Source organism: Citrobacter sp. CK181 (genome assembly GCF_030333595.1).
Classification (GTDB): Bacteria; Pseudomonadota; Gammaproteobacteria; order Enterobacterales; family Enterobacteriaceae; genus Citrobacter_B; species Citrobacter_B koseri.
On record NZ_JAOWFN010000013.1, the window covers coordinates 171235 to 286577 of the forward strand.

The following is a 115343-nucleotide window of genomic DNA, read 5'->3' on the forward strand; positions in this document are numbered from 1 at the left end:
GCTTTGCAGGCGGATAGAAGGATAACAGCTTGTTCCAGCTGCGTTTCTCCCGCCAGGTTGCGGCACCAGACCTGCTGCTCAGTATTCAGTGTAGCCAGAATTTCATTTCCGGCGTCATGATCTTTTGCTGAGCCAAACAAGACGATCTGGTGGCCTTCATCGATGAGCTGCTTTGCCAGTTCCGCATAGTGATAATGCGGCCAGCGTTTCGCCGGGCCAAATTCCGCGCCGGGGCAAAAACCGATCATCGGACGTTCAGCGGAAAGAGAAAATTCGTTGCAGATGAGGGACTTTTCGCCCTCGCTCACCTGTAGCTGCGGCCATAACAGAGGCTGCGGCAGATCCTGGGCAGTACGCATAACGCCTTTGTCGTAGGCCAGTGCCACATAGCGTTCCACCATTAATGGCCAGGCCTCTTTATCTAACACGCGCGCGTCGTTGAGCAGGCCGTAGCGCATCTCGCCGCGCCAGCCGGTGCGATGCGGAATGCCGGCAAAGAAAGGAACGAGTGCGGATTTAAACGAATTCGGCAGAACATAGGCGCGGTCATAGCGCTTTTCACGCAGACGATGACCGAGCTTGCGCCGCTCGCCAATTTCCAGCGCCCCGTGGCCAAGCGGCATGGGGATCGCGTCGTTGACCTCCGGCATACGCGACAATAACGGGCGGCACCACGCGGGCGCCATCACGTCGATTATCGCCTGGGGATAGCGCGCCTTGAGCGTGCGATAGAGACTTTGCGACATCATCATGTCGCCTACCCAGGACGGACCAATCACCAGTATTTTCATGTTTCTTCTTACGCGTCGCGATTCAGCCAGGCCATATACTCCGTTACGCCTTCGGCAACGGTCTTGAACGGTTTGTCATAGCCTGCGGCGCGCAGATTGGTCAGATCCGCCTGCGTGAACGCCTGGTAACGGCCTTTCAGTTTTTCCGGGAACGGAATGTACTCAAGGTCGCTTTTCTTGTGATAAGCCAGCGCGGCATCCGCCACGGCCTGGAAGGATTCCGCGCGCCCGGTGCCCAGGTTAAAGATGCCGGACACGCCGTTTTCCCAGAACCACAGGTTTACATCAGCCACGTCGCCGACGTAGACAAAATCGCGTTTGAAGTTTTCGCTGCCTTCAAACAGTTTTGGCGTTTCACCGTTGTTGAGCTGAGTATTCAGATGGAAAGCGACGCTCGCCATGCTGCCTTTATGGCCTTCACGCGGTCCGTAAACGTTGAAATAGCGGAAACCCACAATCTGCGAGCTGGCTTCAGGCAGGATCTGGCGTACATACTCGTCGAACAGGAATTTAGAGTAGCCGTAAACGTTTAGCGGTTTCTCATATTCACGAGACTCAATGAAATCAGAGGTGCGACCGCCGTAAGTTGCCGCAGAAGAGGCATACAGGAACGGAATGTCACGTTCCAGGCAGTAGTGCAGCAGCTCTTTGGAGTATTGATAGTTGTTGTCCATCATATACTTGCCGTCCCACTCGGTGGTGGAAGAGCAGGCGCCTTCGTGGAAAACCGCTTCGATATCGCCGAACTCTTCTCCGGCCATAATCTGGATCAGGAAGTCTTCCTTATCCATATAGTCAGCAATATTCAGGTCCACCAGGTTGACGAACTTGGTGCCGTCTTTCAGGTTGTCCACCACCAGGATATCGGTGATGCCTTTATCATTCAGGGACTTAACGATGTTGCTGCCGATAAAGCCCGCGCCGCCGGTAACGATGATCATAACTGTAACCTTCGAATTATGGAGTCAGAGACAATCTCAGACACGAATACTTCTTATCATATCACTACACGGCCCAGGCTTCAGCCATTCACCGATAAGCTGTGCGGGTACGCGTGATTTATGCTGCATTTTCAAGAAGTGATGATGCGTCATCTCGTATCAATGTATAGCTTTGGGTAATATGTGCTGAAATTTGCCCAGTCTGGAGAATCGCAATGCGTGGGGATTTTTATAAGCAGTTAACCAACGATCTGGAAACCGCCCGTGCGGAAGGATTGTTTAAAGAAGAGCGCATTATCACGTCTGCGCAGCAGGCGGACATCACCGTGGCAGACGGAAGCCACGTCATCAACTTTTGCGCCAACAACTATCTGGGGCTGGCTAACCATCCCGAACTGATTGCGGCAGCAAAAGCGGGAATGGATTCTCACGGGTTTGGTATGGCTTCAGTGCGCTTTATCTGCGGCACTCAGGACAGCCATAAACAGCTGGAGCAAAAACTGGCGGACTTCCTCGGTATGGAAGACGCTATTCTGTACTCTTCCTGCTTCGACGCCAACGGCGGCTTGTTCGAAACCCTGCTGGGCGCAGAAGATGCGATTATCTCGGATGCGTTAAACCACGCCTCGATTATTGATGGCGTTCGTCTGTGTAAAGCGAAGCGTTTTCGCTATGCCAACAACGATATGCAGGAGCTGGAAGCGCGTCTGAAAGAGGCCCGTGAAGCTGGCGCTCGTCATGTGCTGATCGCCACCGACGGCGTGTTCTCGATGGACGGCGTTATCGCCAACCTGAAAGGCGTCTGTGACCTGGCAGACCTTTACGGCGCGCTGGTGATGGTTGATGACTCCCATGCTGTCGGTTTTGTCGGGGAGAACGGTCGCGGTTCTCACGAATACTGTGACGTGATGGGACGCGTGGACATCATTACCGGTACGTTAGGCAAAGCGCTGGGTGGGGCATCTGGCGGTTATACGGCGGCGCGTAAAGAGGTGGTGGAGTGGCTGCGTCAGCGTTCCCGTCCGTATCTGTTTTCTAACTCCCTGGCGCCTGCCATTGTGGCGGCCTCCCTTAAAGTGCTGGAGATGGTTGAGGCGGGGAGCGAGCTGCGCGATCGCCTGTGGGCGAATGCGCGTCAGTTCCGTGAGCAAATGTCCGCTGCGGGCTTCACGCTGGCTGGCGCCGATCACGCTATTATTCCAGTGATGCTGGGTGATGCGGTAGTTGCGCAGCAATTTGCCCGCGAACTGCAAAAAGAGGGGATTTACGTGACCGGATTCTTCTATCCGGTTGTTCCGAAAGGTCAGGCGCGTATTCGTACCCAGATGTCTGCGGCGCATACCCCTGAGCAAATCACGCGTGCGGTTGAGGCGTTCACACGTATTGGTAAACAACTGGGCGTTATTGCCTGAGGATGTGAGATGAAAGCGTTATCCAAACTGAAAGCGGAAGAGGGCATCTGGATGACTGACGTTCCGGTACCGGAAGTCGGGCATAACGATCTGCTGATTAAAATCCGTAAAACAGCCATCTGCGGCACTGACGTTCACATCTATAACTGGGATGAATGGTCGCAAAAAACCATCCCGGTTCCGATGGTGGTAGGGCATGAATATGTCGGCGAGGTGGTCGGTATCGGTCAGGAAGTTAAAGGCTTCAGGATTGGCGATCGCGTTTCCGGCGAAGGCCATATTACCTGCGGCCATTGTCGTAACTGTCGCGGTGGCCGTACGCATTTGTGCCGCAATACTCTGGGTGTCGGTGTTAACCGTCCCGGTTGTTTTGCGGAATATCTGGTACTTCCGGCGTTTAACGCCTTTAAGATCCCGGATAACATCTCCGATGATTTAGCCTCTATCTTCGACCCCTTCGGCAATGCTGTACACACGGCGCTGTCGTTCGATCTGGTCGGTGAAGATGTGCTGGTTTCCGGTGCCGGCCCGATCGGCATCATGGCGGCGGCGGTAGCGAAACATGTGGGCGCGCGTCATGTCGTGATCACGGATGTGAATGAGTACCGTCTGGAACTGGCGCGTAAAATGGGCATCATCCACACGGTGAACGTCGCGAAAGAGAACCTGACCGACGTGATGGCTAATCTGGGCATGACCGAAGGGTTTGATGTCGGCCTGGAGATGTCCGGTGCGCCGCCTGCGTTTCGCGCCATGCTGGATACCATGAACCACGGCGGTCGTATCGCGATGCTGGGGATTCCGCCTTCGGATATGTCTATCGACTGGACGAAGGTGATCTTCAAGGGGCTGTTTATTAAAGGTATTTACGGTCGTGAGATGTTTGAAACCTGGTATAAGATGGCGGCGCTGATTCAGTCTGGCCTGGATCTGTCTCCGATCATCACCCACCGTTTCTCCATCGATGAGTTCCAGAAAGGCTTTGATGCAATGCGTTCAGGCCAGTCAGGAAAAGTGATTCTGAGCTGGGACTGATAGCATCCTGCTGGCGGCCAGGTTTTCCCGAACCTGGCCGTAAAATGGCATTTTTATTTTCCGCGCATCTTGCGGGATAAGCGTCTGAATTTCTCTTTAAGCTGAATAAGTTTATAAACCAGACCCTGACCTTCAATATTCATATGGTATTTATTTTGTAATACTAAAATATCATTTGCCTGGCAAATTTTTAGACTTCCTTTGCAGGATAAGTCGATGATGCGCAATTCCCCGGAAGGTGTGCGGATAAAGTTTCCGGCATGAATATCATTGGAGGCCAGACCTGCCCGGTGCAGTTGCTGAATACACGCCTTAATATCTTCTTTATTGCTTTCATTAATATCATTTAATGGCTCCCCTTCAATATATTCATGAAGGGTATACACATCATAGCACTGGCGCAAACGTGTTTTCTCGGCCACACAGTAGAGATCGGCGGTACAGGCACGCACTTGTGGCGCCAGGTTGTCCAGTTTTTGGATCAGCTGCGAATAAAAAGGCCCGGAGAGAAAATTCTGAATCTTTTTCTCAAATCGTGGGTCTATTTCGCGATCGTTTTTGATGATGAACTTCCGTGACTGGTATTCAACAAGTTCTACGCTGCGGAATTCGTTGCCGCTGTTCAGCGGTTTGCCACTGATTTCGTTATTCATATACTTATCCATCAGGGACTTAAGGTCTTTATTTTCCTCTTTGTAATAGACCGTATAGCCCTTTTCATGTGTCTTACTGATGGTCATCACTTCCCTCAAGATAAGTATTCTAAATACGTATAATACGAAGGCGTAGTATACATGGTGAGGCTTCTCATCTGTAGGGTGTTTTGTGCGCCTTAACCATCATCTCCACTGGACTTAATAATTTCTTAATGAAAGCACGGTAGAAAGGGCCAATGTATTAAAGACTGACGGGCCATTCTATGAAAAGCAGCACAAGTACACTGAGTGTTATTATTCCGTTATACAATGCGGGTAATAGCTTCCAGGCATGCATGGAATCTTTGATTGCACAAACATGGAATGCGCTGGAGATCATCATTGTTAACGACGGGTCTACCGACAACTCCGTTGATATCGCAAGGTATTTTGCCGATACCCATTCACATGTTCACCTGTTGCATCAGGATAATGCAGGCGCGTCCGTGGCCCGCAACCGGGGGTTGGCTGCGGCGACCGGCGACTACGTTGCTTTTGTCGATGCCGATGATTTGGTGTATCCGAACATGTATGAAACGCTGATGACCATGGCGCTACAGGATGACCTGGATGTGGCACAGTGTAATGCAGACTGGTGCATTCTTGAGACGGGGCATACCTGGCCATCCATCCCCACGGATCGCATTCGGTCGACAGGGGTATTAACCGGCCCGGACTGGCTGCGTATGGGGCTGGCTTCACGCCGCTGGACGCATGTTGTCTGGATGGGCGTTTATCGGCGCGCCCTTATTGAAAAACACGCGATTGGCTTTGTTCCTGGATTACATCATCAGGATATTCTGTGGACCACGGAAGTGATGTTCAATGCCACGCGCGTACGCTATACCGAACAGGCGTTGTATAAATATTTTCTTCACGATCAGTCTGTTAGCCGCCTGAAACGACAAGGTGAGCGTAATCTGCATTACCAGCGACACTACATTAAAATCACGCGTTTATTAGAAAAGCTGAATAGTGATTATGCGGATCGCATTCCCGTCTATCCTGAATTTAAGCAACAAATTACCTGGGAAGCGCTGCGGGTGTGTCATGCGGTGCGTAAGGAGCAGGACACGCTTATTCGCCAGCGGATGATCGCCGAAATATTTGCCTCCGGCATGTATAAGCGCATGATGCTTAACATACGAAGCGCGAAGGCGGCTTATCAGGCGCTGTTGTGGTCGGGTCGGTTATACCGGTGGCGTGATAAAACGGCCTCGCACCACCGCGTTGCCCGTAAAGCGATTAATCCGCGTTAGCGTTCTGGGGGGCAGCGATCTTGCCCCAGCCTTGCCACTGATGCCGGAAGTAGTTCACCATCGTGCTCTGCGTAATGCTTTCGCTTAACACGCTAAAGAACCGGCTGGCGTAGACAGGTTCTAACGGTTTCTTCGATTTACACACCTTCACGCCGCGGAACGGATTTCGCGGCGCATCCGGCGTACCGTTTTTCGGCGGCGTCAGATTTGGCGTAGAGGTATCTGTCTGCGGCTCGTTGAGCAGGCTGCTCGGACGCACCAGCGTAATATCCGCAGGCAGGTTATAGACCATCTGCTGAAGGACTCGCACCGTTGATGGATGCGGGTGCCCAATCGCGATAGCTGACCCGTTGCGACGGGCTAACTCAATGGCGCGATTAAACTGGCGACGAATATCTGCTTCGTTCTGCGTATCATCAAGGAACACTTTGCGCTTAATCACCTTCACGCCCGTCCCGGAGGCGGCACGCATCGCCTGACTGTTGCCAATGGTCATGCTGTCGAGGAAGTAAAGGTTATAACGCTCCAGCGCCTGCATCACTTTTTGCATACCAAACAGGCTGGAGGTCATCGCGCTGCCCATGTGGTTGTTGAGACCCACGGCATACGGCACCTTATTCACCGCATCGCGAATAATGCGTTCAATTTCGTCGCTGCTCATCTCCGGGCGCAGCGTATCTTTCTCCAGCGGCTGCTTGCTCAGCGGCGCCATCGGCAGATGGATCAGCACCTCATGCCCGCTGTTGTGCGCTTTGGTTGCCATTTCACGGGCATGTGGGGCATTGGGCAGGACGGCAACGGAGAGGGCGGACGGCATCGCCAGCACCTGATTTTCATTGTGCGGACGATAACCAAAATCGTCGATTACGATGGCGAGTTTGCCAGCAAAAACAGGGGTGGCGAATGCCAGCAGGCTGGCGAGTGAGAGTATTGTGCGACGAAAGTGAGGCAAAACTTATCTTCCCAACCACGGCTGTGGATTGACGGCCTGACCCTGGCGACGAATTTCGAAATAGAGTGACGGTCGGCCCTGACCGCCGCTGCTGCCTACAAGCGCAATAGGCTGGCCTGCGCGAACCTGTGTGCCAACGCTGACCAACGCGCTCTGGTTATACCCGTAAAGGCTCATATCGCCTTTACCGTGTTCCACGACGACGACCAGACCGTAGCCCTGCAACCAGTCCGCCAGAATCACCCTACCGTCCGCGATTGCTTTGACTTCAGTACCTTCAGACGCACCGATAACCATCCCTTTCCAACGTAGCTCACCTTGCAGCTGTTCGCCATAACGATGCAGCGTTGGGCCGCGAACGGGCCAGAATGCCTGGCCGCGCGGTGAACCCAGACCGCCGGTACGGGACATCAATGATTTTTCGCTTTCGGTTGGTTTGTAGGTTGTGCCTTTGCGAGTGGCTTCCTGCTGACGATTGCGCACCGCCTGCGCTTCGCGGGCTTCTCGCTCCGCCCGGGCTTTGGCGGCCGCCTCTGCACGCGCGATGCTGTTGCGCAGGCGGGATTCGTTCGCCCGCAATTCACTTAACTGCTGTTGCCCCTGCTGGATTGACGACTCAAGACCGGCGATCGTTTTCTGACGCTCATTACGCGCCTGCTCCAGCTTCGCCTGTTGGGCGCGTTGTTCATACAGCAGCGTCTGTTGCTGGCTCTGTTTCTCTTCCAGCGCCGCTTTCTGAGACGCCACCTCTTCACGCGTCTGTTTCAGTTCGGCAATGGTGTCCTGGCGCGCCTGGTTCAGATAACCGAAATAGGCCTGCAAACGCTGCCCGCGCTGGCTCTCTTCACCGCTAAGAATGAGCTGAATCCCCGTATGCTCGCCCTGGCGAAACGCCGCATCCAGCTGTGCGGCAAGGCTGCGTTCCTGAATGGTTTTTTGTTGTTCCAGCTTCGCGATAGACGCGTTCATTGCGTCTATCTGCTTATTCAACTGGGCAAGGGTATTCTGGGTTTCACGCAGTTTACGCGCGGCGGCGGAGATGGCCTCTTCCTGCGTTTTGAGCTGTGCGAGCAAACTGGAGCGTTGCTGCTGTTGCTGGCGTACGGCGCGCTCTTTGGCGGCGATATCCGCCTGGATGGATTTGAGCTGATCGCGGTCATCCGCATGGGCGGAAAAGGCGCACAACAATACGCCAGCGCTCAACACGCTGGCGTAAATCATGGGCCTGACTGAAAACCTGCGTGGTTTCACGGCCCGTGTAATGGAATTAAACGCCTTTCCCCTCATGGGGAAGGATTATTCCACGATGAACAGCGGCTTACCAGTCATCTCTTTCGGGATTTCCATACCCATCAGCGTCAACATCGTCGGTGCGATATCAGAAAGTTTGCCGCCTTCGACCGCTTTTACGCTTTTCGCGCCGACATAAATCAGCGGAACCGGCAGGTTGGTATGCGCGGTGTGCGCCTGGCCGGTGGATGGATCGCGCATCTGCTCGGCGTTGCCGTGGTCTGCGGTGATCAGCAGTTGGCCGCCAACGGACTCAACTGCTTTAGCAACCTGCTCAACGCAGTGATCCAGCGCTTCAACCGCTTTAACCGCCGCTTCCATCACGCCAGTGTGACCGACCATATCACCGTTCGGGTAGTTACAGATGATGGTGTCATACTTGCCGCTCCCGATAGCCGCAACCAGTTTTTCGGTCAGTTCTGCGGAACTCATTTCCGGCTGTAGATCGTAGGTCGCCACTTTAGGCGAGTTGATCAGGATGCGTTCTTCGCCTGCAAACGGTTCTTCTACGCCGCCGTTGAAGAAGAAGGTGACGTGGGCGTATTTTTCCGTTTCGGAAATGCGCAGTTGGGTTTTGTCGTTCTTCGCCATCCACTCGCCGAAAGTGTTTGCCAGCGATGCCGGTGGGTAAGCCACGGCAGTTTTGATATCAGCGGCGTACTCGGTCAGCATGACGAAGTTCAGATTAACCACTTTCTTACGGGCGAAGCCGTCGAAATCAGCATTAACGAACGCGCGGGTAATTTCGCGGGCGCGGTCAGCACGGAAGTTCATGAAAATCAGCGTGTCGCCGTCTTCCATCGCGGCATCGGCCTGACCTTCCGCGCGAATGACGGTCGCTTTCACAAATTCGTCGTTTTCGTCACGCGCGTAAGCGGCCAGCAGGCCAGCAACGGCGGTATCGGCCTGGAACTCACCCTGCGCCAGCGTCATCAGGTCATAGGCCTGCTCAACGCGATCCCAGCGGTTGTCGCGGTCCATTGCATAGTAACGACCAATAATGGACGCTACGCGGCCTTTGCCCAGCGCGGCAAACTTGTCTTCGAATTTTTTCAGCGAGGATTCCGCGCTGCGTGGCGGGGTATCGCGGCCATCAAGGAAGGCGTGCAGATAAATTTTCTCTGCGCCGCGTTCTGCGGCCAGTTCGACCATCGCCATGATGTGATCTTCGTGGCTGTGCACGCCGCCCGCAGACAGCAGGCCCATAATGTGCACGGCTTTACCGGTATTTTTCGCCTGATCGACCGCCGCCGTCAGTACCGGGTTAGCGAAGAAGGTACGTTCTTTAATTTCAACATCCAGGCGCGTCAGATCCTGATACACGATACGGCCCGCGCCCAGGTTAACGTGACCCACTTCGGAGTTGCCCATCTGACGGTCCGGCAGACCCACTTCCAGACCGGAAGCGTCGATCAGGGTATGCGGACGTTTTGCCCACAAAGCATCCATTACCGGGGTTTTGGCATTCAAAATGGCGTTATCCTGGCTGTCTTCACGGTAGCCATAGCCATCCAGAATCACCAGTACCATAGGTTTTTTAGAAACCGACATTGCGACAACCTCACACTCAATAGACAAAATAATTGCGTAATTTTACTACAGCTGAATCGATAAAATAGCCTCAGAAGATCAAAGAATGGGGCAGAGAGCGAGCCGGGGACGGCGCGGATCGACGTTTTTTTTCCGTAGCGCCCCGCAAAAATGCAATCCATTGCACGCTCTGGCTGTATTTGCGCCAACGCGCAGGTATACTCCTTTCCTGGTTTTTAATCACTGAGTCGGGAGTTGTTACCCCCCATGCAAGAAATTATGCAATTTGTTGGCCGCCACCCCATACTGAGTATCGCCTGGATTGCGTTACTGGTGGCGGTGTTGTTCACCACTTTCAAAGGCCTGATGTCTAAAGTTAAGGTTATTACTCGCGGCGAAGCGACGCGTCTTATCAACAAAGAAGACGCCGTTGTGGTGGATTTACGTCAGCGTGACGACTTCCGCAAAGGCCATATCGCGGGCGCGACTAACCTGCTGCCGAGCGAAATCAAGGCCAACAACGTTGGCGAGCTTGAAAAGCACAAAGATAAGCCTCTGATCGTGGTTGATGGTTCCGGTATGCAGTGTCAGGAATCCGCAAACGCACTGATCAAAGCGGGCTTTGAGAAAGTTTTTGTGCTGAAAGAAGGCGTTGCGGGCTGGAGCGGTGAGAACCTGCCATTAGTGCGCGGGAAATAACGCGTTACTCAACACGGGAGATAAGTCATGGCTAACATCGAGGTCTACACCAAAGCAACCTGCCCGTTTTGCCATCGTGCAAAAGCGCTGTTGAGCAGTAAGGGTGTGAGTTTCCAGGAACTTCCGATTGACGGCGATGCCGTAAAACGTGAAGAGATGATCAAGCGTAGTGGCCGCACGACGGTTCCGCAGATTTTTATTGATGCACAGCACATTGGCGGCTGTGACGACTTGTATGCGTTGGATGCGCGTGGTGGACTGGATCCCCTGCTGCGTTAAAACATGCCGCAAGTATTTTAAGGACAACACTAAAGGGTTTTCTACACATGTCAGAACAAAATAACACCGAAATGGCTTTCCAGATCCAACGTATCTACACCAAGGATGTGTCTTTCGAAGCGCCAAATGCGCCGCATGTTTTCCAGAAAGATTGGCAGCCAGAGGTTAAACTTGATCTTGATACGGCGTCTACTCAACTGGCAGATGACGTATACGAAGTGGTACTGCGTGTTACCGTAACGGCTTCCCTGGGCGAAGAAACCGCTTTCCTGTGCGAAGTTCAGCAGGGCGGCATTTTCTCCATCAGTGGTATTGAAGGAACTCAGATGGCGCATTGCCTGGGTGCATACTGCCCGAACATTCTGTTCCCGTATGCCCGCGAATGCATCACCAGCCTGGTTTCACGCGGCACGTTCCCGCAACTGAATCTTGCGCCGGTTAACTTCGATGCGCTGTTCATGAACTATTTACAGCAGCAGGCTGGCGAAGGTACTGAAGAACATCAGGATGCCTGATGAACCAAAGTAATGCTTCAATGACTGTGATCGGTGCTGGCTCGTACGGCACCGCTCTTGCCATCACCCTGGCGAGAAACGGCCACCAGGTTGTCCTGTGGGGCCACGATCCTAAACATGTCGCGACCCTTGAGCGAGACCGCTGCAACGTCGCGTTCCTCCCTGATGTGCCTTTTCCCGATACGCTACGCCTTGAAAGCGACTTAGCCACCGCGCTGGCGGCCAGCCGTAACATTCTGGTGGTGGTGCCAAGCCATGTCTTTGGCGAGGTGCTGCGACAGATTAAACCGCTGATGCGTCCTGATGCGCGCCTGGTCTGGGCGACCAAAGGTCTGGAAGCGGAAACGGGGCGCCTGTTGCAGGATGTCGCCCGTGAAGCGCTGGGCGATGACATCCCGCTGGCGGTGATATCCGGCCCGACGTTCGCTAAAGAACTGGCGGCGGGTTTGCCGACGGCAATTTCTCTGGCGTCGACGGACGAAACCTTCGCGGATGATTTGCAGGAACTTTTGCACTGCGGTAAGAGTTTTCGCGTCTACAGCAACCCCGATTTCATCGGCGTGCAGCTGGGCGGTGCGGTGAAAAACGTGATTGCGATTGGCGCAGGCATGTCTGACGGCATCGGTTTTGGCGCAAACGCACGTACCGCGCTGATCACGCGTGGGCTGACGGAGATGTCGCGTCTTGGCGCGGCGCTGGGGGCCGATCCGACCACCTTTATGGGAATGGCGGGTCTGGGCGACCTGGTTCTGACCTGTACCGACAACCAGTCGCGTAACCGCCGTTTTGGCATGATGCTCGGTCAGGGCATGGATGTTCAGAGCGCGCAGGACAAAATTGGTCAGGTGGTTGAAGGCTACCGTAATACAAAAGAAGTTCGTGAGTTGGCGCACCGTTTTGGTGTCGAAATGCCAATAACCGAGGAAATTTATCAAGTATTGTATTGCGGAAAAAACGCGCGCGAGGCAGCATTGACGTTATTAGGTCGTGCACGCAAGGACGAGCGTAGTCGCCACTAGCCGTAAGGATCTGTTTTATTAAATGACCCGGCCCGCGAAGAACGGGCCGGTCGTTAGCCTGATACCTGGAGTCAGCAATGTCATGTGAAGAACTGGATATCGTCTGGAACAATATTAAAGCCGAAGCCCGGGCTCTGGCGGACTGTGAGCCGATGCTGGCCAGTTTCTACCACGCGACGCTACTCAAGCATGAAAACCTGGGCAGTGCGCTGAGCTATATGCTGGCGAACAAACTCGCATCTCCGATTATGCCTGCCATCGCCATCCGTGAAGTGGTGGAAGAGGCCTACGCCGCCGACCCGGAAATGATCGCCTCTGCTGCCTGTGATATTCAGGCGGTACGCACCCGCGACCCGGCGGTAGACAAATACTCGACGCCGCTTCTGTATCTGAAAGGCTTCCATGCTCTCCAGGCCTACCGTATCGGCCACTGGTTATGGAATGAAGGCCGCCGCGCGCTGGCGATATTCCTGCAAAATCAGGTTTCTGTCACCTTCCAGGTCGATATTCACCCGGCGGCGAAAATTGGACGCGGCATTATGCTCGATCACGCGACGGGGATTGTGGTCGGTGAAACGGCGGTAATCGAAAACGATGTCTCGATCCTGCAATCCGTCACGCTTGGCGGGACCGGGAAAACCAGCGGCGATCGTCATCCCAAAATTCGTGAAGGCGTGATGATTGGCGCCGGGGCGAAGATCCTTGGCAATATCGAAGTGGGGCGCGGCGCGAAGATTGGCGCGGGCTCCGTGGTCTTGCAGCCCGTACCGCCACACACTACCGCAGCGGGCGTTCCGGCGCGGATTGTCGGCAAGCCCGACAGCGATAAGCCGTCAATGGATATGGATCAGCATTTTAACGGGATTCACCATACGTTCGAATACGGCGACGGCATCTGACTTTATGCCCGGTGGCGCTGCGCTTACCGGGCCTACCAACTCCGTAGGTCGGATAAGGCGTCAGCCGCCATCCGACAGAAATCAACTACGCAATACCGCGCCAGGATACCCCAACTGGCGCCATGCCTCATATACCACGACCGACACCGCGTTCGACAGGTTCATGCTGCGGCTGTCCGGCATCATTGGAATACGAATTTTTTGTTCTGCGGGCAGCGCGTCGAGAATGGTCGCCGGTAAACCGCGCGTTTCCGGGCCAAACATCAGGTAGTCCCCATCCTGATAGCTCACCGCGCTATGGGCAGGGGTGCCTTTGGTGGTCAGAGCAAACAGACGCTGTGGGTTTTCGGCGGCGACAAAGGCGGCGTAATCGTGATGGCGCTGTACGGCGGCAAACTCATGATAGTCCAGCCCCGCGCGGCGCAGACGTTTATCATCCCATGTGAAGCCCATCGGCTCGATAATATGCAGACGAAAACCGGTATTGGCGCAAAGACGAATAATATTGCCGGTGTTTGGTGGGATTTCTGGTTCGAATAATACGATATTCAACATGCTTAACTGCCCCCTTAAGTGCGGGGGGCAGAATAGCAGAAAATACGTTCACCCTCACCCTGTAGGCCTGATAAGCGTAGCGCCATCAGGCTCCCCGATGCACATTACATTGCCGGGTGGCGGCTGACGCCTTATCCAGCCTACGCCGCATCACCCTGCGATAGTGGCGCCAGCGCAGCCGGAACAGACTTACCGAGTTCCTGCACCAGCGAATCACGGCTGATCTCGCTGATTGATTTTGCGCCAGTCAGCGTCATGGCGACCTTCATCTCTTTTTCGATCAGATCCAGCAGGTTCGCCACGCCAGCCTGACCCGCCGTCGCCAGCGCGTACAGATACGCACGGCCAAGCAGTACGCTATCGGCCCCAAGCGCAATCATGCGTACCACGTCCAGACCATTACGAATTCCGCTGTCCGCCAGAATGGCGATATCGCCTTTCACCGCGTCGGCAATGGCGGGCAGGGCGCGGGCGGAGGAGAGTACGCCGTCGAGCTGGCGGCCGCCGTGGTTAGAGACCACGATGCCGTCAGCGCCAAAGCGTACCGCGTCGCGGGCGTCTTCGGGATCGAGGATCCCTTTGATCACCATTGGGCCGTCCCAGAATTCACGGATCCACTCCAGGTCTTTCCAGGAAATCGACGGATCGAAGTTGTTCGCCAGCCAGCCGATGTAATCTTCCAGCCCGGTCGGTTTGCCAAGGTAGGCGGAGATATTGCCCAGATCGTGCGGACGACCGTTCAGGCCGACATCCCAGGCCCATTGCGGATGGGTTGCAGCCTGCCAGTAGCGGCGCAGGGCGGCATTCGGGCCGCTCATCCCGGAGTGGGCGTCACGGTAACGCGCGCCAGGCGTTGGCATATCGACGGTAAAGACCAGCGTGGAGCAGCCCGCCGCTTTGGCGCGCTCCAGCGCGTTACGCATAAAACCGCGATCGCGCAGGACGTACAGCTGGAACCACATCGGGCGTTTAATCGTCGGCGCGACTTCCTCGATAGGGCAGACAGAAACGGTGGAGAGGGTAAACGGAATCCCTTTCGCATCGGCGGCGGCGGCGGCCTGAACTTCACCGCGACGCGCATACATTCCGCACAGGCCAACCGGAGCCAGTGCAACCGGCATCGACAGCTTTTCGTTAAACAGGGTGGTTTCCAGGCTCAGGTCGGACATATTCTTCAGCACGCGCTGGCGGAGCGCCACCTCTGACAAGTCTTCCACGTTACGACGCAGGGTGTATTCCGCATAGGCGCCGCCGTCGATGTAGTGGAACAAGAAAGGGGGCAGAATGCGTTGGGCTGCGGCGCGATAATCGCTGGCTGCTGAAATGATCATGCTTTGTTCTCCCTGGAAATCTCATTATGGTCACCGGGCAGGCGGGTAATACGCGCCTGGCGGGCCTGGTCTTCATCAAATCGTTTAATGGTGGTGTGGACGAAACTGAGGTGCGCCATCATGGCTTTACGTGCGCCGTCGGCATCACCGGCCAGAATGGCGTCCATCACCGCCTGATGTTGTTCCGTCAGTTTTGAAAACACCGGCGGAACGAGATACATACGCTGGCGGCTCTGCTTCACGGATGATTGCAGGACATCAAAGAAGCCGCGCATGGTCTGCAACAGCACGACGTTGTGCGAGGCCTCCGCAATCGCGAGATGGAAGCGAACATCCGCCTGAGAGGCGAGGTCCGGGTCTTCACTGAGCGTGGCGTCAAAGCAGAGCTTAATTTTCTCTTTATCAGCGGGTGTGGCGCGCATTGCAGCGTGCCACGCGGTGCTGGCTTCAATGGCGTGGCGGGCTTCCAGAATGTCGAAGCTGTAGTCCGGGTCGTCCGCCATCAGCGTTTTCAACGGCTGAACGATATTCTGTTCGGACCAGGTTTCATGCTGCCAGCGAACGAACGTTCCGCCGCCCCGGCGGCTGATCAGCACGCCTTCACTGACCAGTTTCGCCAGCGCCTCGCGCAGAGAATTGCGCGACACGCCCAGTTGTACGGCCAGCTGGCGCTCGGCGGGCAACTTCATGCCCGCCTCCAGCTGTTGTTCTTCAATCAGCGCCCGCACACGAGAGGCAACCTCGTCTGACAGGCGTTTTGGCATCACAATCACGGAATCATCCAGGTTAAGACATAGGCCTGAAGTGTGGTAATCACACCCACCATGCAGGTGAAAATCAGGCTGTGTTTAACGGTAAAGCGGAACAGGTCGGACTCTTTCCCTACCAGACCCACTGCCGCACAGGCAATGGCGATAGACTGCGGAGAGATCATCTTACCGGTTACGCCGCCGGTGGTATTCGCCGCCACCATCAGCACGTCAGAGACGCCGATTTGCTGGGCGGCCGTCGCCTGCAGGGCGGCAAACAGCGCGTTTGATGAGGTATCAGATCCCGTCAGGAATACGCCCAGCCAGCCAAGGAACGGCGAGAAGAAGGTAAAGGCGCTGCCCGTATGCGCCAGCGCTAACGCCAGCGTAGAGGAGAGCCCGGAGTAGTTAGAGATAAACGCGAATGCCAGCACCATCCCGATGGAGTAAATCGGCAGCGCTAACTCTTTCAGCGTGCTGCCGAATGTCTGGATTGCGGCAGACGGTTTCATTTTCAGCCAGACGACGGACAGCAGCGCAGCGAACAGAATGGCCGTACCGGTAGCGGAGAACCAGTCGAACTTATAGACCGCAGCGTAGGCGGTTGCCTCATGCACCACTGGCGGCATACGGGCAACCAGCTTATCAAGATGCGGAACCGGAATATTAATCACCCAGTCGTACAGCGCGCCGCCTGGGGCAAACATCGCTTTAAACGGCGGGACGCTCCAGAGGGTAACGGTCGCTGTCAGGAACAGGAACGGCGACCATGCGCGAACGACTTGACCAACCGTGTAATGGGTGCGGTCCAGCGTCTGATCGACCTGTGAAGCGCCCATATCGCCAAAGCGGAAAATACGTACCGGCTGCCAGCGTTTCAGGAACAGCGTCAGACAGACCAGCGAGACCAGCGACGAGATGATGTCCGGCAGTTCCGGGCCGATAAAGTTAGAGCTGAGGTACTGGGCGATAGCAAATGAACCACCCGCCACCATCACCGCAGGCCAGGTCTCTTTCACGCCGCGCCAGCCGTCCATAATCGCCATGATCCAGAACAGCACGATAATGGTCAGGAACGGCAACTGACGGCCGACCATCTGGCCGATCTCAAAGCTGTCCAGCCCGGTGACCTGACCGGCCACCAGAATCGGAATCCCCATCGCGCCAAACGCGACCGGCGCGGTGTTGACGATCAGGCACAAACCCGCCGCATACAGCGGATTAAAGCCCAGGCCGACTAGCAGAGCCGCAGTAATCGCCACTGGCGCGCCAAAGCCCGCTGCCCCTTCAAGGAATGCCCCGAAGGAAAAGCCGACGATCAGCATTTGCAGACGCTGGTCAGGGGTAATCGACAATATTGATGACCGGATGATGTCGAATTGCCCGGTTCTGACAGAGATTTTATAGACAAAGACAGCGGCGATAATGATCCAGGCAATCGGCCACAGACCATAGAAGAAGCCATACACCACCGCAGCCAGAGCGTTATCCACCGGCATTTTGTAAAACAGCAGCGCGACAGCCAGCGCGATTGCGACCGTCCAGGAGGCGGCGATGTAGCCTTTCAGCTTGAGCTTAATCAGCGCGAAGAAAAAGAACAGGATCGGAAGCGATGCGATCAGGCTGGAAATCCAGATGTTACCGGCCGGATCGTAGTTTTGTTGCCAGAGATTCATTGCAGGTCTCCTGAGGGTCACACGCATAATGCAATGAGTCTTTTGCTCATCTCTTTGTCACATTATGTGTAAAAGTGGCCCTGCCAATATTGGAATGTAGGGGTAATGACAATGAATGGTTAATCAAATGTTGCTTGTTGGCAACGCTAGTGTAGGTGAATTTTAATGAACTGTGAACCAGTGATCGGATTAAGGGATAATTGGTTGGGCCAATTGAGGGAGGGGAGGGAAAGGGCGGGCCGGGCAAGCGTGCGCGTACCCGGCAGAAGGTTAAAACTCGGTTTTTGCGAAACCGGTCATCTCTTTCAGGCCCATTTCACGGCCTAACGCCGTCATTGGGTGGACGACAACCAGACCGCGCACGCTTTTCTTCAGCTTGCCCATATCGGCCTGTTCTTTTTTAGTAATCGCGCGGCGAAACGGCAGGTTCATCAGCTTTTGCGCTTCTTTACTCAGCTTCTGGCTGTGAACGTCACGCAGGCGCACGATCTCGGCTTCCAGCGTGGCTTTCTCTTTTTCCAGCTCGGCATATTTGTCAGCGGCATCGACAAGGGATAGCGAGGCCTGCTGGTGGCGGATGGCGTCCAGGCGATCGCTCAGACGTTTAATTTCGTTTTTTTCGACTTCTTTCATGGGATAGCTTCTGATGGAACCAGGATGAATTTTCTATAGTATGCGCGCAGAGCGGGATTATTCACAACTAATGGGATAAAAATAATCAAATAAGGCAAGTATTATAATGCTAATTGATTGTGTAACGTCTTGATTTAATACTTATTTAATAAACAAAACGTGATGTTAACGGTTTCTGTATGGTGGTTTGCGATTAAGCACGTTTTCCTCAATAGAAAACCCTGTCTGAGCCTAAACTAAAATTAGCGGCCGCGCATTCCCCGACGCGGAGAATACATGGAGATATCATCATGGTTAAAATAGGTGACAACGTTCCGCTTCTTATTGATAAGGCTGTAGATTTTATGGCTTCGAGTCAGGCATTTCGGGAGTATCTGAATAAAACGCCGCCGCGCGATATGGTTCCTGATGAGGTGCCGAAGGCAAATGCGCAGATGTACCTGCAACGTCTGGAATATTATCGCCAGCTCTATCAGCCGCAGCCGGAAGAAAAACAGTAAGTGGTTGACGGTCTATTTTTGAAAGGCTTTTTTTAAGCTGATTTTAGAAATCAGCTCGGTCAGGGAAAGCACCATCGTTGAGCGTACCGCTTGCTGGTAGCGCTGAATTTGCATGGCGTATAAACCCGGGTCAGAGGTCTCAAAATGCGGCGGCGGCGGTAACGCCGTCACGCAGTGCAGTTCGCCAAACGGCCCGAGAATTTCGTCGTCGGTGAACGCATATTCATTACCGTCGTGATTCAGTTCTTCACGCAGCGCCATCAGCAGTTCCGCATCTTCGTATTCAGGGCGACTGAGTACCCCCAGACCGTAGATCAGTTTCAGACGTACCGAGAGATCGCCCAGCGGTCCATCGCCGTCGAGCAACGGTTCCACTGCGTATTTCACCGCATAATCGTCTTTGCGAAACACCTGAAGTACCAGAATATTCACCGCCTCGGTGAGTAACTCTACGGCGGTGATGAGGAAACTTCGTACGGTTTTGCCAGCATTCAGACGCTCAAGCACGCGGTTTTCAAAGGCCTGGGTTTGTTCCATTATTGCCTGCATATCTGACAATCTGTCATTCGGGCGCAGGATGACCTGCGCCGTATTTTGCCTCATTTGGTCGCGTTGTATGCGTTAACCGCCTCCGCTACCACTTCGCTGTTTACATCCAGCCCGGAAATTTGCGCCAGCGCTTCCTGCGGCCCTTTCTCTGCGATCAGCGCAGCCAGTTCCTGGGCCTGCGGATCGTCTTCGCTGGTAAAGTGCATCGCGGCAGCGATACCGTTGACCAGGTTAACGTGCGGCAGGCCGTATTCCAGCGTGCCCAGCAGCGGTTTGATCAGACGGTCGCCCGCACTCAGTTTACGCAGCGGCTGGCGGCCAACGCGCTCAACGTCATCTTTCAGATACGGGTTTTCAAAACGACCGAGGATTTTCTGAATGTATGCCGCATGTTTGTCGGCATCAAAACCGTAGCGTTTGATCAGCACCGCGCCGCTCTCTTCCATCGCCCCTTTTACCACAGCGCGGATTTTCTCATCGAGAATCGCGTCACGGATGGTCTGATGACCGGTTAATTTTCCGAGGTACGCGGTTATAGCATGCCCGGTGTTCAGCGTGAAGAGTTTACGTTCGACAAATGCCATCAGGTTATCGGTTAATTCCATACCTGGAATATCTGGCAGCGCGCCTTTGAACTGCGTTTTATCGACAATCCACTCGCTGAAGGTTTCCACGGTGACTTCCAGCGGGTCGTTCGTGGCGGAGGCGGAAGGCGGCACGATACGGTCGACGGCGGAATCGACAAAACCGACATGCTGTTCAACCCAGGCTTTGTCTTCATCCGCCAGGGCGTTCATCACATGACCTTTCAATTGCGTGGTGCCGCGCACCATGTTTTCGCAGGCAATGATGTTAAGCGGCGCTTCAATTCCCTGCGTTTTACGTTTAACCAGGCCTTTGGCGATGGTCGGAGCAATGCGTTCCAGTACCACCGGCCCAACGGCGGTGGTGACCAAATCGACCTGCGCAATCAGCTCAACCACGTCATCGCTGATGCTGCTCACGGCATTAACGCCGGAAACCGTATCAACCTGCTCATTTTCACCCACCACATGAACCTGATAGCTATGACGGGCATTCAGGGCGTCGAGCACGACCTGGTTTACATCCGCGAACGTCAGTTGTATCCCCGCGTCAGCCAGCAGTTTACCGATAAATCCACGACCGATATTACCTGCGCCAAAATGTAATGCTTTCATAGTGTTAACCTTCATTAATGTTTTTACCCGAGAGGGCTGGGGTGAGGGACCGCATGGCTTCCCCCCTCACCCAAACCCTCTCCCTTGCGGGAGAGGAAACCGTACACCGCAGGCCCGGTAGCAGCGCCACCGGACATGATGCCGGATGGCGGCGTAAACGCCTTATCCGGCCTACGGGAACTGCACATCGCATGCCCGGTAAGCACAGCGTCGCCGGGCATGATGCCGGCCTACGGGAACTGCACATCGTAGGCCCGGTAAGCGCGAGCGCCACCGGGCAACGGACTTACTTACGACCGGCCAGCAGTTCCAGCACTTCATCCACGCTGGTGGTATGCGCCAGACGCTCGATCACGGACTCATCATCCAGCGCGTTAGTCAGGCTGGTGATGACCTGGATGTGCTCGTTGTTACGCGCCGCGATACCAATGACCAGGCGGGCGATATCGTCTTCTTCTTCACCGAAGCGAACGCCTTCCGGGTACTGGCAGAAGACCACACCGGTTTTCAGCACGCGGTCTTTGGCTTCCACGGTGCCGTGCGGTACGGCGATAGACTCACCCAGATAAGTCGGGGTCAGTTTTTCACGTTCCAGCATGGCGTCGATGTATTCTGGCTCAACATAACCGCCTTTCACCAGTTGCTCGCCCGCAAAGTGAATGGCTTCTTCTTTAGTGGCGGCTTTACGACCCAGGAAGATGTTTTCTGCGCCCAGCTTGAACAGGTTGTTATCCCCTTCATCAAAGCTGTCTTTCAGATGGTCGCGTACTTTCTCTTCGTTGGTGTTGTGGCGCTGCGCGGCAACCAGACGTTCGGTCAGGCTGGTGTACAGTCCGCTATCCAGGAAGTTGGTCAGCGAAATGTGCTGCGCTTGCGGAACCTGGCGCATGGCGCGCTCGGTCAGGTCACGGTGAGTGATGACCAGGTCGACATCCGGCGGCAGGTTGTTGATCGCGCTATTGGTGACGGAAATCTGGCTCAGACCCGCATCCTGAACTTTTTTACGCAGTACGCCCGCACCCATTGCGCTGGAACCCATACCGGCATCACAGGCAACGATGATTTTACGTACATGGCTCAGGTCGTTGGTCACATCGCCAGCGGACAGCGCGGATGCGCCTTTAGATTCCGCTTTCATGTCCTGCACGCGACGGGTTGCCGCGTCGATATCATCATCTTCTTTCACTTTGCTGGTTTTCAGCAGAATGGAGGCAATGATGAAGGAGACCGCCATAGCAGCGATAATCGCCGTGATGTTAGCGAAGTAGGCGCCTTTTGGCGTCATCGCCAGTACCGCCAGGATAGAACCCGGAGACGCCGGAGAAACCAGACCGCCGTTCAGGATGGTCAGCGTAAACACGCCAGTCATACCGCCGAGGATAACGGCCAGGATCAGACGCGGGTTCATCAGCACGTACGGGAAGTAAATTTCGTGGATACCGCCCAGGAAGTGGATGATTGCCGCACCGCCAGCAGACTGTTTTGCGCTGCCGCGACCGAAGAACATGTACGCCATCAGGATGCCCATACCCGGGCCTGGGTTAGCTTCGATCAGGAAGAAGATGGATTTACCCAGCTCATGGGACTGCTGAATACCCAGCGGCGAGAAGATACCGTGGTTGATCGCGTTGTTAAGGAACAGGATTTTCGCCGGTTCAACGAAGATAGACGCCAGCGGCAGCATGTCATGGACAACCATGAAGTTAACGCCGGCTGCCAGCAGTTTGGACAGGACTTCAACCGCCGGGCCAATGCCGAGGAACGCCAGAATCGCGAGGATCATCCCGATGATGCCAGCGGAGAAGTTATTCACCAGCATTTCGAAACCGGATTTGATCTTACCGTCTACCCAGCTATCGAATTTCTTGATGCAGTAGCCGCCCAGCGGGCCTGCGATCATTGAGCCGAGGAACATCGGCATGTCCGCACCGACGATAACGCCCATCGTGGTGATAGCACCGACCACGCCGCCGCGCTCGCCGCCTACCAGCTTACCACCGGTATAACCGATCAACAGCGGCAGGAGGTAGGTGATCATCGGACCAACGAGCTTTGCCAGCGTTTCGTTAGGCAACCACCCTGTTGGAATAAATAATGCGGTGATAATACCCCACGCGATAAACGCGCCGATATTTGGCATCACCATATTGCTGAGGAAACGACCAAAGCTTTGCACCTTGATCTTAATATCGGATGACATAAAAACACCCCTTCTTATGTTTGCTGTCGCGCAGGCTCGAAGCCCGAGGTTTGTTAATGTAGCGGCAGAGGTAGCCGGACCCTGTAGATAGTGCGAAATCTGGCACTGAATCGTTCAACTGTCCAGTTGCTGGCTTGTTGTGTGATTTAGGTCACATGAATATAGGGTAGATGGTGGTTATTGATGTGATATTGATCACAAAACAGTTGTGTAAAAAAACAACAAACCCGGAATCACCGATGGAAATAGCGTTTAAATGTGAACTGTTTCACATTTTTGATTTGAGGGTTTGTTGAATTTTTGTGATCTAAATCACAAGATATTTTCATCCGAAACCTGTGTGGTGTGATCTTAAGCAGATTCCGCCTCATGCTTCATTCTGATGTGTAATTGAGCAACCTCTCGCCGTGCAAAATTATCTTTTGGTTTGATGGCGAAAATGGCGGACTCGAATTATGTTCAAAATATCGGTGGAATCGTAATACGCCGCCTGTCATTTAACACTCTTATTAGCGTGAAGCCGGAGCAGGTATGTTTCTAAATTATTTCGCGTTAGGAGTATTGATCTTTGTTTTTCTGGTGATTTTTTATGGAATCATCATGATTCATGACATCCCTTATCTGATCGCTAAAAAACGAAACCACCCCCATGCTGATGCTATTCATACTGCTGGTTGGGTCAGTCTGTTTACGCTGCATGTTATTTGGCCGTTTCTGTGGATTTGGGCCACGCTTTATCAGCCCGAACGGGGCTGGGGCATGCAAGCGCATGTTTCACCGCAGGAAAAGGAACCTGAGCCGGGGCCAGAACCGGAGCCTGACCCGGAACTTATCGCCTTGTCGAAACGTGTGGAAGCGCTGGAGCGAAAGCTGGCTGAGGTACAGTCCCCTGATATTCCCCCGTCGGAGAGCTAATCATGGATCTGTTGATTGTTTTGACCTACGTAGCATTAGCCTGGGCGGTATTTAAAATATTCAGGATTCCGGTGAACCAATGGACACTTTCCACGGCGGCATTAGGCGGGGTATTTTTAGTTAGCGGACTTATATTATTAATGAACTATAACCACCCCTATACTTTTACGGCGCAGAAAGCGGTTATTTCTATTCCCATTACGCCGCAGGTAACAGGTATTGTGAGTGAGGTAACGGATAAAAATAATCAGCTGATTAAAAAAGGCGATGTTTTATTCAAAATCGATCCCGTGCGGTATCAGGCGCGGGTCGACAGGTTACAGGCTGACCTGGTCACGGCCACGCATAATATACATACCCTGAAGGCGCAATTAGCGGAGGCTCAGGCCAATACCACGCGGGTGTCCGCAGAACGCGACCGCCTCTATAAAGATTATCAGCGCTATCTGAAAGGCAGTCAGGCGAGGGTGAATCCGTTCTCTGAAAGCGATATCGATAACGCGCGGCAAAACTATTTAGCGCAGGATGCGATGGTAAAAGGTTCTGTTGCTGAGCAAACGCAGATCCAGAGCCAACTGGACAGCATGGTCGATGGCGAGCAGTCGCAAATCGTCAGCCTGCGGGCGCAGCTGGCCGAGGCGAAATACAATCTTGAACAGACGGTTATTCGCGCGCCGAGCAATGGCTATGTGACCCAGGTGCTTATCCGGCCCGGTAGCTATGCCGCCGCGCTGCCGCTGCGCCCGGTAATGGTTTTTATTCCCGAACAAAAACGGCAAATTGTCGCCCAGTTCCGGCAGAACTCATTATTACGTCTTGAGGCGGGAGATGAGGCAGAAGTGGTGTTCAATGCGCTGCCCGGCCAGGTATTCCAGGGCAAATTGTTGAGTATTTTACCGGTTGTGCCCGGCGGTTCTTACCAGGCGCAGGGAACATTACAGTCCTTAAGCGTAACGCCGGGGATGGACGGCGTGCTTGCGTTGATTGAGCTGGAGCCGAATAGTGATGTGGATGCCCTGCCTGACGGCATTTACGCCCAGGTTGCGGTTTACTCCGATCACTTCGCCCATGTCTCCGTGATGCGTAAGGTGCTACTGCGCATGACCAGCTGGATGCACTATCTTTATTTGGATCATTAAGCGGGTCGCCACCTGCTTTTTAGTAAAAATGCCTGATGGCGCTATGCTTATCAGACCGACAGGAACAATGCCTGCAATGTGTAGACCGGATAAGGCGCTTGCGCCGCCATCCGGCAAAACTAAGGCAAGATTTATTGATACCACTTTATTTTTTGTTGGCAAAAAGGACACGGCATGAAACTCATCGGCAGCTATACCAGCCCTTTTGTGCGAAAGATTTCGGTTTTATTGCTGGAAAAGGGCATCACTTTCGAATTTGTGAATGAACTTCCCTACAACGCGGAAAACGGCGTGGCGCAGTACAACCCGCTTGGCAAAGTCCCCGCGCTGGTGACGGATAAGGGAGAGTGCTGGTTCGATTCCCCGATAATCGCCGAATATATTGAGTTACTGGATATTGCTCCGGTGATGATTCCGCGTGAACCGCTGGCCTCACTGAAAGTACGGCAGATTGAAGCGCTGGCGGACGGCATTATGGATGCCGGTCTGGTTTCCGTGCGTGAACAGGCGCGCCCGGCGGCGCAGCAGTCTGAAACGGAACTGTTGCGCCAGCGCGAGAAAATCAACCGTAGTCTGGACGCGCTGGAAGGTTATCTGGTGGACGGGACGATTAAGACCGATACCGTGAATCTGGCAACCATCGCCATTGCCTGCGCCGTGGGCTACCTCAATTTCCGCCGCGTGGCGCCGGGCTGGTGTGTGGACAGACCGCACTTAGTCAAACTGGTGGAAACGCTCTTTCAACGCGAAAGCTTTGCCCGCACGGAACCGCCAAAGGCTTGATGCGCATTATGTCCGCCTGAGCAAACTCACGGTACAATCCCCCTCATGTCGATATCCCTCTCCGCACCGGAGGGGGCCACCAACAGCCAGGCCTTTTTCATGACAACCGAAACGCGTTCACTCTACAGCCAGCTTCCTGCTATCGATCGCTTACTGCGTGACAGCACTTTTCTCTCTTTACGTGACACCCACGGGCACACCAGGGTGGTGGATCTGCTTCGCCAGATGTTGGATGAAGCAAGGGAAGCGATTCGCGATACGCAGGCGCTGCCCGCGTGGTGCGAGAACTGGGCGCAAGAGGTGAATATCCGGCTGGCGAAAGAGGCGCAAAGCGCGCTGCGTCCGGTGATTAACCTGACGGGAACGGTGCTGCACACCAATCTGGGGCGAGCGCAGCAGGCGGAAGAGGCGATTGACGCAGTGGCGCAGGCAATGCGCGCTCCGGTCACACTGGAATATGATCTGGATGGCGCCGGGCGCGGGCACCGCGATCGGGCGCTGGCGGATCTGTTATGTCGCATTACCGGGGCGGAAGACGCCTGTATTGTGAACAACAACGCGGCGGCCGTGTTGCTGATGCTGGCGGCGACGGCGAACGGTAAAGAGGTGGTGGTATCGCGTGGCGAACTGGTGGAGATTGGCGGCGCGTTTCGTATTCCTGATGTGATGCGTCAGGCGGGTTGTACGCTGCATGAGGTGGGCACCACCAACCGGACTCACGCGAAAGATTATCGTCAGGCGGTGAATGAAAACACCGGCCTGTTGATGAAAGTGCATACCAGTAATTACAGTATTGAAGGCTTCACCAAAGCGGTGGATGAGGCAGAGCTGGCCGCTATTGGGCTGGAGCTGGATATCCCGGTGGTGGCGGATCTGGGCAGCGGTTCGCTGGTGGATCTCAGTCAGTACGGCTTGCCGAAAGAACCGATGCCGCAGCAGCTGATTGCCGCAGGCGTCAGCCTGGTCAGCTTCTCTGGCGACAAGCTGCTGGGCGGGCCGCAGGCCGGGATCATTGTCGGCAAGAAAGAGATGATTGCGCAACTGCAAAGCCACCCGCTGAAGCGAGCCCTGCGTGCCGACAAAATGACGCTGGCGGCGCTGGAGGCAACCCTGCGGCTTTACCTGCACCCGGAAGCGCTGGCGGAGAAACTGCCGACGCTGCGGCTGTTAACCCGCAGTGAAGCGGCGATTCAGGCGCAGGCGCAGCGGCTACAGGCGGCGCTTGCCGCACGCTTTAGCGCGGAGTTCGCGGTAAACGTGATGCCTTGCCTGTCGCAGATCGGCAGCGGTTCGCTGCCGGTTGATCGGCTGCCCAGCGCGGCGCTGACCTTTACGCCGCATGACGGGCGCGGAAGCCGTCTTGAGGCGCTGGCGGCCCGCTGGCGCGCGCTGCCGGTCCCGATCATTGGCCGAATTTACGATGGTCGCCTGTGGCTGGATATCCGCTGCCTTGAAGACGAGACCCGGTTTATGGAGATGATGTTGAAATGATTATTGCAACCGCCGGACACGTTGACCACGGAAAAACAACGCTATTACAGGCGATTACCGGCGTGAATGCCGATCGTCTACCGGAAGAAAAAAAACGCGGTATGACTATCGATCTGGGGTATGCCTACTGGCCGCAGCCGGATGGCCGCGTACTGGGATTTATCGACGTTCCCGGCCATGAAAAGTTTCTCTCCAACATGCTGGCGGGCGTGGGCGGTATCGATCATGCGCTGTTGGTTGTCGCCTGCGATGACGGCGTGATGGCGCAGACCCGCGAGCATCTGCAAATTTTACAACTGACGGGCAATCCGCAGCTTACGGTTGCGCTGACCAAAGCCGACCGGGTGGACGAAGCGCGAATCGAAGAGGTGCGGGAAGAGATTCTGGCGACGCTGGGCCATTACGGGTTTGCCGACGCGACGCTGTTTGTCACCGCCGCGAATGAAGGGCGCGGTATTGAGGCATTGCGCGAGCATTTACGGCAGTTGACGGGCCGCGCGCATCCCGGCCATCAGAGCTTTCGCCTGGCGATCGATCGCGCGTTTACGGTGAAAGGCGCAGGGCTGGTGGTGACCGGTACGGCGCTCAGCGGCGAAGTGAACGTTGGCGATACGCTGTGGCTGACCGGTGTGAATAAGCCCATGCGCGTGCGCAGCCTGCATGCGCAGAATCAGGCGACTGAACACGCTCATGCCGGACAGCGTATTGCGCTGAATATCGCGGGCGATGCGGAAAAAGAGCAGCTTAACCGTGGCGACTGGCTTCTCTCTGACGTACCGCCGGATGCCTTTTCACGCGTCATCGTTTCGTTAGAACATGCTGCGCCGCTCGTGCAATGGCAACCGCTGCATATTCACCACGCCGCCAGCCATGTCACCGGACGCATTTCCCTGCTGGAGGGCACGCTGGCGGAGCTGGTGTTCGATACGCCGCTATGGCTTGCCGATAACGACCGGCTGGTATTACGCGATATTTCTGCCCGTACCACGCTTGCTGGCGCACATGTGGTGACGCTCAACTCGCCGCGTCGCGGTAAACGTAAACCGGAATATCTGCAATGGCTGTCGGCGCTGGAAAACGCCAGGGATGACAGCGCCGCGCTGGCGACGCATCTCGAACGCGGCGCGGTGAATATTCCTGATTTCGTGTGGGCGCGGCAGCTCAACGGCGACGGTATGCGCCAGCTTATTGAACAGCATGGTTTTATTCAGGCGGGTTACAGCCTGTTGAACGCCCCTGTCGCCGCGCGCTGGCAGCGTAAGATTCTGGATACGCTCGCGGTGTACCACGAACACCATCGCGATGAACCCGGCCCGGGGCGCGAGCGTTTGCGGCGCATGGCGCTCCCGATGGAAGACGAAGCGCTGGTGCTGCTGCTCATCGACCGTATGCGTGAAAGCGGCGTGATTCACAGCCACCACGGCTGGTTGCATTTACCGGATCACAAAGCCGGTTTCAGCGACGAGCAGCAGGCCGTCTGGCAAAACATTGAGCCGCTGTTTGGCGACGACCCCTGGTGGGTGCGCGATCTGGCGAAAGAAAAGGGCGTGGACGAGCAGGTTATGCGGCAGGTGCTGCGACAGGCGGCACAGCAGGGCATGATTACCGCGATCGTGAAAGATCGTTATTACCGTAACGATCGGATTGTCGCTTTTGCGAACCTGATCCGCGAACTGGATCAGGAAAGAGGCTCGACCTGCGCCGCTGATTTTCGCGATCGGCTGAATGTTGGACGAAAACTCGCCATTCAGATTCTGGAGTATTTTGACCGGACAGGATTCACGCGCCGTCGCGGAAACGATCATTTATTACGCGATGCGTTATTATTTCCGGCAAAAGAATGATACGAATTATTAAAATAGAAAATGAATTAATACAATTATTTTCTTGAATTATATAAAGCACAGCAGGCGATGAACCTAATGTGCTTTTTTATATTTTATAATGGGAAAATAACAACAGCGATCATATTTTCACGACAGGTTCATCCGTATGCTGCCAGCCTTATTTCAGTAATTAAGGATGGTACAATGGCTGCTTCAACATTTTTTATTCCTTCCGTGAATGTAATCGGCACTGGTGCATTAAAAGAAGCAATGAATACCATGGCGGAATATGGTTTTCGCCGTACATTAATTGTCACGGATAGTATGTTGACAACATTAGGCATGGCTGGAGATATTCAGAATGCGTTGCAGGAACGCGATATTTTCAGCGTTATTTATGATGGCACGCAGCCGAACCCGACCACCGAAAACGTGGCTGCCGGGCTGAAACTCCTGAAAGAACACGGGTGCGATAGCGTAATTTCGCTGGGCGGCGGCTCCCCACACGACTGCGCGAAAGGCATCGCGCTGGTGGCGGCGAACGGCGGCGACATCCGCGACTATGAAGGCGTGGATCGCTCCGCGAAACCTCAGCTACCGATGGTTGCTATCAACACGACGGCGGGAACGGCATCAGAAATGACCCGCTTCTGCATCATTACCGACGAAGCGCGCCATATTAAGATGGCGATTGTGGATAAACACGTTACGCCGCTGCTCTCTGTGAATGACTCTTCGTTGATGATGGGGATGCCGAAATCGCTGACTGCCGCGACCGGCATGGATGCGTTAACCCACGCCATTGAAGCCTATGTTTCTATTGCCGCAACGCCGATTACTGATGCGTGCGCGCTGAAAGCCATCTCTATGATTGCGGAAAACCTGGCGATTGCCGTGGAAGAGGGCAGCAACGCGCAGGCGCGCGAAGCGATGGCCTATGCGCAATTCCTGGCTGGTATGGCGTTTAACAATGCTTCTCTGGGCTATGTCCACGCGATGGCGCACCAGCTCGGCGGCTTCTACAATCTGCCGCACGGCGTATGTAATGCGGTGCTGTTGCCGCACGTTCAGGTATTTAACAGCCAGGTCGCGGCAGGCCGTCTGCGTGACTGTGCGGCTGCGATGGGCGTTAATGTAACCGGGATGAGTGAAGCCGACGGCGCGAAAGCGTGCATTGACGCTATCCGTCAGCTGGCGCAGCAGGTCAACATTCCGGCGGGTCTGCGCGACCTGAATGTGAAAGAAGAAGATATTTCCGTGCTGGCGACCAATGCGCTGAAAGACGCCTGTGGCCTGACCAACCCTATTCAGGCGACCCACGACGAGATCATGGCGATTTACCACGCGGCGATGTAATTGAGTGATTGCCGGATATACGATACGCATCGTGTCATTCCGGCGTCATGCCCGATGGCGCTGTGCTTATCGGGCCTACACTGTGCGGTAAGGTGAAACGGCTTAAACATCCGCTTGTCTATATCGTGACCGCAGTCGTAAAGCAGTAAAAGGCTGGCGAAGATTTCGCCAGTCCCGTCTAACCTTTGTAGTACCCCTACAGTAAGGAGACGGTCATGACCAATAATCCCCCTTCAACGCGTATTCAGCCCGGCGAGTATGGTTTTCCTCTGAAATTAAAAGCCCGCTACGACAACTTTATCGGCGGAGACTGGGTCGCACCGGTAGACGGCGAGTATTACCAGAATCTGACGCCGGTGACCGGGCAACTGCTGTGTGAAGTCGCCTCTTCCGGCAAAAAAGATATCGATCTGGCGCTGGATGCCGCGCATAAAGTGAAAGAACAGTGGGCGCATACGTCCGTGCAGGATCGCGCCGCGATTCTGTTTAAGATTGCCGATCGCATGGAGCAAAACCTGGAACTGCTGGCAACGGCGGAAACCTGGGATAATGGCAAACCCATCCGTGAAACCAGCGCCGCCGACGTGCCGCTGGCGATCGACCATTTCCGCTATTTTGCGTCCTGTATCCGCGCACAAGAGGGCGGTATCAGCGAAGTTGACAGCGAAACAGTGGCCTATCACTTCCATGAACCTCTGGGCGTGGTGGGGCAGATCATCCCGTGGAACTTCCCGCTGCTGATGGCGAGCTGGAAAATGGCCCCGGCGCTGGCGGCGGGGAACTGCGTGGTGCTCAAACCTGCGCGTCTGACGCCGCTTTCGGTTCTGTTGCTGATGGAAATCGTTGGCGACCTGCTCCCGCCGGGCGTGGTCAACGTCGTGAACGGCGCGGGCGGAGAGATCGGCGAATATCTGGCGACGTCGAAGCGGATCGCGAAGGTGGCGTTTACCGGTTCGACGGAAGTCGGGCAACAGATCATGCAGTACGCGACACAAAACATTATCCCGGTAACGCTGGAGCTGGGCGGTAAGTCCCCCAATATCTTCTTCGCCGATGTGATGGATGAAGAGGATGCGTTTTTCGACAAGGCGCTGGAGGGCTTTGCGCTGTTTGCCTTTAACCAGGGCGAAGTTTGTACCTGCCCGAGCCGCGCGCTGGTACAGGAGTCCATTTATGAGCGCTTTATGGAGCGGGCCATTCGTCGCGTCGAAAGCATTCGCAGCGGTAACCCGCTCGACAGCGTTACGCAGATGGGCGCGCAGGTCTCCCAGGGTCAACTGGAAACCATCCTCAACTACATTGATATCGGTAAGAAAGAAGGCGCGGATGTGTTAACCGGCGGGCGGCGCAAGCAGCTGGAAGGAGAGCTGAAAGAGGGCTATTACCTCGAACCGACCATCCTGTTTGGTAAGAACAATATGCGCGTTTTCCAGGAGGAGATTTTTGGCCCGGTGCTGGCGGTGACGACCTTCAGGACGATGGAAGAAGCGCTGGAACTGGCTAACGACACCCAGTACGGGCTTGGCGCCGGAGTCTGGAGTCGTAACGGCAACCTGGCGTACAAAATGGGGCGTGGTATTCAGGCGGGACGCGTATGGACCAACTGCTATCATGCTTACCCGGCGCATGCTGCGTTCGGCGGCTATAAGCAGTCGGGGATTGGCCGCGAAACCCACAAAATGATGCTGGAGCATTATCAGCAAACCAAATGTCTGCTGGTGAGCTATTCCGATAAACCGCTGGGGCTGTTTTAAGCGCCGTATAACCACGTTGCCGGATGGCGGCTTCGCCTTATCCGGCCTACGGAGAACTGCACATGTAGGCCCGATAAGCGTAGCGCCATCGGGCATGAGGTTCGCCTTATCCGGCCTACGGGAAACTGCACATGTAGGCCCGATAAGCATAGCGCCATCGGGCATGAGGTTCGCCTTATCGGGCCTACGGGAAATCGCACATGTAGGCCCGATAAGCGTAGCGCCATCGGGCAGATTTGCCGGGGAGAGTGAAGCCGCTGTTCGGCCGTTGGGAGCCCGGCGCAGCATTATTAACTGTAATTTGAGATAAATATATAATATTTAATTGTCACATGCACCGGCCCTGTCTATTTAGCTTATACTGCTAATCGTTTGTCTTTAGTAATTACATTAATTTATACAAATATTTTTTTCAGCTATTAAACCTATACCCCATCAGAAAGGTGTGGGAAAAGAGTTGTGTCGGTTAACTATTGAAAATAAATTGCTTTTTTTTACACTTGAGGCTTACACAATAATCAAGGAGGAGGTGAACATGAGCAGGTATCTCTGGTTTAGCTCAACGTGAGTATCTAAAGTATGGAATATCAGTTACATGGATTTATGATTGGCAGGGAAATATTCCTTGATATTAACGAAGCTCGAATTTTCCGGCTGCCGGTTAATAAAATGGATAGCGTCATCTCTTTCTGTGGAGTGTTTTTTAATCGGACAATGCTCCATCTGTTTGTTTACCTTTTGGTCAATGCACGTTCTCAATATGTCTCAAAGGATGAATTACTCATCAACGTTTGGGAAAAAAATGAATTATGTGCTTCCACGCAGCGTTTATCTAAAGTCGTCAAAAATCTAAATAATAAATTAAGTCTGCTGGGGCTACCGAAGAATTCAATTGTCTGCGTGAAAGGAAGTGGATACATACTGGCACTGGATGATATTCAACCGCTTTATAGTGTGGTGGACAATGTAGATTATCAATACCGATATCGCTGAGGTCAGTAACCGTTTATTCCGTAGCGTGATGTCGCCTTCGGATTCTTACCCTGGACGTTTTACGCCCAGGGATTTTTTTATTGTCTTACTGCCCGTAATAGGCGTTCGCGCCGTGTTTACGCAGATAATGTTTGTCGAGCAATTCTGGCTGCATATCCGGTAGCTGCGGCGTGAGCTGGCGCGAAAACAGCCCCATATAGGCGCACTCCTCAAGCACCACGGCGTTATGCACGGCGTCAGCGGCGTCTTTCCCCCAGGCGAATGGCCCGTGTGAGTGGACTAATACCGCCGGGATTTGCATTGGGTTCAGACCGCGTTCTTCAAAGGTTTTGATGATTACCTCGCCCGTCTGGTATTCGTATTCTCCTTTAATTTCCTCCACGGTCATCAGCCGGGTACAGGGGATTGCGCCATAGAAATAGTCGGCATGCGTGGTGCCCCAGGCGGGCAGGTCAAGACCCGCCTGTGACCAGATCGTTGCATGGCGGGAATGGGTATGCACAATTCCGCCGATCTGCGGATAACGACGATAGAGCGCCAGATGCGTCGGCGTATCGGACGAGGGCTTTTTGCTGCCTTCAACGACCTTGCCGCTGGCGATCTCCACCACCACCATATCGTCGGCGGTCATGACGTCATATTCAACGCCGGAAGGTTTAATGACCATCAGTTTTCGCGTTTCATCGACGGCGCTGACGTTACCCCAGGTGAATGTCACCAGATGGTGTGCCGGAAGCGCCAGATTGGCTGCCAGCACCTCGGCTTTTAACTGCTCTAACATGTAAATCCTCCTTCCTGCATACGCGCTTCTATCCAGCGCCGCGCCTGGATAATTTCCAGCACCGGCTCTTTGGCCTTTTCCGTCCACATCTCAATCAAAAACGCGCCACGGTAGTTCAGCTCATGCAGCGTTTTGAAGATGCCGACAAAATCCACGCACCCTTCACCGAACGGCACGTCGCGGAACTGACCGGGGCTGTTCTCTGTCACCGGCTGCGTGTCTTTCAGGTGGATGGCGGCGATGCGGTCAATACCGAGCTTCAGCTCAGCGGCGACGTCGTTGCCCCAGGCGCTGAGATTGCCGACATCCGGGTAAACGCTAAACCACGGCGAGGCGAGCAGCGCGTCCCATTTTTTCCATTTGCTGATGGAGTTCATAAAGGCGGTGTCCATGATCTCCACCGCCAGCATCACCTGCGCCGCTGCGGCTTGCTCCACCGCCCACGCCAGCCCTTCGGCAAAGCGTTGTTGCGTACCTTCGTCATGTTCTTCGTAATAGACGTCATAACCCGCCAGTTGAATGGTGCGGATACCCAGATCGCGCGCCAGGTGAATCGCTTTGGTCATGATGTCGCGCGCCCGCTGGCGTACGGCCTCATCGCGACTGCCGAAGGGAAAGCGACGATGCGCGGACAGGCACATTGACGGGATGGCCACGCCGGTTTCCAGCATGGCGGTCACCAGCGACGCCCGCTGCGTGGGGCTCCAGTCCAGGCGCGACAGGCGTTCGTCGGTCTCATCCACCGACATTTCGACAAAGTCAAAGCCGCAGCTTTTCGCCAGCACCAGGCGCTCCGGCCAACTGAGGTCTTTTGCCAGCGCTTTTTCATAGATACCTAACGGATGATTACGCATGCTGCTCTCCCCAGATGGCGTTAATTTGCGCGTGGAACCCGGCTGCAACCTGCGCCGGATGCGCCGCCCCTGCCAGCGCGCGTCCGGCGATAAATGCTTTGACGCGAATATCTTTAAACAACGGCAGATCGGCAGGCGTAATGCCGCCGGTAATCGACAGCTCCAGGCCAATATCAGAAAGCGCCTTCATCCGTGCCAGATCCGCGTCTCCCCACTGCTGTCCGCTGGCCTGCGCGTCGCGCCCACGGTGGTAAATCGCCTGACGCACACCGGTGCGATACCACGCGCGGGCATCGTCCAGCGTCCAGTTGCCGAACAGCTCCATCTGAATTTCACCGCCGCAGGATTGCGCGACGGCATGGCCTTTCTCCACCGTGGCGAGCGGCGCCGCACAGATAATCGTCATCCAGTTGGCGCCTGCGGCAAAAGCCTGCTGCGCGAGCGTTTCGCCCGCATCGGCCACCTTCCAGTCGGCAACGATGATTTTATCCGGGCACTGGGCGCGCAGCGCTTTCACCGCGCCAAGCCCCTCGGTTAAACAGAGGATGGTGCCAGCCTCAACGATATCGACGTGGTCCTGTAACAGGGCGACATCGCGAAGCGCCGCCTGAAGGTTGGTGTGGTCGAGCGCCAGTTGCAGTAATGGTCGGCTCATAATGCGTGCTCCTTAATGCGGGCGTGGTAGCCCTGTAATGCCTGAATCAAATCCTGGTATTGGTGGTATTTGCGCTGATAAAGACGGTGCGCGGCCATGTCGGGCATTAGCGTGCGTACCGGGTGCCGTAAGGCGTGCTGAGCCTCGCTGAAACTGCGGTATACGCCGGTGCCGACGCGGGCGGCGAGCGCGGCGCCAAAGCAGCCGGTCTCTTCAACCTGCGGCAGTTCGATGCGCAGGCCGCTGACATCCGCCAGCATCTGCATCCAGACGTCGGAGTGCGCCGGGCCGCCGGTTACGCGCAGGGTGTGCGCCTCAGTAAAGCGTTCGCGCATACGGTTGAGATGGGTCATGTGGCTGAACACCACCCCTTCGTAAATGGCCTGTAGCAGATGCGCGCGGGTATGCAGCGCCTGCATGCCGTAAAAGCCGCAGGTCATCTCCAGCCCGGCATTGCTGCCGTACAGAAACGGCAGGAAAAAGAGTTCGCCGCTCGCTTTCGGCAGACTGGCGACGGCCTGGTTGATCTCGTCAAAAGAGAGTTCGCCCCATTGGGCGGTAAACCATTCAAGATTGCCGGATGAGGTAGGGCTGGCTTCGTGAACGATGTACTGCCCGTCGTTGACGTAGCGGCCATAGACATAAGGGTGCGCTTCGTGGTCGCGCAACCCCTCGGTGATCCCGCTGGTCACCGCCCAGGTGCCCATCACCGCGTTGAGGGTGAATTCATCTTCAATACCGGCGCAGAGCGCGGTGGAAACCACGTCAAACAGACCGCCGACGACGGGCGTGCCCGCCTTCAGACCGGTGATGGCGGCTGCCTGAGCAGTGATCTCCCCGCATATTTCGGCTGACCCCATAATGGGGGGCAGCGTATCGTCGATTTCACTGATGCCCAACCATTGGGTCAGGCGCGGGTCATACTGCCCGCTGCTCATGTTGTAGAGGTTGGACTCAGAAATGTTGCTCTCTTCGCACCCTTTTATGCCGGTTAAGCGCCAGCGCAGATAGTCATGCCCCATCATCACGCAGCCAATTTGTGCGTAACGTTGAGGGTCGTTCTCTTTAATCCAGCGCAGCAGAGAGGCGGGATGCCCGGTCCACAGCGTCTGGCGGGTAACGGGGTAAAGCTGTTCAGGAATGCCGTCCTGCTGCCAGCGCTGGACAATCTTTAGCGCCCGGCGGTCGGAAGAGAGAATGGCGCTGCCCAGCGGCTGATCCTGCCTGTCGAGCAGAAACAGTCCTTTACCCTGAGCGGAGATACCGACGCCTTTAATTTGCTCGCCGGAGATGCCTGTACGCTGCAAAAGCCCGGTAATGGTGGCTGCACACTGTTGCCAGAGCTGGTGCATGTCGCGTTCGGCGTAACCCGGCAGTGGCGTTGCCGTCTGTAACGACTGCCGGTTGATCCCATGCTCATGACCTTTGGCGTCATACAAACCGGCTTTCAGATAAGTACCGCCACAATCGATGCCCAGCCAGAAGGCCTCTTTCTCTCTCATCTTTCATGTCTCATTTTTGCCGGATGGCGCCACGCTTATCCGGCCTACGGGTTTTGTAGGCCCGGTAAGCGCTGCGCCCCGGGCATGGTGTTACGCGGCGTGTTTACGCGGACTCATTGTCTTTGCCGGTGTCGAACCCGCATCGCATTTCGCGGGCAGCAACAACGCCAGCAGCGCGGCCAGCGCCAGGGAGATCGCCAGGCAATAGACGCCCGCATCTTTGCTGTACAACGTGATCAGTACGCCAACCGCGTAGGGGCCGCAGAAGCCGCCGAGGTTGCCAAGCGCGTTGATAACGCCGCGTGCGCCGCCCGCCATCTCGGCGCTGAACAGACGTGCCGGGATCGTCCAGAAAACGCCCGCCGCCGATTGCAGGAAGAAGCCGCAGCCGACCAGCGCGGCATAGGCCAGCCAGATTTGGTTTTTCAGCGCCACCGACAGGAACATGCACAGGGCGAAGCCAATCAGCGGCAGGCAGACAAACAGTTTGCGTTTACCCGTGCGGTCGGAAAGGAAAGAGAACAGGAACATCCCGGCGATCGCACCGACGTATGGCAAAATGGCGAGCATACCGACTTGCCCCATGCTGCTGTGGGTCAGCTCTTTGAGGATGGTTGGCAGCCAGAGGGTGTAACCGTAAATCCCGGTCTGATAGAAGAAGTTCAGGGCGATAAGTTGCCACATGGTTTTGTCGGAAAGGACCGCGCTGAGAGAGGCGTTTTTGACTTCGCTTCCGGCAATGGCTTTCTGTTCTGCGGCGAGGGTTTCCACCAGATAGTTTTTTTCCGCCCCGGAGATCCAGCGGGCTTCCTGCGGCCGGTCATAAATGGTGTACGCCCACAGCACCAGCACGACGAGAGAGAGCAGACCTTCAATAATGAACAGCCAGCGCCAGTCGAGTACGGTGATGATCCAGCCGGAGAGCGGGGCGGTGATAATCCCGGCAATCGGCACAAACATAATCACAATGGCGTTCGCACGACCGCGTTCAGCGTCCGGGAACCAGTTGCTGATCATCGTCAGTACGACGGGCAGCATGCCGCCTTCCGCCACACCCAGTAAGAAACGCAGGGCAAGCAATTGATACTGGTTGGTGATTAAGCCTGTGAGGACGGAAATGACCGCCCAGGCAACCAGCGACCAGCCGATAAATTTCTTGCCGCTGCCGTGAACGGCGATTTTGCCGCCGGGAACCTGTAAGAACAGATAGCCGATGAAGAAAATCCCGCCAGCCAGACCGGCCATAGTGGCGGAAATACCTAATTCGGCATCCATTCCGCCAGGCATCGCGAAAGCAATATTCACGCGGTCCATATAAGAAATAATACAGGTAATCAGAATGGGCGGAATAATTCGCAGCCAACGCTGACGAGGTATATCTTTTTCTGTAGGGCGAGAGGTCATATTCATCTTCGTATTCTCGTAAAGTAAGTATTCTGGCGATGAAAAGTAAATTATTTAATGCCTGATGACGTTTTGCTTATCAGACCTACGCCGCCATCCGGCAACGTCTTATTATTTGGCGTTATTTAATGCCGTAATGCCGTCGCGTAATATCGCTACGCGGTGACTGACGTCGGCATTAGCGTTAATTTCCAGTAACTTAATACCCATGAATTGCAGAACGTCTGTTCCTGCGCAGGTCAGTAATTCATGGGCATGTTCCTGCGTCATCATGCTGTCAGGGCAGAAAGGCGCGAAAGGCGCATGTAAATCCTGCCATTCGCCGTATTCACCGCTTTGCGTTGTACCGGAGAACATCAGCGCGCCGAGTTTACCGGCCTGTTTTACCTGCTGTGTATGGGTCAGTGGCAGGGTGGTGTTGCGTCCTTCAATGGCGGAACGCGCCCAGTTAATGCAAACGCTGATGTCGTAGTCGGCAATCACCTCCAGCACGTTGTCCAGAGGCAGGAATCCTTTGCGCGGCGCGGCGCTGGTCATCGCGTCGCAGTGTTCCAGCACCAGGTCGCACGGCCAGTCCCAGCCAGCGATCTCTTTCACTGAACGGGCAAATGCGTCCGTTGCCTGCGCGACGTTTGGGTTATCGGCCAGCGGTGCGGCGTGCAGCTCAAGCGCGATCACTTTCCCGGCGCTTGCCGCGTTGATTGTCGTGATCTTCTGGTAAAGGTGGCGATAGTACGCCACACAGGCCTGACGCTGATCTTCATTGCTGGAGGCCAGCCCAAAGCCGCGGTTTTCACCGCGACGGCGCATGGTCTCCATAATCGCCGTCACGACGATTTGCCAGTTGCCTGGCGTATGGCGCAATAACCACGCGTCGCCGAGTGGGTGAAGATGTTCAAGGCAGGGTTGCTCCAGCCCACGAATATCAGGAGTATCGGAGAGTTGCCGCCAGAATTCCTTCTCTTCCTCTTCACTCTTTTGGTGAAATGAGGGTGCACAGGGATACGCACCGATAATATAACCGGTATTGTTCGTTTTCATGTTGTGCTCCAAAGATAACGTTTTATAAAGCGGATATTGCCACTTTAACGACGATTTTCCGTATGGGTGTCGCGACCGTTTTATTGCAGCCAGGGCGATGAACATCCTGCGGGAAAAAAATAGCGTAGCTTCCCGGAACCATTTCAAAGAAAGATTCATGTTCACTGTCGTGATAGAAAATAATATCGCGCTGTTCTAATAACGATTCGCTGATTTGGTTATTACCGGTGTCGATGGCAACCCCTATTTTTTCTTCACCCCAGGCGAGAAACTGAATATCCAGATAACGGCGATGAACTTCTGGACGGTTTTCAGCCGCAGTGCGGGTGGTTAAATCAATTATCTGGGCAAAAATATTTTTGCCGTCGATTTCCACCACCCCAGGGTTCAGCGTGCGAAAGTCGGTGGTGCGTAAGAAATCGAGCGCCTTTTCAATCGCGTCTGGCAGACGACACGGATTGGGCTGTGCGATATGTCCAAATATCATGCTATGCCTCCTTACAGCGCCTGGATTTTGGCCCATACGCTGTCATCGACGGTGATGCCGTTGCGGCGATTCTCATCCCGCAGCCGGGTAAATTCGTGGCCTGGCAGACGGATTGCCACGTTCTCATCGGCGCGCTCAGCGGTGGTGACGAAATCCATAATGCGCTGGAGTTTGGCATCGCGCGTGGCGCCATCAATCAGCTTATCGACCTCAATAGCGATGAAGATCTGCGAAACGCCGTATTCGTCGCTGTTTTCCTGGGTAACTTCGGCAACGGAAGCGCCGTCGGAAAGCAGGGTGGCGATCATATCCAGCACAATCGACAGACCTGACCCTTTCCAGTAGCCCATCGGCAAAATGCGGCGATTTTTTTCGATCACGCCAGGTTCTTTGGTCAAATTTCCTTCATCGTCGAACCCGCCGTCTACCGGCAGCTCACGTCCCGCCAGCCGGTTCACCTCTAACATGCCGTAGGAGAACATCGACATCGACATATCGATCATGGTGATTGGCGATGAAGGGATGGCGACGATCAGCGGGTTCGTGCCAATGCGGCACTCTTTTGACCCCCACGGCGGCATCACGGCGATAGAGTTGGTCCAGCAGATGCCGATGTAGCCTTTTTCCGCCGCCTGCCAGCCGTAGCTGCCGCCGCGCATCCAGTGGTTGGCATTGCGTAACGCCACCAGGCCGATGCCGTGGTCGGAAGCCAGTTCAATGGCGCGATCCATCATTTTTTTCGCCGTCAGATTGCCGATGGATCGCTGAGCATCCCACTGCTCGATGGCGCCAAGGCTGGTGATGCGCTGCGGTCTGGCATCAGGAATGATGTCGCCATTATCCAGTTGCTGAATGAAACGGGGAAAGCGATTCACGCCATGCGAATAGACGCCGGATTCTGTAGTACGGGCAAACATCTCTGCACAGGCGTCAGCCGTTTCCGCCGCAACGCCGCGCGCCAGCAGCACCCGATTGAACGCCTCTTTTAACTGCTCAAAAGTCACTTTCATTCCTGCTTCTCCCGTTTATTTTTGACCGCTTTTTTATCTTTAAATTTCACTATGCGAAATCTGATTTCAAATATAGCGATCAAATTTTGACAGATCAACGGGGTGGTCTATTTTTTAAAATCATCAAAATCAAATAGTTGTGTTTTTTCGGTTCAGATCGTGAACTGAAACACACTTTGCGCTACCATCAGAGCGCGACGAAAAGGGGAGCGGAAGCGATGGGCATAAAAGAGAGCGAAATGACGCAAGAAAAAGAGAGGCCAGCCGGTAGTCAGAGCCTGTTCCGTGGTTTGATGCTGATTGAGATCCTCAGTAACTACCCGAACGGATGCCCGCTGGCGCACTTGTCTGAACTGGCAGGGCTGAACAAAAGTACCGTGCATCGACTGCTACAGGGGTTGCAGTCCTGCGGGTATGTCACCCCCGCGCCCGCCGCCGGAAGCTATCGTCTGACCACTAAATTTATCGCTGTCGGGCAGAAAGCCCTGTCATCGCTGAATATCATTCATGTGGCTGCGCCGCATCTTGAGACGCTGAATATCGCTACTGGCGAGACCGTCAACTTCTCCAGCCGTGAAGACGATCATGCCATCCTGATCTATAAGCTGGAGCCGACCACTGGCATGCTGCGCACCCGTGCCTATATCGGTCAGCATATGCCGCTGTATTGCTCTGCGATGGGGAAGATTTACATGGCGTTCGGCCATCCTGACTATGTGGAAACCTATTGGGAAAGCCACAAGGATCAGATCCAGCCGTTGACCCGTAACACCATTACCGGGTTGCCGGCAATGTATGACGAGCTGGCGCAAATTCGTGAAAGCGGTATGGCGATGGATCGCGAAGAGAATGAGCTGGGCGTCTCCTGCATTGCCGTGCCGGTGTTTGATATTCACCATCGGGTGCCATACGCCATCTCTATTTCGCTTTCGACGTCCCGGCTCAAGCAAATCGGCGAGAAAAATCTGCTCAAGCCCCTGCGTGACACCGCGCAGGCGATCTCGAATGAGTTGGGTTTTACCGTGCGCGATTAAGGCAGGCGCCCGGAAGATGATGGGCATCTGACAAAATTTAATCGTTTCCCTCGTCGGATCAAAGCAGCGATCGCGCTCTCTCTGGCACTCTGGGGTTTTACGCAGGTGGAGAGGGCAATGAACCGATTTATCATGGCGGATGCGGCGAAATGTATCGGCTGTCGTACCTGTGAGGTTGCCTGCGTAGTGGCGCATCAGGAGAACCAGGACTGTGCGGCGGTGTCGTCCGGGGAATTTGTCTCCCGCATCCGGGTCATTAAAGACGATGCGTTTACCACGGCGGCGGCATGTCGCCAGTGTGAAGATGCCCCCTGCGCGAACGTGTGCCCAACGCAGGCAATTCGTCGCGATCATGGGCACATCTTCGTGGAACAAGCGCGCTGTATCGGGTGTAAAAGCTGTATGCTGGCGTGCCCGTTCGGCGCGATGAACGTTGTGTCGCGAACCTCACGCGTACAGGCGATTAAATGCGATCTCTGCTGGCACCGTGAAACGGGCCCGGCATGCGTGGAGGCCTGCCCGACTGACGCGTTGCAGTGCCTTGATGTGGAAAACGTGCAGCGACAACGACTGCACGCGCAACCCGTCTGAGTGTCACCCCGGTCAGGCGATGACCGGGGAGGCTGTCAGCCTTCACGCCAGGCGCGCTCAACCTCTTCAGCAAGAATTTTCACCCCTGCCTCAATTTTTTGCGGATCGGGAACGTAGTTCATCCGCATGCACTGGTGCGTATGCGGCCAGGGTTTGTCCAGCCCCGGGAAGAAGTAGTCGCCGGGAACCATCAATACGCCGCGCGCTTTCAGACGCTGGTACAGCAATTCAGTCGAAATCGGCAAATCTTTGAACCACAGCCAGAGGAAAATAGCGCCTTCCGGCTTATGGATCAGGCAGCGATTTTCCGGTAAATACCGGCGAATGGTCGCGATTGTCTCCAGTACGCGCTGGTAGTAGAACGGTTTTATTACCGTTTCCGACAGGCGCAGCAGGTCGTTACGCTTGATCATTTCGCACATCATTGCCGGGCCAATACCGCCAGGCGACAGGCTGATAATGCCGTTCATATTGGTGATGGCGGTGATGATTTTTTCATTGGCGATAATGATGCCGCAGCGGCTGCCGGGCAGCCCCAGTTTGGAGAGGCTCATGCACAGGATGATATTCGGATTCCACAGCGGGCATGCTTCGCTGAAAATAATGCCCGGGAAGGGAACGCCGTAGGCGTTATCGATCACCAGCGGGATGCCGTGCTGATTGGCAAGGGTATCCAGCTTCATCAGCTCTTCGTCGGTGATCACATTACCTGTTGGGTTAGTCGGGCGCGACACGCAGATCATGCCAGTCTCTTCCCCGATGCGCAGATGTTCAAAATCAACGTGGTATTTGAACTGACCTTCCGGCAATAGCTCGATATTCGGGCGAGCGGAAACGAAAAGATCCTCTTCCAGCCCGGAATCGGCATAACCAATGTATTCCGGCGCCAGCGGGAACAGCACTTTTTTAGTCGTCCCGTCGGCGCGGCGTCCGGCGAAGAGATTAAACAAGTAGAAAAACGCGCTCTGACTGCCGTTTGTTAGTGCAATATTCTGTGGTTCGATATCCCAACCCAGATTCTCACGCAGCAGCGACGCGAGCGCTGTCAGTAGCTCCGTTTTTCCCTGCGGACCGTCATAATTACAAAGCGCATCAGTGGCTTTGCCGTTTTCCAGCATTTCGCCCAGTAGCGAATGGAAGTAATTCTGCATTTCCGGGATTTGCGCTGGATTACCCCCGCCGAGCATGATTGCGCCGGGCGTGCGTAAGCCGTCATTGAGGTCTTCCATCAGGCGGGTAATGCCTGAATGGCGGGTAAATTTGTCGCCAAAAAGTGAGAATGTCATAGCAGGTGGTCTGTCGAACTCATTATCAAAGTGGCTAACCATAGCGCTACCTATGGCAGGGTGCAAATCAGGCGTTAACGCCGTGGTTGATGTTTTATGCTGAAGATTTTTATCTGGCTGGTGTTTTGTTTTGATGAGACGTCCGGCGGATGGGCACACCGGACGTCAGGCAGGATTAAGGGCGACCCGCCCAGACGACCATGACCTTATCGTCGTCGTGCTCGCGCACAAAACCGTACCCCTGCTTCAGTGAGAGCGTGGTTTGCTTACCGGCGCCGATGGCGGGGTGTCTGGCGCGGAACTGGCTGATTCGCTGCCAGTGGGCGACGGTGGCGGCGGATTTACCGTTGATATCCTGCCAGTTCATGTCAGAACGGGCGCCTTGCAGCGGATCGGAACCCGTCGGGCCAAAGGGGCGTGCGGATTCGTCGCCATAAAAGATCTGTACGGCACCGGGCGCCAGCAGCAGAAGCTCTGCGGCCTTATCGCCGCCTTCCCGAAAGAGGCGAGTGTCGTGTGAGGAGAGATAACTCAGCACGTTGAAATCCTGTAATTTCTCTGCCATTTGCTGCCAGGTGGCGTCCATATTCGCCAGACAATCGACCGCTTTTGCCGCCTGCTCCTGGTAGTCAAAGTTGATCATCGCATCAAAGCCGTGGCGGTAATAATCACTCTGCATGACGCCGTGGCCCCAGGCTTCACCAGTCATCCAGAAAGGCGTGTCGTCCAGCGTCTTGTCCGGGTTGGCCTGTTTCCACTCGGTCAACGCCGCGCTGGCCTGGGTTTTCAACTGCTGCCAGGCAGGAAGTTCGACGTGTTTGGCGGTATCTACGCGGAACCCGTCGATGCCGTAATCACGCACCCACTGACTGAGCCAGTGGGTCAGATAATCCCGCGGCGTGTAGCCCTCAATGGCTTTTGCACGGGTATCCGGTTTGTTTTTATAGAACACCGGCAGGCCGGAAGGGGTTGTGGATTCCGTTTTAATATCGGGCAGGAAGGCCAGCGACATGGTCAAATCGTCAAAGCCTGGATTGTCATAATCGCCAATATCCGTGCGAATCCATTCTTTCCCCCACCATGCTTCCCATGCCGCTTTGTCGCTGAAGTTGATGTAGTCATTAAAGCTGTGCCAGCTTTGCCCGGCGGCGGGCTTCCAGTCAGTCCAGCGTTCGCCCAGCGTCTTTTTCAGCTCATCGCCTTGCAGATACAGCGCGCCAAACCGGAATGTCTGCATGTCCGCCAGCGTGGCGTAGCCCGTGTGGTTCATCACCACATCAAACAGAATACGGATGCCGCGCTGGTGTGCGCCATCGACTAACGCGCGAAGGTCGTCCTCGCTGCCCATATTGGCGTCCAGCGTGGTCCAGTCCTGGGTGTAATAGCCGTGGTAGGCATAATGCGGGAAGTCCCCTTTCGTACCGCCGCCGACCCAGCCGTGGATTTGCTCGAACGGCGCGCTGATCCACAGGGCATTCACCCCCAGGTGTTGCAGATAGTCCAGCTTGTCTGCCAGCCCGCGTAAATCGCCGCCATGAAAGGTGCCAATCTCCTCCATGCCGTCTTTGTGGCGGCCATAGCTTTGGTCATTCGTCGGATCGCCGTTCTGGAAACGGTCTGTCAGCACAAAGTAGACCGTCGCGTTATGCCAGTTGAATGCGGCGGGCGCGTTGGTTTCCGCGCGTTCAAGCAACAAAAGCCCATTGCTGGTCGCGCCGGGTTGTAACGTAATCTGACCGTTCTTAACGGTAGCGGTTTGCTGGCTGTAGTAATCGCGCACGACAGCGCCTTCCGGGAAGGTGTGACTCACCTCCAGGGTCAGCGGCGAGCCGTTCCACGTTGGGCACTGGCGCACCGTGCTGGCGACGGGATCGGCGGTGCTTTTTATCGACAGCGTCAGCGTTGGCGTACCGGAGCGGGTATCAATCTCCAGCGAGTAGTCGCCGTCTTTAAACAGTCGCCACTGTGGCGGCGTGCCTTCACACGGTTTGAGCGACAGCATCTGATTGAGTTTTATGGCATCAGCAGGTTGCCAGCACTGTTGGTCAATATGCAGCGTCAAAGGGCGCGTACCTTTCGTCAACGCGGCATGGCTGACAAACTTACCTGTACCTTCCGCCGTAAAGGGCGGGAATCCCTGAGATGTCCATGATGAGGCGAATACGATGCCGGGCATAAGCGCCAGTGCAAAAGCGGTAAGTTTCATTACGCTTTCCTTATTGCTGCGATTTTAGCCAGTATGCCGTTGAAAGATAGCGGATAACTCATCCCTCTGGCGTATTCCGCCAGGCTGAGGCGCGAGGGTGAGCGATCGTGCGTAGAAAATAGCCATGTTTTGCGATAACCACCACATTTTCTTCGTATTAATAGCGTTCTTCGCCATTATTGCGTGACAGGGTTTCGGAATTGGACTATTCCTTGGGGTGCTCTTGACGGTTATTTTTGATATGATTTGAGATTCATCTCTCATTTTTTTGAAAAATATAAGGCGTTGGAATGTATAAATCCGACCAGGAGACCTAATGATATTGACGCCCATACGACGATATGGGGCAATGATTCTTATGTTACTCACCGTAGTATTTTCGGGTGAGGTGCTGGCGAAGGCGCACACGACAACAACGAGTCAAAAGTCCCACGTAACCAAGACAGGTCATAAACAGGTAAGCAGTAAACAAGAGTATTCTCGCAATAGTGCAAAGAGTAGTTCACTTCCTGATTTGCGAAAATACCCTTCTGGAACACCAAGGAAAAAAGCGTTTCTCCGGACGGTTATGCCTTTTATCACCAGTCAAAATGCTGCGATTACTGCGGATCGTAACTGGCTGATTTCAAAACAGTACCAGAATCGCTGGTCGCCTTCTGAGCGTACGCGTATGAAAGATATCGCAGCGCGCTACAAGGTAAAGTGGTCTGGCAACACGCGTAACATTCCGTGGAATACCTTGCTGGAACGCGTAGACATCATCCCGACCAGTATGGTGGCGACGATGGCGGCGGCGGAAAGCGGCTGGGGAACCTCTAAACTGGCGCGCAACAACAATAACCTGTTCGGCATGAAATGCGGAAAAGGGCGTTGTACCAATGCGCCGGGTAAAGTGAAAGGTTACTCGCAGTTCGGCTCGGTTAAAGAGTCGGTTAACGCGTACGTGATTAACCTGAACACGCATCCTGCTTACTCGTCTTTCCGTAAGTCTCGCGCCCAGTTGCGTAAGGCGGATCAGGAAGTTACCGCAAGCGCAATGATCCATAAGCTGAAGGGTTATTCGACGAAAGGGCAGAGCTACAACAACTATCTGTTCGCGATGTATCAGGATAACCAGCGTTTAATCGCCGCGCATATGTAATGACCCAATTTTGTAGACCGGATAAGGCGCTTGCGCCGCCATCCGGCACAAACGCCCGGTGGCGCTTTGCTTACCGGGCCTACAAAAGACCCCGCTACAACAACACTTCACTGTACCGATCGCGGTACTCTTTTGGCGTCGTGTCATACTCCTTTTTGAAAACAGAATAGAAATATTGCAGGGATGGGTAACCGCACATCTGTGATATTTCGTTAATCGGCAGCGTGGTTGAAATTAACAGGCTGCGCGCTTTTTCCAGTTTTTCAGCATGAATAACGGCGTGAATGGTCTCCCCGACGTCTTCTTTAAACCGTTTCTCCAGGTTTGAGCGGGAGATACCGACTGCGTCCAGCACCTGATCGACTTTAATACCTTTGCAGGCATGGTTACGGATGAAATGCATCGCCTGTATGACGGCCGGGTCGGTCAATGAGCGGTAGTCCGTCGAGCGACGCTCAACGACGCGCACAGGCGGAACCAGAATACGTTGCAGCGGCAGCACTTCCTTATCCAGCAGGCGGTGTAGCAGTTTTGCCGCCTGATAGCCCATCTGCCTGGCTCCCTGAGCGACCGATGACAGCGCGACCCGCGACAGATAACGGGTCAGTTCTTCGTTATCAATACCGATGACGCACAGTTTTTCGGGAACCGGGATATGCAGATGCTCGCAAACTTGCAGCACATGTCTCGCCCGGGCGTCGGTAACGGCGATAATCCCGGTTTGCGGCGGCAGGGTTTGCAGCCAGTCCGCCAACCGGTTTTGCGCGTGCTGCCAGTTTTCCGGTGCGGTTTCCAGCCCCTGATAGACCACGCCACGGTATTTTTCTTGTGCAACCAGTTGGCAAAACGCGTATTCACGCTCAGCCGCCCAGCGCTTGCCGCTGGAGGCGGGCAGGCCATAAAAGGCGAAGCGATTGATCCCTTTTTCTTTCAGGTGCAGAAAGGCGCTTTCCACCAGTGCGTAGTTATCGGTGGCGATATAATGGACGGATGGATAGTGTGCAGCAAGGTGGTAAGAACCGCCGACGCCGATAATGGGCACATCCACATCGGCAAGCGCCTGAGCAATGTCATCGTCATCGTAGTCGGCAATGACGCCATCGCCCAACCACTCTTTGATGTTATCAATTCGCGCGCGGAAGTCTTCTTCAATGAAGATATCCCATTCCGATTGCGATGCCTGTAAATATTCACCCACGCCTTCCACTACCTGACGGTCGTAGGCTTTATTTGCATTAAATAACAGTGTGATACGGTGGCGTTTCTCAAACATAGTTCTTTCCCTGCTGAATCAGTCATAAAGGACAATGCCGGTACGTGTTGACCGGCATTGAGCATGACCCCTTTTCTGGAATTCAGGAACGACGTTTAGTTGCTGAGTCCATCCATACTGCCAGTAACAAGATCGCACCTTTCACGATGTACTGCCAGAATGTGGGCACGTCCATCATACTCATTCCGTTATCAAGAGAGGCCATAATAAACGCCCCCATGACGGCGCCCGCGACGCTACCCACGCCACCCGCCAGGCTGGTTCCGCCGATCACGCAGGCGGCAATCGCGTCCAGCTCGGCAATGTTCCCGGCGGAAGGCGATCCGGCGCCGAGGCGCGAACTGAGTATCAGCCCCGCAATCGCCACCATCAGGCCGTTGATGGCGAAGACCGCCAGTTTGGTTCGCTCAACGTTAATGCCGGAGAGACGAGCGGCTTCCAGATTGCCGCCAATCGCATAAATTCTCCGGCCAAACGCCGTTCGCGTCGCCATAAACATACCGCCAAGCAGCAGGAATACCAGCAGCAGTACGGGCGTTGGAACGCCGCGATAATCGTTCAGCAGCCAGATTGCGCCCAGGACAATGACGGCGGTTAGCACCTGGCGACCGACTACCGCAGTAGAAGCCGGGGTGCTAAGCGCCAGAGCCTGCCGGCGCATACGCCCGCGCCATTGCCAGCCGATAAACGCCATTAAGCTGATGGCGCCTATTGTGAAGCCCAGACCGTTGGATAAGTAGCTCTGACCAATCTGCGACATCGCCGAGCTGGTGGGCGAGACGGTCGTACCATTCGTGATGCCAATGAGAATGCCACGGAAAGCCAGCATCCCGGCCAGGGTGACGATAAACGAAGGGACTTTCCGGTAGGCGACCCACCACCCGTTCCAGGCGCCGAGCAGTAAACCCAGCGCCAGCGTGACAACAATCGTAAGCGGCAATGGCCAGCCCAGCCAGACGTCGCAGATTGCCGCGACGCCGCCTAATAGCCCCATCATTGAGCCAACGGAGAGGTCGATTTCCGCAGAGATAATCACGAAAACCATCCCCACGGCCAGAATACCGGTGATCGCCGTCTGACGAAGCAGGTTGGAGACGTTGCGCGCGCTCAGGTATGCGCCTTCCGTGGTCCAGGTAAAGAACAGCATGATCACAATAATCGCCGCGATCATGACGAACACCTGTAGGTTCAGTGATTTTAACCCAGGAAAACCGCCCGTCAGAGGGGCTGAGAGTTTCACTTCAGACGGATTGTTTTTCGACATGATATTCGCTCCTCAATGCGGCTTCCATCACCTGTTCTTGAGTCAGGTTATGATTCACCAGGTTGGCTTTCAGTTTTCCTTCGTGCATCACCAGGATGCGATCGCTTAATCCAAGAACCTCGGGGAGTTCCGACGAGATGACGATGACAGCAATACCTTGCTGAACAAGCTGGTTAATGAGTTTGTAGATTTCATATTTCGCGCCGATATCGATTCCTCGGGTGGGTTCATCGAGGATGAGAATGCGCGGGTTCAGCAGGAGATAGCGCGCCAGTATGGCCTTTTGTTGGTTCCCGCCGCTAAGGCGCCCAATCGCTAAATCAGGCGAGGATGTTTTCACTTTCAGGCGTTGCAGTGATTCCAGAATGCATTTTTGCTCTGCGGCATCGTCAAGATGGCTTATCTTCCCGGTGAACCGATCGAGCGCCGCCAGCGTGATATTTTTCCCGACGGCCATAACCGGCACAATGCCGTCGCGTTTCCTGTCTTCTGGCACCATTGCAATGCCATGAGCGATCGCTTGCTGGCAATGACGAATATCCACGGCCTGATTATCGATCATGACCTCTCCTTCCCAGCGCCCGGGCCAGACGCCGAACAGGCATTGCACTAACTCCGTGCGGCCCGCGCCGACCAGCCCTGCAATGCCGAGAATCTCGCCCCGTTTCAGCGAAAAGGAGACATCATTGACGCGTTTGATGTGACGGTTGACGGGATGCCAGGCGGTAAGGCGCTCAACGCGCAAAATCTCCTCCCCGGTAGCATGCGGCTCATTAGGATAGAGCGCCGTCAGCTCGCGACCGACCATCATGGTGATGATATCGTCTTCTTCCATTCCTGCGGCTGCGCGGGTGCCAATATGTTGGCCGTCGCGGATCACGCAGATTGTGTCCGAGATAGCTTTAACTTCATTGAGCTTGTGTGAGATATAAATACACGCAATATCATGCTGTTGCAGATCGCGAATAATTTCCAGCAGCACGGTGGTTTCTTGTTCCGTGAGGGAGGCCGTCGGCTCATCAAGAATCAGCAGCCGAACTTGTTTATTAAGCGCTTTGGCAATTTCTACCAGCTGTTGTTGCCCCAGGCCCAGGTCGCCCACGCGGGTATCCGGTGAGATAGACAAGCTGACCTGATCTAACAGCTTCTGGCAGCGTAGCGTCATCATGTCGTAATCAAGAATGCCGTTACGGGTGATTTCGCTGCCCAGGAAGATATTTTCCAGCACGGTTAAGTGTTTAACCAGCGCTAACTCCTGGTGAATAATAGCAATGCCCTTACGTTCGGTATCACGAATATGACTGGCTTGCAGTGTTTCTCCCGCAAACAGAATTTCACCTTCATAAGAGCCATGAGGGTAAATACCGCACAGCACTTTCATTAACGTTGATTTACCCGAACCATTTTCACCGCACAATGAAACGATTTCCCCGGCATTAAGCCTGAGGCTGACGTTATCAACTGCCTTCACTGCGCCGAAGGTCTTGGTAATGTTTTTCATTTCAAGTAGATAGGGCATAACTACTCCACATAAGCCAATGCGAGAACCCGGCATGGAGGGTTTGACGCCCTCCGCTGTTGTAGAGGGCGCAACGTTTACAGATCACTCTTTTTGTGGAACCCGTCTTTAATCACGGTTTCGTCAATATTGGTTTTATTAACATCAATTGGAGTAAGCAGGCGGGAAGGGACATCTTTCAGACCGTTATTCAGCGTGGCGTCGGCCTTAGGTTGTTGCCCGTTACCCAGCTCGACGGCGATCTCGGCGGCGGTATTCGCCAGTAGCGTGATGGGTTTATAAACCGTCATGGTCTGCGTGCCTGCGACAATACGTTTAATGCCCGCAAGGTCGGCATCCTGACCGGAAATAGCGACTTTTCCTGATAATCCCTGAGCGCTGAGCGCCTGAATCGCACCGCCTGCGGTCGCGTCATTGGAAGCGACAACCGCGTCAATTTTGTTATTGTTTGCGGTCAGCGCATTTTCCATAATTTTCAGCGCATTTTCAGGCAACCATCCGTCTACCCATTGATCGCCAACGACGTTAATTTTTCCTGAGTCGATATAAGGTTTTAATACTTTCATTTGCCCGGCGCGGAACAATTTTGCATTATTATCTACCGGCGAACCGCCCATCAGGAAATAATTCCCTTCAGGCACTTTATCGACCAACGCCTGAGCCTGTAATTCACCGACTTTTTCGTTATCAAAAGAAATATAAAAATCGATGTCGGCATCATTTATCATGCGGTCGTACGCTAATACTTTTATTCCTTCTTGTTTCGCTTCTTTTACGACATTGCTTAATACTTGCCCGTTATAAGGAATAATGACCAGAACATCAACGCCACGGTTGATCATGTTTTCAATCTGCGACATTTGGGTTTCTTCATTACCATTGGCAGATTGTACAAATACTTTTGCGCCGAGGGATTCGGCCTTGCTCACGAAAATATCGCGATCTTTTTGCCAGCGTTCCAGACGTAAGTCATCGATAGCCATACCAATTTTAACTTCTTTGGCATGTCCCGTTATGCTGGCGAGCAGGAGTGAAGTGCAGACGGTGAGTAAGATGTTTTTTATCTTCATAATCGTGATGCCTTTTGTTAGAGGGAACAGCGGTAAAAGTAACAATCACAGCGTGAGACGTAGCAGATTTTTAGCAGTTAATACGCGGAAGGCAATTATAGATTTTTATCTTGCAGTTACGATTTTTGGTTTATTTCGGGAATTATGACCGAGATCGTACTTTTAATGACGCATTACGCCCGTTACATTTCGTTGTTGATGAATAACCATTTTTTGCAGACGGTTACTTTTATTTTGCGAGGCAGCGCACACTTACGAATTATCTAAATAGCAGAGTGAAATAACATAATTGAGCAATGTGAATCGAGTAACCAATATTACGCCATTACCCATCCCTCGCCGTATTACCTGATTATGGAGTTCATTATGCAGGCTTATTTTGACCAACTCGATCGTGTTCGTTATGAAGGCCCTAAAAGCACTAATCCGTTAGCTTTCCGCCATTATAATCCAGATGAAATTGTACTGGGTAAACGCATGGAAGATCATCTGCGTTTTGCGGCCTGCTACTGGCATACCTTCTGCTGGAACGGCGCGGATATGTTTGGCGTAGGCGCGTTCAACCGTCCGTGGCAACAGCCCGGCGATGCGCTGGAGCTGGCGAAGCGCAAGGCGGATGTGGCGTTTGAATTTTTCCATAAGCTGAACGTGCCTTACTACTGCTTCCACGATGTGGATGTTTCGCCGGAAGGCGCCTCGCTGAAAGAGTATAAAAACAACTTTGCGCAGATGGTCGATGTGCTGGAGTCGAAGCAAGAACAGAGCGGCGTGAAGCTGTTATGGGGCACCGCGAACTGCTTTACCAACCCGCGTTACGGCGCCGGGGCGGCGACGAACCCGGACCCGGAAGTCTTCAGTTGGGCGGCGACGCAGGTGGTGAACGCGATGAACGCCACGCACAAACTGGGCGGCGAAAACTACGTTCTGTGGGGGGGCCGTGAAGGGTATGAAACCCTGCTGAATACCGATCTGCGCCAGGAACGCGAGCAGATTGGCCGCTTTATGCAGATGGTGGTGGAGCATAAACATAAAACAGGTTTCCAGGGCACGCTGCTGATCGAGCCAAAACCGCAGGAGCCGACAAAACACCAGTATGACTACGATGTGGCAACGGTTTACGGCTTCCTCAAGCAGTTCGGCCTGGAAAAAGAGATCAAGGTGAACATTGAAGCCAACCACGCCACGCTGGCGGGCCACTCTTTCCATCATGAGATTGCGTCCGCCATTGCGCTGGGCATTTTTGGTTCTGTGGATGCCAACCGTGGCGATGCGCAGCTGGGCTGGGATACCGACCAGTTCCCGGTAAGCGTCGAAGAGAACGCGCTGGTGATGTATGAAATCCTGAAAGCGGGCGGTTTCACGACCGGCGGGCTGAACTTTGACGCGAAGGTTCGTCGCCAGAGTACCGACAAATACGATCTGTTCTATGGTCATATTGGCGCGATGGACACGATGGCGCTGTCATTAAAAGTAGCAGCGCGCATGATTGAAGATGGCGAACTGGATAAACGCGTGGCGAAACGTTATTCCGGCTGGAATAGCGAACTGGGCCAGCAAATTTTGAAAGGCCAGTTATCCCTGAGCGACGTCGCGCACTATGCTGAACAGCGTAATCTGGCGCCGGTGCATCAAAGCGGCCATCAGGAACTGCTGGAAAATCTGGTGAATCATTATCTGTTCGACAAGTAATCGCCATTGCGCCGCGTTTAGCCAACGCGGCGCATCGATAAAGGAGTGGTCACGATGTATATCGGGATAGATCTGGGCACGTCCGGTGTGAAAGCCATCCTGCTGAATGAGCAGGGAGACGTGCTGGCCTCGCAGACGGAGAAACTGTCCGTCTCTCGCCCGCATCCATTATGGTCGGAGCAGGATCCCGAACAGTGGTGGCTGGCGACGGATCGCGCCGTAAAAGCGCTGGGGCGAGAGCATTCATTGCGTGATGTAAAGGCGCTGGGGATTGCCGGGCAGATGCACGGCGCCACGTTGCTTGATAAACACCAGAAGGTGCTACGCCCGGCGATTTTATGGAATGACGGACGCTGTGGTGAAGAGTGCGCGCTGCTTGAGCAGCAGGTTCCGCAGTCTCGCGCCATTACCGGCAATCTGATGATGCCTGGCTTTACCGCGCCAAAACTGCTGTGGGTTCAGCGCCATGAGCCGGATATTTTCCGCCAGGTTGCAAAGGTGCTGCTACCTAAAGATTACCTGCGTCTGCGTATGACGGGGGATTTTGCCAGCGATATGTCGGACGCGGCGGGAACGATGTGGCTGGATGTCGCAGTGCGTGACTGGAGCGACATCATGCTCAACGCTTGTCAGCTAACCCGTGAACACATGCCCGCTCTGTACGAAGGCAGCGACATCACCGGTACGGTGTTGCCTGAGGTGGCGCACTCCTGGGGGATGCCTGCGGTGCCTGTTGTTGCAGGGGGCGGAGATAACGCGGCGGGCGCGGTGGGCGTGGGGATGATCAATGCGGGTCAGGCCATGCTGTCGCTGGGAACATCAGGCGTCTATTTTGCGGTGAGCGACGGTTTTCTCAGTAAACCAGAAAGTGCGGTACACAGTTTTTGCCACGCATTGCCCGAACGCTGGCATTTGATGTCCGTCATGCTGAGCGCGGCATCCTGCCTGGACTGGGCGGCAAAATTAACCGGTCAGGCGTCTGTCCCCGCGCTGATTGACGCGGCACGCCAGGCGGATGATAACGCGGATGCCGTCTGGTTCCTGCCTTATCTTTCCGGCGAACGCACGCCGCATAATAATCCGCAGGCGAAGGGCGTATTCTTTGGCCTTACGCATCAGCATGGCCCCGCAGAGCTGGCGCGGGCGGTGCTGGAAGGCGTCGGTTATGCGCTGGCGGATGGCATGGATGTTGTGCATGCCTGTGGCGTGAAACCCGGCAGCGTGACGCTGATCGGCGGCGGGGCGCGCAGTGAATACTGGCGACAAATGCTGGCGGATATCAGCGGGCTACAGCTTGATTACCGTACCGGCGGAGATGTAGGCCCGGCATTGGGTGCCGCGCGTCTGGCGCAAATTGCGATGAATAAAGAGCAACCATTATCTGATTTATTACCGCAGCTTCCGCTGGAGCAAGCGCATTTCCCTGATGCTGAACGCCATGCGCGTTACCTTGAACGTCGCGAAACGTTCCGCCGCATTTATCAGCAGTTATTATCACTCATGTCTTAATCCGCTATTCCTTCCGGCAGTGGCCGGAAGGAATTCTTATTTCATATTGATTGCCTCGATATATATCGAAATCAATATGTGTGTTTTCTGATTTTCACGTTATTGTCCGGTTATCGTCTTTTCCATTCTTATTTCTTGTCTTAATGTGAATCGGCAAAGCATAAGGAGAGTGATATGGACGATAAGGTTGCGCGCAGGAAGCGTCTGGTCGGTTTAATCATGCTGGCGGGCGGTGCGCTGGTCTATCTGACAGGGCTGTGGCCTGCTTGCCACTCGTTGAGCGATAAGGGCTATTTTTTTGCGATAATGGTGATGAGTGGTTTTCCCCTGTTAATACGCCAGGAGCCGACGGGAAATGAGCGTCTGCTCACCCGGTGCAAATATCTGTTACTTCTCGCCGCAGGTATGCTTTTTGTCGGTCTATGGAATATTGATTTACCGGCCGCCGTCAAAGTGATGTGCCTTCTGGGGCTGGGCGTGAGTCTGTTGGGTACGGATATGTACGCCACGTATTCTGATGACGAATAAGGGCCGGTCAACTGACCAGCCTGCGCGTATCAATCTTCTGTAGCAATATCGACAGCAGCAAACTTCCGGCCAGGGTGAGGGTAAAAATCCATACGATATCCAGCGGCGGCCAGCGTTTAAACTCCACGCCATTCGTCCGTAGCGCATGGATTATCAGCGCGTGAAACCCGTAAATACCGAGTGAGTGGCGGGAAATCAGCGCCAGCCCGGGAACCGTGCGCGTATTCAGGGTATTTTTGACCAGCGTGAGCAGTGACGCGGCGCAAATAAACACCATCGGGCCGCAATAGACGTACCAGGTATCGGCAAAATTTCCGCGCCAGTTGAGTTCATGTAACGTTCCGCGCGAAATAATCAATACCGCCGTAATGAAAAGCGCGGCGCTTATCCAGGTCAGCGAACGTTTTTGTGTCTCCATCATGCCAATCGCCCGGCCCAGCATGCCATAGAGGATGTAGTAAAACGTGTCGCCGGTGATATACAGGTTAACGGGGAGCCACTCAAATCCGCCGATTTTTTGCGACACGGTATTGGGGTTGGCGACAACGCCAATGACGATCATCAGCACCAGCAGCATTTTGCCGCTGACGTTTTTAACCTGTATTAACGGCGATACCAGGTAGATCACCGCGATCGCGAAGAAAAACCACAGGTGGTAGAACACCGGTTTTTGCAGCAGGTTTTTCAGCGATAGCTCTGCGTTAATCGACGTAAAAAGGGTGATATATACCAACGCGACGGCGCTATAGAACAGCAGGCAGAGCGCAATGCGCAGGAAATGTCGCGGCTGGGCGCTACGTTCGCCAAAAAAGAGATAGCCCGAGATCATAAAAAACAGCGGTACGCTGACGCGTGAGGCGGAGTTCAGGACATTGGCAAAATCCCAGCTAAACGGATTGATGCTTTGCGCATTGGTGACGTACCAGGTGGTGGCGTGGATCATCACGACCATTAAACAGGCGATCCCTCGCAAATTATCAATCCAGTATATTTTGGGTTGCATCAGTGCCTCTGCTTCCGTTTTAAATAGGGTCTGACTTGTTTATTGGCGCGGTATCTCACTGGAATATTCTGAGTTTTTACGCTAAAGCTTGTGATGGCTCAGCGAGATTCGCAAAATGCGCCTGTCTTTTGGGTAAACCCTAACCTTAATAATAATAAGAGCGACCGGCAAATAAGGCGGTAATAAAAATGATGATGAAGTCTGTTTTTCCGGCGCTGTTAACCCTCCTGCTGGTGGGATGCGCGACGACGGCGCAGCCGGTTCAGAAGGCGCAGAAGGTCAACGTGAACCCGGAACGCTCACTGGATATGGAAGCATTGTGCAAAGCGCAGGCGGCGCGGCGTTATAACACCGGCACGCAGAAAATTGATGTGACCGGTTTTGAGCAATACCAGGGTAGCTATGAGATGCGCGGCAATACTTTCCGCAAAGAGAGTTTTGTTTGCTCTTTTGACGCAGAAGGGCAGTTTTTACATCTTTCCATGCGCTAAGTTCCCCCTTTTTCCCGTTTCGTACTGTATATCTTGCGGTCAGCGGGTATACTGATCCCTTCCTTTAAATCCACACGTATCCAGCACGAAATAATATGCAAAAGTTTGATACCAGGACCTTCCAGGGCTTGATCCTGACCTTACAGGATTACTGGGCTCGCCAGGGCTGCACCATTGTTCAACCATTGGACATGGAAGTCGGCGCGGGGACTTCTCACCCAATGACCTGTCTGCGCGCGCTGGGGCCAGAGCCGATGGCGGCTGCCTATGTGCAGCCTTCTCGTCGTCCGACCGATGGTCGCTATGGCGAAAACCCGAACCGTTTACAGCACTACTATCAGTTCCAGGTGGTGATTAAGCCATCGCCGGATAACATCCAGGAGCTGTATCTCGGTTCTCTGAAAGAGCTGGGGATGGACCCGACTATCCACGATATCCGTTTCGTGGAAGATAACTGGGAAAACCCGACGCTGGGTGCCTGGGGTCTGGGTTGGGAAGTGTGGCTGAACGGCATGGAAGTGACTCAGTTCACCTACTTCCAGCAGGTTGGCGGTCTGGAGTGTAAGCCGGTTACCGGTGAGATCACCTACGGCCTGGAACGTCTGGCTATGTACATTCAGGGCGTAGACAGCGTTTACGACCTGGTCTGGAGCGACGGCCCGCTGGGTAAAACCACCTATGGCGACGTGTTCCATCAGAACGAAGTGGAGCAATCCACTTACAACTTCGAATACGCCGATGTGGATTTCCTGTTCACCTGTTTCGAACAGTATGAGAAAGAAGCACAGCAACTGCTGGCGCTGGAAAACCCGCTGCCGCTGCCTGCTTACGAGCGTATTCTGAAAGCCGCCCATAGCTTTAACCTGCTGGATGCGCGTAAAGCCATCTCCGTTACCGAGCGTCAGCGCTACATCCTGCGCATTCGCACCCTGACCAAAGCAGTGGCAGAAGCTTACTACGCTTCCCGTGAAGCCCTTGGCTTCCCGATGTGCAACAAAGACAAATAAGAGGCGGCCATGTCTGAGAAAACTTTTCTGGTGGAAATCGGCACTGAAGAGCTGCCACCAAAAGCCCTGCGCAGCCTGGCGGAGTCCTTTGCTGCGAACGTTACTGCGGAGCTGGATAACGCTGGCCTCGCACACGGCAACGTAGAGTGGTTCGCCGCACCGCGCCGTCTGGCGCTGAAAGTGGCTAATCTTGCTGCTTCTCAACCCGATCGCGAAGTTGAAAAACGCGGCCCGGCGATTGCTCAGGCGTTTGACGCGGAAGGCAAACCGAGCAAAGCGGCGGAAGGCTGGGCGCGTGGTTGCGGCATCACCGTGGACCAGGCTGAACGTCTGACCACAGACAAAGGCGAATGGCTGCTGTATCGCGCGCATGTGAAAGGCGAAAGCGCAGAAGTGCTGCTGCCGAACATGATTGCCACCTCTCTGGCGAAACTGCCGATTCCGAAACTGATGCGCTGGGGCGCGTCTGACGTTCACTTCGTGCGTCCGGTACACACCGTAACGCTGCTGCTGGGCGACAAGCTCATTCCGGCAACGATTCTGGGTATCCAGTCCGATCGCGTCATTCGCGGCCATCGTTTTATGGGCGAGCCGGAAATCACCATCGACACTGCTGAGCAGTATCCGCAAATCCTGCTGGAGCGCGGTAAAGTTGTTGCTGATTACGAAGCGCGTAAAGCGAAAATCAAAGCCGATGCAGAAGAAGCGGCGCGTCAGATTGGCGGTAACGCTGACCTGAGCGAGAGCCTGCTGGAAGAGGTTACTTCGCTGGTGGAATGGCCGGTGGTGCTGACGGCGAAATTCGAAGAGAAATTCCTCGCGGTGCCGTCTGAAGCGCTGGTTTACACCATGAAGGGCGACCAGAAATACTTCCCGGTTTACGCCGCAGACGGCAAACTGCTGCCGAACTTTATCTTCGTGGCGAACATCGAATCTAAAGATCCGCAGCAAATCATCTCCGGTAACGAGAAGGTGGTGCGTCCGCGTCTGGCAGATGCCGAGTTCTTCTTCAATACCGACCGTAAAAAACGTCTGGAAGATAACCTGCCGCGTCTGCAAACCGTGCTGTTCCAGCAACAGTTGGGTACGCTGCGCGACAAGACCGACCGTATTCAGGCGCTGGCGGGCTGGATTGCTGAACAAATTGGCGCGGATGTTAACCACGCTACCCGTGCGGGCCTGCTGTCGAAATGTGACCTGATGACCAACATGGTCTTTGAGTTCACCGACACGCAGGGCGTAATGGGGATGCACTACGCGCGCCATGACGGCGAAGCGGAAGATGTAGCTGTCGCGCTGAACGAGCAGTATCAGCCGCGCTTTGCCGGTGACGACCTGCCATCTAACCCGGTTGCCTGCGCGCTGGCGATTGCCGACAAGATGGACACGCTGGCGGGGATCTTCGGTATCGGTCAGCATCCGAAAGGCGATAAAGACCCGTTCGCGCTGCGTCGTGCTGCGCTGGGCGTGCTGCGTATCATCGTTGAGAAGAACCTGAATCTGGATCTGCAAACGCTGACCGAAGAAGCGGCGCGTCTGTACGGCGACAAGCTGACCAACGCGAATGTGGTTGATGACGTTATCGACTTTATGCTCGGTCGTTTCCGCGCCTGGTATCAGGATGAAGGTTACACCGTGGACACCATTCAGGCGGTTCTGGCGCGTCGTCCGACCCGTCCGGCGGATTTCGATGCCCGTATGAAGGCCGTGTCGCACTTCCGCACGCTGGAAGAAGCCTCCGCGCTGGCGGCGGCGAACAAACGTGTGTCCAACATTCTGGCGAAGTCCGACGAAGTGCTGAACGATCGTGTCAATGCGGCAACGTTGAAGGAGCCAGAGGAAATTGCTTTGGCTCTGCAAGTTGTGGTTCTGCGTGACAAACTTGAACCCGTGTTTGCTGAAGGTCGTTACCAGGAAGCGTTAGTCGAACTGGCTGAGCTGCGTGAACCGGTCGATACGTTCTTTGAAAAAGTGATGGTGATGGTTGATGACAAAGATCTGCGCATCAACCGCCTCTCTATGCTGGCGAAACTGCGTGAGCTGTTCCTGCAAGTAGCGGATATTTCCCTGTTGCAGTAAGTTCGTCGCAATAAAAAAAACCTGCCATCTGGCAGGTTTTTTTATGGGGAAAAAGGTAAAAAAAATCCCCGCCGATTGGCAGGGATCTTCAATTCTGAGCTTATAAAGCTAAGATTACAGGCTGGTTACGTTACCAGCTGCCGGGCCTTTAGCGCCGCTTTCGATGGTGAAGGAAACTTTCTGACCTTCATCCAGGGATTTGTAACCGTCGTTCTGGATAGCAGAGAAGTGTACGAACACGTCTTTGGAGCCATCGTCAGGAGTGATGAAGCCGAAGCCTTTATCAGCGTTGAACCATTTTACGATACCAGTCATTTTACCGGACATAGTGTATTACCTTTTAAAAAATAAGTGTGCCTTTCGGCGATATGGCGTGCTTTACAGATTTTTTAAGCGTTAAGGAAATGCGCACTACGAGGGGTATCAACGGATAACTCTTGAAGGGGACTGCCTTACTAAACTGCTTTAATGGTCTGTACGTCAAACCGTTGGACGCATTAACTCATGTAACGCTTGTGGATGCAACTTTTATTTTACTTCTTTCGGGTAAGTCTGTCGGGAAACGGCCCCTTAACAGGACCGTTAAACGAAAAAATCAGGCAATAATCTATTTCATCAACTGCTTACTTAAACCTGGGTTGGCCTGGATCAGGCGCATCAGATTTAACTCGGTACTCGACGGTTTTACCCGTCTGGATTCCCATTCCTGCACCATGGCAACGGTTACGCCCATCGCCCGGGCAAAATCATCTGTTTTTAGCCCGGTTCCTCTTCGTAACTGTTCAAACTCTGTAAAAGGGTTGGGCTTGTTTGTCAGGGTAATCGTCTGCGATACATCTTTAAAAACAATTTGTTCCAGACTGCTCAGCAGTTCAAACATAGGATCTTTGTATTCCATTGAGAACTCCTATAAATCACACAGCGGGATCGTGAATTTCATCGAAGCTCATTAAGAATAGTCGGGAAACGTGAAGCCGGTTGGAAGCGGCAAAGAAGTGGATTCGTTTCAGCGCATTCCGGTCAGGATCGCGCGTTGGCTAAGGATCTGAAAAAGGCCGACATATCGGATCGACGGCGCGCAATTGTAAAGATAACAAAAATTTTATCACGTAAAAAAGCTGGCCGTTTCTTCGTATAATATTCCACGGCAAGATTACGCAGAAAGGGTATCTTGCAAGGCTGTCCTGGACTATCCTTGTCAGCGTCAGGCACGCGGCATCGTTGTGCGCATTTTTGGGTGAAAGGAGTATTAAAATGGCGACAGGTAAGTCCTGCTCTCGCTGGTTTGCGCCTGTTATGGCGTTATTAATGGTAGTTAGCCTGAGCGGGTGTTTTGATAAAGAAGGTGATCAGCGTAAAGCGTTTATTGATTTCCTGCAGAATACTGCGATGCGTAGCGGGGAGCGTCTGCCGACGTTGACCGCCGATCAGAAAAAACAATTTGGTCCGTTCGTGTCTGATTATGCGATCCTGTATGGCTATTCGCAGCAGGTGAATCAGGCGATGGATTCCGGTCTGCGTCCGGTTGTGGATAGCGTCAATGCGATCCGCGTTCCTCAGGACTATGTCACTCAGCGCGAGCCGCTGCGTCAGGCAAATGGTTCTCTGGGCGTGCTGGGCCAGCAGTTGCAGAATGCGAAATTGCAGGCAGATGCCGCGCACAGCGCGCTGAAACAGTCCGACGACCTGAAACCGGTCTTTGATCAGGTTTACAGTAAAGTGGTGACGGCGCCTTCGGAGGCGTTACAGCCGCTGATTCCGGCTGCGCAAATTTTCACGCAGCAACTGGTGCAGGTCGGCGACTTTGTGGCGCAGCAGGATACGCAGGTGAGCTTTGTCGCGAACGGCATTCAGTTCCCGACGTCACAGCAGGCCAGCCAGTACAACACGCTGATTGGGCCGCTGGCGTCTCAGCACCAGGCATTTAATCAGGCCTGGACCACTGCGGTAAACGCGATCCAGTAACGCTGTTTATGCCCGATGGCGCTGGCGTCGATCGGGCATACGGTTAAGCAACGTTGTAGGCCGGGCAGGGCAACGCCGCCGCCCGGCCATTTATTATCCTGCAACCTGCGGGTTCACGCAGTTCTTCTCCACCTTGCCTTGTAACGCATCAATTAAGTTATCCACCGCGCAGGCGGCCATGTTGTAGCGCGTCTCATGGGTAGCGGAGCCGATGTGCGGCAGCGCCACAACGTTCGGCAGCGACAGCAGCGGCGAATCGACCGGCAGCGGTTCTTGTTCAAACACATCCAGACCCGCCGCATGAATTTCACCGCTTTGCAGGGCGGCAATCAGCGCGTTTTCATCCACGACCGGGCCGCGCCCTGCGTTAATGAAAATGGCGGAGGACTTCATTTTGGCAAACTGCGCCGCACCAAACAGGTGATGCGTCTCTTCCGTCAGCGGCAGGATCAGGCAGACAAAATCCGCCGTCTGCAACAGGGTGTCCAGATCGCAGTACCGGGCGTTGAAGCGTTCTTCCGCCTCAGGATGATGGCGGCGGGCGTTGTAGAGAATCGGCATGTTAAAGCCGAAGTGAGCGCGTTGCGCCAGCGCAAGACCAATGCGCCCCATCCCGACAATCCCCAGCGTTTTGTGGTGTACATCAGTGCCAAACCAGTCTGGCCCGATGCTTTTTGTCCATTCCCCCACTTTGACGCGTTCGGCCACTTCCACCACGCGGCGGGCGGTGCTCAGCACCAGCGCCATTACCGTATCCGCAACGGTTTCCGTCAGCACGGTCGGCGTGTGCATCAGCAATACGCTGCGCGCGTTGAGGGCAGCCACATCAAAATTGTCATAACCCACGGAGACGGTCGATGCCGCGCGTAGTTTCGGCATCTTCTCCAGCAGTGCGCTATTGACGGTTTCGCTGGAGCCCAACAAACCTTCCGCGCTGGCGAAAGCCTGGGCGTGTTGTTCTACCGTTTCCGGGCGAAGATTTGGCACCTGCGTGACGGTGAAATGCTCTTCCAGGCGATGCAGTAAATCGTCAGGTAACGCTTTGTAGAGAATAATGGACGGCTTCATGCGGATCTCCGTGAGTTAAGGTTTAAGCGTGGCGTGCGCCAATCGGTAATTGCTGATTGTTAGCAGGCTTAACAATTAAAGTTAGCCATACTGAGGCGAAAAGCGCCACCCCCATAAAAATGTACGAGGCGGCCGGGCTGCCGGTTGCGCCGTTGAGATAGCCGACGAACCATGAACCAAAGAAAGAGCCCAGCGCGCCCATACTGTTGATCAGCGCCATTGCGCCGCCCGCGACGTTACGCGGCAGCATTTCAGGAATAATGGCGAAGAACGGGCCATAAGGGGCATACATCGCCGCACCGGCGATAACCAGCAGGGTATAAGAGAGCCAGAAGTTGTTCGCGCCAACGGCCCATGAGCCGATAAAGGCAAAGGCGGCAATCAACAGCAGCGGCCAGACGAACAGTTTACGGTTTTGCAGTTTATCGGATGCCCAGGAGACAACGATCATCGCGATTGTCGCCGCCAGGTACGGCACTGAAGAGAGCCAGCCGACTTCCACCATGCCCATATTCGCGCTGCCGCTACGGATGATGGACGGCAGCCACAGAACAAACCCGTACACCCCGATACTCCAGGTGAAATACTGCATGCACAGCAGGATGACGTTGCGTGAGCGGAATGCCTCGCTGTAATTGCGTACCGCTTTGATGCCCTGCTGCTCTTTTTCCAGTTGCGCCTGAAGCGCGGCTTTTTCTGACTCCGTCAGCCAACCGGCCTGTGACGGTTTGTCTTTCACCAGCACCCACCAGAAGAACGCCCAGATGATGGCGGGGAAGCCTTCAATAATGAACATTTCACGCCAGCCGAGCGCCTGAATCAGGTAGCCTGAAACTACGGACATCCACAGCACCGTCACCGGGTTGCCGAGAATCAGGAACGTATTGGCGCGCGAACGCTCTGACTTCGTGAACCAGTTGCTGATGTAAATCAGCATGGCGGGCATAACGGCCGCTTCCACGACGCCGAGAATAAAGCGGATGGCGGCAAGCATTGGGATATTACTCACCATCCCGGTCAGCGATGCGCATGCTCCCCATAAAATCAGGCAGATGAAGATCAGCTTACGTACGCTGCGACGCTCGGCGTACACCGCGCCTGGGATCTGGAAGAAGAAATAGCCGAGGAAGAACAGGGCGCCCAGCAGGGAGGAGATCCCTTTCGTGATGCCGAGGTCTTCGTTAATCCCCGCTGCGGAAGCGAAGCTGAAGTTTGCGCGATCCAGGTACGCCAGGCTGTACGTGATGAACACGATAGGCATGATGTACCACCAGCGTTTTGCTGCATTTGTTGAGCTTGTCATAGGCCTGCCTCTGTCACTATGCCGCCGCTGTATGTAGGGTACAGGGGGCTGTTATCATTGCGTGAAGTTTATTCGCCTAACGCTTCACGAGTGGGTAATCCTTCGCTGTCGCCCTGAACCTGAATCGCCAGCGCGCCAATTTTATTGCCTCGCGTCACTGCCTGATGCAGCGTGCGGCCTTCCAGCAGGGCGCTGATCACGCCCACGGCAAAGCCATCGCCCGCACCAACCGTATCGACCACGTTGTCCACTTTCACCGGTGCGACGCAGCCTTGCTCGCCCTCAGCGGTTTTGTACCAGGCGCCATCCGCACCGGTTTTCAGCACCACCGCTTTCACGCCGTGGCGCAGATAAAAATCGGCAATGCCCTCAGGCGTTTGCTGTCCGGTTAATATCATTCCCTCTTTCAGACCGGGCAGCACCCAGTCAGCCTGGAAGGCGAGGCGGTTAAGTTTTTCCACCATTTCGGCTTCGCTTTTCCACAGCACCGGGCGCAGATTCGGATCGAATGAAATCGTTTTGCCCTGCGCTTTCATGGTGCGGGCGGTATGCGCCAGCAGTTCATAAGAGCTGGCGGAAAGCGCCGCCGCAACGCCGCTTAAGTGCAGATGACGCGCGCCGGAGAAGTACGCATCGTGGTAATCGTCTACGGAAAGGTGGCTTGCAGCAGAACCTTTACGGAAATATTCCACAATGGGATCGGTTCCATTTTCGACTTTAGATTTAAGCTGAAAGCCGGTGGCGTAACGTCCGTCCAGCGTGACGCCCTGCGCATCAATCCCTTCTTTTTCAAGCGACTTAAGGACAAAACGGCCAAAGCTGTCATCACCGACGCGGCTTACCCAGCCGACGTTTAACCCCAGGCGCGCCAGGCCGGTCGCTACGTTAAGTTCGGCCCCGGCGACGCGTTTGATAAACGCGTCTACGTCCGCGAGATCGCCCGTTTGCGTGGCGACGAACATCGCCATTGCTTCACCAATCGTGATGACATCCAGAGAATTTTTCATGCGTTACTCCTCACGTAACAAATCGACGTAGCGACGAGTCACCGCCGTCAAATCTTGCCCTTCCAGTGGGAACTCAATACCGCGCGGTACATCAACAGGCAGCGCGTTCAGCAGCGCCAGCCAGCGGGGATCGGCGTTATCCGGCGCAACGGCGCGGAAACTGTCGTGATGGGGCGTGGCGGCTTTAACGTGGATATAGCCGACGGCGGGCGCCAGGTAGCATGCGGCGTCTTCCGGCGAGTCGCCTACCCACAGCCAGTTCCCCATATCAAACGTCAGTCTGATGGGCAGGTTCTGGACCTGACAGGCGGCATTGAAGCGTTGCATCGGGCGCAATTTCCCGCAGGCGGTTTGATCATTTTCCACTACCAGCGCCATGCCGCTGCTCTCCAGCCAGTCACGCAGGGTGTCGAGCTGATCCTGGCGTTCAAAATGACCCAGCGACACTTTCAGCCACAGCGCTTGCAGCGTACGGGCTTCCTGTAACAGGTCGGGAAGGTGGGGGTTGAGGCTGCCATCCTCCAGGAACAGCGGTTCCGGCGCGGAGTAGCAGGCCAGCAGGCCGAAAATGTCAATGGCGGCCGCCAGCAGCGGGAGCGCGTTAAGTTCGGCGTCAGTGAACATTTCACGGCGAATCTCGACGCCATCCGCCCCCGCTCCGGCAATGATGGGCAGCATCGCGGTTTGCCCGCCTGCGGCACGCACCTGGTCGTAGCCATAGGCGGCGGTGACCACCATAATTTTTCTTTGCATGGGAACTCCAAATCTATCGCTCTTGCTATTACGCTAGATGGAACCGGTTCCAAAGAAAAGTGCAGTGTGTCGAAATTATGATCACCATCACGAAGGAAAATTAGCGGGCGGTGGAGCCGCGAACGATCAGCTCGCCGGAGAAAACCTGCTCGTGAATCGCGTCGCTGCCCCCTTCAATGCGGCGTACAACCTGCTCGACAGCGGCAAAACCAATTTGCCAGGTCGGCTGTTTCAGCGTGGTGATGCCGACGCCTGCCAGCTCTGCCCATTCCAGTTCGTCAAAACCGAGCAGGCCGATGTCGCTGCCCCAGTTAAGACCAATGCGTTTGAGCGAACGGGCGACCTGCAATGTGAGCGCGCCGTTAGCGGAGATCACGGCTTTGCGCATCCCCCGGTGCTGCTGGTGAAACTGGCGCAGGGTGTTATCCAGTTGCGTATTTTCCGCCAGCGGCACCTCGGCGTTTTCCGCCACCACGCCAGGGTAACGCGCCAGCGTCGCACGAAATGCGTTCAGGCGCTCGCGGCGGGTATTGACCATACCGAGCGGTTCGCTGAGAAACAGGATCGCCTCGAACCCTTGCTCAATGAGATGTTCGGTGGCGGTTGTTGCCGCCTGGGTGTTATCCAGACCGACGACATCGCAGGCGAAATCAGGGATTTTACGGTCAATCAGAACCATCGGCAGCGCCGACTGTTGCAGGCGGTTCAGCCCCTCCTCGCGCATCCCGACGGCGTTCACCACGATGCCTTCCACTTGGTAGCTGCGCAGCAGATCCAGATAGTGCAGTTCCTGATCCACCTCATTGTTGGTGTTACAGACCAGGGGAGTGAACCCTTTCTCGCGGCAGGCGGCTTCAATGCCGCTCAACACGTTAACGGAATAGGGGTTGGTAATATCGGCGATGATCAGGCCAATCAGGCGGGTACGGCCGCGTTTCAGGCCTCTGGCCATCAGGCTTGGGCGATAGTCGAGTTCGGCAATGGCTTTTTCAATGCGCGCCAGCAGGGCATCGGACAGCAAATGCTTCTCACCGTTGAGGTAGCGTGAAATGCTGGTTTTTCCGGTTTTAGCGGCTTTCGCCACATCGCTGATGGTTGCCCGTGTTGATTTGCTCATCGCTGATTTCCCTGAATTTGGTGACAACACCTTAACGCGAAAATCAACGATGGCAAGCGCTTCATGCTGGATAAGAATGTAGGCCGGATAAGGCGAAGCCGCCATCTGGCGATGTGCCGGGTGGCGCTGTCGCCACCCGGCACAACGATTACTGCAACGGACTTAAGGTGATTTCCACGCGGCGGTTTTGCGCTTTACCTTCGGCGGTGCTGTTGCTGGCGATCGGGTTCGCCGGGCCCATGCCGCTGGTGCGGATGCGGTTGGCGGCAACGCCCTGGGTGATCAGCGCGCTGGCCACGGAGTCCGCGCGCTGCTGCGACAGACGCATGTTCAGATCCTGCCCGCCGGTACTGTCGGTGTAGCCCACTACGTTAACGGCGGTTTTGTTGTACTCTTTCAGCACCATCGCCACGCCGGTCAGCGTGTTGGCGCCTGCCGGTTTCAGGGTTGCGCTGCTGCTGTCGAAGGTGACGTTATTCGGCATATTCAGGATGATGTTATCGCCACTTCGCGTCACGCTCACGCCCGTTCCCTGCATTTTGTCACGCAGTTTCGCTTCCTGTACGTCCATGTAATAGCCAGCGCCGCCGCCCAGCGCCGCGCCTGCCGCTGCGCCAATCAGCGCGCCTTTGCCGCGATCTTTCTTGGAAGAGGAGAGTGCGCCGACGCCTGCGCCGACCAGAGAACCAATGCCCGCGCCAATGCCGGATTTACCCGCTTCGCGCTCGCCGGTGTAAGGGTTTGTTGTGCAGCCAGATACTGCCAGGGCGCCGCTCACGATAGCAGCAATGACCAAAACACGTTTTTTCATCTTAGTTCCTTAATGACTTTTTTATTTTTTCGCCACAGCGACGGTGGCGGTTGATTATGACGTGCGAACATGAAGAAAATTCCAGGGAAGACTCTTAAATTTGTAAGTAACATTGAGCGGCATAATAAATAAGCCGTCACACCTGCATCGCATTCAGGAGCGCATTTTGATCAACGCACCATCGCACTATTCGGTATTAACCGCCGCCCACTGGGGACCTGTCCGGGTCGACACTGACGGCGAGACGGTTCTCGCGTCTCGCGGGGCGCTGCCCACTTCGCATCTCAATTCCCTGCAAACCGTCGTGCGCGACCAGGTTCACAGCCCTACCCGGGTGCGTTTCCCGATGGTGCGTAAAGGATTTCTCGCCTCGCCAGAGAAGCCACAGGGCGTGCGCGGTCAGGATGAATTTGTGCGGGTGAGTTGGGATGAGGCGCTGGATCTGATCCATACCCAGCACAAACGTATTCGTGAAACATATGGGCCGTCCTCGATTTTTGCCGGTTCTTATGGCTGGCGCTCGAATGGCGTGCTGCATAAAGCTTCCACCCTGTTGCAGCGTTATATGGCGCTGGCGGGCGGGTATACCGGGCATCTGGGGGATTACTCCACGGGGGCGGCGCAGGCCATCATGCCGTATGTGGTGGGCGGAAACGAAGTCTACCAGCAGCAGACCAGCTGGCCGGTTGTGCTGGAACACAGTGACGTGGTGGTGCTATGGAGCGCCAACCCGTTGAATACGCTAAAAATTGCCTGGAATGCGTCGGATGAGCAGGGCATTGCTTACTTTGCCGCGCTGCGCAACAGCGGGAAACGGCTGATCTGCATCGATCCAATGCGATCGGAAAGCGCGGCGTTCTTTGGCGATAAGATGGAGTGGATCGCCCCGCATATGGGGACTGACGTGGCGCTGATGCTGGGGATTGCGCATACGCTGGTGAAAAACGGCTGGCATGATGACGCGTTTCTGGCGCGCTGCACGACCGGTTACGAGACATTCGCCGACTATCTGCTGGGCGTGAGCGACGGCGTGGCGAAAACGGCGGAATGGGCCGCAGATATTTGCGGCATATCCGCCGCTAAAATTCACGAACTGGCGGAACTCTTCCATAAAAACACCACTATGTTGATGTCTGGCTGGGGGATGCAGCGTCAGCAGTTCGGCGAGCAAAAACACTGGATGCTGGTAACGCTTGCCGCCATGTTAGGGCAAATTGGCACGCCCGGCGGCGGTTTTGGCCTCTCGTACCATTTCGCCAACGGGGGAAACCCGACGCGCCGCGCCGCCGTACTGGCTTCAATGCAGGGCAGTCTGCCAGGCGGCACCGATGCGGTAGACAAAATTCCGGTGGCGCGCATTGTCGAGGCGCTGGAGAATCCCGGCGCGCCCTATCAGCACAACGGTATGAACCGCCATTTCCCGGATATCCGCTTCGTCTGGTGGGCCGGTGGCGCGAACTTTACGCATCATCAGGATACCAACCGTCTGATTCGCGCCTGGCAAAAGCCGGAACTGGTGGTGATCTCCGAATGTTTCTGGACCGCTGCGGCGAAACATGCCGATATCGTGTTACCTGCCACGACCTCTTATGAACGTAACGATTTAACCATGACCGGCGACTACAGCAACCAGCATCTGGTGCCGATGAAGCAGGTTGTGCCGCCGCGTGATGAGGCCCGTAATGACTTTGACGTGTTTGCCGAACTGAGCGAGCGCTGGGAAACGGGCGGTCATGCGCGCTTTACCGAAGGGAAAAGCGAACTTGAGTGGCTGGAAACCTTCTACAACATCGCCGGGCAACGCGGCGCCAGCCAGCAGGTGACGCTGCCGCCGTTTGCACAGTTCTGGGAAGCCAACGATCTGATTGAAATGCCGGAGAATGCGGCCAACGCGCAGTTTATCCGCTTTGCGGATTTCCGCCGCGACCCCGACGCGCATCCACTGAAAACGGACAGCGGCAAGATAGAGATCTACTCCCGACGAATTGCGGACTACGGCTATGCGGACTGCCCAGGACACCCAATGTGGCTGGAGCCGGACGAATGGCACGGCAATGCCGAACCCGGTCAGCTACAGGTGCTGTCCGCCCATCCGGCGCATCGTCTGCACAGCCAGCTTAACTACAGCCAGCTTCGTGAACAGTATGCGGTGGCGGGGCGCGAACCGGTTACTCTGCATCCGCAGGATGCGCAGACGCGGGGCATTGCCGACGGCGACACGGTGCGGGTCTGGAATCACCGAGGACAAATTCTGGCGGGCGCGGTGGTGACGGAGGGCATTAGACCCGGCGTTATCTGCATTCATGAAGGGGCATGGCCGGATTTAGAGGTGTCGGCTGGCGGCATTTGTAAAAATGGCGCGGTAAACGTGTTGACCAAAGATCTCCCCAGTTCGCGACTGGGGAACGGCTGTGCGGGCAACACCGCGCTGGCGTGGATTGAAAAGTATACCGGCCCCTCGCTGACGCTTACGGCGTTTAATCCGCCTGCCAGCCCATAATCCATGTCGGATGCTGTGTATCTTCCTGCCATGCGCTGTCTTCGATACGAAAACCCAGCGCATGGTAGAAATTCACCGCCGACTGATTTTTCTGGTAAACCTCCAGGCTGAGCGCGGTAAAGCGCTGCTGAACATGCTGCACCAGCGCCTTGCCAATCCCGCTGCGGATCGCGTCTGGCGTGACAAACAGCGCGCCCAAAAAGCGCGCTTCCATCACGCTGGCAAAGCCTTTCAGTAAACCTGCTTCTTCCCACACCCAGGTCTGCGCGGCGGGCAGGTACACGTCACGCACTATCGGTTCGCTTTCGCGCCAGTAGCGCGCTTCGATAAACGGGTGGGCATAGATCGTGCTTTCCATCCAGAGCGTCAAAATTGACGCCATATCGTCAGTCCGGGATTCGCGAATCATGCTGACCTCCAGGATGGCAGAAACAGCCCGTGATATGGTCGTTGACCAGCCCGCACGCCTGCATAAAGGAGTAGCAAATGGTGGTGCCGACGAACTTGAAGCCGCGTTTTTTCAGCGCTTTTGCCAGCGCATCCGACGCGGGGGTTGAGGTGGGGATCTCGCTCAGGCTGGCGGCTCGCGTTACCTGCGGCTGGTTTTCGACAAAAGACCAGACGAATTCAGCAAACGGTTCACCATTTTGCTCCATCGCGAGATACGCCCTGGCATTGCCGATGATGGCCTGAATTTTCCCCCGATGGCGAATAATGCCCGCATCCTGCAACAGACGCTCAACGTCGTCTTCCTGCATCGCCGCGACGCGGACGGGATCAAAGTGGTGGAAGTTTGCGCGATAGTTTTCCCGTTTCTTCAGCACGGTGATCCAGGAAAGCCCCGCCTGCTGGCCTTCAAGGCAGATCATCTCAAACAGCTTTTTGCCGTCGGTTTCGGGAATGCCCCACTCCTTGTCGTGATAGGCGATGTATAGTGGGTCCTGACTGACCCATCCGCAACGCTGCATACTCTTCCTCGCTGTTTTGACTACCGCAAAAATTTCATTCGGCCCGCCTTGACGCGCCAGCTAAAAAGACAATATTTAATACAGGGCTAATAAGCCCTGGAACCGCCAAACAATGACAATAATATCGCCGAATTCGGCTCTTCTCTGGAGTCGCGTTGATGATTATAAAAAAATGCAGTGGTCGCCAGGTGTGGTGCTGCCTGGCGAGCGTTATCGTCTGTGCAATTTTCACTAACACAGCATATGCCTGGCAACAAGAATATATCGCTGATGCCGTATCGGGTCATACGACAGAACGCTATACATGGGACAGCGATCACCAACCAAGTTACAACGATATTCTGGCGGAGCGGATTCGGTCCAGCCAGAATGCGCCTGGCCCTGTGCTGAGCCTGGCCGATCAAACGCCACTGGATGCGACCAGCGGCATGAGCATGGGCTGGAATTTTCCGCTTGCCGGGCGCGTGACGACCGGGCCGGTCGCCAGCCTGCATTACGACGGCTCAACCACCTCGATGTTTAATGAATTTGGCGACAGCGTGACGGCGCAGGCGCTGACCGGCCCTCTGTGGCATGCCAGCGTCAGTACGTTGGGCTGGCGGGTGAATTCGCAGTTTGGCGATATCCGTCCCTGGGCGCAAATCAGCTATAACCAGCAATACGGCGAGAACATCTGGAAAGCGCAGTCGGGGCTGAGTCGAATGACGGCGGCGGATCAGAATGGCAACTGGCTGGATGTGACGGTGGGGGCGGATATGCTACTGAACCCGCATATCGCGGCGTATGCGGCGCTCTCTCAGGCAGATAACAGCGCAAGCAATAGCGACTATCTGTACACCCTGGGCGTTAGCGCCAGATTTTAACGAGAATACGCACGTAATAAAAACAAGTTTTTTACAATTAAGTCTCTTTAATAACAAGACATACAGCGATAGTGTGTACTAACTGACATTAAAAAAATCACGCTGCGCAGTCTTTGTCTCGTCATTCATTCCGCAATCCAGGCATTTCATTCCGTTCTGATGGCATTTCATGCCGTTTTTCCCCTGCATAAAAAGCACTTCGTTATTGTTGTCGGCAGTGAATTTCTCCTTTGTTTATGCAGGAAGACTGCCATGAAAACTTCTGATTATCAGCGTACCCGTTGGCTGACGCTTATCGGCACCATCATCACACAATTTGCGTTAGGTTCTGTTTACACCTGGAGCCTGTTTAATGGCGCGCTCTCTGCGAAACTGGATGAGCCCGTCAGCCAGGTGGCCTTTTCATTTGGCTTGTTGAGCCTGGGACTGGCGATCTCCTCTTCCGTGGCGGGTAAATTACAGGAACGTTTCGGCGTAAAACGCGTCACGATGGCGTCAGGTGTTTTACTGGGCATCGGCTTCTTTTTAACGGCGCATTCCAACAACCTTATGATGCTGTGGCTGAGCGCCGGGGTGCTGGTTGGCCTGGCGGACGGGGCGGGATACCTGTTAACGCTGTCTAACTGCGTAAAATGGTTCCCGGAACGTAAAGGGCTGATTTCCGCCTTCGCGATTGGTTCTTATGGCCTCGGTAGCCTCGGCTTCAAATTCATCGACAGCCAGCTGCTGGCGACGGTCGGTCTGGAAAAGACATTTATGATCTGGGGCGCGATTGTGCTGGTGATGATTGTCTTTGGTTCAACGCTGATGAAAGACGCGCCGAATCAGGATGTTAAAGCGGTAAACGGGGTGGTGGAAAACGACTTCACCCTGGCGCAGTCCATGCGTAAACCGCAGTACTGGATGCTGGCGGTGATGTTCCTGACGGCCTGCATGAGCGGTCTGTATGTCATCGGTGTGGCGAAAGACATTGCTCAGGGGCTGGCGCATATGGATGTTGCTTCGGCGGCCAACGCGGTCACGGTGATTTCCATCGCTAACCTGTCAGGCCGCCTGGTGCTGGGCATTCTGTCTGACAAAATCGCCCGTATCCGCGTGATTACTATCGGTCAGGTTGTCTCGCTGGTCGGGATGGCAGCATTACTGTTCGCGCCGCTGAGTGATGTGACGTTCTTCGCCGCGATTGCCTGCGTCGCCTTTAACTTCGGCGGTACGATCACGGTGTTCCCGTCGCTGGTGAGCGAGTTCTTCGGCCTGAATAACCTGGCGAAAAACTACGGCGTGATTTACCTGGGCTTTGGGATTGGCAGTATTTGCGGGTCGATTATCGCCTCGCTGTTCGGTGGGTTCTACGTCACCTTCTGCGTTATTTTCGCTCTGCTGATCCTCTCTCTGGCGCTCTCGACCACGATTCGCCAGCCTCAGCGCCGCGTCTTTAAAGAGGCTCACGCCTGATTTTATTCATCATTTAACCACTTCCCGGCCCGGATATTTTTGTAAATATCCGGGCCGCTTGCTTATTCTTCCGACACTTTTACGCTTCCCTGTGGTCTACATACCCGCGCGTGTAGACTGTCTGACATCTGCTGTTACCGCATTTATCCACCTGCCCGGTCTGGAATGGCCTTTTGCGGGTGGTTTTTATCCCGATTTCCAGGGTTTGCTTGCATGAAATACATTAAATCGATGACGCAGCAGAAGCTGAGCTTCTTGCTTGCGCTCTATATCGGCCTGTTTATGAATTGCGCAGTGTTTTACCGCCGGTTCGGTAGCTATGCGCAGGAATTTACCGTCTGGAAAGGCCTCTCGGCAGTGGTTGAACTTGGGGCCACGGTTCTCGCCACGTTCTTCTTACTCCGTCTGCTTTCCCTGTTTGGTCGCCGCGTCTGGCGGGTTCTGGCTACGCTGGTGGTGCTGTTCTCCGCGAGCGCCAGCTATTACATGACCCTCCTGAACGTGGTGATCGGCTACGGCATTATTGCCTCCGTGATGACCACGGATATCGATTTATCGAAAGAGGTCGTCGGCTGGCACTTCATTTTGTGGCTGGTGGCGGTGAGCATTCTGCCGCTGGTCTTTATCTGGAGTAACCGCTGTCGTTACACCCTGCTGCGGCAGTTACGCACGCCGGGCCAGCGCGTTCGCAGCGTGGCGGCGGTGGTTCTGGCTGGGGTGATGGTGTGGGCGCCGATTCGCCTGCTCGACGTTCAGCAAAAGAATGTTGAACGAACAACGGGTATCGATTTGCCGAGCTATGGCGGCGTGGTGGCGAACTCTTATTTACCGTCGAACTGGCTGTCGGCTTTAGGGCTGTACGCCTGGGCGCAGGTGGATGAGTCGTCGGATAATAACTCGCTGATGAACCCGGCGAAGAAGTTTACCTATGTTGCGCCAGAAGGCATTGATGACACGTATGTTGTGTTTATCATCGGCGAAACCACGCGTTGGGATCATATGGGCATCTTCGGCTACGAGCGGAACACGACGCCGAAGCTGGCGCAGGAAAAAAATCTCGCGGCGTTCCGGGGTGAGTCGTGTGATACCGCGACCAAACTCTCGCTGCGCTGTATGTTTGTGCGCGAGGGCGGCGCGTCGGAGAATCCGCAGCGTACGCTGAAAGAGCAAAACATTTTTGCGGTGCTGAAGCAGTTAGGGTTTAGCGCCGATCTGTATGCGATGCAGAGCGAAATGTGGTTCTACAGCAATACGATGGCGGATAACATTGCCTACCGCGAGCAAATCGGCGCAGAGCCGCGCAACCGGGGTAAGACGGTTGATGATATGTTGCTGGTGGATGAAATGCAGCGTTCGTTAGCGCAAACCCCTGACGGGAAACACCTGATCGTGATGCATACCAAAGGGTCGCATTATAACTATACGCAGCGGTATCCCCGCAGTTTTGCGCAGTGGACGCCGGAGTGTGTCGGTGTTGACGATGGTTGCACAAAAGCGGAGATGATCAACTCTTACGATAACTCGGTGAGCTATGTTGATCACTTTATTACCCGCGTGTTCGATCAGCTGCGCGATAAGAAAGCCATTGTGTTTTACGCCGCCGATCACGGCGAGTCGATCAATGAGCGCGAGCATTTGCACGGCACGCCGCGCAAGATGGCGCCGCCAGAACAGTTCCGGGTGCCAATGCTGGTGTGGATGTCGGATAAGTATCTGGAGAACCCGCAGCATGCGCAGATGCTTGCGCGCCTGCAACAGGCGGCGGCGATGAAAACGCCGCGCCGTCATGTGGAGCTGTATGACACGGTGATGGGATGTCTCGGCTACACTTCGCCAGATGGCGGAATTAACGAAAACAACGACTGGTGCCATATTCCGGCTGAACAGAATGCAGCGGTGCAGTAAGCGGTCTGCTGACTTTCTCGCCGATTGAATGGCATTTTCAAACTAAGGGATTGACGGGCGCGCACCTGAGCAGTAAGATGCGCCCCGCATTCGGTGATTGGCGCAGCCTGGTAGCGCACTTCGTTCGGGACGAAGGGGTCGGAGGTTCGAATCCTCTATCACCGACCAATTCAGAAAAGCCAGCCCACGGGCTGGCTTTTTGCTGTCTGGAATTCAGCATTGTAGGCCTGATAAGCGAAGCGCCATCAGGCAGGATCGGTCGCCCACTTTCGGTAACGCCGGATGGCGGCGCAGGCGCCTTATCCGGCCTACGGCTCAGCATTGTAGGCCTGATAAGCGCAGCGCCATCAGGCAGGATTGGTAGCCCACTTTCGGCAATGCCGGATGGCGGCGCAGGCGCCTTATCCGGCCTACGGCTCAGCATTGTAGGCCTGCGCCATCAGGCAGGATCGGTCGCTCATTTTCGGTAACGCCGGATGGCGGCGCAAGCGCCTTATCCGGCCTACGGCGATTTCGCCATTGGCAAAAAATGTGCATCACTTCTCACTGTTTGTTCACGTTTTTGTGACATATTCCATTGTCTTTTTTTATCTTTGCTTAAATTTTTTTTTGCGTTACTTATGGCTGAGCCCAGCATTTTCCGCTGTGCGTTTTAGCGTTCGTGATATTAATCGCTCAGATATGCAGCATTTCGTCAGAAATTTTTCACAATCTGCACAAACGTTAATCACCAAATGTTGCGAAATATGAAGCGATTAATTCTGGTGTTAACGGAGTAGCACAAATTTCCCTGCTGAAAATAGTCGTTTGAAGTTTTTTTAATCTTTGTTTGTGAATTCTCACCGTTGTTGTAAATCATGGTTGCCTGTATTGACGTTTTCACATTCTGTTGACAGATTGTAGGGCATGAGGGGCATTTCATGGAGAATCCGCACTGCAACTCAGGCGCTTATGTGAACGGAATCCCCATCCTCTTAACGCCGACCCGGCCGGGTAAAAAACAAAAAAGGCCAGGCGGTGCAAACCCACTGCAAAGGGTAAAACAACAACATCACATTTGGAGCAGAAGAATGAGTATTTCCTTGAAGAAGTCAGGGATGCTGAAGCTTGGTCTGAGCCTGGTGGCCATGACCGTCGCAGCAAGTGTACAGGCTAAAACTCTGGTTTATTGTTCAGAAGGTTCTCCAGAAGGCTTCAACCCGCAGCTGTTTACCTCCGGCACCACCTATGACGCCAGCTCAGTACCTATCTATAACCGTCTGGTGGAATTTAAAATCGGTACAACCGAAGTTATTCCAGGCCTCGCTGAAAAGTGGGATGTCAGCGAAGACGGCAAAACCTACACCTTCCACCTGCGTCAGGGCGTGAAGTGGCAGGACAGCAAAGACTTTAAACCGACGCGCGATTTCAACGCCGATGACGTGGTGTTCTCGTTCGATCGTCAGAAAAATGCTGAAAACCCGTACCACAAAGTGTCTGGCGGCAGCTATGAATACTTCGAAGGGATGGGTCTGCCAGACCTGATAAGCGAAGTGAAGAAAGTGGACGATAGCACCGTTCAGTTCGTGCTGACCCGTCCAGAAGCGCCGTTCCTCGCTGACCTGGCGATGGACTTCGCCTCCATCCTCTCTAAAGAATATGCTGACAACATGCTGAAAGCCGGTACGCCGGAGAAAGTGGATCTGAACCCAATCGGTACGGGGCCGTTCCAGCTGTTGCAGTACCAGAAAGACTCCCGCATTCTGTATAAAGCGTTTGATGGTTTCTGGGGCACCAAGCCGCAGATCGACCGTCTGGTGTTCTCCATTACGCCTGACGCGTCCGTGCGTTACGCCAAGCTACAGAAAAATGAGTGCCAGGTGATGCCGTACCCGAACCCGGCGGACATCGCGCGCATGAAGCAGGACAAAAACATCAACCTGATGGAGCAGGCGGGTCTGAACGTCGGCTACCTCTCTTTCAACACCGAGAAGAAACCGTTTGATGACGTGAAAGTCCGTCAGGCGCTGACCTACGCGGTGAACAAAGAGGCGATCATTAAAGCGGTTTATCAGGGCGCGGGCGTTGAAGCCAAGAACCTGATTCCGCCGACCATGTGGGGCTATAACGACGACGTTAAAGACTACAACTACGATCCAGAAAAAGCCAAAGCGCTGCTGAAAGAAGCGGGCCAGGATAAAGGCTTCACCGTTGAACTGTGGGCGATGCCGGTACAGCGTCCGTACAACCCGAACGCTCGCCGTATGGCTGAGATGATTCAGGCTGACTGGGCGAAGATTGGCGTACAGGCCAAGATTGTCACCTACGAGTGGGGTGAATACCTCAAGCGTGCGAAGTCAGGTGAACATCAGGCGGTGATGATGGGCTGGACCGGTGATAACGGGGACCCGGATAACTTCTTCGCGACCCTGTTTAGCTGCGCTGCGGCGAAAGACGGTTCCAACTACTCTCGCTGGTGCTACAAGCCGTTTGAAGACTTGATTCAACCGGCGCGCGCCACTGACGATCACAACAAGCGTGTTGAACTCTACAAACAGGCTCAGGTGGTGATGCATGACCAGGCGCCTGCGCTGATCATCGCTCACTCCACCGTGTACGAACCTGTGCGTAAAGAAGTCAAAGGCTATGTGGTTGATCCTCTGGGCAAACACCACTTTGAAAACGTCTCTGTCGAATAATTAAAAGCCAGGGGTGCCTGAGCACCCCATGCCCGGCGGCGCTGCGTTTGCACGAACCTACGATCGTAGGCCGGGTAAGCGCAGCGCCACCCGGCGTAATGCTTTACCCCACGGCGGCGTATGCCGTGGGATAAGATTTGTGAGCAATACAGACGCACTGTCACCAGGCGGCGCGTCATTAGAGAGAATCCGGGTTATGTTGCAGTTCATCCTCCGACGTTTGGGACTCGTCATCCCCACGTTTATCGGTATCACCCTTCTCACCTTTGCCTTCGTCCATATGATCCCGGGCGATCCGGTCATGATCATGGCAGGTGAGCGTGGTATCTCTCCTGAGCGTCATGCTCAACTGCTGGCTGAACTCGGTCTGGATAAACCGATGTGGCAGCAGTACCTCCATTACATCTGGGGGGTGATGCATGGCGATTTGGGCATCTCGCTGAAAAGCCGTTTGCCGGTGTGGGACGAGTTCGTGCCTCGCTTTAAAGCGACGCTGGAACTTGGCGTCTGCGCCATGATTTTCGCCACCGCAGTAGGGATTCCGGTCGGCGTGCTGGCCGCCGTGAAGCGCGGTTCCATTTTCGATCATACCGCTGTTGGCCTGGCGCTGACCGGTTACTCTATGCCTATCTTCTGGTGGGGCATGATGCTGATCATGCTGGTATCAGTGCAATGGAACCTGACGCCGGTTTCCGGGCGCGTCAGCGATATGGTGTTCCTTGATGACTCCAATCCGTTAACCGGCTTTATGCTGATTGACACGGCTATCTGGGGCGAAGAGGGCAACTTTATTGATGCTGTCGCGCACATGATCCTGCCTGCGATGGTGCTCGGTACGATACCGCTGGCGGTTATCGTGCGTATGACCCGCTCCTCCATGCTGGAAGTGCTGGGTGAAGATTATATCCGTACCGCGCGCGCCAAAGGTCTCACAAGGATGCGCGTCATCATCGTACACGCGCTGCGTAACGCGATGCTGCCGGTCGTGACCGTTATCGGTTTGCAGGTGGGGACGCTGCTGGCAGGGGCGATCCTGACCGAAACCATCTTCTCGTGGCCTGGCCTTGGCCGTTGGCTGATTGATGCGCTGCAACGACGCGATTATCCGGTTGTACAGGGCGGGGTGTTACTGGTAGCGACGATGATTATTCTCGTCAACCTGCTGGTCGACCTGCTGTACGGCGTGGTGAACCCGCGTATTCGTCATAAGAAGTAAGGGGCCATCATGTCACAGGTTACTGAAAATAAAGTTATCTCTGCACCGGTGCCGATGACCCCGTTGCAGGAGTTCTGGCACTATTTTAAACGCAACAAGGGTGCGGTTGTCGGTCTGGCGTATGTCGTCATCATGATCCTGATTGCGGTGTTCGCGAACGTCATCGCGCCGTATAACCCGGCAGATCAGTTCCGCGATGTGCTGCTGGCGCCGCCTGCGTGGCAGGAAGGCGGCAGTATCGCGCACCTGCTGGGAACGGATGATGTCGGTCGCGATGTGCTGTCGCGCCTGATGTATGGCGCACGTCTGTCGCTGCTGGTGGGCTGCCTGGTGGTGGTGCTGTCGCTGGTGATGGGGATTGTGCTCGGCCTGGTCGCGGGTTACTTCGGCGGCATTGTTGATAACATCATCATGCGCGTCGTCGATATCATGCTGGCGCTGCCAAGCCTGCTGCTGGCGCTGGTGCTGGTGGCGATCTTTGGCCCCTCTATCGGTAACGCCGCGCTGGCGCTGACCTTTGTGGCGCTCCCGCACTACGTGCGTCTGACCCGCGCCGCCGTGCTGGTGGAGGTGAACCGCGATTACGTTACCGCTTCCCGCGTGGCGGGCGCAGGCGCGATGCGCCAGATGTTCGTCAATATCTTCCCGAACTGCCTTGCGCCGCTGATCGTTCAGGCGTCGCTCGGTTTCTCTAACGCCATTCTCGATATGGCCGCCCTGGGCTTCCTCGGCATGGGTGCGCAGCCGCCGACACCGGAGTGGGGCACCATGCTCTCCGACGTGTTGCAGTTCGCACAAAGTGCCTGGTGGGTCGTGACCTTCCCGGGTCTGGCGATCCTGCTAACGGTGCTGGCATTTAACCTGATGGGTGACGGTCTGCGTGACGCGCTCGATCCCAAACTGAAGCAGTAAGAGGTTCGAGATGGCGTTATTAAACGTAGATAAATTATCGGTGCACTTCGGTGACGAAGGTACGCCGTTTCGCGCAGTAGACCGCGTAAGCTACAGCGTAAATCAGGGCGAAGTCGTTGGTATCGTCGGCGAGTCCGGCTCCGGTAAATCGGTTAGCTCGCTGGCGATTATGGGGCTGATTGACTTCCCGGGCCGCGTGATGGCGGAAAAACTGGAATTCAACGGCCAGGACTTGCAGCGCATCTCTGAGAAAGAGCGCCGCAACCTGGTGGGCGCGGAAGTGGCGATGATCTTCCAGGACCCGATGACCAGCCTGAACCCGTGCTACACCGTAGGTTTCCAGATTATGGAAGCGATTAAGGTGCATCAGGGCGGCAACAGGAAAACCCGTCGGCAGAGGGCGATTGACCTGCTGACTCAGGTGGGGATTCCCGATCCGGCGTCGCGTCTGGATGTCTACCCGCACCAGTTGTCCGGTGGGATGAGCCAGCGCGTGATGATTGCCATGGCGATTGCCTGTCGTCCGAAACTGCTGATTGCCGATGAACCGACCACTGCGCTGGACGTGACCATCCAGGCGCAAATCATCGAACTGCTGCTGGAATTGCAGCAGAAAGAAAATATGGCGCTGGTGCTGATTACTCACGATCTGGCGCTGGTGGCGGAAGCCGCGCATAAAATCATCGTAATGTATGCCGGACAGGTGGTAGAGACAGGGGCGGCGCACGATATCTTCCGCGCGCCGCGTCATCCGTATACGCAGGCGTTGCTGCGCGCACTGCCGGAATTCGCGCAGGATAAAGCGCGCCTGGCGTCGCTGCCGGGCGTGGTGCCGGGAAAATATGACCGCCCGAACGGTTGTCTGTTGAACCCGCGCTGCCCGTATGCCACGGATAAGTGCCGTAGCGAAGAGCCGGATCTGAATCTGCTCGGCGATGGCCGCCAGTCCAAATGCCACTATCCACTCGATGATGCCGGGAGGCCCACACTATGAGTACGCACGAGGCCACCTTGCAACAGCCGCTGTTGCAGGCCATCGATTTGAAAAAACACTACCCGGTGAAGAAGGGGCTGTTTGCGCCCGAGCGCCTGGTAAAAGCGCTGGATGGCGTATCGTTCACCCTTGAGCGCGGTAAAACGCTGGCGGTCGTGGGCGAGTCCGGCTGCGGGAAATCCACGCTGGGCCGCCTGCTGACGATGATTGAAACGCCGACCGGCGGAGAACTGTATTATCAGGGGCAGGATCTGCTCAGGCACGATCCGCAGGCGCAAAAACTGCGTCGGCAGAAAATCCAGATTGTGTTCCAGAACCCGTATGGTTCGCTGAACCCGCGTAAGAAAGTGGGGCAGATTCTGGAAGAGCCGCTGCTGATCAACACCTCGCTCAGCAAAGAGCAGCGTCGTGAAAAAGCGCTGGCGATGATGGCGAAAGTCGGCCTTAAAACCGAGCATTACGATCGCTACCCGCACATGTTTTCCGGCGGCCAGCGTCAACGTATTGCTATCGCCCGCGGTCTGATGCTTGACCCGGACGTGGTGATCGCCGATGAACCGGTCTCCGCGCTGGACGTTTCCGTGCGCGCGCAGGTGTTGAACCTGATGATGGATTTGCAGCAGGAGCTGGGGCTGTCTTACGTCTTTATCTCGCACGACCTGTCGGTGGTCGAACACATTGCCGATGAGGTGATGGTGATGTATCTCGGCCGCTGCGTGGAGAAAGGGACGAAGGAGCAGATCTTTACCAACCCGCGCCATCCGTATACGCAGGCGCTGCTCTCCGCGACGCCGCGTTTGAACCCGGATGACCGCCGCGAGCGCATCAAGCTGACCGGCGAGCTGCCAAGCCCGCTGAATCCGCCGCCGGGCTGCGCCTTCAACGCCCGTTGCCGTCGTCGCTTTGGCCCCTGCACCCAGTTGCAGCCGCAGCTTAAAGATTACGGCGGTCAACTGGTGGCCTGTTTCGCCGTCGATCAGGATGAGAACCCACAGCAATAACTGTTGGTTATTGCCTCATAACCGGAGCCTTGTGCTCCGGTTTTTTTATATTCCTTTTTTGGCTCCACAATGTGAGTCCATCGGCAGAACATTATCCCATAGCGACTAGAATGTAAGCAGATTTCTGATTGCCACAGAAATATCTGGAGCCAACGTGGTCACGATACGCTGGGATATTAAAACAATCGATCGTCTGTCTATGGTTGAGGATGTCCTCAAGGAGTTTTCCTGCCGCGATATTAATATTATCTCCATGAAGGTCACACCAGGTCGGATTCTGATTAAATCCTGGTGCCGCCAGTTGCAGGATATTTCCAGCGTCCAGACCTGCCTCAATCAACATGCCGACATTATTAATGTCGCTTATCTCTCTGAGAATCTTTCTGAACTGACCACGCCCGAACTGACGCGACCGCGCTATTTCTCCGACATTATCTGTAGCAGCCAGAGTATGCAGGTGCTGATTGAAAAAGCGCTAAAAATCGCTGACAGCAAATATACCGTCCTGATCCGTGGTGAGACCGGCACGGGTAAAGAGTTGCTGGCGCGCGCCATTCATAATTCCGGGCAGCGGCGCTTTTATCCGTTTATCCCCGTCAACTGCTCAACGCTGCCTGAGGCATTGATGGAGAGCGAACTTTTTGGTTATGAAAAAGGGGCGTTCAGCGGTGCGGACGGCAGAGGGAAAAAAGGGTTGTTTGAAATGGCGGATAAGGGAACGCTGTTTCTTGATGAATTTGGCGAAATGCCGCTGAATTTACAGGCCAAGCTGCTGCGGGTGCTTCAGGACGGCGGCATCCGCCGCGTCGGCGGGGCGCAGGTGATCCCGGTTAACGCGCGTATTATTGTCGCCACCAACGCGAATCTGGAAGAGATGGTCGAACAGCGCCTGCTGCGCGCCGATCTCTGGTATCGCATTAACGTACTGACGCTCACGATTCCGCCGTTGCGCGAGCGCCCTTCGGATATCACTTTACTGATTCGCCATTTTGTACAGAAATATGCCAAAGAGTTTCAACGGCGGCTGATACTGGACAAAGCCTGTTTTGAGTCACTGCGTCACCACCACTGGCCGGGCAACGTTCGCGAACTGGAGAACACCATTATCCGTCTGATGCTGATGTCAGAAAGTGATGTCATCACCTGCGATGATTTGGGGCTTTCAACGGTGTCACAAGCGTTGCCGGGGCATCCCGACCGTCCCTTCAAAGAGCAGGTGCAACATGCTGAGCGACAGCTGATTGAGCAGATGGTGGAAGAGAATGTCTCCTCCCGGCATATCGCGAAAGCGTTGGGGGTTTCGCACACGACGGTGCTGAATAAAATACGCAGCTACCAACTGGAAGGGGTGAGTTAAGCGCCGCCAGGAATCGACGGCGCACGGAACGCGTTATTCAATCAGCTTCAGGAGCGGCGACAGGCACAGCAAAATCCCATACAGCAGAATCAGCCAGGTTTTCAGGCCGCGCAGTTTTTCCAGTTGCGTGACTTTATAGATCAGGAAAAAAGGGATGATGCACGACACAATGCCGTACAGCGGGCTGCCCAACTGGAAGAACACCAGCACCGAGACGCGGAACGATACCCAAATGACCAGCGTGATAACGATAAAGGTACAGATGCCAAGCATCAGCGCCAGCGGATTGATCTTCTCCACGTCGATAACCCGGCTCAGCACGTTGAGAATGATGCCCTTAATCGCTTCATGAAAGCCCAGGTAAATACCGAAAAAGGCGGTGAGAACCGCAAAGATATTCAGTACCGTTGAGGTGAAATGAATGATCTGTCCGGGAATGACCTGCGCAGCCAATGCCAGAGCGGAGATATTCTGCTCAAAGGCGGAAACGGCTTCTTCGTGGCTGATGGAGAAGGTAAACGAAAACGAGAAGAACAGGATCACGGCAATCAGCGTGATATAGCTGATGCGGTGGGTACGAATGGCCATACGCGTCGCCAGCACTCTGTCGGCTTCTCGTTTGCGGTAGGCAATGTTCATTGGGTTCAGCACCTGAATAAACACCGCCGAGAAAAAACAGAAGGGGACGGTGAGCAGCACATCGCGGAAGAAGACCGACGCCTGCGGGAAGGCCGTAATATTGCTGAAGTTCCAGTGCGGAATCATCGCGAAACCGAAGATCAGGATGATGCCTACTTTCACCACCACCATAGGGCCGGAGATCTTAAACAGCAGCTTTTCTCCACCGGAGGCGATAGCGACCAGTACGGCGAAGATCGCCACTTTATAGAGGATGGACTGCGAGAGATCGGCATCGGTCAGACCGAAGGTCTTAATGTACGACGCGCTGTCGAAAACCACGGATAAAGAGTAGATAAAAATGCCGTGGATAATCATCAAAAAGTAGATCACGCCGAGGAAGACGCCCCAGTTTTTCCCCAGGTAATGACTGATAATATCGGTGTAGTCATTACAGGTTTCACTTTCTGATAACGTCTTTAAGTAAATATCCTGCACGATATAGGTTGCGGGGTAGGCGATAATAAACGCGGTGATAAAGACCCAAATTCCTTTTAGCCCGATCTGTACCGGCATCAGCACCGTTCCGGCGCCAATGGCCATGCCGATACATAACAGCACCCAGCCAAAATCGTATTTCGTAAACGGTAGTTTTCCTGATAACGCTGCGGTGGTCGCTTTACTGTTGCTTAATTGTAATGTGTTGTCCTGCATAGAGCCCCCTGCCCAAAATACGCGTCACCCCGGGAAGGATGATGCGTATAGCCAGGCCGTTGTGCCTTGATTCTCAACAGCCGGAGCCGACGCAGGCCAGCTCCGACCGTAATGGTCAGAATGTCGCCTTTCTGATGGCGTGTTCAAGGTCGTTAATAATATCTTCTGGATCTTCAAGACCCACAGAAAGACGGATTAGCCCGTCGGTAATACCTGCTTTAAGCCGTTCCTCTGGCGCAACAGGCGAATGTGTCATAGACGCAGGGTGCTGAATGAGGGTTTCGGTATCACCGAGACTGACCGCGAGGAGGCACAATTCTACCGAATTGATCATGCGTCTGCCAGCCTCCAGGCCACCCGCGATTTCGAAGCTGATAATGCCGCCGGGCAGGCTCATCTGGCGTCTGCCAAGTTCATACTGCGGGTGCGAAGGAAGCCCCGGATACCAGACGTGGGTAATCTTCGGATGGCTTTCCAGGAAACGGGCGATTTTCAGCGCGTTCTCGCAGTGGCGCTCCATGCGAATCCCCAGCGTCTTCACGCCGCGCAGCGTCAGCCAGGCGTTAAAGGGGCTCATGCAGCCGCCGGTGATATCCTTCAGCCCGATAAACCGCGCCTGATCGATAAACTCCTGCTTGCCGACGATGACTCCGCCAATAACATCCCCGTGTCCGTTGATGTATTTCGTGACGCTGTGAACCACGATATCGGCTCCCTGGAGCAGGGGTTGCTGGCAGTACGGCGACATAAAGGTGTTATCCACAACCAACAGCACGCCCCGCTGATGGGCGATCCCAGCGACCGTTTCGATATCGACCAGGGAGAGCGTTGGGTTGGCGGGCGTTTCGATGTACACCACTTTGGTTTCCGGGCGGATGGCTTCGCGGATCTCATCCGGGTTGGCGGCATTAACGAAACTCACGTCAATACCGAACTTCGGTATGCTGTGCGACAAAAATGCGTGCGTGCAGCCATAAATCGCGCTGGCTGAGACAATGTGATCGCCCTGCTCACAGAGCGTCAGCAGCGTGGTGGTGATGGCGGAAATGCCGGACGCGGTCGCCAGCGCCGCTTCGCCTCTTTCCAGTACCGCCAGCTTTTTCTCCAGCGCGTCCGTCGTGGGGTTGCCCAGGCGGGTGTAAATGTACCCGGACTCTTCGAGCGCAAAGCGGGCGGCCCCCTGTTCGGCGCTGTCGAAAACAAACGTCGACGTCTGGAAGATTGGCGTACTGAGCGCGCCAGTTGAAGGATCGGGTTGTTGCCCCGCGTGAACGATCTGGGTGTTGAATCCGTAAGTACGACAGTCAGACATGATATCTCCTTTGATTCGGAACAGAACAGCTCACACTCAAATAGCAATCGCTGTGCCAGAAAAGGAGTTTTTATATATCAAAGAGTTAGTGGGTTTCGTTTTTTACGGGTCGTCAGAAAAGTTGCCAGCTGGCAAGAATCTTTCCAGCGTGTTGCAGCGCTTGCGCGAGTTTTGCCGGATGGCGACAAAAGCGTCTTATCCGGCCTACAAATCGGCATAATTTCAGGAGATTGTGCCTGACCTGTAGGCCTGATAAGCGTAGCGCCATCAGGCCTTTTTCGTTTACTGCGGATAAGGCACCCAGTCGCCGCCGTTCAGACGCACATACGGTTTACCCTGATACTGGATAACCACCGCGTTGGCGTTTTCAGCGACCGGTGCGGTCTGCGGCAACCCACGGGTGAGCTGATCCCAGTTGACGTTGTCTTCGACAAACAGTTTGCCGTCAAGGGCGCGCACCACCAGTTCGGAAATCGCCAGGTAGCTGCTCGGCTGGTCAATCTCAATCGATGCGCCCTGATGAGGCGCTTTCATGCCGAAGAATTTCACCGCTGCCGGTACGTTGGTGATCGACGGGCTGGGGATGTCGCGTAGCCCGGAAACCTGCATTCTGTCGCCTTTGAGCGCGCCGCCGTGTTCCGGGACCATCACCACCATCACTTTACGGCCTGATTTCTCCAGTTCGGTAAAGAAGGCGTCCAGCTCATCGAACAGCTTTTGCGCGCGAATTTTGTAATCCGCCGTTTTGCTGACGCCAGGGAAGTGGTTCCCGTCGTGCAGCGGCAGCGTGTTATAGAACGTTGCGCTACGCGAGTTCTGATCTTTCTCGGTGGTTTCCAGCCAGCGATTGAGCACGGCGGTGTCGTCATAAACCGGAGAACCGTCAAAGCCCAGCAGCGTGACGGGCAGCCCTTTTTGATCCATCAGCTCCGTCTGCATACCGCCATTCTCACGCACTTCTTTCAGGAAGCCGCCGAATTCGCCGTTATGACCCATCATCAAATGCTGCGTGAAGCCCAGCTTCGACAGGTTATCAAACAGGTAGCAGTCGTTGCCTGCCGGTTGATACAGATTCGTGTGCGACGACTGGCCGCAGCTGGCGCGCAGCAGGCGGATCGCCGCCGGGCCGCTGTAGGAGGTGGCGGAGTTAAAGTGCTTAAACAGAATATCGAAATGCGACCATAACGGATGTGACATCAGGCCTGCGGCTTCAACATCAGACCACGAGAGGGAACAGATGTTGATCACCAGCAGTTCAAACGGCTGCGCATCGGCCGGCAGCGCCGTCGGGAACGGCGTTTTTCGTTTTTCTTCCGCGTTATAGAAGGTGTTCAACCACGCGTTCAGATTGGCTGAGGTCGGAGGCGCGGTCTGCGCCGGGATATCGCCGACCACCGGGGTGTCTCCTGCCGTTGCGACCGTCGCCGCCGCAGAGCCGCCGGTGGTCGTCACCGTGTCGGTCGGCTGGCCGCCAGGCCACAGCGTAAAGACTGGCCCTGTCAGCGTCAGCACGTTCAGCCAGATCATAATGGCGACAACAAAAAGAGTGACCCGAATCCACTGCGATAAAAACAGCCAGGCGACGAGCAGCACAAACACGGCGCCGATCATTTGCCAGTTGATAAAGCGAGTCACCAGATCGAGCATATAGTCCGCGCTAAAACCCGCGACCTGCGAGCCCTGACTGATAATGCTTTGTGGGCCAGGCAGCCAGGTGTCATGCCAGAAAAGCGCAAAGCCGATTGGGATAGCGACCCAATGGCGCAGACGGTGCAGGCTGAGTTTGGGGACTGGCATTAACAAAAAGGCCATGAAGACCAGGTTCTGCAACGGATGGAAGTTGAGATATCCCGCCCAAAGCAGGCCAAACTTTACCAGAAAGTAGAAATTCCAGCCTGCAAGGCCGCGCCAGTATTGCCAGAGAGGTGAAGGCATGGATGAGGTTTGAGTATGCTGAGTCATTTTTTGTCTGCCTTGACGTTTGTTGCACGGCGCAAGGTTCCGGCGGGTTTTACATAACGGGGTCTGGCGAATAACAGTCGGGCTGTGTTACGGATGCGGCGAAGCGAATGGCGCGCCAGATAGCCCAGAGGAAAAAAGATCAGCGCGCAAAAGACGATGATCTGGATGATATCGTTGACGTTCATCATTGTGGGCGCTCCACGCTGTCATCCAGCAGTCGTAAGGGTTCGGGAATACGTCGCCAGACCCGCCCGTCATGCTCGGCATTGAGCACAGGGTTCGGCCCCTGAGTCAGCGGCAGCGGTGTGCCCCACAGTTCAGGCGACAGCAGGCGCATTTGCACGAGTTCAGCGCTGATTTGGTTATCTTCGAACCAGACCATGCGGTTGGAAAAGATATCGCCGGTCGGCAGCGGGAAGATATGGTTCAGCGCAGTGTCCAGATCGTTGACCCGACAGAATGATAAAAACAGCACCAGCCGGTTGCCGCCGATAGTCATGATATCGCCGGTACGGTTTGGGCGGCAGAGCGTCAGCGCCTGCTCGATGCGGATACCCGGCACCGGGCGCAATGCGACCATCACGCCTTTCCCGTCAGCGGGCAGCAGCGTGTTGCTCATCATGTTATGTACGGCTTCGCAGAAGACGTCCCATGTCTGGAAACCGCGCAGCTTCATGGGCTGCGTCATCGACAGGAGTGTGGCGATCTCTTCCGGGACGTAGCGGCTGAATTGCTGTCCCTGCACGCTTTCAATCAGCGTCAGGCAGCGGGAAAGCGGCGCATTCCACGGAATAACCATATTCGCGCCGCAGCCTAACAGCAGTCGCTCGTCGGTCGCTCGCAAACTGGCGAGATTTTCGCGGACGATAATTTTCAGCGCGCTTCCGCGCTGGCGGCGCAGCGTATGGATATTCCGCGCCATGGGTTCGATTTGGCTATTTTGCGTCAGGGAGAAGATGATCGTCGCCGCCTGCGCAGTTCGCGCCTCGTTGAACAAGGTTTGGTTATTATCAAAAAGCGCCCAGTGTTCCGACAGCGGCGGAGCGCCTTCAAGAACGGTGATATTGCTGAGGATGCGTTTTTCGTCGCTGCGCGGCTGGATGTTTGCCTCTTCCTTGTGGGCCAGCTCCCAGTGCGCATCTTTATGGCGCAGCGTCAGTTGTTGCCGGGCGCTGACCCCTTTTTCGCTGCACCAGAACGCGATGTCGAACAGATGCTGGTCGCCCTGAAAACGTAAGCTGGCAAGGCCGAAAAGCGAACGATACTCCCCCATCAACAGGGAGAACTGTTTGTCATTATTATTTCCAGGGTTAATAACCAGAAGCGAACAGTGATGGAACCGGGTCCATTTATTCATTTTTTCCAGCCACTGATGAAGGCGTTCCCCTGATATATTTTGCCAGGCGTTATTCGCGCAAAGAAGAATGAAAAAGTAATGTGTAGGATCAACAGAACAAAGCAAATCGCGGGGCAAAAAGTATAACCCCTTTTCAGAATCCGGCATTGAAAATAACTGGATTTTTTCCGGGCCGTGAGATTCATCTAATTTGATTAATTCACCCGGATCGCTGCCCATACAAATGACCGCGACTTTCGCGTTCCCTGCCTGCGAGGCAATCGTTTGATTCACCAGGCTGATGGCATCTTCATTGCGATCAGCGTCAACCCACCAGACACCGCCGGCAGGCATGTGGCGTAGTTCATCCCATAATGATGAGATGCCGATAGAAAATACGGGGTCCACAGCGTCCCTCTTGTCGCTATTTTATCTGTTTATCAGTTTACTAGCGAAAGCTCAGAAATAAACCTAACATTGAAATTAAAACACATCAGATTTAGCATATGAATCAATTCGGCGGGCAGGAAGCCTTGCGACCTCGGTCATGGTGTTTTCTTTACTCTTACAGTTTGCGTAACGGAAAGGCGAGAAATGAACGATCCCCTGCATTGAAGATTAACAGTGAAGAGGGGGGGATGCTGCCAGAAAAATTGTCTGAAGCATGGTGAGTATATTCAAAAGGGACACAATACAGAATGTATAACAACAACGAACCTGACTCTCAGTTTGATTCAGCATTGGGCTATACCTTTCAAAATGATTTTCTGGCGTTAAGTCAGGCTTTCTCCTTGCCCGAAATAGACTATACCGATATTTCCCAACGCGAACAGCTGGCTGCGGCGATTAAACGTTGGCCTTTATTGGCTGAATTTGCGCAACAACCATCATAAGGGAGTCAGGGATGTCCATTCTGGGATTGCAGGGCGTGCGCGGCGGTGTAGGCACCACATCAATCACTTCGGCGCTCGCCTGGGCGCTGCAAATACTCGGGGAAAATGTGCTGGTCGTTGATGCCAGCCCCGATAACCTGCTGCGTATGTCATTCAATGTCGATTTTGCCCATCGCGACGGCTGGGCCAGGGCGCTGCTGGACGGTAAAGACTGGCGCGATGCCGGACTGCGTTATACCACCCAGCTCGATCTGCTGCCGTTCGGACAGCTTACGGTGGAAGAGCGGGAGAATCCTCAGGAATGGGCGGAAAAGCTGGGAGCTATTTGCGCTGGCCTGCGCGAACTGAAAGAGAGCCGACGCTATTCGTGGATTTTGCTGGATCTTCCCCACGGCGTCTCACCGCTGACGCAACAGTTGGTCAGCCTCTGCGATCATACGCTGGCGGTGGTAAAAGCGGACACCAATTGCCATATCCGGCTGCATCAACAGGCGCTGCCCACGGGCGCGCATATCCTGATTAACGATTTACGCATTGCCAGCCAGTTGCAGGACGATCTGTACCAGGTCTGGCTGCAAAGCCAGCGTCGTTTGCTGCCGATGGTGATCCATCGCGATGAAGCGATGGCGGAATGTATGGCTTCGAAACAGCCGCTGGGCGAGTACCGTGGCGATTCGCTGGCGGCAGAAGAGGTGCTGACGCTGGCGAACTGGTGTTTGCTGCACTATGCGGGCAATCGCGCCCCTGCCGGGAGCGCATCATGAACATCCTGACCCGGTGGCTTCTCATTCCGCCGGTCGGCGCACGCCTGAGCGAGCGCTATCAGGGGTATCGCCGTCATGGCGCGTCGCCGTTCAGTGCGATGCTGGGCTGCCTGTGGGTGATTCTGGCGTGGACTTTTATTCCGCTTGAGCATCCGCGCTGGCAGCGCATTCGCGCGCAGCATAAAGCGCTCTATCCGCACATTAACGCCAACCGACCGCGTCCGCTGGACCCGGCCCGCTATGCCATTCAAACGCTCTGGTTGATGGCCTTCTCGCCGCGTAAAGAGAAGAAGGTCGAACCGCGCTGGCGGTCGCTCTCCCGCCTGCTGGGCGTGCGCGGTCGCTATCATCAGTGGATGGACACGCTGCCCGACCGCGTCAGTAAAAAGACCACGCACCTGGAAAGCGAAAAAGAGCTGGGCCATCTTAGCAACGGGGTGCGCCGCTTTATCCTCGGCGTCATCGTCACTTTTTCCCTGATTCTGGCGATCATCTGTATTACCCAGCCGTTTAACCCGCTGTCGCAGTTTATCTTCCTGATACTGCTGTGGGGCGTCGCGCTGCTGGTGCGGCGGATACCGGGGCGTTTCTCCGCCCTGATGTTGATCGTGCTGTCGCTGACGGTGTCATGCCGTTATATCTGGTGGCGTTATACCTCGACGCTAAACTGGGATGACCCGCTGAGCCTGGTTTGCGGGCTGATTTTGCTGTTTGCGGAAACCTACGCCTGGATTGTCCTGGTGCTGGGGTATTTCCAGGTCGTCTGGCCGCTTAACCGCCAGCCCGTGCCGCTACCGAAAGAGATGGCGCAGTGGCCGACGGTGGACATTTTTATTCCGACTTACAACGAAGACCTCAGCGTAGTGAAAAACACCGTTTATGCCTCGTTGGGCATCGACTGGCCGAAAGACAAGCTGAGCATCTGGATTCTTGACGACGGTGGGCGCGAAGAGTTCCGCCAGTTTGCCCAGACCGTCGGCGTACAGTACATCGCCCGTACCACGCATGAACACGCCAAGGCCGGCAACATCAATAACGCGCTGAAATACGCGAAAGGTGAGTTTGTCTCGATCTTTGACTGCGACCATGTCCCGACACGCTCGTTCCTGCAAATGACGATGGGCTGGTTCCTGAAAGAGAAAAAGCTCGCCATGATGCAGACGCCGCACCACTTTTTCTCGCCGGACCCGTTTGAGCGCAACCTCGGTCGTTTCCGTAAAACGCCGAACGAAGGCACGCTGTTTTATGGGCTGGTGCAGGATGGCAACGACATGTGGGATGCCACGTTCTTCTGCGGATCGTGCGCGGTGATTCGCCGTAAACCGCTGGATGAGATTGGCGGCATTGCCGTTGAGACCGTGACCGAAGATGCGCATACCTCGCTGCGCTTGCACCGTCGCGGCTACACCTCGGCCTATATGCGCATTCCACAGGCGGCAGGCCTGGCGACGGAAAGCCTGTCCGCGCACATCGGGCAGCGTATTCGCTGGGCGCGCGGCATGGTGCAAATCTTCCGTCTGGATAACCCGCTGTTTGGCAAAGGCTTAAAGCTGGCGCAGCGTCTGTGTTACGTCAACGCTATGTTCCACTTTTTATCGGGCATTCCACGGCTCATCTTCCTGACGGCGCCGCTGGCTTTCCTGTTGCTGCACGCCTATATCATCTATGCGCCCGCGCTGATGATTGCGCTATTTGTGTTGCCGCACATGATTCACGCCAGCCTCACCAACTCGAAGATTCAGGGGAAATACCGCCACTCCTTCTGGAGTGAAATTTACGAAACGGTGCTGGCCTGGTATATCGCGCCGCCGACGATGGTGGCGCTGATCAACCCGCATAAAGGGAAATTCAACGTTACCGCGAAAGGCGGGCTGGTAGAGGAAGAGTATGTCGATTGGGTGATTTCCCGGCCCTATATCTTTCTGGTGCTGCTCAACCTGCTGGGGGTCGTGGTGGGCGTCTGGCGTTACTACTACGGCCCCGCCAACGAAATACTCACGGTGATCGTCAGTCTGGTGTGGGTTTTCTATAACCTGATCATTCTGGGTGGCGCGGTGGCGGTCTCTGTGGAAAGTAAGCAGGTACGCCGGGCGCACCGCGTTGAAATCTCCATGCCGGCGGCCATTGCCCGTGAAGATGGCCACCTGTTCTCATGCACCGTGCATGACTTCTCCGACGGCGGCTTGGGGATTCGGATCAACGGGCAGGCGCAGGTGCTGGAAGGGCAAAAGGTTAATTTATTGCTTAAACGCGGCCAGCAAGAGTACGTCTTTCCTACTCAGGTCGTGCGCGTGCTGGGCAATGAGGTCGGGCTGCAATTGCTGCCGATGACCACGAAACAACATATCGACTTTGTGCAGTGCACATTTGCCCGCGCGGATACGTGGGCGCTCTGGCAGGACAGCTTCCCGGAAGACAAACCGCTGGAAAGCCTGCTGGATATTCTGAAGCTGGGCTTCCGTGGCTACCGCCATCTTGCGGAATTTGCTCCGTCTTCCGTCAAAGTAATTTTCCGTTCTCTGACGACGCTGGTTTCCTGGATTGTGTCGTTTATTCCGCGTCGCCCGGAGCGGCAGCCGGATCAGGTGATGGCTCAACAATGATGATAACGCGATGAAAAGAAAACTTTCCTGGGTTTATGCAGTGGCTATGGGGATAAGCGCTTTCCCCACTTTCATGACGAATGCGACGCCTGCAACGCAACCATTGATCAATGCTGAGCCAGCGCAAGCGCCGACAGCGCCTGCGCCAGAAACGCCGGAGCAGCCGGTCGGCCAGGTAATGCCGGGCGTGCCGGGCGCCGATGCGCCCGTGGTGGCGCAAAACGGGCCTTCCCGCGATGTGAAGCTGACCTTCGCGCAAATCGCGCCGCCGCCGGGCAGTATGGTGCTGCGTGGCGTGAACCCGAATGGCAGCATTGAGTTCGGTATGCGCAGCGATGAGGTGGTGTCGAAAGCGATGCTGAACCTGGAATACACCCCGTCGCCGTCGTTGCTGCCGATCCAGTCGCAGCTGAAGGTCTACCTCAATGATGAGCTGATGGGCGTGTTGCCGGTCACGAAAGAGCAACTGGGCAAAAAGACGCTGGCCCAGATGCCGATCAACCCGCTCTTTATCACCGATTTTAACCGCGTGCGGCTGGAGTTCGTCGGGCACTATCGTGATGTCTGCGAAAACCCGGCCAGCAGTACGCTCTGGCTGGATGTTGGCCGCAGTAGCGTGCTGGATCTGACGTACCAGACCCTGCCGGTGAAAAACGATCTGTCGCACTTCCCGGTGCCGTTCTTCGATCCGCGGGACAACCGCCAGGTTACGCTGCCTGTGGTCTTTGCCGGTTCGCCGGATCTGATGCAGCAGCAGGCGGCATCCATTGTCTCTTCATGGTTCGGTTCGCGCGCAGGCTGGCGCGGCCAGCATTTCCCGGTGATGTACAACACGCTGCCGGATCGTAATGCCATCGTCTTTGCCACGAACGACAAGCGCCCTGATTTCCTGCGCGATCATCCGCCGGTAAAAGCGCCGGTGATTGAGATGATCAGCCACCCGGACAACCCATATGTGAAGCTGCTGGTGGTCTTTGGCCGCGACGATAACGATCTGTTGCAGGCGGCGAAAGGCATTGCGCAAGGGAATATCCTGTTCCGTGGCGACAGCGTGGTGGTGGATGAGGTGAAGCCTCTGCTGGCGCGTAAACCTTATGATGCGCCGAACTGGGTACGTACTGACCGTGCGGTGACGTTCGGCGAGCTGAAAACCTATAAAGAGCAGCTCCAGTCCACCGGGCTGGAACCTGCGGCGATTTCGCTGTCGCTGAATTTGCCGCCGGATCTCTATCTGCTGCGCAGCAACGGTATTGATATGAATCTCAACTACCGTTACACCACGCCGCCAAGCAAAGACAGCTCGCGTATGGATATCAGCCTGAACGATCAGTTCCTGCAAGCGTTCAGCCTGAACAGCACCCAGGAAAGCAATCGCCTGCTGCTGCGTTTGCCGGTATTGCAGGGGCTGATTGACGGTAAAACGGACGTGTCGATCCCGGCGCTGAAGCTGGGGGCGATGAACCAGCTGCGCTTTGACTTCCAGTACATGAACCCGATGCCGGGCGGCTCGGTGGATAATTGCGTGACATTCCAGCCGGTACAAAACCATGTGGTGATTGGCGACGACTCCACCATTGATTTCTCGAAATATTATCACTTTATCGCGATGCCGGACCTGCGCGCTTTCGCCAACGCGGGCTTCCCGTTCAGCCGGATGGCTGACCTTTCAGAAACCATTGCCGTGATGCCGAAAAACCCGAACGAAGCGCAGATGGAAACGCTGCTGGATGTGACCGGAACGATTGGCGCGCAGACCGGTTTCCCGTCGATTAACCTGAATATCACCGACGATAGCCGCCAGATTCAGGGTAAAGACGCGGATATTATGGTGATCGGGACAATCCCCGACGCACTGAAAGATGACAAACGCATCGACCTGCTGGTACAGGCGACGCAAAGCTGGGTGAACACGCCGATGCGCCAGACGACCTTCCCGAGCATCATGCCGGATGAGGCCGACCGCGCGCCGGATGCGAAATCCACCATCACCTCTGCTGGCGCGATGGCGGCGGTAGTGGGCTTCCAGTCGCCGTTCAACGACCAGCGTAGCGTGGTGGCGCTGCTGGCAGACAGCCCGCGCGGGTATGAACTGCTGACCGAAGCGATGAACGACAGCGGAAAACGCGCCGCCATGTTTGGCTCCGTGTCGGTGATCCGCGAGTCTGGCGTCAACAGCCTGCGGGTGGGCGATATTTACTACGTAGGGCATTTACCGTGGTTCGAACGCCTCTGGTACGCGTTATCGAATCATCCGGTGCTGCTGGCGATACTGGCGGCGGTTAGCGTCGTGCTGTTGGCCTGGGTTCTGTGGCGTCTGCTGCGCATTATCAGCCGTCGTCGACTCGATCCCGATAACGAGTAATCGATGATGAACGCGCTGCGTGGATGGATGTTAACTGCCCTGATGCTGGCGACCGTCAGCGTGCAGGCGGCCTGTACGTGGCCGGCATGGATACAGTTCAAAAAGGACTATATCAGTCAGGAAGGACGGGTGATTGACCCCAGCGACGCGCGCAAAATCACGACGTCGGAAGGGCAAAGCTATGCGCTGTTCTTTGCCCTTGCCGCCAACGATCGTCCGGCATTTGACCTGATCCTCGACTGGACGCAAAACAACCTGGCGCAGGGCTCCTTACAGGCGCATCTGCCCGCCTGGCTGTGGGGGCAGAAAGACCCCTCGACCTGGGAAGTGCTGGATGCAAACTCCGCTTCCGACGGCGATATCTGGATGGCCTGGTCGCTGCTGGAAGCCGGGCGCTTATGGAAAACGTCGCGCTATACCGACACTGGCGCCGCGCTGCTAAAACGCATTGCGCGTGAAGAGGTGGTAACGGTGCCGGGGCTGGGGTCAATGCTGCTGCCGGGGAACGTGGGTTTTGCGGAAAAGACGCGCTGGCGCTTTAACCCGAGCTATTTACCCCCGCAGCTGGCGCAATATTTTACCCGCTTTGGCGCGCCCTGGACCACGCTGCGTGAAACCAATATGCGTTTGCTGATGGAAACCGCCCCGAAAGGGTTCTCGCCGGACTGGGGGCGCTATGAAAAAGACAAAGGCTGGCAGCTGAAACCGGAAAAAACGCTGGTCAGCAGTTACGATGCCATCCGCGTTTATTTATGGGCGGGGATGATGCACGACGGCGATCCGCAAAAAGCGCGGCTGCTGACGCGCCTGAAACCGATGGCGACGCTGACGACAAAAAACGGCGTTCCGCCAGAGAAGGTGGATGTCGCCAGTGGTAAAGCCCAGGGCGACGGGCCGGTGGGCTTTTCGGCTTCTTTATTGCCTTTCCTGCAAAACCGTGATGCTCAGGCGGTGCAGCGACAGCGCGTGGCGGACAATTTTCCCGGTAGCGATGCCTACTATAGCTATGTGCTAACGCTTTTCGGACAAGGATGGGATCAGCATCGTTTTCGCTTCACCGCTAAAGGTGAATTACTACCTGACTGGGGCCAGGAATGCGCAAGTTCAAATTAAGTCTCATCCATCTCATTTTGCCGGGTGGCGGTAACGCCTTATCCGGCCTACGGGATGCCGCTGATTGTAGGCCGGATAAGACGCTAAAGCGTCGCCATCGGGCCGTGCTCGGCCTGACGCTCGGCATCGCCTGGATGCCGTTCGCCGAGGCGGCGCCTTCCGCGCAACAGCAGTTGCTGCAACAGGTTCGGTTAGGCGAAGCCTCGCACCGTGAGGATTTGGTGCGCCAGTCGCTTTATCGCCTGGAACTGATCGACCCGAACAACCCGGAAGTGGTCGCCGCCCGGTTTCGCTACCTGCTGCGCCAGGGCGACAATGACGGGGCGCAGAAACAGCTCGACAGACTTTCCCAGTTAGCGCCGAGTTCCAGCGCGTATCAGTCCTCCCGCACAACGATGATGCTTTCCACGCCGGAAGGGCGCCAGTCCTTGCAGGAGGCGCGTTTACAGGCGACCACCGGTCATACCGAAGAAGCGATTGCCGCTTACGACGCGCTGTTTAAAGGTCATCCGCCGCAAGGCGATCTGGCGGTGGAATACTGGACGACGGTGGCAAAATCTCCCGCGAGACGTAACGAGGCGATTAATCAGCTTAAAAGAATTAACGCCAGTACGCCGGGCAATACCGCCCTGCAAAACACGCTGGCGCAGTTGCTGTTTGACGGCGGGCGACGCGATGAGGGATTTGCCGTATTAGAGCAGATGGCGAATTCCAGCGCCGGGCGCACGACGGCTTCCGCTCTCTGGTATCAGCAGATTAAAGATCTGCCTGCCAGCGACGCCAGCGTAAAAGCGCTGCAAAAATACCTGACGGTGTTTAGCGAAGGCGACAGCGTCAATGCTGCGCGCAGCAAGTTGAGTGAACAGCAGCAACAGCTTTCCGACCCGGCGTTCAGAGCCAGAGCGCAAGGCCTGGCGGCGGTGGAGGCCGGACAGGGCGGCAAAGCCGTAACGGAATTGCAGCAGGCGGTAAGCGCGGATCACCGCGACAGCGAAGCCGTCGGCGCGCTGGGGCAGGCCTATTCGCAGCGCGGCGATCGTGCCCGCGCGGTGGCGCAGTTCCAGAAAGCGCTTGCGATGGACCCGAACAGCAGCAGTCGCGGCAAATGGGAAAGCCTGCTGAAGGTAAACCGCTACTGGCTGGCGATTCAGCAGGGTGACGCCGCGCTGAAAGCGAATAACCCGGACCAGGCGGAACGCCTCTACCGGCAGGCCAGGAGCATCGACAATACCGACAGCTATGCCGTGCTGGGGCTGGGCGACGTGGCGATGGCGCGTAAAGATTATCCCGCCGCCGAGCGCTACTATCAGCAGACGCTGCGAATGGACAGCGGCAACAGCAACGCCGTGCGCGGCCTGGCGAATATCTATCGTCAGCAGTCCCCGGAGAAAGCCTCGGCGTTTATCGCGTCGCTCTCCAGTCGTCAGCGGCAAAGTATTGATGATATTGAACGTAGCCTTGAAAACGACCGGCTGGCGCAGCAGGCCGAAGCGCTGGAAAACCAGGGGAACTGGGCGCAGGCGGCGGAGCTGCATCGTCGCAGGCTGGCGCTGGACCCCGGCAGCGTCTGGGTAACGTATCGTTTGTCCCGCGATCTGTGGAACGCCGGGCAGCGCAGCCAGGCCGATGCGCACATGCGCGCGCTGGCGCGTCAGAAACCGAACGACCCGGATCAGGTGTATGCCTATGGGCTGTACCTCGCGGGCAACGATCAGGATCGCGCGGCGATGGCGCATATCAATAATCTGCCGCGTAGCCAGTGGAACAGTAACATTCAGGAACTGGCGGACAGGCTGCAAAATAATCAGGTGCTGGAAACCGCCAGCCGCCTGCGTGATAGCGGCAAAGAGCGGGAAGCGGAAACGCTGCTTCGCCAACAGCCCGCCTCTACGCGCATTGATTTAACCCTTGCCGACTGGGCGCAGCAGCGGCGCGATTATTCTTCGGCGCGCGCCGCCTATGATGCGGTTCTGGCGCGGGAGCCGGGTAATGTCGATGCCCGACTTGGCCTGACGGAAGTCTATATTGCGCAGGGCGATAACGCGGCGGCGCGGGCGGAACTGGCGAAACTTCCCGCCCCGGCGACCGGGGAGCCGCTGTCCATCAATATGCAGCGCCGTATGGCGCGGGCCCAGGCGCAACTGGGCGATACCGTCGCGGCGCAGCAGACCTTCAACACGATTGTGCCGCAAGCGAAGTCACAGCCGCCTTCTATGGAAACTGCGATGGTGCTGCGCGACGCGGCGGGCTTTCAGGCGCAAAACGGCGAACCGCAGCAGGCGCTTGAGACGTACAAAGACGCGATGGTGGCTTCCGGCATTACGCCGACCCGCCCGCAGGATAATGACACCTTTACTCGCCTGACCCGTAATGACGCGAAAGATGACTGGTTAAAACGCGGCGTGCGCAGCGATGCGGCGGATTTATACCGACAGCAGGATCTGAACGTCACGCTGGAGCATGATTACTGGGGATCGAGCGGCACCGGCGGCTACTCCGATCTGAAAGCGCATACCACCATGTTCCAGGTTGACGCGCCGTTGTCAGATGGCCGGATGTTCTTCCGTGCTGACCTGGTGAACGTGGATGTCGGCAGTTTCTCGACCCATGCGGACGGCACCTGGGATAAGAACTGGGGCACCTGTACGCTGCATGACTGTAGCGGCAACCGCAGCCAGTCTGATACCGGCACGAGCGTGGCGGTCGGCTGGAAAAACGAGACCTGGAGCTGGGATATCGGGACCACGCCGATGGGCTTTAACGTTGTCGATGTGGTTGGCGGCGTGAGCTACAGCAATGATATCGGGCCGCTGGGCTATACGCTGAACGCGCACCGTCGGCCAATCTCCAGCTCTCTGCTGGCCTTCGGCGGGCAGAAAGACGCGCCGAGCAACACGGGCACAAAATGGGGCGGCGTGCGTGCGGACGGCGGCGGTGTGAGCCTGAGCTATGACAAAGGTGAAGCCAACGGCGTCTGGGCTTCGCTGGGCGGCGATCAACTGACCGGTAAGAACGTCGCGGATAACTGGCGCGTGCGCTGGATGACGGGCTATTACTATAAAATCATCAATGAGAATAACCGTCGCGTCACCGTCGGCCTGAACAATATGATCTGGCACTACGACAAAGACCTGAGCGGGTATTCGCTGGGGCATGGCGGTTATTACAGTCCGCAGGAGTATGTGTCGTTCGCCGTGCCGGTGATGTGGCGGCAGCGTACGGAAAACTGGTCGTGGGAGCTGGGCGGTTCGGTATCCTGGTCGCATTCACGCACCAAAACCATGCCGCGTTATCCGCTGATGAATCTGATCCCGACGGATTACCGCGAAGAGGCGGCCACGCAGACGAATGGCGGCGGCAGCAGTCAGGGCTTTGGTTATACGGCGCGGGCGCTGATCGAGCGACGGGTGACGTCTAACTGGTTCCTCGGAACGGCAATTGATATTCAGGAAGCGAAGGATTATACGCCGAGCCATTTCCTGCTGTATGTGCGTTATTCCGCTGCGGGATGGCAGGGCGATATGGATTTACCGCCTCAGCCGCTGGTGCCGTACGCGGACTGGTAAGCGCCGAACGCCTGATGGCGACGCATTCGCGTCTTATCAGGCCTACAACGCGCGCTTGCGGCCACGCCGCCATCCGGCACTGATGATTCGGAAAAGTCCTTTTCAGATACGGCCTCTCTTTATGTCTGCGCGATCGGGTATACTCTGGCGGCAGCCTGGGGATAGTCATGGAGAGTCAATTTGCGCGTCAGCCGCTCGTTAACAATTAAGCAGATGGCAATGGTTGCGGCCGTTGTCCTGGTGTTTGTATTTATTTTTTGCACCGTTTTGCTGTTTCATTTAGTACAGCAGAACCGCTATAACACGGCTACGCAACTGGAAAGTATCGCCCGTTCTGTCCGCGAACCGCTGTCTGCCGCAATCCTGAAAGCGGATATCCCTGAAGCGGAAACCATCCTGGCGCGCATTCAGCCTGCGGGCGTGGTCAGCCGCGCCGACGTGGTGCTGCCGAACCAATTCCAGGCGCTACGAATGAGTTTTATTCCTGAGCGCTCCGTCCCGGTGACGGTGACGCGTCTGTTTGAACTGCCGGTGCAGATCTCGCTGCCGGTCTATTCCCTTGAACGGCCAGCCAACCCACAGCCGCTGGCGTATCTGGTGCTCCAGGCGGACTCGTTCCGCATGTATAAGTTCGTGATGAGCACGCTCTCGACGTTAGTGACCATTTACTTACTTTTATCGCTGATGCTGACGGTGGCGATAACCTGGTGTATGAACCGCCTGATTGTGCATCCTCTACGCAAAATCGCCCGGGAGCTTAACGATATCCCGCCGCAGGAGCTGACAGGCCATCAGCTGGCGCTGCCGCGTCTGCATCATGACGATGAGATTGGTATGCTGGTGCGTAGCTACAACCTGAATCAGCAGATTGCCCAGCGTCACAGCATTGAGCAAAACGATCATGCGATGCGCTTTCCGGTTTCCGAGCTTCCCAACAAGGCTTTCCTGATGGGGCTTCTGGAACAGGTTGTGACGCGTCAGCAGACGACGGCGTTAATGATTGTCACCTGTGAAACGCTGCGCGATACCGCAGGCGTGCTCAAAGAGACGCAGCGGGAAATCCTGTTGCTTACGCTGGTGGAAAAACTGAAATCGGTGCTGGCGCCGCGAATGGTGCTGACGCAGGTAAGCGGCTTTGATTTCGCCATCATCGCGCACGGCGTAAAAGAACCGTGGCACGCGATTACGTTAGGTCAGCAAGTGCTCACTGTCATTAATGAACGGCTGCCGATCGAAAGCATCCAGCTGCGCCCCAGTTGCAGCATCGGGGTGGCGATGTTTTACGGCGACCTGACGGCCGAGGCGCTTTATGGTCGCGCCGTCTCCGCCGCCTTTACCGCCCGCCGCAAAGGTAAAAATCAGATTCAGTTCTTTGACCCGGCGCAGATGGAAGCCGCGCAGCAGAGATTGACGGAAGAGAGCGATATTCTCAACGCGCTGGATAACCACCAGTTCGCTATCTGGCTGCAACCGCAGGTGGAGATGTCCAGCGGTAAGGTCCTGAGCGCAGAAGCATTATTACGCGTGCAGCAGCCGGATGGCAGTTGGGAACTCCCGGAAGGGTTAATTGACCGTATCGAATCCTGCGGTCTGATGGTGACGGTCGGGTACTGGGTGCTGGAAGAGTCCTGTCGCCAGCTTTCCGCCTGGCAGGAGCGTGGCGTGATGATGCCGCTCTCGGTGAATCTTTCCGCATTGCAGCTCATGCACCCGAATATGGTGTCGGATCTGCTGGAGCTGCTAAGCCGCTATCGTATTCAGCCGGATACATTGATTCTGGAAGTGACGGAAAGCCGACGTATCGACGACCCGCATGCCGCCGTCGCCATCCTGCGCCCGCTGCGCAGCGCGGGCGTACGCATCGCGCTGGATGACTTTGGTATGGGATACGCAGGGTTGCGTCAGCTTCAGCATATGAAATCGCTGCCGGTCGATATACTAAAAATCGACAAAATGTTTGTTGAGGGATTGCCGGAGGATGACAGCATGGTCACGGCGATTATCCTGATGGCGCGCAGCCTTAACCTGAAAATGATCGCGGAAGGCGTGGAGACCGAAGCGCAGCGCGACTGGCTGGCGCAGGCAGGGGTGGACGTGGCGCAAGGTTTCTTGTTTGCCCGCGCGGTTCCGCCGGATGTGTTTGAAGAACGTTACCTGAAGAACGCGCAGCCTGATTACAAAACTTAAAAAAGGTCAGACTTGTGCGAGCCAGCTCAAAGTTTTTAACGTTTTTGTTTCAATTATGATCCAGGTGCATTTCTGTCATGTTGTGTGGGTGTTATTTTAAGGCCGCAGGTTAACCATAACCTTACAAGACCTGTGGTTTTTACTTCAAGGACACCCTATGAAAACCTCTCTGTTCAAAAGCCTTTACTTTCAGGTCCTGACAGCAATTGCCATTGGTATCCTCCTTGGCCATTACTACCCTGAATTAGGCGCACAAATGAAACCGCTTGGCGACGCGTTCGTTAAGCTGATTAAGATGGTCATCGCACCGGTTATCTTCTGTACTGTCGTTACCGGCATTGCAGGTATGGAAAGCATGAAAGCGGTGGGCCGCACCGGTGCGGTTGCGCTGCTTTACTTTGAGATTGTCAGTACGATTGCGCTGATCATTGGTCTCATTATCGTCAACGTCGTTCAGCCTGGCTCCGGGATGAACGTCGATCCGGCGACGCTGGATGCTAAAGCGGTGGCGATCTACGCCGAACAAGCAAAAGACCAGGGAATCGTGGGCTTCCTGATGGATATCATCCCGGGCAGCGTCATCGGCGCGTTCGCCAGCGGTAATATCCTACAGGTTCTGCTGTTTGCGGTGATGTTCGGCTTTGCGCTGCATCGTCTGGGCAGCAAAGGCCAGCTGATTTTCAACGTGATTGAAAGCTTCTCGCAGGTCATTTTCGGCATCATCAACATGATCATGCGCCTGGCGCCTATCGGTGCTTTCGGTGCGATGGCCTTTACTATCGGTAAATACGGCGTGGGTACGCTGGTGCAGTTGGGGCAGCTGATTGTCTGCTTCTACATCACCTGTATTCTGTTCGTGGTGGTGGTGCTTGGCTCGATTGCCCGCGCAGCTGGCTTCAGCATTTTTAAATTTATCCGCTACATCCGTGAAGAACTGCTGATTGTGCTGGGGACATCCTCCTCCGAATCCGTGCTGCCGCGTATGCTGGATAAGATGGAAAAGCTGGGCTGCCGTAAGTCGGTGGTGGGGCTGGTTATTCCCACAGGCTACTCGTTTAACCTGGACGGAACCTCGATCTATCTGACGATGGCGGCGGTGTTTATCGCCCAGGCGACCAACAGTCATATGGATATCTTCCATCAGGTAACTCTGCTGGTGGTGCTGCTGCTCTCCTCGAAAGGGGCGGCCGGGGTAACGGGGAGCGGATTTATCGTGCTGGCTGCGACGATCTCTGCGGTGGGCCACTTACCGGTTGCGGGTCTGGCGCTGATCCTCGGTATCGACCGCTTTATGTCTGAAGCCCGCGCGCTGACCAACCTGGTCGGTAACGGCGTGGCAACGGTCGTTGTGGCGAAGTGGGTGAAAGAACTGGACCACAAAAAGCTGGATGATGTGCTGAATAATCGTGCGCCTGATGGCAAAACGCACGAATTATCCTCTTAATCTCACCTCTTATGCCCGCAGTCCCTTCCAGGACTGCGGGTGTTTGCGCATAATTGACCCCTGCACCCGAATCACTCAACATGTGGCTTCGGGATTTTTTCACTTCTGGCGTGACATTTTTATGTTCGCGCGGTCTAACACGAAGTGTTTTTAACGTCATATTCAGATAAGCCTTCCAGGCTGTCTTTTTATTACCAGGATTGTTGATCAGGGGTTTACATGCAGGGCACAAAAATTCGACTCTTAGCGGGCAGTCTGCTGATGATGGCTACTGTCGGCTATGTGCAGGCAGATGCGCTCCAGCCTGACCCGGCATGGCAACAGGGGACGCTGGCAAATGGATTACAGTGGCAAGTATTAGCTACCCCGCAGCGCCCAAGCGATCGTATTGAGGTTCGTCTGCTGGTCAATACCGGTTCGCTCACCGAAAGTACGCAACAGAGCGGTTTCAGCCATGCCATTCCCCGTATCGCGCTGACGCAAAGCGGCGGCCTTGACGCCGCGCAAGCACGTTCACTCTGGCAGCAGGGCTTTGACCCCAAACGCCCTGTGCCGCCCGTTATCGTTTCTTATGATTCCACGTTATATAACCTCAGCCTGCCCAACACCCGTAACGATCTGCTAAAAGAGGCGCTCTCTTATCTGGCGCATACCTCCGGCAAACTGTCCATCACGCCAGAGACAGTTGCGCATGCAGTCAATAGTGAAGATATGGTTGCCACCTGGCCTATGGACACCAAAGAGGGCTGGTGGCGCTATCGTCTGAAAGGGTCTGCGCTGTTAGGCCACGATCCGGCCGAGCCGCTGAAACAGCCTGTGGATGTAGAGAAACTTAACGCGTTTTACCAGAAATGGTACACCCCGGACGCGATGACGCTGATTATCGTCGGTAACGTGGACGCGCGTTCGGTTTCTGAGCAGATCAACAAAACCTTCGGCGAGTTGCAAGGCAAACGTGAAACGCCTGCGCCGGTGCCGACGCTTTCCCCTCTGCGCGCCGAAGCGGTCAGCATTATGACTGACGCCGTGCGCCAGGATCGTCTCTCCATCATGTGGGATACGCCGTGGCAGCCCATTCGCGAGTCCGCCGCGCTGCTGCGCTACTGGCAGGCGGATTTAGCCCGTGAGGCCCTGTTCTGGCATGTTCAGCAGGCGCTCAGCAAGAACAACGCCAAAGAGATTGGTCTCGGTTTTGACTGCCGGGTGCTGTTCCTGCGTGCGCAGTGCGCGATCAACGTTGAATCTCCCGGCGATAAGCTGAATCTGAACCTGGGGCTGGTGGCGCGTGAACTGGCGAAAGTCCGTGATAACGGCTTGCCGGAAGAGGAGTTTAACGCGCTGGTGGCGCAGAAGAATCTGGAGTTGCAGAAGCTGTTCGCCACTTATGCGCGTACCGATACCGATATCTTGATCAGCCAACGGATGCGCTCGTTGCAAAATCAGGTGGTCGATATTGCCCCGGAACAGTACCAGCGTTTACGGCAGAACTTCCTGAATAACCTGACCGTTGAGATGTTGAATCAAAACCTGCGTCAGCAGCTATCGCAAGATATGGCGTTGATTCTGCTTCAGCCGAAGGGCGAACCGGAGCTGAATATGAAGGACCTACAGGCAACGTGGGATCAAATCATGGCGCCAGTGACAGCAGCAGCAACAAGCGCAGAAACCGATGATGTCCACCCGGAAGTCACGGATATCCCGGCTGCGCAGTAGCAGTAGGCCGGATAAGGCGGTCACGCCGCCATCCGGCGAGAATGTCATGCCTGATGGCGCTACGCTTATCCGGCCTACCGTGCGGTTATTGCGGCATTGCATCGCGCGGGATAATCGCCCCGCGATGCTGAATGACCGTGCTGGCGGTCAGGTGCCCGCGCTGTGCGGCCCCGGCAGCGTCGCCGCCGGTTAAACGTATTGCCAGATACCCGGCGCTAAAGGAGTCGCCCGCTGCGGTGGTGTCGATCACTTTCTCTTTTGGCAATTTCACCGCCGGAACGTCAATCACCTCTTCGCCTTTGATGGAAACCAGGCAGGAATCTGCGCCGCGTTTCACCACCACTTCCTGGACGCCTGCGTCGTGCGTGCGGGCAATGACCTCGGCAACCGGCTTTTCACCCCACAACGCGTCTTCATCATCCAGCGTCAGGAACGCGATATCCGTGCATTCCAGCATCTGCTGATATACCTGCTGCGTCTCTTCTTTGCTTGCCCACAGGCGCGGGCGATAGTTGTTGTCAAAAATGACTTTCCCGCCGTTGGCGCGGCATTCGCGCAGCAGCGACAGTAATTTATCGCGGCTGGACGGGCTTAAAATGGCAAGGCTGATCCCGCTCAGGTAGAGGTAGTCGAAGGTCGCCAGCTCTTCGCAGATTGCCGCAGACTGCTCGCTCTCCAGCCAGAATTTCGCTGCCGCCTCGTTGCGCCAGTAATAGAAAGTGCGTTCGCCAGTGCTGTCCGTCTCGATGTAATAGAGGCCCGGTAGACGGTTTTCCATGCGCTGCGTGAGGGAGGTATCGACATTTTCACCTTGCCATGAATCCAGCATTTGCTGGCTGAAGCTGTCAGTGCCCAGCGCCGTCACGTAGTGTACGGACAAGGCCGCAGAATCGACCTGACGGGCGATGTAAACGGATGTATTCAACGTGTCGCCACCGAAACCGCGCTGAACGTCTGCGCCTTTCTGTGACAGCTCAATCATGCATTCGCCAATCACGGCAATCTTTTTGGACATAGTCGTGAACCTGCTCTGAAAAAAATTAGCGTTAGTGTGCGCTGTGGTGTATTCAGCGGTCAACTATATTAAAACATCGTTCCATTATTTTTTTGAGCCAACGCGTATTCTGTGTTGATTTTTGTCATGCTGTTTCTATTTTGCGGGACGCTGAACATAAAGTTCTTTGCCAGAGCGCCGATAACCTTTGACGAGTCCGGGCAGTCACACTCTCATTAACAGGACATCTGAGATGATAAAGCAGGTTATCCAGCAGCTAAGCATTCCTGAGGCAAGCATTGAAAGCTTGCAGGAGCGGCGCTTTTGGTTGCAGTGCGAACGTGCTTACACTTATCAGCCAATCTACCAGACCAACGGGCGATTGATGGCCGTGGAACTGCTGACGGTTGTGGTACACCCGGATAACCCTTCCCGGCGCGTTGCCCCGGATCGCTATTTTGCCGAGCTGGCGGTAAGACACCGCGTGGATGTGGTGAAAGAACAGCTCCAGTTTCTGGAGCAGAAAGCCGATTTTTTCATGCGTCATGACCTGCTGGCCTCGGTCAATGTCGATGGCCCGACGCTGATCGCGATGCGTCAGCAGCCAGAGGTATTGAAAACGATTGAGCGCCTGCCCTGGCTGCGATTCGAACTGGTGGAACATATTCGTTTACCGAAAGACTCTTCGTTCGCCTCAATGTGTGAATTCGGCCCGCTCTGGCTGGATGATTTCGGCACCGGCATGGCGAATTTCTCTGCCCTGAGCGAAGTGCGTTACGACTACATCAAAGTGGCGCGGGATCTGTTTGTGATGCTGCGCCAGACGCCGGAAGGGCGAAACCTCTTTACGCTGCTGCTGCAACTGATGAACCGCTATTGTCGCGGTGTTATCGTCGAAGGCGTGGAAACGCTGGAAGAATGGCGCGATGTACAACGTTCGCCCGCTTTCGCGGCGCAGGGGTATTTTCTGTCGCGTCCTGTTCCGCTGGAGAACCTTGAACAGGTGATCCTGATGTTGTAATACCCGCTGTTTCCCGGAATGGCGCGTCTTTCACGCAGTATTCCAGGACGCAGTCTGCCTCCCTTTTCCGTCTGCTGGACTATCTTTAGGACTGGCAAGGAAAGAAGTGAGGAAGTAAAACATGACGAAAGCAGGCAAAATAACCGCTGCCATATCAGGGACTTTGTTGCTGTTGATCGTCGTACTCATCGTCCTGATTGCGACATTTGACTGGAATCGCCTCAAACCGACCATCAACCAGAAAGTCTCTACAGAACTCAACCGGCCATTCGCCATTCGCGGCGATCTGGGCGTGGTGTGGGAACGTCAAAAACAGGAAACCGGCTGGCGAAGCTGGGTGCCCTGGCCGCACGTTCATGCCGAAGACATTATCCTCGGCAATCCGCCGGATATCCCCGAAGTCACGATGGTGCATCTCCCGCTCGTTGAAGCCACGCTGGCGCCGCTGGCGTTGCTGACCAAAACCGTCTGGCTGCCGTGGATCAAACTGGTGAAGCCTGACGCCCGCCTTATCCGCCTCTCGGAGAAAAACAATAACTGGACCTTCACTCTTGCGACGGACGAGAAAAACGATCCCAATGCGCAGCCGTCCGCCTGGTCGTTCCGTCTGGATACGATTTTGTTCGATCAGGGGCGTATCGCCATTGATGATAAGGTCAGCAAAGCCGATATCGAGATCCTGGTTGATCCGCTGGGTAAACCACTGCCTTTTAGCGAAGTCACGGGAGCCAAAAGCAACAACGACAACAACAACGTGGGGGATTATGTTTTCGGCCTTAAGGCGCAGGGGCGTTATAACGGGGAACCGCTGACCGGCACGGGCAAAATTGGCGGTATGCTGGCGTTACGCAGCGAAGGCGCGCCTTTCCCGGTGCAGGCTGATTTCCGCTCGGGCAATACTCGCGTGGCCTTTGCCGGGGTGGTCAACGATCCGCTGAACATGGGCGGCGTCGATCTCCAGCTTAAGTTTTCCGGCGACTCGCTGGGCGAATTGTACGACCTGACCGGCGTACTGCTGCCGGACACGCCGCCGTTTGAAACGGACGGTCGCCTGGTGGCGAAAATCGATACGGAGACATCCTCGGTTTTTGACTACCGCAATTTTAATGGCCGCATCGGCGACAGCGATATTCACGGCTCTCTTGCTTACACTACCGGCAAGCCGCGCCCCAAACTGGAAGGGGATGTGGAGTCGCGCCAGCTTCGCCTGGCTGACCTGGGGCCGCTGATCGGCGTGGATTCCGGGAAGGGGGCGCAGCAGTCGAAACGCGCCGAGCAAAGCAAGGGCGAAAAGAGCATCCAGCCTGCCGACAAAGTGCTGCCTTATGACCGCTTTGAAACCGATAAATGGGACGTGATGGATGCCGACGTGCGCTTTAAGGGCGGGCGCATTGAGCACGGCAGCAGCCTGCCGGTCAGCGATCTCTCTACCCATATCATCCTGAAAAATGCCGATTTACGTTTGCAGCCGCTGAAGTTTGGCCTGGCAGGCGGCAGCATTGTCTCCAGCATTCATCTGGAAGGGGATAAAAAGCCAATGCAGGGAAGGGCGAATATCCAGGCGCGTCGTCTTAAACTGAAAGCGCTGATGCCGGATGTCGAACTGATGCAGAAAACATTGGGCGAAATGAACGGTGACGCGGATATCCGGGGAAGCGGCAATTCAGTGGCGGCGTTGTTAGGTAACAGTAATGGCAACCTGAAGCTGCTGATGAACGATGGCGTGATCAGCCGCAACCTGATGGAGATTGTCGGCCTGAACGTGGGCAACTTTATTGTCGGGCAGATATTTGGCGACGATGAGGTACGGGTCAACTGCGCGGCGGCTAATCTTGACATCGTTAATGGCGTTGCGCGCCCGCAAATCTTTGCTTTTGATACGGAAAATGCGCTGGTTAACGTCACCGGAACCGCGAGTTTCGCCTCTGAGCAACTGGATTTAACCATCGATCCAGAGAGCAAAGGGATTCGTATTATTACGCTGCGTTCGCCGCTGTATGTGCGCGGGTCGTTTAAAAACCCGCAGGCGGGGGTGAAAGCCGGGCCGCTGATCGCGCGAGGCGCGGTCGCTGCGGCGCTGGCGACGTTAGTCACGCCTGCCGCCGCGCTTCTGGCGTTGATTTCCCCGTCAGAAGGCGATGCGAATCAGTGTCGGATGATTTTGTCGCAGATGAAGAAATGATGATAGTGCCGGATAGCGGTGTAAACACCTTATCCGGCCTACGGGTGATGGCGGTCAAATCACAACGACTGGTGGCGCGTCTCGTGGGTCAACAGCAGCGCAATCAGCGTCAGGGCGGCCATTGACGCCAGATAGGTGCCGACCGCCGCCAGACCGTAGTTCCCCTGCAACCATGCGGCAATATATGGCGCTACGGACGCGCCAAGAATTGACGACACGTTATACGAGAAGGACGCGCCGGTGTAGCGAACTTCTGTCGGGAACAGCTCCGGCAACAGCGCGCCCATCGGGCCGAAGGTCAGCCCCATCAGACTCAGCCCCAGCAGCAGGAAAACGAATATCAATGCCGGATTACCGGAACCGAGCAACGGTTTAAAGGCAAACAGCGCGAACAGAATGATCATTGTCGTGATAATGACCATGCTCTTGCGGCGACCAAAAGCGTCTGCCAGCAGGCCCGCAACCGGCACCATCACGCCAAAGCCGATCACCGCCAGCATCAACATCCACAACACCTCGTTACGCGGTAAACCGAGCCCCGCAGGAGCGGCTGCGGTACTGTACGTCATGGAATAGACCGTCATGATGTAGAACAGCGTATAGGTCGCCAGCATGATGAATGTCCCGAGTACCGTTACGCGTACGTGCCGGGTCAGCAGGGTGCCCAGCGGGATTTTCACCTGCTTTTTCGCCGCGGCGACCTTAGCGAATACCGGTGTTTCATGCAGCGAGACGCGGACGTACAGGCCGATAATGACCAGCACCGCAGAGAAAATGAACGGTAAACGCCAGCCCCAGGTCATGAACTGCTCATCGGTCAGCAGCCAGGAGAGGAGCAGGAACGTGCCGTTGGCGAAAAAGAAGCCGATAGGCGCGCCAAGCTGCGGGAAAGAGCCGTACAGCGCGCGCTTGCGCGGCGGGGCGTTTTCGGTCGCCAGCAGCGCCGCGCCGCCCCATTCTCCGCCGAGACCCAGACCCTGGCCAAAGCGCGCCAGCGCCAGCAGCAGCGGGGCGAAAATGCCAATGGTGGCATAGCCCGGCAGCAGGCCGATCACGACGGTGGAGATCCCCATCGTCAGCAATGACGCCACCAGCGTCACTTTACGCCCGACGCGGTCGCCGAAGTGGCCGAATAGCGCAGAGCCAATTGGACGCGCGACAAAGGCGATGGCGAAGGTGGCGAGGGACTGAAGCGTTGCCGCTGCCGGATCGCCCTGCGGGAAGAAAATATGGGGGAACACGATTACCGCGGCAGTCGCGTAAATGTAGAAGTCGAAGAACTCAATGGCGGTGCCGATGAGGGAGGCAACGACGACTTTATTTCGCGAGTTTACCGGAACGTGTTCCTGTTCGTTGTCGAGTGTGGTGGCGGTTGCTTGCATAGTATTTTCTTATTTTTTGGCGAACGAACGGCCATATTACGCACAGCAAAAGCGACATTTCAATCTGTAACAAAGCGGGATTTCGCTCAAATAATGGTCAAAAAGGGGATAATGTTTAGACCTGTGATTTCACGTCTATGAAATGCTTCACACAATTTTAAACTTAGAGGATAAAACTGGTTTTAGGTTAAATAAAAGTTACGGTCTGGATTTATATGCTGCAATGCGTGCCGTATAAGGCGTAGCGACCTGCCGGGCGGTAGGCCGGATAAGCATCGCGCCATCCGGCATCAAATGATGAACTAGCGGTGGGTTTTCCCTGGCATACGCGGGTCGTCTTTGTATTCGGCGGTGGCTATCCAGGCCGCACAAAACAGCGTCAGGCGGGCAAAGAAGTAGAAGAACGCCATCAGGCCAAGCACGGAACCGAATGCGGCGCCAGACGGGGATTTCACCAGGGAAGGCAGCGTGTAGGTCATGATGATTTTGATCACCTCAAAACCGATCGCGGCGATAAACGTACCGCGAATCAATGCCTTCTTGCGCGGTCGGTGGCGCGGTAGCCGCCAGAAAATCCAGAAGAACAGCAGGTAGTTGGCGAAAATCGAAATGGCCAGCCCAATCAACCGCCAGGCGGGTTTTAGCCACTCAATGCTGTCGAGATACAGCGCGGAGATAATCATCTGCTGCGCAGAACCGGCAATCGAGGTAATGGACAGCGTGATAATCAGCGCAACCAACAGCCCAATCAGCGAGACAAAATCGCGCAGGTATTTTATCCAGATTTTTTCCTGATCCTGCGGGGTGCGCTCCCACACGTCCCGAGACTGGGCGCGAATCGCTTCACGCAGGTTGCCCATCCAGTTGATCCCGGAATAGAGCGCAATGCCCAGCCCCACCAGGCCGACGGTGGTTCGCTGCTGAACGGCGGTGTTGATAGTGCTTTTCAGCGTGGACGCCAGCGTAGGGTCGCTGACGTTCATCAGGATTTTATTGAAAATGTCCTCTAATAGCGTGGGATGCGACGCGAGAATAAAACCGGCGGCGGCAAACGACACCATCAGGACAGGGATCATCGACAGAAACGAGAAATAGGTGATCGCGGCGCCAAACTGGTTGCCCAGCCGATCGTTAAAACGCTCTGCGGCGCGGATCAGGTGGGCAATCACCGGCTGACGCTGGATTCTCGCTGCCGTCGTGGAGACCGTTTTGAGCGCCTGGGTGGCCTTGTTGTTTGTTTCTGGTTCGTCACGATCGTGCGTCTCCACTTTGGGCACCGGCGCATGGTCGAGTTCCTGAATAGGGCGTTTTACGTCTTTTTCCTGCGTCATCAGGTCGATAGTCCTTCTTTTGTTAACTCTCAGAACAGTATAGCGTGTCAGTCCACGTAGTCTTTCATTACGCCGGTCAGCCACTCCATAAACAGGTGCACCCGGCGGGAGAGGTTGCGGCGATGCGGGTAGAGCAGGGACACCGGCATTGGGTCAGCGCGATACTGCGGCAGGATCTCGATGAGCGTCCCGGCGCGCAATGCTTCGCGAACGCCGATGCGCGGCACCTGAATGATTCCCAGCCCCGCCAGGCAGGCGGCATGGTAGGTCTCGGTGCTGTTGACCGTCAGAATGCCGCCGGTTTTAATCCACTGCGTGCCGTTTGCCGTTGCCACTTCGAATCCTTGCGGACGCGTGCCCAGATTGACGGAATAATGAACCACCGCATGCGAAGCCAGATCGTCCAGGCCTTCTGGGTAGCCAAAACGCGCCAGATACTGCGGGCTGGCGCAGTTAATGACCGACAGCTTTCCCAACGGGCGGGCGATCAACCCGGAATCCTTTAGCGCCCCGACCCGCACCACGCAGTCGAACCCTTCCCGTATCAAATCCACCAGGCGATCGCTGCTGCTGAGTTCCAGCTCAATACCCGGATATTGCTGTAAAAACGCGGGCAGGCGCGGTATCACCAGGTTCTTGGCGACCCCAACCGGCATATCGACCCGCAGCTTGCCGCTGATGCTGGCCGGGTCGTGCTGGAACAAACCGTCCAGCTCGTCCAGGTTCGTCAGCAGATCTTTCGCACGTTCGTAATACACCATTCCGTCCTGAGTAAGCTGAACCCGCCGGGTGGTACGGTGCAGCAACTGCGTGCCGAGGTGGTTTTCCAGCGCCTGTATCTGGCGGGATACGCTACCTTTAGGAAGGCCTGATGTTTCGGCGGCGCGGGAAAAACTCTCCAGTTCAGCGACGCGAATGAACAACTGCATTGCGTGAATTTTATCCATCGCGAGGTCCCGGTGTTGTTCTGAATGAAACAGTGAAGCGCATTTCGCTACATTTATTGTTTTTCTAACACCTAATAAGCTCTTTCTCAATCTTCACAACACCTGAAATGAGGTTTCTTATGACGCAACGTATCGCATTAGTGACCGGCGGCAGCCGAGGACTTGGTAAAAACGCGGCGCTTAAGCTGGCGAGCAGAGGAATCGGGATCATTCTGACGTGGAACAGCAATGAAAAAGAGGCGCAGCAGGTCGTGCATGAAATTACGCAATCAGGCGGGAAAGCCGCAGCATTGCAGTTGAATGTCGGGGATATTTCGGGATTCCCGGCGTTTGTTGAAAAGGTGCGGGAAACCCTGAAAACGGAGTGGCAGCGTGATTCGTTTGATTATTTATTGAACAATGCCGGAATCGGCATCAACGCGCCGTATTCGACCTTCACTGAAGCGCAGTTTGACCAGCTTTTGAACATTCAGTTTAAAGGGCCGTTTTTCCTGACTCAGGGGCTGTTACCCCTGCTGAAGAATGGCGGCAGGATCCTCAATGTGTCGACGGGGCTGGCCCGTTTTGCGTTGCCTGGCTACAGCGCTTATGCCGCGATGAAGGGGGCGATGGAAGTGCTGACGCGTTATCAGGCAAA

At 55.3% G+C, this 115343-nt stretch carries 97 protein-coding genes and 1 tRNA gene (2 of these 98 only partly in view); 50 read left to right on the top strand and 48 right to left on the bottom strand.

Annotated elements, in window-relative coordinates; genetic code table 11:
• Both rfaF and rfaD read right to left on the bottom strand, forming a co-directional pair.
• Positions 1 to 791, bottom strand: the 5' portion of a protein-coding gene (gene rfaF / locus OGW17_RS12200) for an ADP-heptose--LPS heptosyltransferase RfaF (RefSeq protein ID WP_012135759.1). 256 nt of this gene lie to the left of the window's left edge; only the first 791 of its 1047 coding nucleotides appear in the window; it begins with the start codon at positions 789 to 791; its stop codon lies beyond the left edge, outside the window.
• Positions 792 to 799: 8 nt separating this feature from the next.
• Positions 800 to 1732, bottom strand: a complete 933-nt coding sequence (gene rfaD / locus OGW17_RS12205; RefSeq protein ID WP_012135758.1) for an ADP-glyceromanno-heptose 6-epimerase — start codon at positions 1730 to 1732, stop codon at positions 800 to 802.
• 215 nt (positions 1733 to 1947) lie between these two features.
• Between rfaD and kbl the strand changes: the two genes are divergently transcribed.
• Complete coding sequence (kbl, locus tag OGW17_RS12210) at positions 1948 to 3144, top strand: glycine C-acetyltransferase (protein ID WP_071259194.1); 1197 nt, start codon at positions 1948 to 1950, stop codon at positions 3142 to 3144.
• A gap of 9 nt (positions 3145 to 3153) precedes the next feature.
• On the top strand, positions 3154 to 4179 hold the full coding sequence (gene tdh, locus OGW17_RS12215; protein ID WP_012135756.1) for an L-threonine 3-dehydrogenase: 1026 nt from the start codon (positions 3154 to 3156) through the stop codon (positions 4177 to 4179).
• Positions 4180 to 4232: 53 nt separating this feature from the next.
• Here tdh and rfaY read toward each other — a convergent pair whose 3' ends face one another.
• A complete protein-coding gene (gene rfaY, locus OGW17_RS12220; RefSeq protein WP_071259196.1) occupies positions 4233 to 4919 on the bottom strand; it encodes a lipopolysaccharide core heptose(II) kinase RfaY in 687 nt (228 codons plus the stop codon).
• A gap of 179 nt (positions 4920 to 5098) precedes the next feature.
• Between rfaY and OGW17_RS12225 the strand changes: the two genes are divergently transcribed.
• On the top strand, positions 5099 to 6133 hold the full coding sequence (locus OGW17_RS12225; RefSeq protein ID WP_071259200.1) for a glycosyltransferase: 1035 nt from the start codon (positions 5099 to 5101) through the stop codon (positions 6131 to 6133).
• Here OGW17_RS12225 and OGW17_RS12230 read toward each other — a convergent pair.
• The 3 genes from OGW17_RS12230 to gpmM are packed head-to-tail and all read right to left on the bottom strand — an operon-like array spanning position 6120 to position 9926.
• Positions 6120 to 7085, bottom strand: coding sequence for a divergent polysaccharide deacetylase family protein (locus tag OGW17_RS12230; RefSeq protein WP_071259203.1), 966 nt, complete (start codon positions 7083 to 7085; stop codon positions 6120 to 6122). The two genes, OGW17_RS12225 and OGW17_RS12230, sit on opposite strands and share 14 nt — an antisense overlap.
• Before the next feature lie 3 nt (positions 7086 to 7088).
• On the bottom strand, positions 7089 to 8348 hold the full coding sequence (envC, locus tag OGW17_RS12235; RefSeq protein ID WP_235424230.1) for a murein hydrolase activator EnvC: 1260 nt from the start codon (positions 8346 to 8348) through the stop codon (positions 7089 to 7091).
• A gap of 33 nt (positions 8349 to 8381) precedes the next feature.
• Positions 8382 to 9926 (bottom strand): 2,3-bisphosphoglycerate-independent phosphoglycerate mutase, encoded by a 1545-nt coding sequence (gene gpmM / locus OGW17_RS12240; RefSeq protein WP_024131059.1) that lies wholly within the window; start codon positions 9924 to 9926, stop codon positions 8382 to 8384.
• A 246-nt stretch (positions 9927 to 10172) separates the two neighbouring features.
• Here gpmM and OGW17_RS12245 point away from each other — a divergent pair, with 246 nt between their 5' ends.
• From OGW17_RS12245 to cysE, 5 genes are all read left to right on the top strand, one after another.
• Positions 10173 to 10604 (top strand): rhodanese-like domain-containing protein, encoded by a 432-nt coding sequence (locus OGW17_RS12245; RefSeq protein WP_012135748.1) that lies wholly within the window; start codon positions 10173 to 10175, stop codon positions 10602 to 10604.
• A 27-nt stretch (positions 10605 to 10631) separates the two neighbouring features.
• Positions 10632 to 10883, top strand: coding sequence for a glutaredoxin 3 (gene grxC, locus OGW17_RS12250; protein ID WP_071259210.1), 252 nt, complete (start codon positions 10632 to 10634; stop codon positions 10881 to 10883).
• 47 nt (positions 10884 to 10930) lie between these two features.
• Positions 10931 to 11398, top strand: coding sequence for a protein-export chaperone SecB (secB, locus tag OGW17_RS12255; RefSeq protein ID WP_003024155.1), 468 nt, complete (start codon positions 10931 to 10933; stop codon positions 11396 to 11398).
• Positions 11398 to 12417 carry an NAD(P)H-dependent glycerol-3-phosphate dehydrogenase gene (gene gpsA / locus OGW17_RS12260; RefSeq protein WP_012135746.1) on the top strand — a complete coding sequence of 340 codons (1020 nt, stop codon included), beginning with the start codon at positions 11398 to 11400 and terminating at the stop codon, positions 12415 to 12417. The genes secB and gpsA overlap by 1 nt, the downstream gene beginning before the upstream one ends.
• Before the next feature lie 77 nt (positions 12418 to 12494).
• The gene (cysE, locus tag OGW17_RS12265; RefSeq protein WP_012135745.1) at positions 12495 to 13316 is read left to right on the top strand and encodes a serine O-acetyltransferase; all 822 of its coding nucleotides are present in this window, start codon (positions 12495 to 12497) and stop codon (positions 13314 to 13316) included.
• An 81-nt stretch (positions 13317 to 13397) separates the two neighbouring features.
• On the opposite strand, the gene trmL is transcribed toward cysE, so the two are convergent.
• The 5 genes from trmL to OGW17_RS12290 all read right to left on the bottom strand — a co-directional run bounded on the left by trmL (position 13398) and on the right by OGW17_RS12290 (position 18260).
• Positions 13398 to 13871, bottom strand: coding sequence for a tRNA (uridine(34)/cytosine(34)/5-carboxymethylaminomethyluridine(34)-2'-O)-methyltransferase TrmL (trmL, locus tag OGW17_RS12270; RefSeq protein WP_047460282.1), 474 nt, complete (start codon positions 13869 to 13871; stop codon positions 13398 to 13400).
• A gap of 140 nt (positions 13872 to 14011) precedes the next feature.
• Positions 14012 to 15202, bottom strand: coding sequence for a quinone-dependent L-lactate dehydrogenase (lldD, locus tag OGW17_RS12275; RefSeq protein ID WP_047460285.1), 1191 nt, complete (start codon positions 15200 to 15202; stop codon positions 14012 to 14014).
• Complete coding sequence (gene lldR / locus OGW17_RS12280) at positions 15199 to 15975, bottom strand: transcriptional regulator LldR (RefSeq protein ID WP_012135741.1); 777 nt, start codon at positions 15973 to 15975, stop codon at positions 15199 to 15201. Before lldR ends, lldD begins: the two co-directional genes overlap by 4 nt.
• Complete coding sequence (gene lldP / locus OGW17_RS12285; protein ID WP_012135740.1) at positions 15972 to 17627, bottom strand: L-lactate permease; 1656 nt, start codon at positions 17625 to 17627, stop codon at positions 15972 to 15974. The genes lldR and lldP overlap by 4 nt, the downstream gene beginning before the upstream one ends.
• A gap of 270 nt (positions 17628 to 17897) precedes the next feature.
• Positions 17898 to 18260: a YibL family ribosome-associated protein gene (locus OGW17_RS12290; protein ID WP_012135739.1), complete on the bottom strand. Its 363-nt coding sequence runs from the start codon at positions 18258 to 18260 to the stop codon at positions 17898 to 17900.
• 290 nt (positions 18261 to 18550) lie between these two features.
• Between OGW17_RS12290 and OGW17_RS12295 the strand changes: the two genes are divergently transcribed.
• Positions 18551 to 18760, top strand: coding sequence for a hypothetical protein (locus OGW17_RS12295; RefSeq protein ID WP_012135738.1), 210 nt, complete (start codon positions 18551 to 18553; stop codon positions 18758 to 18760).
• A 12-nt stretch (positions 18761 to 18772) separates the two neighbouring features.
• Here OGW17_RS12295 and mtlR read toward each other — a convergent pair whose 3' ends face one another.
• The 3 genes from mtlR to mtlA form a co-directional block, all read right to left on the bottom strand.
• Positions 18773 to 19363: a mannitol operon repressor MtlR gene (mtlR, locus tag OGW17_RS12300; protein WP_012135737.1), complete on the bottom strand. Its 591-nt coding sequence runs from the start codon at positions 19361 to 19363 to the stop codon at positions 18773 to 18775.
• Entirely contained in the window at positions 19360 to 20508 is a 1149-nt protein-coding gene (mtlD, locus tag OGW17_RS12305; RefSeq protein ID WP_071259212.1) for a mannitol-1-phosphate 5-dehydrogenase, read from the bottom strand. Before mtlD ends, mtlR begins: the two co-directional genes overlap by 4 nt.
• 286 nt (positions 20509 to 20794) lie before the next feature.
• The gene (gene mtlA / locus OGW17_RS12310; protein ID WP_071259215.1) at positions 20795 to 22708 is read right to left on the bottom strand and encodes a PTS mannitol transporter subunit IICBA; all 1914 of its coding nucleotides are present in this window, start codon (positions 22706 to 22708) and stop codon (positions 20795 to 20797) included.
• Positions 22709 to 23239: 531 nt separating this feature from the next.
• On the opposite strand from mtlA, the gene OGW17_RS12315 reads away from it, so the two are divergent.
• From OGW17_RS12315 to OGW17_RS12350, 8 genes are all read left to right on the top strand, one after another.
• A complete protein-coding gene (locus OGW17_RS12315) occupies positions 23240 to 23623 on the top strand; it encodes a DUF3302 domain-containing protein (protein WP_071259218.1) in 384 nt (127 codons plus the stop codon).
• 2 nt (positions 23624 to 23625) lie between these two features.
• Positions 23626 to 24762 carry an HlyD family secretion protein gene (locus tag OGW17_RS12320; RefSeq protein ID WP_012135732.1) on the top strand — a complete coding sequence of 379 codons (1137 nt, stop codon included), beginning with the start codon at positions 23626 to 23628 and terminating at the stop codon, positions 24760 to 24762.
• Between the two features lie 174 nt (positions 24763 to 24936).
• On the top strand, positions 24937 to 25545 hold the full coding sequence (locus OGW17_RS12325) for a glutathione S-transferase (protein WP_047460300.1): 609 nt from the start codon (positions 24937 to 24939) through the stop codon (positions 25543 to 25545).
• Between the two features lie 99 nt (positions 25546 to 25644).
• On the top strand, positions 25645 to 27036 hold the full coding sequence (gene selA, locus OGW17_RS12330) for an L-seryl-tRNA(Sec) selenium transferase (RefSeq protein ID WP_058668277.1): 1392 nt from the start codon (positions 25645 to 25647) through the stop codon (positions 27034 to 27036).
• Positions 27033 to 28880 carry a selenocysteine-specific translation elongation factor gene (gene selB, locus OGW17_RS12335; RefSeq protein ID WP_071259220.1) on the top strand — a complete coding sequence of 616 codons (1848 nt, stop codon included), beginning with the start codon at positions 27033 to 27035 and terminating at the stop codon, positions 28878 to 28880. The genes selA and selB overlap by 4 nt, the downstream gene beginning before the upstream one ends.
• 186 nt (positions 28881 to 29066) lie before the next feature.
• Entirely contained in the window at positions 29067 to 30218 is a 1152-nt protein-coding gene (gene yiaY, locus OGW17_RS12340; RefSeq protein ID WP_071259223.1) for an L-threonine dehydrogenase, read from the top strand.
• Between the two features lie 215 nt (positions 30219 to 30433).
• Positions 30434 to 31972: an aldehyde dehydrogenase AldB gene (gene aldB / locus OGW17_RS12345; RefSeq protein ID WP_012135724.1), complete on the top strand. Its 1539-nt coding sequence runs from the start codon at positions 30434 to 30436 to the stop codon at positions 31970 to 31972.
• Positions 31973 to 32551: 579 nt separating this feature from the next.
• Positions 32552 to 32965: a winged helix-turn-helix domain-containing protein gene (locus OGW17_RS12350; protein ID WP_012135723.1), complete on the top strand. Its 414-nt coding sequence runs from the start codon at positions 32552 to 32554 to the stop codon at positions 32963 to 32965.
• Positions 32966 to 33050: 85 nt separating this feature from the next.
• Here OGW17_RS12350 and araD read toward each other — a convergent pair whose 3' ends face one another.
• The 8 genes from araD to yiaK form a co-directional block, all read right to left on the bottom strand.
• On the bottom strand, positions 33051 to 33746 hold the full coding sequence (araD, locus tag OGW17_RS12355) for an L-ribulose-5-phosphate 4-epimerase (protein WP_012135722.1): 696 nt from the start codon (positions 33744 to 33746) through the stop codon (positions 33051 to 33053).
• A complete protein-coding gene (locus OGW17_RS12360; protein WP_012135721.1) occupies positions 33740 to 34600 on the bottom strand; it encodes an L-ribulose-5-phosphate 3-epimerase in 861 nt (286 codons plus the stop codon). Before OGW17_RS12360 ends, araD begins: the two co-directional genes overlap by 7 nt.
• The gene (ulaD, locus tag OGW17_RS12365) at positions 34593 to 35255 is read right to left on the bottom strand and encodes a 3-keto-L-gulonate-6-phosphate decarboxylase UlaD (protein ID WP_047460316.1); all 663 of its coding nucleotides are present in this window, start codon (positions 35253 to 35255) and stop codon (positions 34593 to 34595) included. Before ulaD ends, OGW17_RS12360 begins: the two co-directional genes overlap by 8 nt.
• Positions 35252 to 36757 carry an FGGY-family carbohydrate kinase gene (locus OGW17_RS12370; protein WP_071259226.1) on the bottom strand — a complete coding sequence of 502 codons (1506 nt, stop codon included), beginning with the start codon at positions 36755 to 36757 and terminating at the stop codon, positions 35252 to 35254. Before OGW17_RS12370 ends, ulaD begins: the two co-directional genes overlap by 4 nt.
• A 90-nt stretch (positions 36758 to 36847) precedes the next feature.
• Positions 36848 to 38167 carry an MFS transporter gene (locus OGW17_RS12375; RefSeq protein WP_047460323.1) on the bottom strand — a complete coding sequence of 440 codons (1320 nt, stop codon included), beginning with the start codon at positions 38165 to 38167 and terminating at the stop codon, positions 36848 to 36850.
• A gap of 105 nt (positions 38168 to 38272) precedes the next feature.
• Positions 38273 to 39202, bottom strand: coding sequence for a DUF4862 family protein (locus tag OGW17_RS12380; RefSeq protein WP_071259229.1), 930 nt, complete (start codon positions 39200 to 39202; stop codon positions 38273 to 38275).
• A 22-nt stretch (positions 39203 to 39224) separates the two neighbouring features.
• The gene (locus OGW17_RS12385; RefSeq protein ID WP_071259231.1) at positions 39225 to 39689 is read right to left on the bottom strand and encodes a YhcH/YjgK/YiaL family protein; all 465 of its coding nucleotides are present in this window, start codon (positions 39687 to 39689) and stop codon (positions 39225 to 39227) included.
• Positions 39690 to 39700: 11 nt separating this feature from the next.
• Positions 39701 to 40699 carry a 3-dehydro-L-gulonate 2-dehydrogenase gene (gene yiaK / locus OGW17_RS12390; RefSeq protein WP_071259234.1) on the bottom strand — a complete coding sequence of 333 codons (999 nt, stop codon included), beginning with the start codon at positions 40697 to 40699 and terminating at the stop codon, positions 39701 to 39703.
• 218 nt (positions 40700 to 40917) lie between these two features.
• Between yiaK and yiaJ the strand changes: the two genes are divergently transcribed.
• Positions 40918 to 41733 (top strand): IclR family transcriptional regulator YiaJ, encoded by an 816-nt coding sequence (yiaJ, locus tag OGW17_RS12395; RefSeq protein ID WP_058668270.1) that lies wholly within the window; start codon positions 40918 to 40920, stop codon positions 41731 to 41733.
• A gap of 117 nt (positions 41734 to 41850) precedes the next feature.
• Positions 41851 to 42324: a 4Fe-4S dicluster domain-containing protein gene (locus OGW17_RS12400; protein WP_012135712.1), complete on the top strand. Its 474-nt coding sequence runs from the start codon at positions 41851 to 41853 to the stop codon at positions 42322 to 42324.
• Between the two features lie 35 nt (positions 42325 to 42359).
• Here OGW17_RS12400 and avtA read toward each other — a convergent pair whose 3' ends face one another.
• Positions 42360 to 43610, bottom strand: coding sequence for a valine--pyruvate transaminase (gene avtA, locus OGW17_RS12405; protein WP_071259236.1), 1251 nt, complete (start codon positions 43608 to 43610; stop codon positions 42360 to 42362).
• 175 nt (positions 43611 to 43785) lie between these two features.
• Positions 43786 to 45816, bottom strand: a complete 2031-nt coding sequence (malS, locus tag OGW17_RS12410) for an alpha-amylase (protein ID WP_071259238.1) — start codon at positions 45814 to 45816, stop codon at positions 43786 to 43788.
• 316 nt (positions 45817 to 46132) lie between these two features.
• On the opposite strand from malS, the gene OGW17_RS12415 reads away from it, so the two are divergent.
• Complete coding sequence (locus tag OGW17_RS12415) at positions 46133 to 46957, top strand: protein bax (protein WP_024131053.1); 825 nt, start codon at positions 46133 to 46135, stop codon at positions 46955 to 46957.
• A gap of 94 nt (positions 46958 to 47051) precedes the next feature.
• On the opposite strand, the gene xylR is transcribed toward OGW17_RS12415, so the two are convergent.
• The 4 genes from xylR to xylF form a co-directional block, all read right to left on the bottom strand.
• Positions 47052 to 48230: a D-xylose utilization transcriptional activator XylR gene (gene xylR / locus OGW17_RS12420; RefSeq protein WP_012135707.1), complete on the bottom strand. Its 1179-nt coding sequence runs from the start codon at positions 48228 to 48230 to the stop codon at positions 47052 to 47054.
• 82 nt (positions 48231 to 48312) lie between these two features.
• Entirely contained in the window at positions 48313 to 49494 is a 1182-nt protein-coding gene (gene xylH / locus OGW17_RS12425) for a xylose ABC transporter permease XylH (protein ID WP_071259242.1), read from the bottom strand.
• A complete protein-coding gene (locus OGW17_RS12430; protein ID WP_286452213.1) occupies positions 49472 to 51013 on the bottom strand; it encodes a xylose ABC transporter ATP-binding protein in 1542 nt (513 codons plus the stop codon). Before OGW17_RS12430 ends, xylH begins: the two co-directional genes overlap by 23 nt.
• Positions 51014 to 51090: 77 nt before the next feature.
• Positions 51091 to 52083, bottom strand: coding sequence for a D-xylose ABC transporter substrate-binding protein (gene xylF, locus OGW17_RS12435; RefSeq protein ID WP_047460342.1), 993 nt, complete (start codon positions 52081 to 52083; stop codon positions 51091 to 51093).
• Between the two features lie 366 nt (positions 52084 to 52449).
• On the opposite strand from xylF, the gene xylA reads away from it, so the two are divergent.
• The 3 genes from xylA (at position 52450) to OGW17_RS12450 (ending at position 55809) form a co-directional block, all read left to right on the top strand.
• A complete protein-coding gene (gene xylA, locus OGW17_RS12440; RefSeq protein ID WP_024131052.1) occupies positions 52450 to 53772 on the top strand; it encodes a xylose isomerase in 1323 nt (440 codons plus the stop codon).
• 54 nt (positions 53773 to 53826) lie between these two features.
• Positions 53827 to 55281: a xylulokinase gene (gene xylB / locus OGW17_RS12445; RefSeq protein WP_071259246.1), complete on the top strand. Its 1455-nt coding sequence runs from the start codon at positions 53827 to 53829 to the stop codon at positions 55279 to 55281.
• A 174-nt stretch (positions 55282 to 55455) separates the two neighbouring features.
• On the top strand, positions 55456 to 55809 hold the full coding sequence (locus tag OGW17_RS12450; RefSeq protein WP_071259248.1) for a YiaA/YiaB family inner membrane protein: 354 nt from the start codon (positions 55456 to 55458) through the stop codon (positions 55807 to 55809).
• 7 nt (positions 55810 to 55816) lie between these two features.
• On the opposite strand, the gene OGW17_RS12455 is transcribed toward OGW17_RS12450, so the two are convergent.
• Complete coding sequence (locus tag OGW17_RS12455; RefSeq protein ID WP_071259249.1) at positions 55817 to 56812, bottom strand: acyltransferase; 996 nt, start codon at positions 56810 to 56812, stop codon at positions 55817 to 55819.
• A gap of 188 nt (positions 56813 to 57000) precedes the next feature.
• On the opposite strand from OGW17_RS12455, the gene OGW17_RS12460 reads away from it, so the two are divergent.
• The 3 genes from OGW17_RS12460 to glyS all read left to right on the top strand — a co-directional run bounded on the left by OGW17_RS12460 (position 57001) and on the right by glyS (position 60389).
• Complete coding sequence (locus OGW17_RS12460) at positions 57001 to 57303, top strand: YsaB family lipoprotein (protein ID WP_012135698.1); 303 nt, start codon at positions 57001 to 57003, stop codon at positions 57301 to 57303.
• 95 nt (positions 57304 to 57398) lie between these two features.
• Positions 57399 to 58310, top strand: coding sequence for a glycine--tRNA ligase subunit alpha (gene glyQ, locus OGW17_RS12465; protein WP_001168544.1), 912 nt, complete (start codon positions 57399 to 57401; stop codon positions 58308 to 58310).
• 9 nt (positions 58311 to 58319) lie between these two features.
• Positions 58320 to 60389, top strand: a complete 2070-nt coding sequence (glyS, locus tag OGW17_RS12470) for a glycine--tRNA ligase subunit beta (protein ID WP_071259251.1) — start codon at positions 58320 to 58322, stop codon at positions 60387 to 60389.
• Positions 60390 to 60503: 114 nt separating this feature from the next.
• Here the strand turns inward: glyS and cspE are convergent, their stop codons facing one another.
• Positions 60504 to 60716 (bottom strand): transcription antiterminator/RNA stability regulator CspE, encoded by a 213-nt coding sequence (gene cspE, locus OGW17_RS12475; RefSeq protein WP_000014594.1) that lies wholly within the window; start codon positions 60714 to 60716, stop codon positions 60504 to 60506.
• Between the two features lie 280 nt (positions 60717 to 60996).
• A complete protein-coding gene (locus tag OGW17_RS12480; RefSeq protein ID WP_047460357.1) occupies positions 60997 to 61287 on the bottom strand; it encodes an HTH-type transcriptional regulator in 291 nt (96 codons plus the stop codon).
• A 356-nt stretch (positions 61288 to 61643) separates the two neighbouring features.
• On the opposite strand from OGW17_RS12480, the gene OGW17_RS12485 reads away from it, so the two are divergent.
• Entirely contained in the window at positions 61644 to 62354 is a 711-nt protein-coding gene (locus tag OGW17_RS12485; protein WP_024131051.1) for a DUF3053 domain-containing protein, read from the top strand.
• A gap of 93 nt (positions 62355 to 62447) precedes the next feature.
• Here OGW17_RS12485 and ghrB read toward each other — a convergent pair whose 3' ends face one another.
• From ghrB to OGW17_RS12515, 6 genes are all read right to left on the bottom strand, one after another.
• Entirely contained in the window at positions 62448 to 63422 is a 975-nt protein-coding gene (ghrB, locus tag OGW17_RS12490) for a glyoxylate/hydroxypyruvate reductase GhrB (RefSeq protein WP_047460360.1), read from the bottom strand.
• Between the two features lie 22 nt (positions 63423 to 63444).
• The gene (locus OGW17_RS12495; RefSeq protein WP_049008241.1) at positions 63445 to 64725 is read right to left on the bottom strand and encodes an MFS transporter; all 1281 of its coding nucleotides are present in this window, start codon (positions 64723 to 64725) and stop codon (positions 63445 to 63447) included.
• A gap of 68 nt (positions 64726 to 64793) precedes the next feature.
• A complete protein-coding gene (locus OGW17_RS12500; RefSeq protein WP_012135690.1) occupies positions 64794 to 65732 on the bottom strand; it encodes a sugar kinase in 939 nt (312 codons plus the stop codon).
• A 3-nt stretch (positions 65733 to 65735) separates the two neighbouring features.
• Complete coding sequence (locus tag OGW17_RS12505) at positions 65736 to 66485, bottom strand: sugar phosphate isomerase/epimerase family protein (protein WP_071259253.1); 750 nt, start codon at positions 66483 to 66485, stop codon at positions 65736 to 65738.
• Positions 66486 to 66585: 100 nt separating this feature from the next.
• Positions 66586 to 67602 carry a LacI family DNA-binding transcriptional regulator gene (locus OGW17_RS12510; RefSeq protein WP_071259408.1) on the bottom strand — a complete coding sequence of 339 codons (1017 nt, stop codon included), beginning with the start codon at positions 67600 to 67602 and terminating at the stop codon, positions 66586 to 66588.
• Between the two features lie 148 nt (positions 67603 to 67750).
• Positions 67751 to 68413, bottom strand: coding sequence for an OmpA family lipoprotein (locus tag OGW17_RS12515; RefSeq protein WP_012135687.1), 663 nt, complete (start codon positions 68411 to 68413; stop codon positions 67751 to 67753).
• 166 nt (positions 68414 to 68579) lie between these two features.
• Here OGW17_RS12515 and OGW17_RS12520 point away from each other — a divergent pair, with 166 nt between their 5' ends.
• Positions 68580 to 70913, top strand: coding sequence for a molybdopterin guanine dinucleotide-containing S/N-oxide reductase (locus OGW17_RS12520; RefSeq protein ID WP_071259255.1), 2334 nt, complete (start codon positions 68580 to 68582; stop codon positions 70911 to 70913).
• Here the strand turns inward: OGW17_RS12520 and OGW17_RS12525 are convergent.
• Together OGW17_RS12525 and tag are read right to left on the bottom strand one after the other, a co-directional pair.
• On the bottom strand, positions 70891 to 71322 hold the full coding sequence (locus OGW17_RS12525; RefSeq protein WP_071259257.1) for an N-acetyltransferase: 432 nt from the start codon (positions 71320 to 71322) through the stop codon (positions 70891 to 70893). The genes OGW17_RS12520 and OGW17_RS12525 overlap by 23 nt on opposite strands.
• The gene (gene tag, locus OGW17_RS12530) at positions 71300 to 71881 is read right to left on the bottom strand and encodes a DNA-3-methyladenine glycosylase I (protein ID WP_012135682.1); all 582 of its coding nucleotides are present in this window, start codon (positions 71879 to 71881) and stop codon (positions 71300 to 71302) included. Before tag ends, OGW17_RS12525 begins: the two co-directional genes overlap by 23 nt.
• Before the next feature lie 158 nt (positions 71882 to 72039).
• Between tag and OGW17_RS12535 the strand changes: the two genes are divergently transcribed.
• From OGW17_RS12535 to OGW17_RS12580, 10 genes are all read left to right on the top strand, one after another.
• On the top strand, positions 72040 to 72744 hold the full coding sequence (locus OGW17_RS12535) for an autotransporter outer membrane beta-barrel domain-containing protein (RefSeq protein WP_071259259.1): 705 nt from the start codon (positions 72040 to 72042) through the stop codon (positions 72742 to 72744).
• 252 nt (positions 72745 to 72996) lie between these two features.
• On the top strand, positions 72997 to 74199 hold the full coding sequence (locus OGW17_RS12540) for an L-lactate MFS transporter (RefSeq protein WP_071259261.1): 1203 nt from the start codon (positions 72997 to 72999) through the stop codon (positions 74197 to 74199).
• 213 nt (positions 74200 to 74412) lie between these two features.
• Complete coding sequence (eptB, locus tag OGW17_RS12545; RefSeq protein WP_071259263.1) at positions 74413 to 76104, top strand: kdo(2)-lipid A phosphoethanolamine 7''-transferase; 1692 nt, start codon at positions 74413 to 74415, stop codon at positions 76102 to 76104.
• Positions 76105 to 76195: 91 nt separating this feature from the next.
• Positions 76196 to 76272 (top strand) — tRNA-Pro (locus OGW17_RS12550).
• Between the two features lie 902 nt (positions 76273 to 77174).
• Positions 77175 to 78782 (top strand): dipeptide ABC transporter periplasmic-binding protein DppA, encoded by a 1608-nt coding sequence (dppA, locus tag OGW17_RS12555; RefSeq protein ID WP_012135678.1) that lies wholly within the window; start codon positions 77175 to 77177, stop codon positions 78780 to 78782.
• Positions 78783 to 78978: 196 nt separating this feature from the next.
• On the top strand, positions 78979 to 79998 hold the full coding sequence (dppB, locus tag OGW17_RS12560; RefSeq protein ID WP_012135677.1) for a dipeptide ABC transporter permease DppB: 1020 nt from the start codon (positions 78979 to 78981) through the stop codon (positions 79996 to 79998).
• 9 nt (positions 79999 to 80007) lie between these two features.
• The gene (gene dppC / locus OGW17_RS12565; RefSeq protein WP_012135676.1) at positions 80008 to 80910 is read left to right on the top strand and encodes a dipeptide ABC transporter permease DppC; all 903 of its coding nucleotides are present in this window, start codon (positions 80008 to 80010) and stop codon (positions 80908 to 80910) included.
• A gap of 10 nt (positions 80911 to 80920) precedes the next feature.
• On the top strand, positions 80921 to 81904 hold the full coding sequence (dppD, locus tag OGW17_RS12570) for a dipeptide ABC transporter ATP-binding protein (RefSeq protein ID WP_012135675.1): 984 nt from the start codon (positions 80921 to 80923) through the stop codon (positions 81902 to 81904).
• The gene (gene dppF, locus OGW17_RS12575; protein WP_049009744.1) at positions 81901 to 82905 is read left to right on the top strand and encodes a dipeptide ABC transporter ATP-binding subunit DppF; all 1005 of its coding nucleotides are present in this window, start codon (positions 81901 to 81903) and stop codon (positions 82903 to 82905) included. The genes dppD and dppF overlap by 4 nt, the downstream gene beginning before the upstream one ends.
• A gap of 154 nt (positions 82906 to 83059) precedes the next feature.
• Positions 83060 to 84262 (top strand): sigma-54 interaction domain-containing protein, encoded by a 1203-nt coding sequence (locus OGW17_RS12580; protein WP_047460384.1) that lies wholly within the window; start codon positions 83060 to 83062, stop codon positions 84260 to 84262.
• Positions 84263 to 84295: 33 nt separating this feature from the next.
• On the opposite strand, the gene OGW17_RS12585 is transcribed toward OGW17_RS12580, so the two are convergent.
• The 5 genes from OGW17_RS12585 to bcsE form a co-directional block, all read right to left on the bottom strand.
• Positions 84296 to 85594 (bottom strand): aromatic amino acid transport family protein, encoded by a 1299-nt coding sequence (locus tag OGW17_RS12585; protein ID WP_071259265.1) that lies wholly within the window; start codon positions 85592 to 85594, stop codon positions 84296 to 84298.
• Between the two features lie 115 nt (positions 85595 to 85709).
• Positions 85710 to 86906, bottom strand: coding sequence for a methionine gamma-lyase (megL, locus tag OGW17_RS12590; RefSeq protein ID WP_012135669.1), 1197 nt, complete (start codon positions 86904 to 86906; stop codon positions 85710 to 85712).
• Between the two features lie 282 nt (positions 86907 to 87188).
• Complete coding sequence (gene bcsG / locus OGW17_RS12595) at positions 87189 to 88868, bottom strand: cellulose biosynthesis protein BcsG (protein ID WP_114647204.1); 1680 nt, start codon at positions 88866 to 88868, stop codon at positions 87189 to 87191.
• Positions 88865 to 89056, bottom strand: coding sequence for a cellulose biosynthesis protein BcsF (bcsF, locus tag OGW17_RS12600; protein WP_012135666.1), 192 nt, complete (start codon positions 89054 to 89056; stop codon positions 88865 to 88867). The genes bcsG and bcsF overlap by 4 nt, the downstream gene beginning before the upstream one ends.
• The gene (gene bcsE / locus OGW17_RS12605) at positions 89053 to 90612 is read right to left on the bottom strand and encodes a cellulose biosynthesis c-di-GMP-binding protein BcsE (protein WP_071259270.1); all 1560 of its coding nucleotides are present in this window, start codon (positions 90610 to 90612) and stop codon (positions 89053 to 89055) included. The genes bcsF and bcsE overlap by 4 nt, the downstream gene beginning before the upstream one ends.
• A 290-nt stretch (positions 90613 to 90902) precedes the next feature.
• Between bcsE and bcsR the strand changes: the two genes are divergently transcribed.
• The 9 genes from bcsR (at position 90903) to OGW17_RS12650 (ending at position 106849) form a co-directional block, all read left to right on the top strand.
• Entirely contained in the window at positions 90903 to 91097 is a 195-nt protein-coding gene (bcsR, locus tag OGW17_RS12610; RefSeq protein WP_012135663.1) for a cellulose biosynthesis protein BcsR, read from the top strand.
• An 11-nt stretch (positions 91098 to 91108) separates the two neighbouring features.
• Positions 91109 to 91861 carry a cellulose biosynthesis protein BcsQ gene (bcsQ, locus tag OGW17_RS12615; RefSeq protein WP_012135662.1) on the top strand — a complete coding sequence of 251 codons (753 nt, stop codon included), beginning with the start codon at positions 91109 to 91111 and terminating at the stop codon, positions 91859 to 91861.
• Positions 91858 to 94464: a UDP-forming cellulose synthase catalytic subunit gene (bcsA, locus tag OGW17_RS12620; protein ID WP_012135661.1), complete on the top strand. Its 2607-nt coding sequence runs from the start codon at positions 91858 to 91860 to the stop codon at positions 94462 to 94464. Before bcsQ ends, bcsA begins: the two co-directional genes overlap by 4 nt.
• 10 nt (positions 94465 to 94474) lie before the next feature.
• On the top strand, positions 94475 to 96826 hold the full coding sequence (bcsB, locus tag OGW17_RS12625) for a cellulose biosynthesis cyclic di-GMP-binding regulatory protein BcsB (RefSeq protein WP_012135659.1): 2352 nt from the start codon (positions 94475 to 94477) through the stop codon (positions 96824 to 96826).
• A 3-nt stretch (positions 96827 to 96829) separates the two neighbouring features.
• The gene (bcsZ, locus tag OGW17_RS12630; protein ID WP_286452215.1) at positions 96830 to 97939 is read left to right on the top strand and encodes a cellulose synthase complex periplasmic endoglucanase BcsZ; all 1110 of its coding nucleotides are present in this window, start codon (positions 96830 to 96832) and stop codon (positions 97937 to 97939) included.
• Entirely contained in the window at positions 97921 to 101505 is a 3585-nt protein-coding gene (bcsC, locus tag OGW17_RS12635) for a cellulose synthase complex outer membrane protein BcsC (protein ID WP_071259272.1), read from the top strand. The genes bcsZ and bcsC overlap by 19 nt, the downstream gene beginning before the upstream one ends.
• Positions 101506 to 101685: 180 nt before the next feature.
• Entirely contained in the window at positions 101686 to 103692 is a 2007-nt protein-coding gene (gene hmsP / locus OGW17_RS12640) for a biofilm formation regulator HmsP (protein ID WP_024131042.1), read from the top strand.
• A 157-nt stretch (positions 103693 to 103849) separates the two neighbouring features.
• On the top strand, positions 103850 to 105136 hold the full coding sequence (gene dctA / locus OGW17_RS12645; RefSeq protein ID WP_012135654.1) for a C4-dicarboxylate transporter DctC: 1287 nt from the start codon (positions 103850 to 103852) through the stop codon (positions 105134 to 105136).
• Positions 105137 to 105355: 219 nt separating this feature from the next.
• The gene (locus OGW17_RS12650; protein ID WP_047460417.1) at positions 105356 to 106849 is read left to right on the top strand and encodes a M16 family metallopeptidase; all 1494 of its coding nucleotides are present in this window, start codon (positions 105356 to 105358) and stop codon (positions 106847 to 106849) included.
• 85 nt (positions 106850 to 106934) lie between these two features.
• Here OGW17_RS12650 and kdgK read toward each other — a convergent pair whose 3' ends face one another.
• Positions 106935 to 107864: a 2-dehydro-3-deoxygluconokinase gene (kdgK, locus tag OGW17_RS12655; protein ID WP_012135652.1), complete on the bottom strand. Its 930-nt coding sequence runs from the start codon at positions 107862 to 107864 to the stop codon at positions 106935 to 106937.
• A 232-nt stretch (positions 107865 to 108096) separates the two neighbouring features.
• Here kdgK and pdeH point away from each other — a divergent pair, with 232 nt between their 5' ends.
• Together pdeH and OGW17_RS12665 are read left to right on the top strand one after the other, a co-directional pair.
• Positions 108097 to 108864, top strand: coding sequence for a cyclic-guanylate-specific phosphodiesterase (gene pdeH / locus OGW17_RS12660; RefSeq protein ID WP_012135651.1), 768 nt, complete (start codon positions 108097 to 108099; stop codon positions 108862 to 108864).
• A 121-nt stretch (positions 108865 to 108985) separates the two neighbouring features.
• Positions 108986 to 111046, top strand: coding sequence for an AsmA family protein (locus OGW17_RS12665; protein WP_071259274.1), 2061 nt, complete (start codon positions 108986 to 108988; stop codon positions 111044 to 111046).
• Between the two features lie 59 nt (positions 111047 to 111105).
• Here the strand turns inward: OGW17_RS12665 and OGW17_RS12670 are convergent, their stop codons facing one another.
• The 3 genes from OGW17_RS12670 to OGW17_RS12680 all read right to left on the bottom strand — a co-directional run bounded on the left by OGW17_RS12670 (position 111106) and on the right by OGW17_RS12680 (position 114706).
• Positions 111106 to 112428 carry an MFS transporter gene (locus OGW17_RS12670; protein WP_049011539.1) on the bottom strand — a complete coding sequence of 441 codons (1323 nt, stop codon included), beginning with the start codon at positions 112426 to 112428 and terminating at the stop codon, positions 111106 to 111108.
• Positions 112429 to 112730: 302 nt separating this feature from the next.
• Positions 112731 to 113759, bottom strand: coding sequence for an inner membrane protein YhjD (gene yhjD / locus OGW17_RS12675; RefSeq protein ID WP_012135646.1), 1029 nt, complete (start codon positions 113757 to 113759; stop codon positions 112731 to 112733).
• A gap of 47 nt (positions 113760 to 113806) precedes the next feature.
• Complete coding sequence (locus OGW17_RS12680) at positions 113807 to 114706, bottom strand: LysR family transcriptional regulator (protein WP_012135645.1); 900 nt, start codon at positions 114704 to 114706, stop codon at positions 113807 to 113809.
• 119 nt (positions 114707 to 114825) lie between these two features.
• Between OGW17_RS12680 and OGW17_RS12685 the strand changes: the two genes are divergently transcribed.
• A protein-coding gene (locus OGW17_RS12685; protein ID WP_024131041.1) for an SDR family NAD(P)-dependent oxidoreductase crosses the window boundary here: on the top strand, positions 114826 to 115343 show its 5' portion. 241 nt of this gene lie beyond the right edge of the window; 518 of the gene's 759 nt are visible here — the first part of the coding sequence; the start codon lies at positions 114826 to 114828; the stop codon falls past the right edge of the window.

Excerpts from the sequence above, each read along its gene's own strand:
- kbl (WP_071259194.1), top strand. The coding sequence starts at position 1,948 with ATGCGTGGGGATTTTTATAAGCAGTTAACCAACGATCTGGAAACCGCC.
- bcsQ (WP_012135662.1), top strand. The coding sequence starts at position 91,109 with ATGTCCATTCTGGGATTGCAGGGCGTGCGCGGCGGTGTAGGCACCACA.
- bcsA (WP_012135661.1), top strand. The coding sequence starts at position 91,858 with ATGAACATCCTGACCCGGTGGCTTCTCATTCCGCCGGTCGGCGCACGC.
- OGW17_RS12225 (WP_071259200.1), top strand. The coding sequence starts at position 5,099 with ATGAAAAGCAGCACAAGTACACTGAGTGTTATTATTCCGTTATACAAT.
- OGW17_RS12290 (WP_012135739.1), bottom strand. The coding sequence starts at position 18,260 with ATGAAAGAAGTCGAAAAAAACGAAATTAAACGTCTGAGCGATCGCCTG.
- dppA (WP_012135678.1), top strand. The coding sequence starts at position 77,175 with ATGAGTATTTCCTTGAAGAAGTCAGGGATGCTGAAGCTTGGTCTGAGC.
- xylB (WP_071259246.1), top strand. The coding sequence starts at position 53,827 with ATGTATATCGGGATAGATCTGGGCACGTCCGGTGTGAAAGCCATCCTG.
- kdgK (WP_012135652.1), bottom strand. The coding sequence starts at position 107,864 with ATGTCCAAAAAGATTGCCGTGATTGGCGAATGCATGATTGAGCTGTCA.
- OGW17_RS12650 (WP_047460417.1), top strand. The coding sequence starts at position 105,356 with ATGCAGGGCACAAAAATTCGACTCTTAGCGGGCAGTCTGCTGATGATG.
- tdh (WP_012135756.1), top strand. The coding sequence starts at position 3,154 with ATGAAAGCGTTATCCAAACTGAAAGCGGAAGAGGGCATCTGGATGACT.
- OGW17_RS12680 (WP_012135645.1), bottom strand. The coding sequence starts at position 114,706 with ATGGATAAAATTCACGCAATGCAGTTGTTCATTCGCGTCGCTGAACTG.
- yiaY (WP_071259223.1), top strand. The coding sequence starts at position 29,067 with ATGGCTGCTTCAACATTTTTTATTCCTTCCGTGAATGTAATCGGCACT.
- OGW17_RS12325 (WP_047460300.1), top strand. The coding sequence starts at position 24,937 with ATGAAACTCATCGGCAGCTATACCAGCCCTTTTGTGCGAAAGATTTCG.
- OGW17_RS12510 (WP_071259408.1), bottom strand. The coding sequence starts at position 67,602 with ATGAGCAAATCAACACGGGCAACCATCAGCGATGTGGCGAAAGCCGCT.
- xylR (WP_012135707.1), bottom strand. The coding sequence starts at position 48,230 with ATGTTTGAGAAACGCCACCGTATCACACTGTTATTTAATGCAAATAAA.
- glyS (WP_071259251.1), top strand. The coding sequence starts at position 58,320 with ATGTCTGAGAAAACTTTTCTGGTGGAAATCGGCACTGAAGAGCTGCCA.
- OGW17_RS12400 (WP_012135712.1), top strand. The coding sequence starts at position 41,851 with ATGAACCGATTTATCATGGCGGATGCGGCGAAATGTATCGGCTGTCGT.
- gpsA (WP_012135746.1), top strand. The coding sequence starts at position 11,398 with ATGAACCAAAGTAATGCTTCAATGACTGTGATCGGTGCTGGCTCGTAC.
- gpmM (WP_024131059.1), bottom strand. The coding sequence starts at position 9,926 with ATGTCGGTTTCTAAAAAACCTATGGTACTGGTGATTCTGGATGGCTAT.
- tag (WP_012135682.1), bottom strand. The coding sequence starts at position 71,881 with ATGCAGCGTTGCGGATGGGTCAGTCAGGACCCACTATACATCGCCTAT.
- xylA (WP_024131052.1), top strand. The coding sequence starts at position 52,450 with ATGCAGGCTTATTTTGACCAACTCGATCGTGTTCGTTATGAAGGCCCT.
- OGW17_RS12500 (WP_012135690.1), bottom strand. The coding sequence starts at position 65,732 with ATGAAAAATTCTCTGGATGTCATCACGATTGGTGAAGCAATGGCGATG.
- pdeH (WP_012135651.1), top strand. The coding sequence starts at position 108,097 with ATGATAAAGCAGGTTATCCAGCAGCTAAGCATTCCTGAGGCAAGCATT.
- OGW17_RS12495 (WP_049008241.1), bottom strand. The coding sequence starts at position 64,725 with ATGACAAGCTCAACAAATGCAGCAAAACGCTGGTGGTACATCATGCCT.
- bcsC (WP_071259272.1), top strand. The coding sequence starts at position 97,921 with ATGCGCAAGTTCAAATTAAGTCTCATCCATCTCATTTTGCCGGGTGGC.
- avtA (WP_071259236.1), bottom strand. The coding sequence starts at position 43,610 with ATGACATTCTCACTTTTTGGCGACAAATTTACCCGCCATTCAGGCATT.
- OGW17_RS12535 (WP_071259259.1), top strand. The coding sequence starts at position 72,040 with ATGATTATAAAAAAATGCAGTGGTCGCCAGGTGTGGTGCTGCCTGGCG.
- OGW17_RS12460 (WP_012135698.1), top strand. The coding sequence starts at position 57,001 with ATGATGATGAAGTCTGTTTTTCCGGCGCTGTTAACCCTCCTGCTGGTG.
- OGW17_RS12380 (WP_071259229.1), bottom strand. The coding sequence starts at position 39,202 with ATGAAAACGAACAATACCGGTTATATTATCGGTGCGTATCCCTGTGCA.
- OGW17_RS12320 (WP_012135732.1), top strand. The coding sequence starts at position 23,626 with ATGGATCTGTTGATTGTTTTGACCTACGTAGCATTAGCCTGGGCGGTA.
- yhjD (WP_012135646.1), bottom strand. The coding sequence starts at position 113,759 with ATGACGCAGGAAAAAGACGTAAAACGCCCTATTCAGGAACTCGACCAT.
- OGW17_RS12485 (WP_024131051.1), top strand. The coding sequence starts at position 61,644 with ATGGCGACAGGTAAGTCCTGCTCTCGCTGGTTTGCGCCTGTTATGGCG.
- OGW17_RS12480 (WP_047460357.1), bottom strand. The coding sequence starts at position 61,287 with ATGGAATACAAAGATCCTATGTTTGAACTGCTGAGCAGTCTGGAACAA.
- ghrB (WP_047460360.1), bottom strand. The coding sequence starts at position 63,422 with ATGAAGCCGTCCATTATTCTCTACAAAGCGTTACCTGACGATTTACTG.
- OGW17_RS12540 (WP_071259261.1), top strand. The coding sequence starts at position 72,997 with ATGAAAACTTCTGATTATCAGCGTACCCGTTGGCTGACGCTTATCGGC.
- OGW17_RS12415 (WP_024131053.1), top strand. The coding sequence starts at position 46,133 with ATGATATTGACGCCCATACGACGATATGGGGCAATGATTCTTATGTTA.
- mtlR (WP_012135737.1), bottom strand. The coding sequence starts at position 19,363 with ATGAGGCAAAATACGGCGCAGGTCATCCTGCGCCCGAATGACAGATTG.
- OGW17_RS12455 (WP_071259249.1), bottom strand. The coding sequence starts at position 56,812 with ATGCAACCCAAAATATACTGGATTGATAATTTGCGAGGGATCGCCTGT.
- dctA (WP_012135654.1), top strand. The coding sequence starts at position 103,850 with ATGAAAACCTCTCTGTTCAAAAGCCTTTACTTTCAGGTCCTGACAGCA.
- OGW17_RS12245 (WP_012135748.1), top strand. The coding sequence starts at position 10,173 with ATGCAAGAAATTATGCAATTTGTTGGCCGCCACCCCATACTGAGTATC.
- rfaY (WP_071259196.1), bottom strand. The coding sequence starts at position 4,919 with ATGACCATCAGTAAGACACATGAAAAGGGCTATACGGTCTATTACAAA.
- araD (WP_012135722.1), bottom strand. The coding sequence starts at position 33,746 with ATGTTAGAGCAGTTAAAAGCCGAGGTGCTGGCAGCCAATCTGGCGCTT.
- OGW17_RS12525 (WP_071259257.1), bottom strand. The coding sequence starts at position 71,322 with ATGATTCGCGAATCCCGGACTGACGATATGGCGTCAATTTTGACGCTC.
- selA (WP_058668277.1), top strand. The coding sequence starts at position 25,645 with ATGACAACCGAAACGCGTTCACTCTACAGCCAGCTTCCTGCTATCGAT.
- eptB (WP_071259263.1), top strand. The coding sequence starts at position 74,413 with ATGAAATACATTAAATCGATGACGCAGCAGAAGCTGAGCTTCTTGCTT.
- mtlD (WP_071259212.1), bottom strand. The coding sequence starts at position 20,508 with ATGAAAGCATTACATTTTGGCGCAGGTAATATCGGTCGTGGATTTATC.
- OGW17_RS12385 (WP_071259231.1), bottom strand. The coding sequence starts at position 39,689 with ATGATATTTGGACATATCGCACAGCCCAATCCGTGTCGTCTGCCAGAC.
- bcsZ (WP_286452215.1), top strand. The coding sequence starts at position 96,830 with ATGATGAACGCGCTGCGTGGATGGATGTTAACTGCCCTGATGCTGGCG.
- OGW17_RS12505 (WP_071259253.1), bottom strand. The coding sequence starts at position 66,485 with ATGCAAAGAAAAATTATGGTGGTCACCGCCGCCTATGGCTACGACCAG.
- grxC (WP_071259210.1), top strand. The coding sequence starts at position 10,632 with ATGGCTAACATCGAGGTCTACACCAAAGCAACCTGCCCGTTTTGCCAT.
- bcsB (WP_012135659.1), top strand. The coding sequence starts at position 94,475 with ATGAAAAGAAAACTTTCCTGGGTTTATGCAGTGGCTATGGGGATAAGC.
- OGW17_RS12515 (WP_012135687.1), bottom strand. The coding sequence starts at position 68,413 with ATGAAAAAACGTGTTTTGGTCATTGCTGCTATCGTGAGCGGCGCCCTG.
- OGW17_RS12585 (WP_071259265.1), bottom strand. The coding sequence starts at position 85,594 with ATGCAGGACAACACATTACAATTAAGCAACAGTAAAGCGACCACCGCA.
- OGW17_RS12350 (WP_012135723.1), top strand. The coding sequence starts at position 32,552 with ATGGAATATCAGTTACATGGATTTATGATTGGCAGGGAAATATTCCTT.
- OGW17_RS12295 (WP_012135738.1), top strand. The coding sequence starts at position 18,551 with ATGGTTAAAATAGGTGACAACGTTCCGCTTCTTATTGATAAGGCTGTA.
- OGW17_RS12450 (WP_071259248.1), top strand. The coding sequence starts at position 55,456 with ATGGACGATAAGGTTGCGCGCAGGAAGCGTCTGGTCGGTTTAATCATG.
- yiaK (WP_071259234.1), bottom strand. The coding sequence starts at position 40,699 with ATGAAAGTGACTTTTGAGCAGTTAAAAGAGGCGTTCAATCGGGTGCTG.
- OGW17_RS12665 (WP_071259274.1), top strand. The coding sequence starts at position 108,986 with ATGACGAAAGCAGGCAAAATAACCGCTGCCATATCAGGGACTTTGTTG.
- xylF (WP_047460342.1), bottom strand. The coding sequence starts at position 52,083 with ATGAAGATAAAAAACATCTTACTCACCGTCTGCACTTCACTCCTGCTC.
- ulaD (WP_047460316.1), bottom strand. The coding sequence starts at position 35,255 with ATGAGCCGACCATTACTGCAACTGGCGCTCGACCACACCAACCTTCAG.
- mtlA (WP_071259215.1), bottom strand. The coding sequence starts at position 22,708 with ATGTCATCCGATATTAAGATCAAGGTGCAAAGCTTTGGTCGTTTCCTC.
- cysE (WP_012135745.1), top strand. The coding sequence starts at position 12,495 with ATGTCATGTGAAGAACTGGATATCGTCTGGAACAATATTAAAGCCGAA.
- bcsR (WP_012135663.1), top strand. The coding sequence starts at position 90,903 with ATGTATAACAACAACGAACCTGACTCTCAGTTTGATTCAGCATTGGGC.
- malS (WP_071259238.1), bottom strand. The coding sequence starts at position 45,816 with ATGAAACTTACCGCTTTTGCACTGGCGCTTATGCCCGGCATCGTATTC.
- OGW17_RS12430 (WP_286452213.1), bottom strand. The coding sequence starts at position 51,013 with ATGCCCTATCTACTTGAAATGAAAAACATTACCAAGACCTTCGGCGCA.
- cspE (WP_000014594.1), bottom strand. The coding sequence starts at position 60,716 with ATGTCCGGTAAAATGACTGGTATCGTAAAATGGTTCAACGCTGATAAA.
- lldP (WP_012135740.1), bottom strand. The coding sequence starts at position 17,627 with ATGAATCTCTGGCAACAAAACTACGATCCGGCCGGTAACATCTGGATT.
- dppF (WP_049009744.1), top strand. The coding sequence starts at position 81,901 with ATGAGTACGCACGAGGCCACCTTGCAACAGCCGCTGTTGCAGGCCATC.
- OGW17_RS12370 (WP_071259226.1), bottom strand. The coding sequence starts at position 36,757 with ATGAGAGAGAAAGAGGCCTTCTGGCTGGGCATCGATTGTGGCGGTACT.
- dppC (WP_012135676.1), top strand. The coding sequence starts at position 80,008 with ATGTCACAGGTTACTGAAAATAAAGTTATCTCTGCACCGGTGCCGATG.
- bcsF (WP_012135666.1), bottom strand. The coding sequence starts at position 89,056 with ATGATGAACGTCAACGATATCATCCAGATCATCGTCTTTTGCGCGCTG.
- selB (WP_071259220.1), top strand. The coding sequence starts at position 27,033 with ATGATTATTGCAACCGCCGGACACGTTGACCACGGAAAAACAACGCTA.
- glyQ (WP_001168544.1), top strand. The coding sequence starts at position 57,399 with ATGCAAAAGTTTGATACCAGGACCTTCCAGGGCTTGATCCTGACCTTA.
- xylH (WP_071259242.1), bottom strand. The coding sequence starts at position 49,494 with ATGTCGAAAAACAATCCGTCTGAAGTGAAACTCTCAGCCCCTCTGACG.
- dppD (WP_012135675.1), top strand. The coding sequence starts at position 80,921 with ATGGCGTTATTAAACGTAGATAAATTATCGGTGCACTTCGGTGACGAA.
- OGW17_RS12670 (WP_049011539.1), bottom strand. The coding sequence starts at position 112,428 with ATGCAAGCAACCGCCACCACACTCGACAACGAACAGGAACACGTTCCG.
- OGW17_RS12360 (WP_012135721.1), bottom strand. The coding sequence starts at position 34,600 with ATGCGTAATCATCCGTTAGGTATCTATGAAAAAGCGCTGGCAAAAGAC.
- yiaJ (WP_058668270.1), top strand. The coding sequence starts at position 40,918 with ATGGGCATAAAAGAGAGCGAAATGACGCAAGAAAAAGAGAGGCCAGCC.
- secB (WP_003024155.1), top strand. The coding sequence starts at position 10,931 with ATGTCAGAACAAAATAACACCGAAATGGCTTTCCAGATCCAACGTATC.
- aldB (WP_012135724.1), top strand. The coding sequence starts at position 30,434 with ATGACCAATAATCCCCCTTCAACGCGTATTCAGCCCGGCGAGTATGGT.
- dppB (WP_012135677.1), top strand. The coding sequence starts at position 78,979 with ATGTTGCAGTTCATCCTCCGACGTTTGGGACTCGTCATCCCCACGTTT.
- OGW17_RS12375 (WP_047460323.1), bottom strand. The coding sequence starts at position 38,167 with ATGAATATGACCTCTCGCCCTACAGAAAAAGATATACCTCGTCAGCGT.
- bcsG (WP_114647204.1), bottom strand. The coding sequence starts at position 88,868 with ATGACTCAGCATACTCAAACCTCATCCATGCCTTCACCTCTCTGGCAA.
- megL (WP_012135669.1), bottom strand. The coding sequence starts at position 86,906 with ATGTCTGACTGTCGTACTTACGGATTCAACACCCAGATCGTTCACGCG.
- OGW17_RS12315 (WP_071259218.1), top strand. The coding sequence starts at position 23,240 with ATGTTTCTAAATTATTTCGCGTTAGGAGTATTGATCTTTGTTTTTCTG.
- trmL (WP_047460282.1), bottom strand. The coding sequence starts at position 13,871 with ATGTTGAATATCGTATTATTCGAACCAGAAATCCCACCAAACACCGGC.
- lldD (WP_047460285.1), bottom strand. The coding sequence starts at position 15,202 with ATGATCATTTCAGCAGCCAGCGATTATCGCGCCGCAGCCCAACGCATT.
- rfaD (WP_012135758.1), bottom strand. The coding sequence starts at position 1,732 with ATGATCATCGTTACCGGCGGCGCGGGCTTTATCGGCAGCAACATCGTT.